The sequence below is a fragment of the Paenibacillus sp. ClWae2A genome, from assembly GCF_032452295.1.
GTDB lineage: Bacteria > Bacillota > Bacilli > Paenibacillales > Paenibacillaceae > Paenibacillus.
Window position 1 is genome coordinate 288357 of the sequence record NZ_JAULSQ010000003.1, and the last position, 115343, is coordinate 403699.

Sequence of the window (115343 nt, forward strand, 5' to 3'; positions counted from 1 at the left end):
GGATACAAATCCGGATGTTCATATCGGATGCCCAAACCATCAAAGTCTGTCGAAGATAACACCGTGATCACACTTAATTTTTGAACCGTTCTCTTATGTATCGTACCTTTACCTGTCAAAGGAAGTCCTTCTCTTCCGATCCACGCGATCAGATGAAGTAGTTCTGCAGCAATATCTGGCTTTCCTTCCTGTAGTACATGAGCATGGTGTGCCATCTGTTCAACGGTTATGCCCACTCTTTGTGCGTAAGTAATCGTCAATGTCTCCATCAGCGAAGCAGGAATATAGAATAATCGCTCCCCCCAACTCTTATATACAGATTCAATCCATCCTTGCTGCCTAAGGTTGGCGAATGAAGAATTGGCTTCTGCGACACTTAGTCCTTCGATGGCCCACTGTTCTCGCGGCAGGAGGGAGGAAAAAGGCTGACCGGCATGTTTGTGAAAAATTGCACCCAGCACTTTTTGCTCCACCAAAGCAAGCTTTGACCATGAATCAAGGTTCAGTACCACAGGCTCATCTATTGGTTCAAATGAAGACATATCCCAATCCCTCCTCTTTTCGCGAGTATAAATGAACTATTCATTCTCATGAACGATGGCATACTCATATCCCTGTTCTACCAAAAACATCTGACGATTTAAAGCAAAATCCTGTTCCTTGCTATCCTCTGACACCAGTGCATAGAAATAGGCTTTGTTTTCACCAGCTTTTGGTCTCAGAATTCTCCCCAAACGTTGTGCCTCTTCCTGCCTTGACCCGAAACTCCCGGATATCTCAAGCGCAACCGCAGCATCAGGCAGATCCACAGCAAAATTGGCAACCTTGGATACAACAATCGTTTTGATATCTCCACGTCGAAAAGCGGCAAACCACTTGATTCGCTCTTGCTGCGACATGGTCCCCGAGATCAGAGGTGCTTCAATTTCCCGGGCAATCAACTCTAGTTGGTCCAGATATTGTCCAATCACTAGCGCAGGTAAATCCCGATGACGTTCCAGCAAACGCTTGACTACACGTACCTTCGCCGGATTCTCGGCAGCCAATCGAAATTGGTGCTTAACCTCGGCTTGCAGATAATTCGATCTTAGTTCAGGAGAAAAAGGGATACGTATCTCCTGACATTGTACATCTGCAACCCACCCTTGCTGCTCCAGTTGTTTCCATGGCATATCATAAAGCTTTGGACCAATCAGCGAAAATACATCCTGTTCACAGCCATCCTCTCGAACCAATGTGGCCGTTAATCCCAGTCTTCGCGTAGCTTGAATATCCGCAGTTGCACGAAACACCGGCGCTGGAAGCAAATGTACTTCATCATATATGATCAGACCCCATTGCCGCTCACTGAGCAGTTTGATATGGGTAAAATCAGCATCCTTTGTTTTCCGGTGTGTAAGAATCTGATATGTAGCTACAGTTACAGGTTTCACCTGTTTTTTCTGACCTGAATACTCACCAATCTGTTCACTGGTAATCGTTGTTTTGTCTTGAATTTCCTGAATCCACTGTCGCACAGACGTTGTATTGGACGTCAAAATAAGGCATTCACATTGAAGCCGCTCCAGCACGGCCATGCCAATGACCGTTTTGCCTGCCCCGCAAGGAAGTACGAGTAAACCGCTTCCTCCCATGCCCTCACTGCCTTCGAATGCATCCACAGCCTCTCTCTGGTAAGAACGCAGCGCAAATCGTTCTGAACGGTCCCCTGAATCATTGGTTCGCCATTCAAATGAAAGCTTGGTTCCCTCCCGATACCCCACGTAATCAAGTACAGGGTAACCCAATCGTGTTAATTCCCTTTTTAATAACCCTCGCTGTTCTCCTGGGAGCAGAAGTTCATGAGCGTCCTTACGTTCCATACGAAAGGCAGCTATCGTTTTCAATCCACTTAATTCATCCAGCAACCGCTCATCCTCACTGTAAAGGCGCATTCTGGTGTGATCCGCTTCGGAATGCAGCTTTAATTTGCCATACTGATCCATGATTCTCCGAACATCCTGTATGAGTGCAGCAGGGACGTTCCAGCGGGATACCAGCTCCAAACTTGCGATGACCTGATCTGCATTCCATCCCAGCGCAGCCGCATTCCAGAGCGATAACGGAGTGATTCGGTAAGTATGGAACGCTGCCGGTGTCTTAACCAGTTCTGAATACATCCCAAGCTGCTCTCTTGCTCTTTCGAATCCGGGGTGGCCAACTTCCAGCAAAACTGTAAAATCCCGCTGAACGATACAAGCATCCGTTCTTACCATATGTTCTGTTCCTTCCATTTAGAGCCTTCCTCCTATCAAAAAAAGTCCAGTTCCGGCAGCTTCCGAAAATGAACCACTTTAAGTGCACGTTCAAAAAGTCTAGTTTTCAGTACAGAAAAGTGGACTTTTTGAACAACCTCTAATAAAATCCACAAAAAAACATCCTGCCCATACCTCGGTATGAACAGGATGCCCAACTGCATCTAAAGTCATTCGGTTGTGTAACCCTTAGCCATGGCGATAAATAATTTTACGGCAGTCTGCATCGCGTCTTCATCAAAATCAAACATCGGATGATGATGTGGATAGATCGCATTTTTATCCGGGTTACCCGCTCCAACAAACATAAAGCACCCTGGGACCTTCTGCAAATAATACGCAAAATCTTCCGCTGGCATCAGCATCGGGGATGCTTGCACTCGTTCTGCCCCAAATAATTCTGTAGCTTCTCTGAAGAAGCGTGCTGTCTCTTGTTCATTATTCACCACAGGCGGATATCCCATAATATATTTCACTTGCGTCTCTGCACCATACGCTGCCCCTGTCTGGGCTACCATAGTAAGCACACGCTCTTTCATCCCGTTTCGGGTCTCTTCATCAAACGTTCTTACCGTACCGCTCATTTTGCATTGCTCTGCAATTACATTCTGAGCCGAGCCCGCCTGCATTGTACCAATGGTCAGCACCGCCGGTTGTAATGGATCCACCGAACGACTGACAACGGTCTGAAGCTGCATCACAAGCGCAGAACCCGCAATAAGACTATCTATCGTGGATTGTGGCATCCCGCCATGTCCACCTTTGCCTTTGAGTTCAATGTAAAAATCGTCCGCCGCCGCCATCATCGGTCCTGCCTTACTGGCAACAACACCTACAGGCAGCGGGGTCCACAGATGAATGCCGTATATGACATCCACGCCTTCAATCGCACCATCCGCAATGACCTGAACCGCACCGCCCGGAAGCAGTTCTTCTGCTGGCTGGAACAAAAAGCGAATCTCGCCTCGGATCTCCTGCTTGTGACGGCTGAAATACAATGCCGTACCGAGCAAGATTGAGATATGACCATCGTGGCCGCATGCATGCATCGCTCCTGCTTGTTGTGACGCATACTCAATATTCTTCTCATCCTGAATCGGCAATGCATCCATATCAGCTCGCAGCATGACGACAGGACCCGGCTTGTCCCCACGGATTGTACCAATGACCCCGTGACCACCAACATGACGCCTCACTTCAACGCCAAAGCTCTCCAACATATCCGCTACAAAAGAGGACGTCTTCTCCTCATGAAAGGAAACCTCGGGATTGCGATGAAGGTGACGCCGCCATTCCACCATGTGGATCTGCAGATCTTCCCACCATATATTATTAGTCATGTCTCTCCACCCTTTCAATCTTGAACGGGACTTATATCAACCCCGAACCTTCCTCTTCAAACCTATTGCTGTATATTGTAGCAGAATTGGAAGAAAACCGATACGAAACGCCTTTGGAAAGCTTGCACGGGAAGGGGAAACATACTATCATGAACTAGAGAAATACTCGAGAAATTATACTCGGAAGCTTATGAGGAGGATCAGACGCTTATGATTTTTGAGAATACAGGCTTGGATGGCTTGAAGAGCGACTTGGCATACCTGGATGAGAGCGCCGAGAAAGTCGGATTTGTCCGGTGGCAATGGGAATATTACCGTGCTACATATGACTACAAAATTGAAGATGAACAAACCAACTCAGAATACTTTGTACGCATTAATACCCGCGCAGTGGAAGGCAAATTGGAAAAACCGGATACCGTTCTTGCTGTTGAAGCAGTATATCTTGGCAAAGCCACTTTCCCTCACGGCCTGGATTATGACTCTTCCGTTCCGCAACCAGTCGTGAAGCTGGCAGCCCAAAAATTACAGCAGCTCAAAGAACTGCTGGAAGCATAGGCTGGGCCAAACGATGAAACAACAAACGGCCCAAACGAAAACGAAGAGAGGCACGCCGGATTTTCAACTGCTAATCCTCACTTTATTGTTGGTGGGCTTTGGACTGGTGATGGTATTCAGCTCCAGTTCCAGCATTGCAATCGCAAGCGAAAGATTTAACAATGATGCCCTTTACTTCACGAAAAAACAACTCATGTGGGCGATTATCGGTCTATTTGGCATGTTTTTTGCCATGAATATCCGTTTCAACAAGTACAAAAAGCTCTATGCACCCTTTTTCCTGCTTACTACGGTAATGCTGGTGATTGTGTTGGTCACAGGCGCAGTATTGAACGGTGCACGAAGCTGGATTCACATTTTTGGTTTCAGTCTTCAGCCTGCGGAATTCGCAAAAATTGCTATCATTCTTTATCTCTCTGCTCTTATTACCAAAAAAGGTGAGAAATTCAGAGTTTTCAAGACAGGGTATTTTCCCGTCTTGTTCATCGTTGGATTCATCGCAGGGCTGATTATGCTGCAACCAGACTTCGGTACCACCTTCATTCTGGTGTCCACCTGTGGTCTCTTGATCTATGCGGGTGGAGCCAGTATGAAACATATCCTCGGTTCGATTCTCTTGGTTGTACTCGGTGGGGCACTGGCGTTTGGAGCGAATTCCCTGTTTTCTTCCATGTCTCCTTCCGACACAACGACTGCTACAACAGCAGTCACTGCGGAGCAGAACTACAAGATCGGACGAATTCAAGCTTTCCTGAATCCTTTATCCGATATTAATGGCGGAAGTCTTAACCTATACCGTTCTCTTGTTGCCATTGGTGATGGCGGCATGACAGGTTCCGGGATTGGACAAGGTACGATGAAACTGCACTATTTGCCAAATGCGTATAACGACTTTATTTTCTCCGTAATTGGTGAGGAGCTTGGATTCATCGGAAGTACATTATTCCTGCTCGTTTACCTGTACTTCATCTGGCGAGGAATTATTGTTTCTCTCCGCTGTCCCGATCCATTCGGAACATTGGTCGGTATTGGAATTATGGGACTGATTGCGATTCAGGCATTTATCAACATCGGTGGTGTAACTCAGACCATTCCGGTGACGGGGGTTACGCTTCCGTTTATCAGTTATGGGGGGACCTCACTCTTTGTGATGATGGTTGCCATGGGCATTCTGCTCAGTATTTCACGCACCAACAATCTGGACGTGATCAAGGAAGAGAAAACCAAGTCCGTGACTGTACAGACACAGACTCGTACCTCTCCTGCTCTTCGTTCACGGGAATCCATCCGTCGGATTCGATAAAAAACAACACAAAAAAAGCTGTGCACCTAATGGATGCGCAGCTTTTTTGTGTGTACTCGTTACAATTCTGTCTATCAAGATGAAGAACAGGTCAATGTAGCTCTGTCCTCCATTGCGGATTGCGATTTCTACAGATCGTCGCCTTTGAAAGATACGCCTTCTACCTTTACATTGACTTCAACCACGCGTAATCCGGTCATGGTCTCTACCGCTTCTCTTACATTCTGCTGAAGCATACGGGAAACTTCATGAATCGGGGTTTCGTACAGGACGATGATGCGCAGGTCAATGGCTGCTTCCAGCTGGCCGACCTCAACGCTCACGCCTTTCTGTACGTTTTTACCGCTGAGTCGCTTCGCCCAGCCCTCTGACAAACCTCCAGACATTGCGGCAATTCCGGGCGTTTCCATTGCAGCCATTCCGGCAATTTTTGCAACCACGTCATCGGCAATCCGGATGTTTCCGCTCTCCAGTTGAAGTTGTTCTGCCATGCCACATCCTCCTTCACTTCGTTACTCGTATTTTAAATCCTTTCCACCCCAAAAAGCAAATTAAACTCAAAAAGATGCGTTTACAACCTACCACCATTTGGTTATATTGAAATATGAAAATAATCTCATAAGCGATTTACAATGCAATTCAAAACAAAATAATTTATAACCGAGGTGTTTGTTGTGAGAAACCGGATTTCATCCATTTTGCTGATTGCGTTCTTTGCACTCAGTGCCATCGCCCACTACATGAAATGGGATTCGATTCTACAGTTCGTGATATCAGCCATTTCGGTTATTTTTGTGGCCGGTTTTTTAGGCAAAGCCACCGAAAATGTGGCCCACTACGCCGGACAGCGGCTGGGTGGATTCTTGAATGCCACCTTCGGCAATGCCGCCGAATTGATCATCGCCATTTTCCTCGTCAAAGAGGGACTGTTCGACATGGTCAAAGCAAGTCTGACAGGCTCCATCATCGGAAATCTGCTGTTAGTGCTCGGGTTAAGTATTTTTGCCGGAGGACTCAAGTTCAAAATTCAGAATTATAATGTTTCACTTGCAGGTCTGAATGGTTCCCTGATGATTGTTGCCATCATTGCCCTGTTTATCCCGGCAGTCTTTCTCAATACACATTCCATTACACAGAAAGACACCAATACACTTAGTCTCATCGTGGCCGGATTGCTCATCCTCGCGTATATTGCCTGGTTACTGTTCTCCATGGTGACGCATAAGAACTACCTTGCAGACGTCACTGAGGATCGCGATGAAGAGCTACCTCATGAGCATGCTCCGGCGTGGTCCAAGAAAAAATCTATTCTCTACCTGGTGCTCGCAACGGTCATGGTTGCCTTCGTTAGTGAATGGCTGGTCGGGACGCTTGAAGTATTCACTTCGGAATTTGGACTTAGCGAACTGTTTGTCGGTGCATTCCTTGTCGCCATCATCGGTAATGCAGCGGAACACAGTGCAGCTATCATGCTCGCCATGAAAAATAAAATCGGAGCAGCCGTTGAGATTGCTGTCGGTAGCAGCTTGCAGATTGCGCTCTTCGTTGCCCCTGTGCTGATTTTTGTCAGCTACTTCACAGGTAGAACCATGGATATCGTATTTACAACGATTGAACTGGTCGCCATCGGCGTATCCGTATTTATTGCAAAGTCCATTACCCAAGATGGTTCAACGAATTGGTACGAAGGTTTACTCCTGCTCGTGGTATATATCATACTCGGTGTATCCTTCTTCCTGGTGTAACCAGGCCCTCACGTAGTCACCATTAAAATAAACAAGCCACAGGAGGCAGCCCAATATACATTTGGAGCTGTCTCTTTGCTTGTATACGCCTTCCGGGTGGCTTTCATCCCCATCCCGTTCAGATGCACAAAAAAAGCATGCATAAACGCCTGCATGCCTTCTATTCTGACCCGCGCATTTGCAGGCTATTGCTCATTCTTCTTGTTCAAGGCTTCATATAGAATTGCCAAATTCCGCTCAAGCGCGCTAACCAGCTGCTTACCTGCACCTTCTGGAAGGAGCCCTGCACGAACAGCAAAATCAACTTCCTTGGAGAACCCATACATCTGTGTATCCAATACTTCCTCATAGAGAGGGCAGTAGCGGGTAGCCAGATTCTCCATCTGTACTTCAATAAGCTTCTGTATTTTATCTGCATCTTCTTGAAGAAGACTGATCGCTTTCAAATTCAGCTGGTCCTGCAGATCAGATGAAGTCATGCATTTTCCCCCCTATGTCCCAAAAATCGCGTAAAGACGTTCTACCTCTAATATTAGACGAAATGAAGAGCTAATACAAGAACCTGACCAAAATAAGCCCGCAAAGTTAAGCCTTCTGTTGAAGCTTAATCCACCTGTTCCAGTCACGTCCAGATGAGTATTCAGGTCATTCTATGCCAAAAAACACCCCTGCCAAAAAAGGCAGAGGTGCTTCTTGAGAGTTATTACTCAGATGCGATGCTTACATTCAGTCCATGCTTGGCAAATACTTCTGACATGGCTGCTTTCGCTTCAACTGCATCTGGACCATGAACATGCAGTTCATAGCTGTGCGTGCTGATCAGCGTTGTAAACAATCCGAGAATACTTTTTACATCGATATACTTGTTCTCCGAATGAAGCACGATTGAAGAAGTAAACTTGCCTGCTGTTTGAGCAATTTCTACTACAGCCGCGTTATTACTCGACATAGGAATCCCTCCGTCTTTTTACTATTGGTATCATCTATTAATTACCACTACATGATACCGTGAATCCGCTTTCCTAGCAACAGCAAAATCCTGTTCCTACTTCAAACGGTCCGGATTCAGGCATTCCAGCTCAGGAATGACAAAGATACCGTCTTTACGAATCAGCACATCGTCAAAATAAATCTCCCCGCCGCCATAATCCGGACGCTGGATCAATACGAGATCCCAGTGGATGGACGAGCGGTTGCCATTGTCAGTTTCTTCATACGCCTGACCTGGCGTAAAGTGTAAGCTGCCTGCGATTTTCTCATCGAACAGGATGTCTTTCATCGGATGCAGAATATGCGGGTTAAATCCAATCGCGAATTCACCGATATGACGAGCACCCTCATCCGAATTCAGGATTTCATTCAAACGCTCTGTATCGTTGCTTGTCGCTTCAATGATTTTTCCATTCTCGAACGTGAACTTGATATTTTCAAATGTCACTCCGTTATACAACGTTGGCGAGTTATAACTAATCGTTCCGTTCACGGAATTACGCACAGGGGCGCTGTACACTTCGCCATCCGGAATATTTTTTTGCCCAGAACATTTTTCTGCCCCGATATCCTTAATGGAGAAGCTCAGCTCTGTTCCTGGTCCCGTGATACGAACTTTGTCCGTCCGCTTCATCAGGTTAGCAAGCGAGTCCTGCGCTTTGTCCATTTTGGCGTAATCCAGGTTACATACGTCGAAGTAGAAATCTTCGAACGCTTCTGTACTTGTATTGGCGAGTTGCGCCATACTTGCGTTAGGGTAACGAAGTACAACCCATTTCGTATGTTTGACACGTTGTTCACTATGTACCGGGTGGGAGTACAATGAATTGTACATTTTCATTTTTTCTTCCGGCACATCGGACAGATCATTCACATTTTCTCCCGCACGAATACCGATATAACAATCCATCTGTTTCATACGGTTCAGATCAATCTCTGCCCACGTTTTCATCATTTCTTCTGTCGCATTTTTCAGCATCGCACGCTGTACGGTTTTATCAGTCAACTGTACAAAGACGTTACCACCTTTTTTGCCTACTTCTTCAATAATCGCGTTAATCAGATCACGTTCCGATCCAATCATCTCAACCAATACATTTTCACCAGGCTGTACATCTACTGAATAGCCCACCAGGTTTGCTGCAAGCTTTTGAATTCTTGGGTCTTTCATCTTGGTAAAATCCTCCTGTCATCTGCCATACTCGAATTGAACAACGGTAAATTACGATACTATTGTAGCACGCGAACAGTCATCCCGTCAGCAGGCAGTCCCTCACATCGTTTATTGATATGACTTGAAGTTTACATCGGTGACAAGAGCTTCTTTGTTACTTTTACGGTTGTTGTCCGTGTAACTCACCTGACTTTCAGAGGATAAACGAAGAGGCAGACTGCTCTTCCGATCTACCGTGAGATGATATACCGTCTGCACGCTCGCTTGTTTCATCATCTGTTGCATCGTTGTTTCACCTTGTTTCCAAACTTTGTCCAGATCCTTCTCAAGCTTCTCCTTACGCGCCCCTTTCACCGTAGCTGCCTTATGCATATATTCTGACCGAATGGCGTTCATCTCGTCGTTTAGCTGGGCTACAGCCCATGATTTGGCGTCTTCCGGTGCAAGTTCAATCCGTAATGTTCTGGTTCGACGACCAGCCCCATACTCGGATTGAATGGTTTTGTTCATCTTATCGATCTTCTCCATTTGGGCAATTGGATTAAAGCGGGAAAGCGACCCACGCAGCGGCTCATGCTGCGCTGACAACGCCATCCATTGCCCTTGTTTCCGCTCGAAAGAGGCGCTAAACCCACTGGGCTGTCCGTTATTTTTTACGGCAGTTGTTTGAATGCCTGTGCCCACAGCGGTTACTTCTCCTGGTAATCGGGTCTGAAGGGTCAGGCGATCATGATTCTCCAGCTTGCCTTCGAATTTGAACTGATTCTCAAACAGCCCGCTGTTCTCCCGTCGAAGTCCTGCCTCTCCTTCAAAACTCAACGTTTCTTTTCCCGCTATCCCCGATAAAGCCAGGGAAAAAATCTCCTCAGGTGTTCGATCTCGCTGGATTAATCCACAACCCGGAACACCAATAATCACGATGCTCACAAATAACCATAATGTACGTACCGAATGGCGGTTAAACATGTCTATCTTCACCCTTCCGTGAACTTTCTCCATAGATTGCCCCGCCCGTATGCGCTTATACTTCCTTCTATACACATCTTGATCTCCGATACACACACACAAAAAAAAAAAAAAGAGAACGACTCCGCAATTGGAATTGTTCTCTCTTAACGTGTTACCTCCTGTTCCTCTACAACGATTCTGTTCCGACCCCCATTCTTGGCGCTGTACAAAGCCATATCTGCTCGATAAAACAAGGACTCTACACTGACCTTTTCATCCATCCAATTCCACTCTGCAATGCCACTGGATACCGTGACGAGCGGTCTGGTCTCTTCTGCGACTCTCTTTCGAATCACTTCCGCATAATCTAACGCTTGCCTTACACTCACCTGTGGCATATAGATCGCCAGTTCTTCTCCACCCCATCTGGCGCAGACATCCTCCGAGCGAACAGAACTGGTGACGATCTCACTCACTTGCTTCAATACTTGATCCCCCGTCTGGTGTCCAAATGTATCATTCACCTGTTTGAACTGATCAATATCCACCACAATGAGGGAGCCACAGAATTCATGAGCCTGTCTCTCGTGAATCACACTATCCAGATAATGCCTCACGTACAGACCTGTCAACATATCCAGATTAGCCAAGCGCCGAACCTCGGCATGCAGCGTGGCATTTGACAGGGCAAGCCCGATATGAATGGATAACATCTGCAAGAGCCGATAGTTATCGTATGAAAAGTAGTGCTCTCTACTGTGTCCCAGCAAAATGGCACCCTTCACTTCACCATTGACTCTGATCGGTGATGCAATCAGTGACATGGATCCCGTATCTTCCATGAAAAAGGAGGATACTTTATCAAATTGCGCATAATTGGCTATAATAAGCGGTTCCTCTGTTCGATACACCAAGCCTGCGATACCGTAGTCTACAGAAAAGGATTGGTGAAAAACATCTTTCACGTTAGATGACATGACTTCGAAGTCATTGGTACTGTCATTGAGTTGAAGAATGCAACACGTTTCAGCCTGGAATATTTCCTTTAACTCTTGCTCGGACAGTTGGTAAATCTCCGAAAGATGCAGGCTTTTGTTCAACCGCTGTGTAAGATCATTAATTAAACGAAGTTCCTGAATTAACATATTGGATTGTTCATGCAACTTGGCGTTCTCAAAGGCCGTTCCTGCAGTGTCTACCATCATCGTAATCAATTGCAAGTCCGATTCTTCCATGATCTCTTCATTCATTTCGATATGGAACACACCGTATATGCCTTGTTTACCTTTCAACGGAATCCCTACATCTACAATGCGGTTCTCTGAATCATGTGAGCGAGCAACGATCAGCTTACCTTCCATAAATGAACGCACACAAATATCTTCTCCTCGCTCGTGGACAAGCAACGGTTTAATCCGTGGATCAGAGTTGCTCTGATCCTGAGACATATACAATTTTATATAAGTGGCCGGGTACAAGTAGTCCATACTGTCAAATACCTCATCCAATATGGCCTCGACATCCATTTTGTCATGCATTCGCTGAACAATCTGAAAGAGGATGGACCTCCGGTGTTCCTCACGGGCTGTTTGTTCATGAGCATGTAACAGGTCCGTCATAAATATGTATTCAAATCTTCGGTAAAAGCAGGTGTGATAATGCAATGCCTCAGATTGAACCACAGCTTCAGACGTTTCATATCCATTGGATTCATAGATCACAGCAGTGAATACGGCAAACATATCCTTGTTTGTTCTGGAGAATAAGGGATGTGTTATTATAAGATATTCTCCGTGTTCGCTTGTCCCTTTAAGGGACAGGACCTGTCTCTTATCCAAACATTCCAATACCAGCCTGCGTGCATTTACGCCCGGATCAGCTTCATGATCGCTATCGTATCCTATGCAATCGCCTTCCGTGTTCCACACGCTGTAAAAGGTTGATGTTCTGGCAAGGCTTGAACCCATTCTGGAGTTCCAGTCACTGTATGCCTGCTCTAGCAAGCTGCCCAAATATGAAAAATCAAAAGGTGTGATATCCATTTTTTGCATCCACAACACATGCTCTTCATGAGAACGAGGAGCGGCAAAAGATGCGGAATCGCCCGAACTTCGTGAATTCAAGCTGGCAGGTAAACTTCTTAGATGTTCTAACATGTCAGGCGCTCCTTTGCACCGTTTTTGCATCCACCAGGATGCATTAATCTGCAGACGTTATCGCAAACCTGCAAATTCGTTGCGATAACCTTGCTACATAAAGATGATTTAAAGTTAAGATACAATCTATTTTACTCTGTTTAAAGCTTTTTTGCATCCATATTTCAGAAAATTGTCCCATTATTTTAGGCCCAATGACCTATCGACAAATTTAGACGTTTTTTTGCTTTTATTCTACGCTTGACTTTGTTTCTCTTAAACTGTAATATAAATTGTTGATGAAGACTACTAATGGGTCTTTAAATTTGGGCATTACCGGTTGTGTCACCCTCATTCTTTTTGTTGCTTTCAGGACAGCGGCTGAACTTTCCTGATCGTTCTATGCGAGGCCAAGCCCGCATCAACAAATTGGAGCGCAAACAGAGCCCTAATATGAACTTTAACTAAAAAGGAGCTACTTTAAACATGGCACGTTACACTGGTCCTAAATTTAAATTGAGCCGTCGCCTCGGCATTTCCCTTAGCGGAACAGGCAAAGAATTGAAACGTCCTTTCCCTCCAGGTCAGCACGGAGCTAACCAACGCAGAAAAATGAGCAACTACGGTATGCAATTGCAAGAAAAACAAAAATTGCGCCACATGTACGGTTTGGGCGAGAAGCAATTCCGCACACTGTTCTCTAAAGCTCAAAAAATGCAAGGTATTGCCGGTGAGAACTTCATGTTCTTGCTTGAGTGCCGCCTTGACAACCTCGTTTACCGCCTTGGGTTTGCTAACTCCCGCGCTGGAGCACGTCAGTTGGTAGCACACGGTCACGTAACTGTAAACGGCAAAAAAGTCGATATCGCTTCTTACCAAGTAAGCACTGGTGATGTAATCGGCTTGCGTGAGAAGAGCCGCGCTCTTTCTTCCGTTAAAGAAGCTTTGGAAGGCCGTTCGCATCTTCCAGCATACGTTGAATACAACGAAGCAGCTGTAGAAGGTAAATTCATCCGCTTGCCTGAGCGTGCTGAATTGTCCCAAGACATTGATGAAAAACAAATCGTCGAGTTCTACAACCGTTAATCGTTGCAATCACATTAAAGTTTCAATCCAAACAGCTGTCGAGATTTTCTCGGCGGCTGTTTTTCTATGCTTTTTTTAATTATCTTCATTATAAGAACGTAAATAACGATATAAAATATAGACTCCCTTCAGGAGAAGCACACATCCATGTATACATCACAAGAATAACATCGAGGGGGATTAAAACATGCATTTTTTTCGCAATCGCAAGCTTGCTGTTAAGCTTGGACTTTTACTCGGAGTAGTATTACTCTGCTGTATTGGAGCCCTGATTGCATTTAACACCAAGTCCATTTACGACAAAAGCCTGCAGTACGGTGAAAGCGTTGCTGGACAGGCTGCAAATCGAGCTACGAACGAGTTCATGACTGACATTAATCAGGTCAAAAACACATTGGACACCATGAGTACCACGTTATTGGATGCCGCTCAGAACGGATCACTCAACCGTGAAGAAGTCGTTAGACTCCTTGAACAGTATCTGAAAAAGGACGAGAAAGTTTTTGGCTTTTATACGGGTTGGGAACCTAATGCCTTTGATGGAAACGATGCAGATCACGTGAATAAAAATGACTATGATGATGCTACGGGTCGATTCGTTCCATACGTTATACGCGATGGCAACTCCCTGCATTTTGAGCCTATGCCTACTTATGAGGGAAGCGGTGAAACCAGTACTTACTATCAGCAGCCAAAGAAAACCAAATCCATCTATTGGTCCGAGCCTGTTACCTATACGGTTGGTGGAAAAGAAACACTGCTCGTTTCGATTGTCCTCCCTCTATTAGATGAAAACAAAAATTTTCTCGGCATTGTTGGTGCCGACTTTACCATTGATCGTTTTCAGCAAAATATAACATCACTTAATCCGGATCAGGGTTATGCCATGCTTATTACTAGAGAAGGACAGATTGCTGCACATGGCTCCAAACCGGAACTGGCTCATGAAGGAGCTGTAATTCCATCTGAAATGAAGACGATCATTCAGCGTATACAATCTGGCGAGTCTCAGTTTTACGCCACTGACCCTGAAGTAGGGGAAGAACTGTTTATTGCTGAGCCTGCCAGGTTACAAGGAACAGATTCAAACTGGTACCTTGTATCGGCGCTACCAAAGAGCCATATCCTTCAACCCTTCTATGACAGCTTGAACTGGTCCATACTTATTGCCGCACTGGCTGTACTTCTGCTTGCAGGTGTGGTTACCTACACCATCATCTCCATTGTAAGACAGCTGAATCAAGTTAATATCGTCGCTGGACAGCTGGCTGACGGAGATTTGACACAAAAGTTACCGGTACGATCCAAAGATGAATTTGGCGTCATGGCGGGTCATATGAATCAGATGATGGATACACTGCGTCATACCATATCGGTTATATCCGAACATGCTCTATCTGTGGGCTCTACCTCTCAACAGTTGACCGCAGGTGCTGAAGAAACAGGTAAAGCTGCCGAACTGATTGCATTAACAGGAGTGGAACTTGCAAATAAAGCAGGTAAACAGGTGCAGGAGCTGCAAGAGTCCTCCCGTTCCATGAATGAAATATCTGTAGGGATCGGAAGAATTGCAAAGACCGCCTCCGATGTATCGGATTCATCGCGAGCTGTGGCTGAGCGAACAACTGTGGGGACCGATAAGATTCAGTCCGCCATGCGTATGGTCGATAGCGCCACCTCTTCTGTGCAGACATCCATGACCGCACTGGAGAATTTTCGCCAACGTTCGGAAGAGATTGGACATATTACAGGCATGATCACGGAAGTTAGTCGTCAAACCAATCTTCTTGCCCTTAATGCTTCCATTGAAGCATCACGAGCAGGTGAACATGGGCGCGGGTTTGGTGTTGTTGCTTCCGAAATTCGTAATCTGGCTGAACAATCCAGAATATCAGCAGCGCAGATTGCAGCGTTGATTCATAACGTTCAGCAAGAGGTCCTTTCTCTCGTTGAAAATATGGAACAGGGGAATGCCGAGGTGAGCCATATAGCGGAAGTGATTAATGAGAGTGGTGAACTATTCCTCTCCATTTCATCACAGATTTCAGATGTTAATGAGCAGATTGAGCATGTCTCAGCCATTGCGCAGCAGATGTCTGCTGGATCACAGCAGGTTGATGCAACTTTAGTGCAACTCAAAACCATTGGTCATGAGACAGCAGATCACGCATCTCGTGTTGCCTCTGCCTCTGAAGAACAACTCGCATCCATGGAAGAGATTACGGCGGCATCTGCCTCACTGGCTAATCTTACCCAGGAACTATTAGAGCTGATTCAACGATTCAAAACCTAATGTAGAAGACCTCCAATACGACAAATCATTCAGGCCACCCTATGCACCTCAGCATGGAGGTGGCCTGCTTATTTTGGCTTACAACTCATGAAATGTGCCTCAATATCGCATGATATATAGCATAATGCATGGCAGAATGGCAAATTTCGACCATTACTTGTATTTCTCAGGCATGCAAACCCGCCTTTTTATGCTATAATAAGTGCTGTTAAAAGGAGGAAGACACTGAATGGTTGATGTTAATAAGAAAAAGCCCGATGAACAGCCTGTACGCAAACGTAGCTTTGCCCGCAGACTGGGAAGTTTCGTCAAATGGATGGTCGTCCTTGGATTTATGGGGGCACTATTTGTAGGCGGCGCTTTGATGGGATACGTCAGTTCCATTGTGAAAGACGAGCCTGTCCGTTCAAGGGCCCTGATTGAACAAAAAGTCAGCGAAAACTCCATCACAGGCTTTGCTTACTTTGCCGACGGCAGTCCGATCGGTCAATTACGTACGGAAGAAGACAGGCGTCCGGTCACTACGGACCAGATCCCACAAAAGGTTATTGATGCTGTCATTTCGATTGAAGACAATCATTTTTACGAACATAAAGGTGTAGACATGAGCGGAACACTACGTGCCGTGAAACAGAAAGTGCTGAAAGAATCAGTACAAACCGGCGGTAGTACACTGACTCAGCAATTGGCGCGTCGTGTGTTTTTGAATCTGGATCGCACGGAAGATCGGAAAGTGAAAGAAATCTTGCTCTCACTCCGACTCGAACGTTTCCTGACCAAAGACGAGATCATGACAGCCTATCTGAACAAAGTTCCTTTTGGTAATGGTTCCAGTGGATACAACGTTTACGGAATCAAAGCGGCCGCCAAAGGATTGTTCAATATTAACGATCTTGAAAAAATCAACATTGCTCAAGCTGCTTATCTTGCTGGATTGCCACAACTCCCCTCCTCTTACTCCGCTTTTAACGGTAAAGGTGATTTTGTAGAGGAGAATTTTGACCGCGCAATCAACCGTCAGCATCTGGTACTGCGCCGTATGCTTGAACTGGGCAAAATCAATCAGTCCGAGTATGACGAAGCTCTAGCTTTTGATATCAAAAGCTCGCTCGCTCCGAAGACCGTCAAGGCTTACAACACTTATCCATATCTTATGATGGAAACGGAACGACAAGCTGCACAGATTTTGATGAAACAGTTGAATTCCGACACAGCTGAATCTACAGACAAAGCTACGGATGCAGACACACCTCAGAAGGAAAACAGTGCGTTATTAGAGGAAGCTCAGACGCAACTGCGTACAGGTGGATATCGTATATACACGACCATCAACAAAAGTATATACAAAACGATGCGTACCATTGCGGAAGATGACAGCAATTTCTCAGCAGATGATCCTGTCAAAGGGAAAGAACAAACTGCTGCCATGCTGATTAATCACAAAACGGGTGCTATTCTGGGCATGATTGAGGGACGGGATTTCCAGGATGAACAGATGAACTACGCAACGCAGATGATACGTCAGCCAGGTTCAACGATGAAACCTATTGCCGCTTATCTCCCTGCGCTAGATGAAGGTCTTGTTCAGCCAGCTTCAATTATTGATGACTCACCGATCATTTTGAAAGACGGCCCGAGCGGGTACCACATTGCAAAGAACGCTAACAACCGTTACCAAGGACTTGTTACGGCCCGCAGAGCACTGAATTACTCACTTAATATACCGGCTTTGAAGTTGTTCAATGAAGAAGTCGGGATCGACAAAGCATGGGCCTTCGCCAAGAAACTGGGAATCACCACCATTCAGAAGGAAGACTATCAGGCTCAGACCGGTGTTCTCGGAGGACTCCAATACGGTGTAACCGTTGAAGAACTGACCAGTGCCTATGGTGCCATCGCCAATAATGGTGTGTATAACGATTCCTACATGATTAGCAAAATTGTAGATTCCAAAGGCAACATCGTTTATAAACACGATACTGAACCTGTCCAAGCCTTCTCGGAGCAGACAGCATACCTGATGACCGATATGCTGCGGACCGTTATTACAGAAGGAACGGCAGATAAAGTACGTGAAAATTACAAATATTCCAAGAGTGTGCCGATTGTAGGTAAAACGGGTTCCACTCAAAACTACGCAGATGTCTGGTTTGAAGGTTATACACCAGATGTTACACTTGGCGTGTGGGTTGGATACAAACAGCCAGTGAATACGCTGGAAAGTAAATCACAGAGAAAACGTGCGCAACAACTGTGGTCGAAAATCCTGAATGAAGTGATCGATACGCAAAAAGATCTATTCATCACGGATTCGTTCAAAAAACCATCTGGCATCGAAACGCGCACAGTATCGGCTTACAGCGGCAAGTTGCCAACATCCATGACTGACAAATTTGTTACGGATATTTTCAACAGCAAGTTTGTTCCGAAGGATAGCGATGACGGTGTCGCCAGAGCCAAGTACATCACTTACAATGGTGTCAACTATATTCCGCGTGACGGAACACCTTCGGACATGTTGAAGGAAAAAACAGTAATCAAGCGTAAAAAACCAATCTCGGATCTCATCAAAGAATTGCAAAATGCATTCTCACGTATGAGTCGACATGAGTCACTTGCTTATTATCTTCCTGAAGATGCTGATGCAGACATGCCGACACAGATTGATCCAAGAACAGATAACGGCAAAACTCCTGATGCACCAGGTAACGTACGAATCTCAACCTCGGGTGACAGAGCTGTCATTACATTTAATGCCACACCTGAAAATGATGTCGTGGGTTATCGTCTGTATCGTTCTGTAAACGGTGGAGGATTCCAGAACCAGGGTCAAGTTGTCCTGACTGGTGAATCCAGATCATTCTCTGCATATGCAGCACAAGGCGGCAACTTTGCCTTCTATGTAACCGCAGTGGATGTTGCAGGCAGAGAGTCTGCTCCTAGCGCTACAGTAAATAGTGCTGGAAGTGTAGCTCCTCCTGTGGAAGAAGAGATTAATGAGCCGATTGAAGTTCCAGGCACAGTCATTACGCCGGGAGAAACGCAGACCGATAATACAACAACGACAGCCCCAGGCACACCTGGTCAAGTCAGCGTATCTGCCCTCTCTCAAGGACTGCGCATTCAATGGGCGTCTACTCCAAACGCAGATAGTTATGCTGTATATTACAGTGAAACGGGCTCGGCTCCTTATACCAAAATTGGAACAACAGCGAGTAATACGATGGATTATGGAGTACCCGCATCTACCAGTGGATGGTTCAAGGTATCTGCCAGTAACAGTGCGGGTGAATCCGAACCTTCTGCAGCCGTTCATTTTCAACCCTGATTCAGGCATAGCGATCCAAAACAAGCCGCATTCTCAGACCGTATCTGAGAGTGCGGCTTTTTAATTACATGTGCAGCAGGCTTTTACAACCGATTTTAATGGGTAGAGTCACTGTATTTGGAATCGTAGAATATTAACTTCTTCCCCACTACTCAATGTATCGGTATCGATAGCGCCACATTGATGATCCTAGCACTGTCACGTTAGTCTTCAATGGTGGAGAGATCTCCTGTTGGCAGATCAAGCTCCCAGGCTTTCAGTACACGGCGCATGATCTTGCCGGAACGTGTCTTGGGCAGTTTATCCTTAAACTCAATCTCACGCGGAGCAGCGTGAGCAGACAGGCCCTCTTTGACAAAACGATAGATCTCTTCTTTCAGCTCCGGTGTCGCCTCATATCCTTCACGAAGCGCTACAAAGGCCTTGATGATCTCCCCACGTGTTACATCCGGCTTACCAATTACACCCGCCTCTGCTACCGCAGGATGCTCCACAAGCTTGCTCTCCACCTCAAAGGGTCCGATACGCTCGCCTGACGAATTAATCACATCATCAATCCGTCCCTGGAACCAGAAATATCCTTCTTCATCCATATAAGCGGAGTCCCCGGATACGTACCAACCCGTAAGCCTGAAATACTCCTCGTATTTCGCAGGGTTATTCCAGATCTTTGCCATCATGGATGGCCAAGGTGCCCGTATGGCCAGATTACCCATACTGTACGGCGGCAATTCCTGCCCGCGATCATCAATAATGGCTGCTTCTATGCCAGGCAACGGACGCCCCATGGAGCCAGGCTTGATTGGCATTCCGGGATAGTTACAGATCAGCTGTGCACCTGTTTCCGTCATCCACCATGTATCATGAATTCGCTGACCATAGGCTTTCCATCCCCAACGAACAACCTCTGGATTGAGCGGTTCACCGACAGACATTACATGACGCAGACTGCTCAGATCAAACTGGGCGATGGTCTCTTCTCCCGCTCCCATCAGCATACGGAAGGCCGTTGGTGCACTGTACCAGATCGTGACTTTGTTCTTCTGGATGGTGCTGTACCAATCTTGAGGACTGAAACGACCGCCCCGTATCACATTGGTTACTCCGTTGAGCCATGGAGCAAAGATACCGTAAGAGGTCCCTGTCACCCAACCAGGGTCAGCAGTGCACCAGTACACATCATCCTCACGTAAATCCAGAACAACCTTACCTGTATAATAGTGCTGAATCATGGCATTTTGAACATGGTACACCCCTTTGGGTTTACCCGTAGAGCCTGAGGTATAATGAATAAGCAAACCATCCTCACGATTCAACCACTCTACTTCCATCTCATCCGAAGCGGCAGACATCTCTGCATCAAAATCGATGAGTCCTTCTTCAGTCTGCGCGCCCCCACCCACAATAAAGATATGTTTGAGTTCGGGCAATTCGGAACGTTTGATGCGTTTCAGTAATTCCGGAGTTGTGACGAGTGCTACTGCTCCGCTATCCTCCAGCCGATCCTTCACAGCCGTTTCCATAAAAGCTTCGAACAAAGGGCCCGCGATGGCTCCAGCTTTCAATATACCCAGAAGACTAAAATACAGCTCAGGACTTCGAGGCATAAAAATAAACACCCGTTCCCCTTTGGCTATGCCATATTTGCGGAGAACGTTCCCGAACCGACTCGACTGTTCACTCAGATCAGCGAAAGTATAGGACTCTTCACGTGAAGCATCGCTATACAATAAAGCGGTTTTTCCGCCCCTTCCTTCCAGTACATGACGATCAATCGCTTCATGCGCCATGTTTACTTTTCCGCTGGCGTGCCACGTAAAGTGCCTTTCCACCGATTCCCAATCGAACCGGCTTCTCGCCTCCGTGTAATCGCCCAGATTAGATTCAGACACAACCGTTTGCAGCATCTCACCATGTGCTTGACTCATGCTTGCCAGCCTCCTTCAACTCGACATTTCGATTCCCGTTAGGGGTCAATTCTCATTGCCTTTGTGTTGACTGAACTTCCAGTTAGCGCTTACATTAGTAGAGAGAACTTCTCATCATGTACTTGCTCGGCCAAACAGATGTTAACCATACTGTATTGAATTGTGAACATTTTTTGTCTACGCAATTATAGCAAATCTTTTCAATTGTCGTCTATGGCTTTTCAATTTTTTGGATTTTTGCTATAAATATGTGTTCAAGAAGATCGGTTTTCAGTACCAAGAAGATGGGATGAAGCTAGAAATGGAGTAGCGGAGCGTAGGGAAAACTACGGGAGCAACTAAAATGTTTCCTTTGGAAACATACTTCGTAAGCCTCCCGCTTATTTCGGGTGAATGCCATATTCGATGCTGATGATGCCACTAGGCATCCTTCGTAATCAAAAGCGTTCTTTTTGGAACAACCTCTATAAGTAGGAGAGAGAGGAGCATGAACCATGGAACATATCAAAGAACATCATATGCGTTCCATCTTCAAGTCCGGACACCGGATTACTGTTGAAGGCCCCGTGCAGGCCGAGGAGATAACCCGTCTTGCCTTTCATCCGGATCTGGATGCCTTTCGGCGCCCAACGGAGCAGCAGGAAGCTCTCGCAGAGATCGCAGCATTGCCTGAAGGTCGAATTATCATTGCACATGAAAATGAGACGATTATTGGTTATGTAACCTTTCACTATGCGGATGATTGTGAACGCTGGTCCGAGGGTAATATGACTGATCTGATTGAGCTTGGGGCAATCGAGGTTGCGGATGACTATCGCTCGCTTGGCATTGGACGTGAAATGTTGCTTACCGCTCTGGAAGATAAATACATGGAGAACTACATTATTTTCACCACAGAATATTATTGGCATTGGGATCTGAAGGGCAGCGGACTAAACGTATGGGATTATCGCAAAATGATGGAGAGGCTGATGGAAACGATCGACATGACCTGGTATGCAACAGATGACCCTGAAATCTGTTCACATCCTGCGAACTGTTTGATGGTACGTATCGGAAGTCAAGTGCCCATCACATCGGAAGAACAGTTTGATCGTGTGCGCTTCCGCCATCGGTTCATGTACTAATTCGATGATCTGTTCCAAAAACGATATACATAACAAAAACCGCCTCTCGCAGCGTTGCTCCATACTTCATGGAACAGCTAATCGAAGGGCGGTTTTTCAAGTTACTTCCATTACATATTTTCTAACATGTGCTCCACTATTCGGTGTGAACGCTGCGAAGATTCCACGGTAAATTCAGCAAAGTTAACATGTGCCGAACCATCCGCTTTATCTGACATCCCACGCAGGACAACAAATGGTACTCGATTCATGTAACAGACCTGAGCGACTGCTGCCCCTTCCATCTCGGCACATGCACCGTCCATTTCCGTATATAACATGTTAACCGTATCTTTATTCGCAATAAATTGGTCTCCAGATAACACTTTACCGATCAGGTAATTGGCTCCCTGAGCTTTACATGCTTCTTCAGCCAGTGTAATAAGCGAAGCCTCGGCAGGGAATGCAGATGTCTCCTGGTAAGGAATAACCCCGCGTGCGAACCCCAGTGGCGTTACATCCATGTCGTGCTGAACACATACCGACGATATAACCATATCTCCGATGTTCAGCTCCGGGTTAACTGCACCCGCAACACCTGTGAAGATAATGCGATCAACCTGAAAACGATCAATCAAAATCTGCGTCGTAACCGCTGCATTTACTTTACCTACGCCGGATTTGCACACGACAATGTGCTTGCCCAGCCACTCGCCTGCAACGTATGTAATGCCGGTTTGTTTGACCGTCTCAAGCTGCTTCATACCTGCCAGCAAAAGCTCGACTTCCTCATCCATCGCTCCGATAATCCCAATCGTTTCATGCATCTTCGGATACCTCCTGTTTTCACTTTTAACCTCATTCAGCACAAAAGCTCCGTCTCCGGAGCTTTCGCATATCCACTATGTAGAGAGAATGGCTTCTCCCTTACTGTATATAATCCCGATTAAACTACATCTGCGTGACTTACAGACAGACGAAGAATCGTTTCATGCGGCAAAATAACCCGTGGGTTCTCCACATTTTCTTTCTTCATCAACTTGGTCAGCAAACGCATCGCTACTGCGCCAAGATCGTACATTGGCTGAGCCACTGTCGTCAACTGAGGACGCACCATGGAAGCCATACGGATATTATCCACACTAATAATGGAGAAGTCATCCGGTACTTTCAGGCCTTCATCCTGAATGCTGTGAATGGCACCAATCGCCATTTCATCTGTTGCAGCAAAGATCGCCGACGGCTTCTTCTTCAGTCCGAGGAAATATTTCATCGCTTCCACACCGGATTCATAACGATAGTTACCGATACGTACCAGATCCTCCTGGTATTCCATGCCTGCTGCTTCCAGTGCTTTCTTGTAACCTTGGAAACGGGCATATCCATTTGCCGGATCTTGCAGTGTACCACTGATCATCGCAATTTCCTTGTGTCCATGACGAATAAGGGTGTTTACCGCGTCAAACGCAGCAGCCTCATGGTCAATATCCACCGAAGGGAATGTGCCCTTCTCATCACTCGTTGCACAAAGTACGATCGGCACAGCCGCAGACTGGAACGCCTGAATGTGTTCGTCCGTTACTGTTCCGCCCATGAAGAGCAGTCCGTCTACTTGCTTTTCGAGCAACGTGTTAATTACACGAATTTCTTTTTCTTTCTTCTTGTCTGCATTACACAAAATAATATTGTAGTGATACATATTCGCAATATCTTCAATTCCGCGGGCAATCTCCGCGAAGGTTGAGTTCGAAATATCTGGAATAACGACCCCGACCGTGGTTGTCTTCTTGCTTGCCAGACCTCTGGCTACCGCATTCGGACGATATCCCAACCGTTCGATGGCTTCATATACTTTTTTCCGCGTTTGCGGTTTGACATTAGGGTTATTATTAACTACCCGTGATACCGTTGCCATAGACACTCCAGCTTCACGTGCCACATCATAAATGGTTACCGTCACAGTACTTCTCTCCATTACCAGTAAATTTTCATACCATTTTCATTAAGATTTATATTACGACAAATTTTTGCATTAATCAATTAAAATAGGCTTTAAGACTCACTCAAAACATTCGCAAGTGTGGTTCTAGTAATATCTGAATGGGAAGTATGCCATACAGGAATTCCCTTTTTGATCAGGATCGCCTGTGGAGATTCGTGCTTAACACCCAGCTTATCTGCTGCTTCATTGGATACCGGGCGATCTTCCACAACATAGATGATGCCATATTTCACTTGTTCATTGGCATTGTTAAGCAAATAATCGTTCATCTCCTGATAAGCGTTCGAGCTGATCGGACAGCGCGTGCTGTGCTTAAACAGAAGCAAGGGTTGATCCTTGGTAGCCTCCACTGCGGAGTTTAGCTGTTCAATACTTGTCATTTTAGTCATGTCAGCCATTAGATATACATCCCCCTTTACCAGGAATACCGCTATGTTGAGCGTTTTCACTCTTCGATATCTTAACAAAAAGTGCGCGAAAAAGCCAATTTTCATGAAAACAAGCATTTTACACGTCAAAATTAGACAGCATTTGAGAAGTACTCCTGCCACACAAATCCGGATAATTGACTTAATCTGCGCTCCGTGGTCTCAATCCACGCTGCATCACCAGACTTCGTTGCGTAACCCATAATGTCCAGCAGCAGATTGATACGCTCCTCCACTGCTTGCTGCATTCGATATTCCATCTCCCGATCGGTCGCATCCGGCCAGGCCAGCAGTAGCTCATGAAACAGGTCTGCCAGTTCATTACGTTCACCAAAAGATACGTCTTGCTTCACGGGTTGTTCACCCAATGTGCTAATGCATTCTGTTAAGTCCGGCTTGACCGGCGGAAGCACTTCGTATGACACACAGTCTGTACACGCAAATACGGGTACGTTTCGAATCTCCACTTTTTTGGCGTATACCACTGTTCTTAATTCCAACTCCATTACATGTCCACATCTGCACGACTTGCGCACCACCATCACCTCATTCGTTCTATACTCTATATAAGTACCATTCGACCTATTTCGGCTCAAATCCTGCTATAAACGAAAGGTTGCACAAATTACCACTCCCTCCAGATGAAGGTTGTCGAATGCAGGCAGTCACTGACTTGTAATCGCTTCCTCCAAACTGAATATGCACTTCCATGAAGTCCCTTGGAGAATCTGTTACAATTAAAGACGCAATAGACCTAATCACCGCAAAAAGGAGAGATGGACATGAGATTAACCGGTAAAAAAGTCATCGCTCTGGTCGATGAAGAATTCGAGGATTTAGAATTGTGGTACCCTGTACATCGGGTTCGTGAAGAAGGTGCAGAAGTTCATCTTGCTGGAGAGAAAAAAGGAAAAACCTATATTGGCAAATATGGTGTGCCTGCTGAAGCCGAATACAGTTTCGATGAACTCGACAGTTCAGATTACGATGGCATACTCGTGCCAGGCGGCTGGGCGCCAGACAAGCTGCGTCGTTATCCCAAAGTACTGGAGCTTGTAAAAGAAATGAATGCAGACCGGAAACCGATTGGACAGATCTGTCATGCGGGCTGGGTGCTGATTTCTGCCAAAATTCTGGACGGGGTTACAGTAACCTCTACACCAGGCATTCGGGATGACATGGAAAATGCAGGTGCGATCTGGAAAGATGAAGCGGTTGTTGTTGATGGACATATCATCTCAGCACGTCGTCCGCCTGACCTTCCACCTTATGGCAAGGCATTCTGTGATGCACTCGCTGACAAATAAAAATAACCCCATTGTGCTCTCATGCACAGTGGGGTTATTTTATATAACAAGTTTTCCAATAAATAATTATCACAAATGTAAATATATTAACTTAAAGGTATTTATATCCATTTTCCCCAATTACGATGCGTTCGAACCACTTTGTTCATCCGGACTTCCCGTGGAGTCATTAAAGACTTGCAGTCGCTCCTCAATATCTCCGCTGGTTCGTAGGGCGAAGCACTTTCGCGCTTCTTCTTTGGCAGCCGATGCTGTTGTGTTCAACACTCTGTGCTTCACACGTAACAGGGATTGTGGAGACATACTCAAGTGGCGAATGCCAAGCTCCAACCAAAGCGGAATGGCACGTTCGTCCCCTGCCATCTCTCCGCACACACTGACATCAATTCCAGCCGTATGAGCCGCATCTGCTGTCGCACGAAGCATCCGCAGAACAGCCGGATGATAGGGGTGATACATATGAGCGATCTGCTCATTCATTCGATCTACTGCCAGTACATATTGAACCAGATCATTCGTACCAATACTGAAGAAATCCGCTTCCTCAGCCAGAAGGTCAGCAATCATCACCGCTGCAGGAACTTCAATCATAATTCCCACCTGAATGTGAGGGTCGTATGATAATCCTCGCTCGTCCAGATCGGACATCGCCTCACGAAGAACCTCATTGGCCTGCTGAAGTTCTTCCACCGAAGAGATCATCGGATACATGATTTTGACGTTTCCAGCAGCGCTGGCACGGAGAATGGCTGTAAGCTGTGTTTTGAACAGATCCTTGCGGTCGAGACTAATCCGAATAGCACGGTACCCCAGAAATGGATTGTCTTCCTCAGGTAATTCAAAGTAATCGAGTTGCTTGTCACCACCGATATCCAGTGTACGAATAACAACGGATTGTCCTGCTGTTTTCTCTGCCACAAGACGGTACACCTCATACTGTTCTTGCTCACCAGGGAACGTAGCCCTGTCCATATACAAAAACTCTGTTCGGAACAAGCCTACCCCTTTGGCTCCTTGTTTCAAAGCAAGGTCCAATTCCTTCACCGAACTGATATTGGAAGCCAAGTGCAAAACGGCCCCATCTTTGGTTACGGCATCCACTGTAGCAAGGACTTGAAGTTGTTCCTTTTTCTTCAGTTGCTTGCTGCGAAGCATGGTATACCGTTCAATCGTCTTGCGATCCGGATCGGTAAATACCAAGCCATTGTCACCATCCACAACAAGCATATCCCCTGTCTCTACCGGCATGCCAAGACTCGCTTCCAGACCGGAAACGAGAGGAATACCAAGGGCACGAGCCATAATCGCAGAATGTGATGTTTTCCCGCCAATCAAGGTTACAATGCCTAGCACATGGGTGGGATTCAGATGCGCCAGTTGAGATGGCGACAGTTCTTTGGCAACGAGTACATACGGCTGGGTATCCGAAGGAAGTGTAATCTCCGGTGCACCGAGCAAATGCTTGAGCAGACGGTTACCCACATCCTTGATGTCAATGGCCCGCTCTTTCATATACTCGTCTTCCAGCAAGTCAAACATCGTGACAAAATGGTCTATGGCTTCTTTGACCGCCACTTCTGCTGCCTTATATTGACGCTCGATAATGCCGCGAATTTCGTTCATGAATACCGGATCTTCGAGGATTGCCAGATGTGCATCAAAGATACTGGACTCCTCTGGACCAACGACTTCCTTGAACTCATTTTTGATATATTCGATCTCATCCTTTGATGTCCGTATGCCCTCATACAGCCGTTCGAACTCTTGGGCGAGATCCACCGAATCCATCTTCTGATCCGGCAGATCCCATTCCCAACTGGGCAGGACAAATGCTTTGCCGATGGCTATGCCTGCAGCACCGTTGATGCCTTGTATCTTCATTCTACCCCTCCAACGTTCCTGTCATAGAGCACCACGGACATAACGGATGCCTGACCTTTCTTAACTTGCTTAAATGGAGCAAAACTCCATGATTTTACACGATCCGGATTCGTAATTACCATTGGTGTTGTTAGTGACGCCGCTTGCTCGCGGAGTACTGCCAGATCAAACTTGATCAACAACTGCCCTGGCTCCACCGTATCGCCCTCCTGAACAAAAGCTTCAAAATGGCCTTTCAACTGAGAGGTATCGATGCCGATATGCAGTAACACCTCAAGCCCCTCACGGGTAGAAATACCCAAGGCATGCATGGTCGGGTACAAGTGCATAATCGTTCCGTACACGGGTGAGACCAGCTCTCCCTTTTCCGGAACAAAGGCTACACCATCACCGACAAGCTTCGCTGCAAAGATCTGATCTGGCACCTCTTCAATCGGGAGCATTTTGCCCTGAACGGGGGCACAGAACAGCACCTGTTGCAGATCTCTTTCCAGCAGCTTCGCGATTTCTTCCCGAATCAATTCCGAGTAGGTCCCGAATACCACCTGTACGTTACCGCCACCCAGCTTGATCAGTCCAGCGGACCCCATACTCTTCATGGCACCCGTGTCGATCAGCCGGTCATCATGCACAGTCAGTCGAAGACGTGTAATACATGCTTCAACCTGTACAATGTTACTCTTGCCACCCAATGCTTCGAGGATTAAAGGTGCCTGATAAGGAATGTTGCCTACCCAATCTTCCAGCATGGAGCCCTCTTCACGTCCTGGTGTTGGAATCTTGAACGTACGAATCGCCCATCGGAACAGGAAGTAGTAAACCAGCCCATATAGTATGCCAATCGGAATGAGTTTCCAAGCATTCTCCGATAGATGGAAATTGAGTATGTAATCAATAATACCTGCGGAGTAAGAAAATCCATGCCGGATATCGAGCCAGTAACTAATCCACATGGCAACGCCAGACATCACTGCATGCACGATGAACAGATAAGGTGCTGCGAACAAAAAAGCAAACTCAATCTGTTCCGATACCCCGGTTAGAAAACAAACGAGTGCCGATGTCAGAAAAGTTTTCTTGATTTTTGGTTTCAGATCTTCCCTGGCTTCCTGAATAATAGCAAAGGCTATTGCCGGAATGGCAAACATCATGATGGGAAACAAACCCGCCATAAAGAATCCTGCGGTGGGATCACCTGCAAAAAATCGGGGCAAATCCCCTTGCACAATCTTACCATCAGGCGTTTCAAACGTCCCTAACTGGAACCAAAACACATTGTTAAGCAGGTGATGAAGCCCGAAAGCAACCAGCACCCTGTATAACACTCCGTAGATGAACAGTCCAAAACCCCCGAGACTGTATTCCCAAGTAGCAATGCCGTTCAATCCATGCTGTAGGATCGGAGCGAGCCATAACATAAAACAGGAGAACAATGCCGAACAGAGTCCGACGATGAGCAAAACAAACCTTGAACCTCCAAAAAATTGTAAAATTTCAGGCAGTTTAATGCTTTTAAACCGATTATGCATCCCACCGGCAAGCGCGCCGAGTATGATTCCGATTAAGGAAGCGGGCTGGACGGTGCCATCCCCGAAGTTCCGAGTCACCTGATCATATATCACGATACCAGCGAGAGCAGCAAGTCCCGCTTGTCCGGCCTGGTTGGAGAGTCCCAGTGCTACACCGACAGCGAACAAATACGGTAAGAAATAAAAAATACCGTGTCCGGCCACGGTAGACACTTCACCGACAATATCCAATCCCCAGGCGTCCCAAGGCAGACTGCCAACACTGAGCAAAATTGCGGCGGCGGGCAGGACCATTGTAGGCAGCATTACCGCTCGTCCGAGCTGCTGCAAGGATCCGAGCCAATTCATGGCGACCTCTCCTTTCTATCCTAGATGGTAAGCTTTACGCAACGTTTTGTCAAAGCAAAACAGTAACCAATTGGTAATTAATAGCGGCAATAATAGAACAGAAAAAATCCCGTCAACTTCAAGTTAACGGGATTCATCCTATGTTCATTCAATTGGGTCAGATCAGGAGATCATTCGATCACAGGTGAACGAGCCTCTCAGCCGCGTCCAGCGCCGCGTAGAACGATGGAATCCTCTACCTTGATACAACGATTGGTTACCGCTGTCATGCCGTTCTCTGCAGCAATCTGGACCGCTTCATCACTATGGATGCCAAGCTGCAGCCACAGCACATTGGCTTTGATGGCAGCGGCGTCACGAGCGACATCCGCGCAGAACTCTTCACGACGAAACACATTGACAATGTCTACCGGCTCTGGAATATCCGCGAGTGTGGCATATACCGTCTCGCCAAGGATTTCACCTTGCACCTGTGGATTAACCGGGATGATACGATAGCCTCTGCTCTGCATGGCTTCTGCCACCATATAGGAAGTGCGATCTGATTTGTCTGATAAGCCGACGACTGCGATGTTGCCTGCCTTGCGCAAAAGTTGTCCAATTTCTTCACGAGTAGGGTTGTTAAATTCCATGTTCAAGCACCATCCTTTTCTGATTAAAGTGCGTGTTCAAGAGACTGAATTTCAGTTATTTACTCTTTTACCCATTGAACCGAGGCGCCAAGCGCCTGCAAATGATCGAAATATTGCGGATAAGACTTTGCTACATGGTGTGCATCCCGAATACGAAGCGGCTCCTTGGAACGCAGACCAACGACAGTGAGTGCCATAATTACGCGATGATCGTAGTGAGCGTTAATCTCAACGCCGCCTTCAACGCCTTCCGGACGTCCGTGTACGATAATCTCAGCTTGACGCTCTTCAACGTTCGCTCCTGCCTTCCGCAGTTCGTTCAAGTAATCGGTGATTCGGTCACATTCCTTGTAACGCAGGTTCTCTACATTATAGAACCGTGACGTTCCTTCCGCAAACACAGCTGCGGCTACCATAGCCAAAACAGCGTCCGTCGCGGCATCCCCGTCGAATTCGATCGCTTTCAGTCTGCCATTACCTTGAACGTGTACGACATCGTTCTCATGTGTCAATGGCACTTCCATAATACGCAGAACGTCAACGATGGCACGTTCGCCCTGTTTGCTTTGCTCCATCAGGCGCAGAATTTTCACATCAGACTGTGTAACCGCTGCTGCGGCAAGAACGGCTGCCGAGCCCGGGTAGTCCCCTTGAACCGTGTAGGTCGTCGGCTGGTAAGCCTGTCCACCTGGTACACGGAAGGACATGTAATCATCACTTGCATGGATAACGATACCCGCCTGCTCCAGCACTTCCAGCGTCTGTCCAATAACGACCTTGGACTTCAGGTCATTCAGCACTTCGATGGTGCTGTCTTCTGCAAGCAAAGGCGTAACAAACAACAACGCACTTAGATATTGGGAGCTGACGGAGCCGGATACACGAATGTGTCCACCTTTGGCATTGCCACCTTTGATTGTAATCGGCAAGCGTCCTTGTTCGTGCTGTACATCTACACCCAATTGGCCAAGCGCATCGATCAGGTCATCATGGGGGCGTTTGCCCAGTGAATCCGGGTACGTATTCACAAATGTAACGTCAGGGCAGAACGCTGTAACGCCCATCAGGAAACGAAGTACAGCACCCGCATTCCCAACATTTAATTCACGCACATCACGGGGATGACTGCCAAAACCCTGGATTACAATCTTACTGTCGTCTTCTTCAAGTACTGCCCCCAGATCACGAATACATCTGCGCATGGCATCACTGTCTTCACTGTGTGCCGGGAAATGGATGGTACTTGTGCCTTCTGCCAGCGCAGCAGCCAGCAAATAGCGGGTAGTGTAGTTTTTGGAGGACAGAGCCCCGATTTCCCCGTTCAGCGTGGGGGTTGGTTTAACAATAACGTCCATGGATGAAATTCTCCTTCATTGATTATATTGTGGCCAAATTGACATTCCGTGCATCGCTTGGGTATCATTATAGCGTTAAGTCCATACAGAAAAGAGGACCTGAATATGACACAAATAGCTGAAATTGAAACGTCTGAGCTGCGCCGCCGTTTACAGGCGGGAGAGAAGCTGCAGATGATAGACGTCCGCGAGGACGATGAAGTCGCGCAAGGCATGATCGAAGGAGCCAAGCATATTCCGCTTGGACAGATTCCAGACCGGCTGTCTGAGATTGAGAAATCAGGCGAGATCGTGATCATCTGTCGTAGCGGTTACCGCAGTGAGCGTGCATGTGAATATCTGCAGCAACTGGGATATGAAGGCTGTACAAACATGGTCGGCGGTATGCTTCAGTGGCAACAGGAAGACTAAAGAAACCCGGAGAGAAGCGAAGTCATTTGTAACCTTGTGACTTCTGCTCTGCTCCACTCCTAGAAACGGGCCTATATGGCCCGTTTTGTTATATCTGCCACGATCTATCAACTATTAAACTTCCATGATAACAAGCTTAGACGCGGTAATGCGCTAAAATTAAACGAGTCACTTCAGCAGCGGATAACTCAGTTGTATCCACCGTATAGTGTGCGAACCGATATGCGTCTTTCCGTTCTTCCATAATCGTCTTGATGCGTTCTTCTGCATTGCCTGCAAGAAGAGGACGATTGTCACAGCCGCTAACACGTTCTACAATCACTGCCGGGTCAGCAGTCAGGGCAACAACCCAACCATTCTTCGACATCACGTCACAATTATCCGAACGCAGCACCACGCCACCTCCGGTCGCTATGACCTGTGACTTTTTCTCCAGCACCGAGCATAACATGCGGCTCTCGGCATCACGGAAATACGTCTCTCCCTTGCCAGTGAACAGTTCCGGAATCGTACAGCCTTCCTCTTTTTCCACCGCGGTGTCCACATCAATCAATCGATAACCAAGCTCGCGTGCAAGCATGTCAGCGACGGTTGATTTGCCGGTTCCCATCATACCAATGAGAATAATATTGTTAGACTTGCTCAAGGTGTACACTCCTTTAATTAAAGCAATTCGTGAGCACTTTTGTCCTATCATAACACAGCCCTGCGGACTGGGAAAGACCATCTCCTTACCTACTTCCTTTCGACCATCCGCAACCTTCCAAGACAGATCAATTAACTCCCGACATCTAAGCCTACGTCAGATCAACCTCAAGCAGTTTTGAGCCCCCATACGTCTCAATCAGTAACCATCTAGTAGGCTAACGAACTCCAATGAGCTTATTTACAGTAAAAAAGAGGCCCAGCGTTGACCGGCAATCGCCGGAACGCCAAACCTCTTTTGAGCCTCTTAGCAGGCCAAAGCTCCTGCTTAAGGGCGCTTTGACCAAATCTAATAGACTTGTATATGTGGTACTACTCCATCCAGTTGTGGTGGAAGCTACCTTCTTTGTCCACACGTTTGAACGTGTGAGCACCGAAGTAGTCACGTTGAGCTTGCAGCAAGTTTGCCGGCAAACGCTCTGTACGGTAGCTGTCGTAGTAAGACAGTGCGCTGGAGAAGCCAGGTACTGGAACACCTTGTTGTACAGCTGCTGCTACAACTTCACGCCATGCGCCTTGATAAGATTCAACGATATTTTGGAAGTAAGGATCCAAGAGCAAGTTTTTCAGAGCTGCGTCTTTATCATAAGCTTCCTTGATGTTTTGCAGGAACTGCGAACGGATGATGCAGCCACCGCGGAAGATCATGGCAATGTTACCGTATTTCAGATCCCAGCCATACTCGTCGGAAGCTGCACGCATTTGTGCAAATCCTTGAGCGTAGGATACGATTTTACTTGCAAAGAGGGCTTTACGCACGCTCTCGATGAACGCTTTTTTGTCGCCGGAGAACGCTTCAGTCGCTGGTCCACTCAGGATTTTGCTAGCTGCTACACGCTCGTCCTTCATGGCAGACAGGAAACGGGAGAATACGGATTCCGTAATCATGGACAATGGAACGCCGAGATCCAGCGCACTTTGGCTTGTCCATTTACCTGTTCCTTTTTGTCCAGCCGCATCCAGAATGACGTCAACCATCGGTTTGCCCGTTTCTGGATCGTATTTAGAGAAGATATCTGCTGTGATTTCGATCAGGTAACTATCCAGCTCTCCTTGATTCCATTCCGTAAAGATCGCATGAAGCTCTTCAACGGAAACGTTCAATACGGATTTGAGCAAATGGTACGCTTCACCAATCAACTGCATATCTCCGTACTCAATACCATTATGCACCATTTTCACATAGTGTCCGGCACCGTCTGGTCCAATATATGTACAACATGGATCGTCACCGACTTTGGCCGAGATCGCCGTCAGGATCGGTTCAACCAGTTTATAAGCACTTTCCTGTCCACCTGGCATGATGGAAGGGCCTTTCAGTGCGCCTTCTTCACCACCGGATACACCTGTACCGATGAAGCGAATGCCTTTGTCTTCCAACTCTTTGCTGCGACGTTGCGTGTCAGGGAAGTATGCGTTCCCTCCGTCGATGATGATGTCGCCCTCATCCAGGTGAGGAAGCAGTTGTTCAATGGTAGCGTCGGTCGCTTTGCCGGCTTGCACCATGATCAAAATTTTGCGCGGGGATTCCAGGGATGCTACGAACTCTTCAATGGAGAATGAGCCTGTCAGGTTTTTACCTTCAGCTTCTTTCAGAAGATCATTGGTTTTCTCCGGGGAACGGTTATATACCGATACTGAGAAACCTTTGCTTTCAATGTTAAGGGCCAAATTTTTGCCCATGACAGCCAGGCCAATTACGCCAATTTGTTGTTTTGTCATCTGGTCCTTCATCCTTTGCTCCAATTAATTTTATTGAAATAAATTCTCAACAATACTCCCATTTTAACGGTTTTATGTATAGAAGTGAACCCCGTGGCACAGCTACGCAACGAGAAAACACCCCAATCTGCTGAGGTGTTCATTGTATTTTCATAAATAGAACCGTGAAAACAATACATCATGCCAAAGTAATCCTATTAATCCAATATTGTATTGTACAATGTTATAATTATATCCATTGAAGTTCGAACAAAAAGGAGGAGTGTACATAATGGCGTTTGAGCAACTCTCAAAAGAGGAACGGTTTTCCCTGGATATTCGAAGAACATTTCTTCTGGGGGCGTATATGAATGAATGGGGGATGCCAGGGCTCAGGATCGTTCTTTCGAAGCCAGACAGAAACATTCATGTAGAAATCTATTATTTTCCTGCCACGATTCATTCAGGCATCGCAAGATTCGTGACGGTAGGGTTGTCTCAGGCAACACGGCCCTCAGGAGAGCTTGTAGCCGCTGAATGGATGCTTGCGCTGCAACCGGATCTTGGCGGTGAAGAGGTGGAGCGTGTCAACACATACCTGGTCGATCTGATCTCCCATCACATCGAAAATGTGCCAGATTCAACGGTTCCCCGTGTGATGGAATCAAGCGAATTAGCACCAGCCCGATGGAATGCGACTGCCTTTCTCATTGATGAATTGCGGGGAGAAAAAGAATCCCTCGAACAGATTCATGTGGGTCATGAGACGATAACATTACTGTGGGCAGTACCCATCACTTCTTTTGAAGCCAACCTGTTGCTCACCAAAGGATTGGATGAATTTGATGCCTTCATCGAAAGCTCGGAATACTCTATCATTGACCCCTGTCGTCCATAATGCCCTCTACATACAAATAAAGCCCTGGCTTGCGCCGGGGCTTTGGTTTAGATAACTTTCAAAAGCGATATTCATTAACCTTCCAGCATTAACAGATGTCCGGACAACTGTTTCAATGCTTCGCGGCAGGCGTTTGCCTTTTCCGTATTATTCAGCTTAACTGCCGTATGCAGACGTTCCAGTTCATCGTCCACTTCCATGCGTAACAGCATGAGCCGTTCCTCGCCTTCACGCGAAAGGAACATTTCTTCCATCTCTTCCGCCGTAGGCGCAGGTTCCTTTTGAAAAATGACACGCTGTTTGAACCCGGACACTTCCACGAGCCGAATGACTTCACCGAATAAAATGTTCTCCACGGTCATCTGCTGATCCTTGAACCGCTTCACAACTGCATGCCCGCGTGTATCTCCGATCAGCTTCTCCAGCCACTCTGCAAGCTTTGCATCCTTAATGATATAATCCCCAGTCATCTTGTAGTTCCCCGTGCGTGTCTGTTGAAAGCGGAGCTTTACCAGCTTGCGACCGGTCCGGACTGACAGGATAAAAAAGGATTCGTCCTCGCTCCAATATAGTGAATATCCCTCACGAATAAGGTCTCTGATCAAATTTTGGATATGCCGACGGTTGAACCGCAGCTCCAGATTGCAATATTCAACTTCATAACTCTTATTCACGGCACTCCCTCCATCTGTACCGGATCAACTCCGGCCCTCGTCTTCAATCGCTTCTACTCAATCGGCTTACCCTATTTTATACTTCATTTTATGTAAGGGTACTTGGTTATTTGACTATTTTTCACCGAAAGGACCGCCGGATTGCAGCTTTCCGCAGACGCACAGGGGCAAGCCCCCGATTATCATGATATAACGGACGCGAAAAAGGGAGTTCCACAACCATGATGGTTAACGGAACTCCCCCTTCTTTCACTTATTTGGCTGGAGCGGTGCGAAACGGATTGCGGGATAACACAAAGTGCACAACGGCAAGTCCTGCCATGACGATAGCACTGCCAATGAATGGGGCCGGATGGCTAACGTGGTCCCACAGCAGACCGGAAACAATAGGGCCTACAACCATGCCTGATCCCTGTAGTGTGAGAAAGAATCCCCAGATCGCTCCCCGCTCTCCTTTGGGAATCAGTGTGGCTACAAAAGCATTCCACGCGGGCAAAATCATGGCATAACTGATGCCCACCAGCATAACAACACCAAACACCACGGGAATGGATGTTATGGAGGAAAACGCGAACAGACTTGCCGCAGCCATCAAAAAACCAATGTTCAGGAACGGTTTCGTGCCAAACCTGTCTACCATTTTACCAACAGGCAGCAAGGCAATGACCGTTATTCCGCCACCCGCAATCAGCAACAAACTGTATAGATTCGGTGAGATGTGCAGGTCTGTGCGTGTATATAGCGTGATTACTGGACTAAGCAGCCCAATAACAAACGACTGCATAAACAGTGCAGGATACACCAGTGGATTAACATTAAGTGTGCTGCGTACCCGTTGCAGTGTGCCCTTCACACTCTTTTGCAGCCGGATGAACGGCGTGAGCAGATTCGGTTTGGCTGGATATTTCACATCACTATTCTTCGCCGCTTGCTCGGCATGCTCTCCTTCAACAATGACCCGTCCAGGAAGAATCATGGCCACCAGAATAACGAGAATGGCACAACCCATCAATACCAGAAAAATAGTGCGATAATCATGATGCGTGCGCTCCAGCAGCCAGTTCATGCCTATAGGTCCAAGCCCCGTTCCGCCGAGAGCAGCCATCTCCAGCGCCCCCATTGCTGTACCATTCTTGTTCTGTGGGCCTGACATCGCCGTCACCCCTGTCATGGCGCAAGGCCAGAGCGGTGACGTACCAATGCCAAGAATCAGACAGGCCATGGCCAGTCCAACGGCACTTTTGAGAAAAAGGATCATAATAACAGCGATTAAGGTACAGATTAATGCTGTAACCATCGTTGCGCGGAACCCGATCCGTTCTGCTGCCCAACCGGAAGGTGCACGGAACAGATTATCTCCCAGATATTGAAGAGCAAATGCCACACCAATAACGCCTGCGGACAGACCTAGAATATTGTCCATATACACGGGCAAAACAGCTACCAACAGAGCCCCTTTGATAATTTCAACTAGAAAAAGTGTCAGCCACATTGCGATAAAAAATGGTGATCGCAAAATTTTGGCTGGTTTTGTATCGGTTTGCATTCTTTTTCCCCTTTCAGCTTTCATTTGCCTATTCCCTATCCTTAGTGTAACCGTGGGGAATGTGTCCAAATCTCGGCAATTCAAAAAATTGTCGATTATACTGTTGCATTCGGTTCTTAATTTGCTATACTCATCTTTGTTTACCAATTTTATTAGGAAGGGTTGTGACAGCACTGATGAATCACCACCGTACGCCGCTGTTTACCGCTTTAAAAAATCATGCGGCACTCAATCCGGTACAGTTTCATATTCCGGGCCATAAAAAAGGATTGGGAGCGGATACCGAATTCCGTGAATTTATTGGCGATAATGCCTTCTCCATAGATTTGATTAACATCGCACCGCTGGATGACCTGCATCAGCCAACCGGTGTCATTCAGGAAGCACAGATTTTGGCAGCAGATGCCTTCGGAGCCGATTATACCTATTTTAGTGTACAAGGCACAAGCAGTGCCATTATGACCATGATTTTGTCTGTATGTTCACCGGGTGACAAAATTATTGTGCCCCGTAATGTGCATAAATCGGTTCTGTCCGCCATTATTTTCTCAGGCGCCAAACCCGTATTTGTTTCTCCTTCGCAAGATGCCAATCTAGGCATTGACCACGGAGTGACCACACAGTCTATCCGTCGCGCACTTGAGCGTCATCCAGATGCCAAGGCATTGCTTGTAATTAACCCGACCTATTACGGTGTGGTTACCGATCTGAAAGAGATTGTTGAGCTGGCACACAGCTATCAAGTCCCTGTGCTTGTTGATGAAGCACACGGTGTACTCATTCATTTCCATGAGGATCTGCCGTTGTCTGCGATGGCAGCAGGTGCCGATATGGCTGCAACCAGTGTTCACAAGCTTGGTGGCTCCATGACACAGAGTTCCGTACTCAACCTGAACACGAAGAATGGCTTCGTGAATCCACAGCGTGTACAGACGATCCTGAGTCTGCTCACCTCAACATCAACTTCATACATTTTGCTTGCCTCACTCGATACATCAAGACGTAACCTGGCACTCCACGGTCGTGAGATTGCACAGAAGGCGATTGAACTAGCTGAGTTTGCCAGACGTTCGATTAACGATATGGATGGCCTGTATTGCTTCGGTAGAGAGCTACTGGGTACAGAAGCAACCTTCAACTATGATCCAACCAAAGTAACGATCCATGTTCGCCATCTCGGTATTACAGGGTATGAGACAGAAAACTGGCTGCGTGAACATTACAACATCGAGGTCGAACTTAGTGATATGTACAATATTCTGTGTCTCATCACGCCAGGAGATACGGATGACAGTGTGGATATCTTGCTGAACGCTTTGCAGGATCTCTCCCGTACCTATTATCAAGTGAACCCGGCCCATGAACTGGTAGTAAAAGTTCCGGATATTCCACAGTTGATGCTGACTCCACGTGATGCATTCTACGGTGATACCGAAGTGATTCCGTTTAAGGAATCCGCAGGACGTATTATCTCGGAATTCATCTATGTCTATCCGCCAGGAATTCCGATCCTGTTACCGGGTGAGGTTATCACCCAGGAAAACATCGACTACATCATCGATCATGTTGAAGTTGGATTGCCTGTCAAAGGACCCGAAGATCGCAGCGTAACCAATGTTAAAGTGATCGTGGAAGCCGATGCCATTTTCTAAAACACCCCCCTTGCGCTGTTCAAGGGATAAACTTAACGGACCAAGCCCTTCGCTTGGTCCGTTTTTATTTTATAGGACAAGCGAGTTTGCATTTTCCCGTCTATTTCGTCGTTCAAACCGGTGGTGTAAATGCTCGTATACCTCTTGAAAACAAACAAAAGGCCCCCTGAAATCAAGGAGCCTTCATGTTATGTTCCAAAAGAATGACTATTCTTGTGATGCAACGAGTTCGTTGTAAGCCGCTTCAACGCGGTTCCACTCTTCTTCGTCTTCAATATTGTAGAGCACCATTTCCTCGTCTTCTTCTTCCATACGCAGGATGATGCCGTCAGCTTCAGGATTATTACGTTCCAGCAGGAGCGCATAAACATGCTTCTCCACGTCAAACGTCTCCACCAAAACCATCTCCACGTCTTGGCCGTTCTCGTCTGTTAATGTGAGAAGGACTTCTTCATGGTCGTGGTCGTGGTCTTGCCCGCATCCGCAGCCATCGCCGTGTTCATGTGTGTGATCGCTCATTGAAATACCTCGCTTTATAAATAGAAATTGTGTAACCTTGCATATCGTAACATGTTCAATGACCCAGGTCAATTTAACTCACAGGGTAATTTTCGCTTCAATCGTTCAGCGCTGTAATGATTTTCTCCGCTACCAGGACGTAGCTGCTGTTTGCATTTTCTTTAATATGAAAGCCGACCTGATACTTGCCGGCACGACTGAAATCGTACGTAAAATCATATGTGCGGAACCAGAAGTTATCCTTCTGGGTCGTAAGCTCCTGTGACTGGATATCTTTCACCTGACCGCTCGGGTTAGTGATTGTTACTTTCACGGCAGCTACATCTGCTGTCAGACTGTCCACTTGTGAAAATACATTGAATTTCAGCTTACCTACGTTAACGTTGCCAAATACAGTGTCTCCCTTGAAGAGAAAAATATGTACATTCGGTTTGATCACCGTTACTCTCTTGTTATTGCTGTCCCATTTGACGACGCCTCCGGCTTCCCTTACAGGTACATAGGTCGTTCCATCAATGAGATAACCTCCATCAGCTGCTTCCTTGCCATTAATGAGAACACGAATCTTCTCGTTCACCGAATCTGCAAACAATAAAGACCCGCCGAGCAAGGAGAATACCGTGACACAAAGCAATATTCGTTTCCATTTCATCCCGTCAATATTCCCTCCCCTGCTGCTAGCTGTTGTACATTTATACTGCAGATTCATCCACAAAGTTGCGCTGTTTTTCATCATTTTTCATTTTTTATCCAGAATTTTTTCCACCCCTTGGAATGCACAAAAAGAGGCGATCCTCATTAAAGGATGCCCCTGATCTATAATTGTTATATATACGGGATTATACGAAGAGTTATGATGAAGTATGGCGGGTCAGGATACAGGGAACACCCTTGCCTAAAGCCCCTTCGATTCGCATCCGTGCAGCGTAATCCATGCCTCGTGTACATGGTGTCTTACATCTCTCGCATACATCCGATGTGACCAACTTCATGGATACACGAATTTTGTCACTCTTTAACGCGGGAGCTTTCTTACCTTTTGCCTTTGCCATCCCGGATTCCCCATTTCCCCAAGTGCTTACTGATGTAATGCATCATATGGGGATTCGCCCGGTTGTGTGTCTATTTAAAAAACGTATTTAAATAATAAAAATATGACAAGGAGGATACCTCCGAGAATGAGCCAGTTGCTGATTTCATACCAAATGCTCTTGCCTCCGGACAGGTATTTCTGTTCATTCTCCTGATGACGCTGACGATGTGTATCGGTCTCAGAGCCATGGGGTGGTTTGCTAAAATCCATCATAAGTACATTCCCCTTTCAGCAGTTTTGTGTAATCTTAATACCATTATAACCCATAATTGAGTATAAAATTGATTTTCCTGTATAAAACACCAAAAAACCTCCGATTTCTCGGAGGTTTCTTATCAACATCAACAAATAGTTTCAATGATTACGCCAGTTCCACGTTAACATTCACGTTCCCTTTAATTCCTTTGGAATATGGGCAATAGTCATGAGCAAGTTTCACAAACTTCTGTGCTGTCTCCTCATCCAGACCAAGGATTTTAACTTCCAAATCTACTTGAAGCTTCACGCCGTTATCCTCAGAATCCGTCACCAACATTACGGTTGCAGCTACGGTACTTCTTTCAATTTCAACTTTGTGTTTCTTCAATTGAAACTCCAGTGCGGAGTTAAAACAAGCACTATACCCTGCTGCAAACAACTGCTCCGGATTGGTAGCTGTCGTCACTTGTCCTCCGAGTTCAGGCGGTGCAGCAACGTCCAACATAAATACGTTATCTGGGGATTGTACGATGCCTTGACGTCCGCCTGTATTGATGACTGTTGTTTCATATAATGTTTTCATTTGTGAAAACTCCTTTAGTTGATTAGATTTATTTTGACTAAACTTTGATCTCTTTTGTATCGCTAACAATTACATTGTACACAATTAAATTGCGTATGTAAATAGCTAATATAAAAAAATAATATAGTTTAATGCTGCGTTTAAATGAATAGCAATGAGGAGGATTATACTGTAGTTATCGGTAGAGGAAATGTATCCTTCCTTAACTTTCATCCATCGGATAACCTAAGTCGAACCGTTAAGGAGGAATAACACGTTTGGAGAATAATTCAATTCTAACCCCGGACAAGCCCAAACATAAAGTCAGAGCACTTTCTGAGGTGTTGGCTGTATCAACCAAACTCGGCCTGACTTCATTTGGAGGACCGATCGCTCATCTCGGTTATTTTCATGAAGAATATGTTCGCCGTAGAAAATGGATAGATGAACGAAGCTATGCAGATTTAGTTGCGCTATGTCAATTTTTGCCCGGGCCTGCCAGCAGTCAAGTCGGGATTGGAATTGGCATCATCCGGGGTGGTTTGCTGGGGGGACTGATGGCTTGGCTTGGTTTCACACTTCCTTCTGTCATTGCGTTAGTTTTGTTCGCTTTCCTTCTGCAAGAATTTGATATCAGCAGTACTGGCTGGATTCACGGCCTTAAGATTGTTGCTGTAGCAATTGTCGCTCAAGCGATATTGGGCATGGGGCAAAAACTAACTCCTGACCGTTACAGGGCAACCATCGCTATCTTTACTGCAGCTGCGACTCTTGTGTGGCCAACTGCGTTCACTCCAATCCTTTTTATTGTTATTGCAGGCATAGTAGGCATGATCCATTTCAGAAAAATGACAGGTATTAAGACAGCAGACTTGTCTATCCCTGTGAGTCGTAAGTTGGCAACCGTCTGTTTGGCTACGTTCTTTGGAATCCTGATTCTTCTCCCGGTACTCACACCATTTGATCGTTCGGGATGGCTGTTATTCTTTGATAGCTTCTACCGTTCAGGCTCACTTGTATTTGGTGGAGGGCATGTTGTACTTCCGTTACTGGAACGTGAATTCGTCCCCACAGGTCTAATTAATAACTCCGACTTTTTGGCGGGATATGGAGCAGCACAAGCTGTACCAGGACCATTGTTCACCTTTGCCAGTTATTTAGGAGCAATGATGCGTGGGGCACCAGGTGCTTTGGTTGCAACGATTGCTATCTTTTTACCAGCGTTCCTTCTAATCGTAGGCGCATTGCCCTTCTGGAATTCTTTATGTAAAAGCTCGAAAATCCAAGGAGCATTAATCGGAATTAATGCAGCCGTAGTAGGTATTTTGTTGGCGTCGTTGTACGATCCACTATGGACAACTGCGATCCTAACTCCTGTTGATTTTGCACTGGTATGCATGTTGTTTCTAATGCTCGTTTTTTGGAAAGTACCACCGTGGATCGTTGTCGTTGCTGGTGCAGCAGGCGGTACAATCCTGAACCTTCTCTAAATAAAAAAAGTACCCAAACACTGCACTTTCAAAGCGTCCGTGTTTAGGTACCAAATTACTGCACGTATGTCTTTTTACCGATCAGTGCAGATTATCTATTTATTCTCTTCGGCTTTCCAATCAGTTACTCCAGATATCCACTTTCATCTGTGCACATTTGAAATACTTGGCCTCGGCCTTGCTTGTAGTTATTTTCAACAGACATTGCAGTTCTCCATGTTGGAACAACCCACCACTGAGGTCAGCAGCAACACCGCCATACTGATCATCCGCACCAAGCCATACGGACGGTCTCTCGAACCCAGCCGAGAACTGTAATCCGGTACAGAGCAGCACAGTGAGATTCTTACGGTTCTGTGCTTCATCTCCTGCTACGCCATGTGTGGTGAAGAACACCATGTTTTGATTAAAATCCGTGTACGTTCCATCTGCTTTATAGGCACGGACCATACCATACTTCTGATTTACGTTTTGAAAAAAGGTGATTCCGGCCTTGCTATCCTTCGATTTAATGCCAACCTGAACTGAGATTCCAATGTTCCCGTTTAGTTGTAGCGCTTCCAAAGTGATTGCAATTGCGGTTACTTTCGAGCTGTCAATCAGATGTTTCATTTTCAACTCTGCCGTGGCTCCTGCCGTTGTCGGTGTTGTAACTGTTATGGTCCCTCTGTCGGGCTGTTCGAGTAGGCTAGTCCACTTCCTCCGATGTGATTATGGTGTTTGAACGAAGAAACTGCAAAACCAACTACTTATTACTCCGCAAGTAGTGAAGATATGGGATTCGCAACTTTTTTATTGGATTTCTCCTTGCCTTGGTTATCCAATACATAGTACTGGTAAAAATCATTAGTGAATCCGATAGTTTGTTGTATTTTCATCATAAATGGTTCAAATCTTGCCTCACTTAGATGATCTTCATTCCAGAAATAGTGAAGCATCAACCGATTCTGATTATAAGGATGTTTGGTAATGTACGCGCCGGCAGCCAGCGGTTGCTTCATAGTCTGCTTCCAGTCAAAACCAATCTGATTCGCCCGGTCCATGATGCTGGGTTTCAAAGCCTGCACCACTCCGTTTGACTTCGCATTGCCAATCACAATCAGGTTGCTGGTAGCCATGTCCTTTTTCAATTTTTGCTTCAGTTCACGACGATCCCTAACCACGTCATACTTCACACCACTCATATCCAAAAACGAGGTCAACTGACTCACGATTGCTTCCTGCTGCTTGTCTGCTATCTTGCTTACCCGATCACTGAGCACAATGGTTAAACGCTCACCCTGAAGAACTTTATCCATCATGCGGTTCATGACTTCAAAAGGTAAATTCGGAATCAGTTTCATGACTGTCTGATACTGTAATTGAAAAACGTCATGCAAATAGGCGGTTCGCTCTTCCATCGACAACTGGTATTCAGGCTTCAACACAAAATTAGGTTTATATAGTGCTGTCTCCATTTCCATACGCTGTTCTTTTCCGAGCACATCTTCGATGGTATGAAGAAGTCCATCAATCGTCGCATTCTGGTACACGTATCGATTGAAATATTCTTTCATAAATTGATCAAACTTCTCTTCTCCTACGGAGCGGTAAAGCTGGTATATTGCTTGTCGTCCTTTTTGATAGAAGACCAGACTAGCCAAGTCCTCTACCTCATCATTCGTTGACGCAATCGCCACCTCTACGGATGAATCATCAAACTGTAAGGATCTAAAGCCATTAAGCTTGTCTCCCTGTTTCTCGGCAAAATAGACCATCGAAAAATCTGCAAATCCTTCATCCAGGAAAGATTCTGTCTCCGAGTTATTACCGATCAATGCATGGAACCACTGATGCGCTATTTCATGAACAAATGTTGCATTTTCTTCTGGAACAGCACCGTTTTGAATCTGTCCCATCTGAATGAGCCTCGCATACTCCACGGCTACACCTTGCACATACGTCTCAACAATCCGAAACTCTGGATAAGGATACTTCCCATACTTGTCACTGAAAAAATCAATAGCTTTGAAAGCCTGATCAATATATTGCTTAACGATCTCTTTTTTTCCAGGCTGGTTGTCAAAATAATAGTACTCAACCGTGAGGCCGTTACGGGTAACGCTTTCTACTTGAAATTTCGGGCTGGCAAAGAAAACAAACTCCCTTGTATTCTCAGCCAGAGCGGATACAATTTTACGTCCATGTTCGGTATCCTCTCGTGTTGTGATAACACCAGGCATCGCTACCTGATAATCATCTGGAACGTTTAAATCAACTTCATAATCCGCTGAGGTATAATAGTCACTTTCGAATGTTTGACTATAGGGTGCTGTATCCCACTGATGCTTGCCCTCGTCATACACAGACATCACAGGGAACCAGTGTGCTCCATTGATAATATCCTGGTAATACGATATGCGCTGCGATCCATATGGAATGTTCAGATGAAAACTCACTTGAAATGAGACGGATTTGCCTGGTTGTACAGGTTCATTCAATTGTACGGTCAACGCTTGGTTCTCGTTTTTGAAATCGAGAGATTGCCCCCCTGCTGTCGTCACTCCCTGAATATCCATTCCGCCAAGAAAATCTTCCGGTTTTTTATCCGGATTATTTTTGCTGATATTTTCATTAGCTTGTTGAAACATCGTCGCCTGTGTAGACTTCGACAGGTTCGCATCAGCATACGTATGGAGGACTAATTGCTTCAGAGTATCCTTGCTTGTGTTACGGTACGTAATCTTTTCGTTCCCCCGGAGAGTCATATCCTTCTCATTCAGCCGAGCCTGAATATGGTATTGAATAGGCACCTGCTCTAAAGAGTCTTTCGGTGTGTTATATATCTTCGTAGATACAGGCGCTGGGTCTGCTTCCGCGGCAACAACCCCCATGTTGGCAAGTGGGCTTGTTGCCAGTATTAAAGCCAGTGTACCCGCGATCCCTACTCTGGCTAAATTTGATGTAAATGGATTTGAATAATTCATAAGTTCTCTCCTTCTCCTGTTCTATGTTGACCTCAGAACCAAGTATAGAAGACGAACCTTACGCTGAATTTATGTTTTATTTAAGTTTTGTTTAAAAAGAGGAGAGCAAATGAAGCTATCGCAAATCGCATTCATGTTTGTATGTAAAAAAGAAAAGAAGCCTTACATTGTAAGACTTCTCGTGTATGATCTGTAGTGGGCTCGAACCACTGACCCCTACCCTGTCAAGATAGTGCTCTCCCAGCTGAGCTAACAGATCATGATATATAATTGTTTCCCAATCAAGTAACAGTATCATATCAAGTAACCGTGTTCATTGTCAATGATTTATTTGGTTATAAATCACCCGAAATGGTGCACAATAAAGGAAAGATTACCATTTCTACAACGAGGTGAATTCCCTATGAGAAACATAACAAAACGGTCAACATCCAATAAACATACATTTACCAAATGCTTCTTTTTCTTTGCTGGGCTTGTGATTCTCACTACAACCGTTACTGGTTGCGGCTTGGAGAGGAATGAACATACGGTACAATTCCAACTGTTAAAACAGCCCAATGAAAATGGTGAGTCTCTGCCGGTCTGGCTGGACGTATACTCCAAATCTATAATTCAAGATGTGTATTCTCCGCGGGGAAGCAGTGAAGTCTTGCCGTGAAGGTTAACAGGTGAATTAATCCTCTTCATCCCACTTGCGTGAGTATGCTTTCTTGGTCACGTAATACAACAAAGCAATCATTCCCGCCGACATTAACAATGTAATTACCATGATGCCTGTCATGCCCATCACTACCCCCTCCTCTCCCAATATGTTCCAGACTTCACTATACAGGAAAAACATTTTTTTGTATAATTCAGTCTGATATGTCGCGCAAGAGCAGAAAGAAGGAATGGAATTGGCAGCTGAGATTAGTTATGTATCAACAGAAGAACAACTGGAGCAAGCTCTGGGAATTCGCCATCACGTTTTTGTGATCGAGCAACAGGTGCCTGCCGAGATTGAGATTGATCAATATGATGTCATCAGTCCGGATGTGCATCATGTATTGTTAAGTACGGATGGCCAAGCTGTAGCCACAGGACGTCTGATCTATTACAGCAAGGACACGGCCAAAATGCAGCGGATCGCAGTGCTTGAATCTCATCGTTCATTTGGTTATGGACGTGTGCTTCTGCTCGCGATGGAGGAGCTGGCACGTGAACTCGGCTTATCCTATTCTGTACTGGATGCACAGTGTCAGGCACAGAAATTCTATGAAAAACTGGGTTATGAAGTGATTTCGGAAGAACCTTTTTATGATGCAGATATTCTGCATGTTCGTATGAGAAAGAGTCTGTAAAACCTCGACGTTGGCATGTCTTATCAGCATATGGTGCATACTTCCGATGAATTCGGATAGGCTAATCAGGTAAGCAGATTCCTATCTCGTCATATAAGGAGAGTGTGACATCATGGATCAAACAACACGCGAGAGTTTCACAGCCGTACAGAAAAATGGTGACGGTGACCTGACAGCCTTTCAGACTTCAGCAGGACGCGTACTGGATTATCAGCAGGCACTTGCAGAAGTAAAAGCTGGCGCTATTGCCGGTGTGAATGTATTTAAAGGCAAGGATGGCGAAATGTACATTCGCGGAGATGCCGACGGTGACCCAACCAACAATCTGGACCAACTTCCCCATTTCTAAAATAGATGCACATGTCGTACATGTGACACAATAAGCGCCGATCCGGTTACCCGGGTTGGCGTTTTCTTATTATGATTAGTAGTCCGTAAAATATTTTACGGAGTCCCCGGAAGGCTGTCTATTGCGAATCGGCTGTTGTACCTGTTCCCATGCCTGCAAAATCTGTATCCCTTCCAGAGTAGACCGGTTCTCCCACGCGATGTGCCCGGTGCGTTCAAGCTCCAGCAATGACTCATGAATGTAAGCTCTGCTTCGTCCCGTCTTGGTCTCCAGTTCATCCATACGCGGCAGCCTGCGCCGTTGTCCTGCATAGTTCACCATAATACGCAAAATCTTGCGTTCAAAGTCGTTCAGCATACTTTACCTCCCCATTCAGATCGGTAACAGGACGCCATGCCAGAATACCTTGCTCCAGAAATGTTCGGGGTGAGCCTTCTTTTCCCGCCGATGCTCTAATCATCCCGCCACGTACACTGTTAATTCGAATCTGTCGCTGCGTAATCTGCCCTGCACGATCCATGTAGACAAGCTCCACCATCTGGCCAATATATTTCCCTAGCATAATCATCCCTCCGATAAGAACGTTTGTTTGTATTTCATATTATATGCGAACATAAGTTCTTTATTCAATAGTAAAAAAAGGATTTTGTAAAATAAAAAAACCAGACTTTCACCTTAATGATTAAGGCAGTCTGGTTTCTCTAATAATGCTGCTCATATAACTACGTGACTTGTAATGACCTAGTTCAGTAGCGGATCAGTGTCGATCCGATTCCGAAAATTGTACTTTCTTTAACTGTTGTGTAGATGGATTAAAATCAACATTTACATAGACTGCGAATTGCTTGCCGTCTTTCGCACGAACCCATAGCTTGAACTGTTCCCGTGATTGATCTGCTGTTAGAGAGGTGCGCCCGATATGCTTATAGTCCAAAATATCCACATTATACTTGGTCTGTGTTTCTTTGACCGCAATAATTCCCCACTTCGCATAATCAGGGATGGCGGCGCCTGTGCCTGATGTAATTCCGGCTAAACTCAGAACTACCGACATGACGGTAACGATGAGCATTCTCATTTCACTCACTCCTTGGGACAATATGTTTCTGTTATATTGCCCGTCCGGGTTTCATTTTACACGAATAAACGAAAGATCCAGGCCAGTGGCCGTAGGGAAAAAGGAACCACATGAACAAGTCGGTCAAACGAATCAGGAGGCTCCGTCCGGAAACTCATTCCCCAGTCACCCGAGAAAAAGTGTTGTTGTGTCTTCGGCTCCTCAGGACGTTCCAACCCGTATTTTTTTTCAAGCCTTTGCCTCGTTTGTTCATCCACCTGAACCTCGTTCGTAACGTCATATGCTATGGCAGGCTCGCTGCTTATGTACATCTGAATCATTAGAAACATCACAATCCCAACTATTTGCATCCAACGCTTGTTCATCTCTTACTCCTTTAATGGATTCATGGCTCTCTTCTCTTCTACCTGAAGACTCGTTTGAATGTTTGATTATACATAAATTTGACCGTATTGGAAATAACAAATGGGAGAAGAGTTGAGGCATGCGTTATGCGATGCTTAAGTCCCATTTGGTTGATTTTTTGTTTAAAAAACCCAATAGACGTGTAATAGGCCATGACAGAGTGACTTCACGATCTGAAACCCTACACGATCTGCAATACCAATATGAGGAGGTTACACCCGAATGTTCAAACGCTTGGATGAAATCCTAATTGAGATTCCCAATGTTGAGAAGCCAGATCCGAATGCTGCGGCAGCCATACAAGAATTACTCGGCGGCAAATTCGGAGAAATGTCAACGTTGAACAACTACCTCTATCAATCGTTTAATTTTCGATCCAAAGAAAAGCTGAAGCCCTTCTATGACCTCGTCATGAGCATTACGGCCGAAGAATTGGGTCATGTTGAACTCGTGTCTCATGGCATTAACAAATGCCTCAGAGGTTCAACCGAGTACAAAGAACCCGACGATACACCGCTAGGTTCCGTGAAAGATGCTCGTCTGTCGTATCATTTTCTGGCAGGTGCGCAGGGAGCGATGCCTTTCGACTCCATGGGTAATCCGTGGACAGGAGCACACGTCTTCAATAGTGGTAACCTGGTCGAGGATCTACTGCACAACTTTTTCCTTGAATGTGGCGCCCGTACCCATAAAATGAAAGTATACGAAATGACCGATCACCCCGCAGCTCGGGAAGTTGTCGGTTACCTCTTGGTGCGTGGCGGCGTGCATGTGGTTGCTTATGCAAAGGCGCTTGAGATTGCAACTGGCGTAAATGTGACCAAGCTGGTTCCTATTCCTTCATTGAACAACAAAGCCTTCAACGAGGCTCGCAAATATGAAGAAAAAGGGGTACACACCAAGCTGTACACCTATAGTGATAAAGATTTCAACACGATTGGCCAGATCTGGAAAGGAACTCACCCCGAAGATGGACAACCTCTGGAAGTTATCCAAGGGATACCTGAAGGATTCCCGATTCCAGAAGCTCCTGCGGTCGAGGAAGAATTCGCACCAGGCATCTCGCAAGAAGACTTTAAGGAAATTGCGCGTCGCCTAAAAATGGCTGGGAATATTGCGGATTAAAAAACAATTTGTTTAACAGGTTCTTTCCCTATATATTGTTAACTCTATGTTTAAGTGAAGCCCTCGAACCCTGCTGCTGAATGCAGAGAGGATTCGAGGGCTTTGTTATACTAAATTTTTGATACAATTTTATGATGCAAAATAAGTATGTTGGATGCACGTCATTTCCTGAGAATTTAGCTGTAAAAGTAAACCGAATCTCTGCTCACATCGTTAAACTTAGTTAAACTCCAACACCGATTCCTCCCGCTGACTCATGACTTCAATCAACATATTGGCACCCAGGCGAAAACCTTGTGCAAACGCTGCTTCCGTATGCATGCCCTCACATCTGCCACACAAGTCAAATAACTGTTCAAGCTCACGGAATTCTTCCTCGCTTAATCGATTCTTCCACTGCTCTGTCAGAGCTGCAATCTGCCGTCCTAACGCTTGGTATTCAGGATGTGTCGGCATCATCATCTCATCCGGTCGAAGTCGTCCATTATATAATGCTTCTAATATCGAATTCATGTGCATCCTCCTGTATATCAATTCGCACCTCACTTGAATGAACGTTCTGCACATGGTAGGATATTTATGCAGTCGCTCATTCAACAAGTGATTGCGGGATAGGAAGCAGCGTGTTCTTCGTGGGACTAGCGCTGCTTCCTTTTTATTTTTGGAGCTCGTCGTAAATCTTCTCAATACCTTTGCGAACGATGTCTGATCGATTCGTATTCAGCTTTTCTGCCGCAGCATCCAGCTTACTCAGAATTTCCTCATTGACACGAATCTCAATCGTTTTGCTCTTCGGATTATCAGATTTAGGACGCCCCATCTTTTTGGCGGACATTGCTTCACCTCTTTTTCTGTCCTGACAACAATATATTATTGTCAGGACAGAAAGTCAATGTAATTGTAAAACATACGTTCGTTTTTGTCACAACAGATTCATAGATAAATCTATAGTCAGTAATCCGTTTGAATGATAAAAAACAAACAACCTTGAAAGGCTAGGCGCTTAAGGTTGTTAGAGTACTATTATTGAGTAACAATTTAAAATTCAGGAGATAAGCAAACAAGTGGAAAAGAAATTGCTTTTTTTAGCATTTTCATCACTACATATTCAATATTTTTATCTCGAAAACCGTTTTACTTGTCCATTGGCTTTCCATATCTCACTAAGACATGCCAGAGTAATTTTAATTCTTGTAGAACTTCTTTGTAGGTTCCTCTATCACTCCAATGGCTTGGGTTTCGTTTCAAGTCCATAGCTGCAGAACCAATGATATTTGCATCAATCAAATCACTTTTTGCAATTCTTTTGGCCAGTGAAGGCATCGAAGGACCTCGAAAATCCATTGGAACGTCATCAACTAATAGTGTAAAGCCCATGTGCCAGTGGAGATCAATGGAATACTTTAAACATATCTGCTCTAAGATTTGTCCTGTATGTGTGCCTTTAAATGATGGGTCGGCAACAAGCATCTTGACATCTTTTTCAAGGGAAATATCACCATGGACCTGAGCTTCGATATAATGGTCCAGATTTCGGTTTGGCTCTTGGTTTGATGGATCTTGGAATGGTTTCTCAAGATTGACGAGCATATGGTCGATCAACTTTTGAACTGTTAGATTTCTTTCACCAATGGCAAAATCACTATAGAATACATCCCTCAAAAGAGCAGCCAAAATGAGGTCAAATTCCTCATACGTCCCCTTTTCCTCAGGTTCTTGGTGAGAATCCAAATATGTATACGTGCAACGTTGAGAGACCTCAGTCGATAAAATGAAATAACATGATCCAAAACGTGGAGCAGGTCCATCGGGATGTAACATGACATTGAGTGCCCCATACTTGGGTCGTTCGCTATTGGTTGAGCCATTTATTTGGTACGCTCCGCCAAACATGATATTCTCCCAAACGTCACGTTCACCGCCTGAAAATGCGGATACACTTCCATTCGATAAGAAAGTCTCAAACTGACTTTTATAAACGCCCTGCTCAAATAGTGCTTCAGCCACGCTTTTCATATTCGGATCAAATCGATCTGGGTGAAAGTGTAGCGCAATACTTGCATGAGATTTTAGTTTAGTGATAGCATCTTCAAATGTCTTCAGCTCGATGTTGGACACACGAAGGATTTCCTTAATGGTTTGCTCCGCCTCATTTTTGCGGCTTCTTGCATAATTGGTTACATGCTCTTGAGCAATTTGCTGAGACCTTGATAGTTCCATGGGCAGAAGAGTCCTTTCCTTTTTTATAAAATCATAATGGGGTTTTCCTTGTTTATCATATAGATTGTAGCCTAATATCTCCACCTATCTCTCCTTGGTCTCCCTTATCTTTTCCAAAAGCTCCAAGATAACCTCATCCAACTCCTCTAGTATCTCATCATGTGTAGGAGACTCCAGTATTCTTACCAAATCCGTCTTTAGCATACTTAGATGAGATATAGGTAATTGATCAATTAACCCCACCAAAATGAAATATTCCCACTGTGGATCTTGGGTTCGCAATACATCTTTAATATGAGGAATCAAGTCTTCGCCCAGTCTCAATAGTAGATCCTCTACCGGCTTAGAGATAGGCCAATTCCCGTCTTGCAACCACTCCATAAGCTCTGGGATGATAACTTTTAATTCGACATCACTGAACTCACTTAACTTGCGCACCGCTTCAAAATCAGACTTATCGCGGGGGAGGCACTCCCTAATATCCATTTAATCTTCTTCCTCATCTTAATGTGCAAAATTATAAACCCCCTGTGTTACTCGACTGGCGCTACATCGTCTACTTTGATATCATTCTCGTCTTGATTCTTCGTCGTTGACATTGCATCCCTCATGCGAATCGTCCACGTTCCTGCATCCTGATCAAATTGTACATCCTCAATCACAGGAACACGTAATTTTTCTCCATCTGGTGAGTATAGTCCACCCCGAATGGCGTCTGCCTCACTTAGATGGGCACCGTCTGGAGTATTTGGACAAGATACCGCTATCTTTTCTGCTCTGGCCTGTCCGGGATAGGGCTGATTTTCCGGGCCTCCATCCGTCCAGACTTCAACATAGGAGCTGATCTGTGGATCAGGCGCATTGGAGAACCATTTTGCCGGATAATATCGATCGGCTCCTCCATTGGAACTGTTATTCCGGTAGGCAGGATCAACCACAAGAATGGAATTGTCTTTGCGTTCAACCACGTAACCAGTGAATCCATCTTCACTTGGCGCATTCGCTTGAGTCTGCACAGAGTTGCACTCGATATGTCCTGAACATCCCGTAAGGCATACGATTAGGATTGAGAGCAATATGAGGACTCGACGAAGATTAGTCACATGTAAATCCGCCTTTAATAACACCTCTTCCCAAATTTAACGTTCCATATCAGGTTATTGTTGCAAATATAGCCTTTAGCTCACCCTTAACTTCCTGACGGGCTCAACACGATCATCCCAAATAATCACTTCTTTAAATCCCTTTTGTACACATACCTGCCCCATACCACCAACGCCGCACACAACAAGATCACACAATAAGCCCATACAAAAAACATGGCAAGCCCCAACCCGATGTTGGCATCCAGGCGCTTATCAAAGATCTCTGTGTATAGCGAAAAACCGAGTGGCACGGCGCCAACAATGAAAAGTCCAATGGACCATCCACCCCAGCGTTGGAAACCGGACCCCGCACGAGTACTGGAAAGTTTGCGAATCCCTTGAGTCAGTAGCCACCAAATCAGAATAAATAATAGACAGGTTATAAGAATTTTCAGCATATCCGTGTACCTCCTACATCTTGCAAGATGATGAACATATCCTACACGTTAAGCGTTCTCTTTACTATATTACCCGTTTCCATATCCATGATCACAGGCAGATAAGAGAACAGTACCCCTGACTCACACCTAATCATAAAAAAGAAAATAACGCCACCGTCTTGACTCCTTCCAAGTCAAGAACGATGGCGTTACTTCTCGTATTTACATTGTTACATCCACATCGAATAGGTTAAGCACCAAACTGCGCATAGTGAAGGCGGCTGTACACCCCACCTGCTGCGAGTAATTCTTCATGACGTCCCTGCTCCGTAATACCTTGTTCAGCAACGACAATAATGCGGTCTGCATTTTTGATCGTAGCCAATCGGTGGGCAATAACCAGTGTGGTCCGGCCCTCGGACAGCTCAGCAAGGGATTGCTGAATCGCCGCTTCCGTTTCTGTATCCAGAGCGGATGTGGCTTCGTCCAAGATCAGAATTGGCGGGTTTTTCAGGAACATACGGGCTATGGACAAGCGTTGTTTCTGTCCACCGGACAGCTTCACACCGCGTTCACCAATTAATGTATCCAATCCTTCCGGCATGGACTGAATTAATGGTTCCATCTGTGCACGTCTGGCGGCCATCCAGATTTCTTCTTCGGATGCATCCAGCTTGCCGTAGGCAATATTCTCGCGAATGGTTCCATCGAACAGGAATACATCCTGTTGTACAATACCGATCTGGCTGCGCAAGGAGTCCAGCGTCATATCCTGTATCTCCTGCCCATCAATCGTGATGCGACCTTCCAGCACATCATAGAATCGTGGCAGCAGACTGCACAGCGTTGTTTTCCCTGCACCCGATGGACCGACGAGGGCCACGGTTTCCCCTGCATGTACATTTAGATCGATACCTTTGAGCACAGGCTCCTGATCCGAATAACCAAAGGTAACTTGCTCATAACGGATATCTCCACGCAAATGGGATACCGTAACGGCTCCTGGACGATCTTCCACATCCGGTTCCATATCAAGCAGCTCCGTATAACGTTTGAAGCCTGCAATCCCTTTCGGATACGTCTCAATAACCGAGTTGATCTTCTGGATCGGTGTCAAGAACACATTGGACAACATAATAAATGCAATGAACTGACCGTAGGTCATACTGCCGTTAATGACAAACCATGTTCCGCATACCAGGACAAAGAGGGATACCAGCTTCATCAGCATATAACTGACAGAGGAATTCCAGGCCATGATTTTGTATGCGATCAGCTTCGTTTGACGGAAACGACCGTTGTTCACAGCAAATTGTGCTTTTTCATGCTCTTCATTAGCAAAAGCCTGAACAACACGGATACCTGTAATATTGTTCTCTACACGAGCGTTGAAGTCCGCAATATCTCCGAACATTCGACTGAATGCCTTGGACATTTTGCTACCAAAGTAGAGCGACAGATAGATAATCAGCGGCACGATGATAAAGGTTAACACCGCCAGATTTCCGTTAATGCTCATCATGATGCTGAATGCACCAATCAGTGTCATGACCGCAATAAATACATCCTCTGGACCATGATGGGCAATCTCACCGATATCCATCAGATCGTTAGTCATGCGGGACACGAGGTGTCCTGTTTTTGTATTATCGAAGAAACGGAACGATAACTTCTGCACATGATTAAACAGACTTTTACGCATATCCGTCTCGATGTTAATACCGAGCTTGTGTCCCCAATAGGTAACCACGAAGTTCAGGAATGAATTCAATAAGTAGATGCCGAGCAATGCCAGACACGCCCATAGAATCCAATCCCAGCGGCCGCCTGGCAGCAGATCATCGACTACCCGGTTGACCGCCAGTGGAAATGCCAGCTCCAGCAGGGCGACTAAAATCGCACAACTGAAGTCAAGAATAAAGAGCTTTTTGTAAGGCCTATAATAGGCAAAGAAACGGCGAAGCATGGACTGAAGTCCTCCTTATGCAATCACACAATGATGATTACGTTCTATTTCGTCTTGCTTAAGAGGTACAGGAAGTATGGCGCACCAATAATGGCAACCAGGATCCCCGCAGGAATCTCCGAAGGCTGCAGGATGACACGACCCAGTGTATCTGCAACCAGTACAAGCAATGAACCGATCAGTGCAGATGCGGGTAACAGGAATTGATGTTTTGGACCCACCAGACGACGTGCCAAATGCGGTCCGATCAGACCTACAAAACCGATCCCCCCACTCACAGATACACATGAGCCGGCAAGTCCTACAGCAGCCGCAAGCAAAATCAGTCGCTCACGCTCAACCGGAGTCCCGAGTCCGCTTGCCGTCTGGTCCCCCAGATTCAGTACGTTCAATACACGTGCCTTATACAGGACAAGCGGGACAAGAATGATCAGAAACGGTAGCAATGCCGTTACAAATTTCCAGTTCGAACCCCAGATGCTGCCTGCCATCCAGGTAGCTACAAATTGATACTTTTCCGGACTAAGCCGTAACGTAAGCACGATCATGGCAGAACTGATTCCCGCCGCTACCCCGATCCCCGTAAGCAACATACGCGTAGGCAGGATGCCCTCTCCTTTTTTGTAAGAGAGAATGTAGATCAGAAATGCAGCAAAACCGGAACCGATCAGGGCCAGAATTGGCAACAGAAATACCGGAGCCGCTGTGGTTGTCGGGAAAAAGGAAACAAATAACATGACGACCAGACCAGCACCTGCATTAATCCCGAGGATCCCCGGATCTGCCAACGCATTCCGAGATACTCCCTGCAAAATACAACCAGATAACGCAAGTCCGGCCCCGACCAGCACCGAAATCACAATACGTGGCAGACGGAATTCAAACAGGATCAATTCCTGTTTCGGCGTGCCTCCACCAAACAGGGTTCGCATCACCTCAAGCGGCGAAAGCTTGGTAAAACCTGTGTTCATGCTCACCACAAAAGCCGTAATAATTAATAGGGCAAGCACAATGAGGACAATCGTACTCTTGGTTCTCTTCTTGCGCTCTGCTCCAACTATTGTTGAGGATTCCATCGTTACAGAGTCCTCCTTTCTTTACGCGCCAGATACAGGAAGAATGGTACCCCGATGAGGGCAACCAATGCGCCAATTGGCGTCTCGTACGGCGGGTTAATCATACGTGCAGCCAGATCCGCAAATACAAGCAACAAACTGCCCATCACAGCGGAACATGGAATAATCCAGCGATAATCGACCCCCACCAGCTTACGCGTGAGATGGGGAATAATGAGTCCGACAAAACCGACCGCACCCACCACGGACACAGCCGTACCCGCGAGAATCAGTACGACAATCAGGCCTATGAGCTTGATCAGCCCCGTACGTTGCCCCAAGCCCACGGCAATATCTTCTCCGAGACTAAGCAGAGTAATGGAACGGGAGATGAGAAGACCTGCGATCAGTGCAGCGAGTACCCACGGGAACATGACCTCAAGTTGAGACCACTTCGTTCCGGCTACACCACCGGCTGTCCAGAAAGCCAGATCTTGTCCAATTCTGAAATACAATGCAATCCCCTCACTGAGTGCCGACAACATCGCTGATACAGCCGCACCTGCAAGCACAAGGCGTAGTGGTGTAAGACCCGATTTGGAAGCTGCACCAAAACCATACACCAACAGGACTCCAAGCCCTGCTCCAATGAAGGAATACATGATGATATACATAAACGGCAAGCCCGGGAAAAAGGCAAAACAGATCGCAAGCGCAAATCCAGCTCCCGCATTTAACCCAAGCAGACCTGAATCGGCCAGCGGGTTACGAGTCATACCTTGCATGATCGCACCAGCTACAGCGAAGCACGCACCTACCATTGCTCCTCCAAGAATACGTGGTAACCGAATCTCCCATATGATCTGATGCGGAGTCAATTCAGGATTGAAATCAAAGATAGCCTTCCAGACTACACTAAGCTTAATATCAGCAGCGCCAAATGAAATGGACAACGCCATACCCAGAGCGAGTAGCAAAACTCCCCCTGTAAGAATAAGTGTGGCTGCCCACGGACGAGTGTGTATCTTCGCTGTGGGTGAATCCGGATTATGTTTTTCTGGTGAAGCTTGTGAACTCATACGCGCCCACCCTCGTTATGAGTGGAGCTGCTCAAACCTATGTACATAACAATCACCTCTCTATAAATACCGAACTTTAATGATATTGATTCTCATTCCCATAGACCATTGTAAGTGAATCTTCAGGCTCTGGCAATGGACAAATAGGACATGTTTATTGCATATATGAAGATTTGCACACAATTTTACACGCAAAAAGGCTGCGCAGGAGCCAAAAAGCTCGAACACAGCCTTGTCATTTCATATGTAGAACATGTAAAATACAGACTCGTTTAACGGGCATGTACCGTAAGTAAGGATGCCAGGACATCCGGAACATCGGTAATGATTCCTTGCACACCCATGTCAATCATGGCCTGCATCTCGGCAGGATCATTCACCGTAAATGAATAGGTAACAATGCCATGTGCCAATGCAGCAGCAACATCTTCTTGTGTGACAGCCAGCTTGTAGGGATGAAGGCCGGAAGCTTCGAGTTTGGCGGCATAATCATAGGGACGGTACAACTTTTCCATATATAGAAGTGCTGTACGAATCTCCGGGGCAAGACGTTTACATCTCACGAGCGAAGCATGATTGAAGCTGGACAGCACAACCTGTTGCTCCAGATTCCAGACCTGGATTGCCTGTATAACCTTCTCTTCCATCCCCTTATAACTCACAATACCATTTTTTAATTCCAGATTAAGCAGGGTTCCTTTCCCCTGTACCAGCTTGAATAACTCCTCCAGAGAAGGAATACGTTCCCCGGCAAAATCGGCATGGAACCATGACCCGGCATCCCGTGTGCGCAATTGATCGTAAGTCGTATCCTTAACCCAACCTTCTGCGCCGCCAGTTCGGCTTAACGTCTCATCATGAATCAGTACCAATCTGCCATCACTCGTCATCTGCACATCCGTTTCGACCCCTGTTGCTCCAAGCTCCAGACTCCGTTCAAAAGCGCTCATCGTGTTCTCCGGGCATACGGCAGATGCACCGCGATGGGCAATAATCTCCATGTTCCTCATTCCAGCGCCTCCTGTGTTCAAGCTTCACTCTATGATCATCACTATAAACACGGTTTGTTAGACCTGTATTAACAGAGCGTATAATCGGTTGCCTGCTTCGCTAATACTAGGACCGAGTCGAATATCTAACGGGCTGGGGATTCACTCATTTTTGCGAACTCAATCTGAAAATCGACATAACATAGTATGAACGATGGAAGCACTGAACTCCGTTATAAGGAGGTTGACTATTGAATCCCTCAAAGAAAAAATCGATACCTACGCGTCCTCACACATCCCAGTTACAGTCGGCTTCCAGGCTTTCCAGATCATCTGTCCATATCAAAAACAAATCCGGCAAAACGGCTAATCAGCGTTCTTTAAACTCCACTTCACCCAACACACTGGATCAGCTGGCTATTGTTGCAGCAATACTCTCCTTAATTGCAGCCGCCATCGGGCTATATATCGCCTGGAAATCGTTAAGTAATCCGGATCAAACCGCTGTTGTGGTGTAAGCTGCTTATTGCGCAGCTGTTGGCTCAGGAGGCTCTCTCCTGCTTCTGACCTTATTCAGGGGCAGGTTTTTGCTTTTTCAATCACTTAACGTATGCTGGAAACGCAAAAAACCGTTCCCCTGAAACGCCGGCACATACCGACGTCTCTTTGGAAAGGTCATTTTTTATTCGGGCGCTGCCTCTGCAGCGTGATCCCCGTCCTGGGATACTGACCGAATTACAGAATGAATGTGCGAGAGATAATAACCAACAGAATGAACAATACCAGAATTGCACCTGTCGATGTCCATGCTCCACCACCGAAGCCTCCGCAATATCCGTAACCTGTACCTTTGAGTTCGCTCATCAATGACACTCCCCTCTTCATCGAAGTACACTATAGACTATGTCCGATAGCGCAACTTGCTTGGGCAGATCGAAAATTCTCCCGAGGAACGAGTAGGTTCAGGCCCGTCTTCTTATGCACTCATTTCCCGTTGAGTTGTGACCACTTCTGAGTCAACTCCGCAGGAATATAGGATGACATTCGTTTGATGAGTTCAGCCGGATCAGATTCCAGACTCCACAGACTGAGATGCGAGGTGTTGGAGAATCCTTCCTGTACGCTATGTTCTACCATCTTCATCAGCGGTCCATAATATCCGTTGACATTCAATAAGCCAACAGGCTTACGATGAATGCCGATCTGTGCCCAGCACAGTACCTCGAATAGTTCTTCAAATGTACCCATACCTCCGGGAAGTGCAATGAATCCATCGGATAATTCGGCCATTGTAGCCTTCCGTTCATGCATGGTTCCCACTTCAATCAGTTGGGTGAGCCCTCCATGAACAACCTCGCCCCGGAACAATCCGGTAGGCATAACCCCGATTACTTCTCCCCCTTGCTCAAGAGCAGCATCGGCTACTGCACCCATCAAGCCCATGCAAGAACCACCATAGACCAGTGCATACCCGCTATCGGCAATCTGTTTGCCCAGTTGAACAGCCTTCTCTGTATAATCGGGGTGATTTCCCGGATTGGAGCCTGCAAAAACAGCTATACGTTTCATTGGGTTTCACTCCTTCTCATGATCTATTTTAATAGTATACAACATGAATGTAATGGGTATGTACAACAGGTTAACAGAACCAATGGACAAAAAAATACCCGACCGTTTGCAGCCGGCCGGGCTCCCATATCAATACACATCAATTTAGAAGGGGTTGTTACTACCTAATATACAGACCAAACATTAAATCCGTATGATTTTTGCATGAAATGAATATTAAATCTTCGTATATCTAACGTATGCCACGGCGTGAACGTACGACAAACATATGCTTGTCCTTACGAAGAACCCGACCATCTGCAAGTTCAACCTGATCCTCGTCATGACGTAGAATCGTCGTGCATAACGCTACAATTTTGGCCCGGCGCCAGATCATAACCTGTGACTTGAAATAGATCGCATTTTCGAACTGAATCGCCTTTTTCATCACATATCCAACCTTGTGCACTTCAGAACGTGCTTTCTTTAAGGGAAGACTCTCTTCGGGAAGAGGCCTGATCATTGCGATATTGTCAAACGATACCTTAATCCGTTTTGGTCCGATTCGTACACATTCCGCTTCTTCATCCCACTCGACCAGCGTTCCCTTTAATGGCTCCCGTATGCCTGTTGCACGATATACCGCTACTTTTCGTCCTATCCAATGTCGCAATGCTCTCACCTCCATCTGTCTAGTTTTCAGGTATCTTCCAATCGATCGGTTCAATACCTTTGGAGGTCAAGAAGTCATTGGCTTTGGAAAAGGGACGACTGCCGAGGAATCCACGATGCGCAGCCAGCGGACTCGGATGTGTAGACTCCAGTACCAGGTGCTTGTCCCTGTTAATAAATGCACCTTTCTTCTGGGCATGACTGCCCCACAGCATATATACCATCGGCTCTGAACGTTCATTCAGCGCGCGAATGACAGCATCCGTAAACGTCTGCCAGCCCAATGCCTGATGGGAGTTAGGCTGACCTTCACGAACCGTCAGAACGGCATTTAATAGCAGGACTCCCTGCTGTGCCCAATGGACCAAAGATCCATGATTCGGAATCGGCAGGTCCAGATCGGCCTGAAGTTCCTTATATATATTTTTCAGAGAAGGAGGCACACGTACCCCCGGTCTAACCGAAAAGCTTAATCCATGAGCCTGACCCGCTCCGTGATAAGGGTCCTGACCAATAATAACGGCCTTAACCTCATGATATGGCGTTAGCTTCAATGCGGAGAACAGGTCTTCTTTGGGTGGAAAGACCGTCTGCGTTTTGTACTCGGCGGCGAGGGCGTAACGAATCTTGTTAAAATATTCGGCTTCCGTCTCTTCCTGAAGCACCTTGTCCCAATCGTTTCCAAACATATGTATAGGCTCCTTTCCCCTGATGAATGCAGTTTCGTTCAGCCCAACTACTGGGCTCTTCCTTCTGAGAGCCGCATGTCATGCAACTCATAGACTATCCACCATTTTAACATAACCGGGGACAGCAGACCAGAATTGCGCATCAGGGTATAAGTTCACCTCGAAATAAACCATATTCTTGCTACATTCCGTATACTCATCCAAAAAAGCCACCTCGCAGTTGCGTGATGACTTGATGAATTTACACTTGAACGGGCACCTCTTCGACTACATTCACAAGCACACTACTGATTCTTTGTAACCCTTCCTGAAGGACAGAACGGGGACAAGCCAGATTCAACCGAATACAACCCTCACCATTGGCTACAAACATATGACCATCTTCGAGCAACACACCCGCTTGCTCAGCGAAGAATAAAGGTAAACTTACATTTTGTGGAGCATATGCCGAGATATCAATCCAGGCCAGATATGTGGCATCTGGAATGTGAAAAACAGCCAGTGGCAGATGCTGCTTCACATACTGTTCTACGCATGCGAAATTGGCGTCTAGATAACCTTTTAATTGTTTCAGCCATTCATCACCCGTTTCATAAGCCGCTTGCGTGGCAGCAATGCTCAGTGGGTTTTTGAAACCATAATGGCGTGCCTGCCAGATGTCTCGAAGTGCCTCATTGGGAATGATGACATTGGAGAACATCAGACCAGCCATGTTGAATGTTTTGCTCGGGGACATGCATGTAATGATTCGATCCGTATCCGGGAACAGCTTTGCAAGTGGCGTATGTCTCTTACCCGTCCGCAGCAGATCACAGTGAATCTCATCCGAAATGACCCATACGTTGTTCCGCAGGCATATCTCACCCACACGCTGTAACTCTTCGGTTGTCCAGACACGTCCAGACGGATTATGGGGGTTGCAGAAAATACATACCCTTACCTTCTCATCCTTGGCCTTGGCTTCAAAATCCTCAAAATCAATCGAGTAACGCCCCTGCTCGTTGATCATATCTGAACATACCAGTTCAAGATTATTATGCTCCGCAGCTGACTTGAAGAAACCATAAGACGGGGTCACGATCAGTACTTTCTCATCCGATTGACAGATATATTCCACCAGTTCATATAAAGCGGGGATGATCCCGTTCGAGGTCTCCAAATGCTCCTTTGGGAAGGACCAATCATAGTATCTTTTCATCCAATTCGAGACAGCTTCGTAATATGCCGGATCAAACACCTGGGAGTAACCCATGATTCTACGGTCCAGACGCTCCTTAACTGCATCCAGAATCTCGGGAGGTGTGGCAAATTCCATATCTGCAATCCACATGCGAATGAATTCTTCATCTTTAAATGGAAAAGTCATGTCCTCTGTGGCGTTAAAAATATATTGACGGAAACCATCCGTATTCATGGCATTTGTTCCTGTTCGGTCTATAATCTCATTAAAGTTATATTTCATAGCTTCTGCTCCTCTGTCTACTCAACTTTTCATTGTCGGTTCATGTCGTATACATCTATTATTCCATGACGTAGAAATTGCATCAAATGCAATACAATCTATTCTGACGAAACAAATGAAGTTAATTGTTTCTCCAGAATAGGTATTTCCGTGAAAAAGTGATATATTTCTCATATAACATCATTTTTATGAATGACTTTCATCATTTTCACGTACTCTCAAGAAACATTGCATAAGGAGAAGCGTTTATGAACAATATCAATCAGGAAGTTGGCAAGAAAATACGGAACTTTCGGAAGTGGCGGGGACTGACCATCCAACAGCTTGCGGATCAGATCTTCAAGAGCAAGGGCACGTTATCCAAATATGAGAGCGGAGATATTACACTTGATCTGGTGACGTTACATCATATTGCGAACGCACTCAACATCCAGGTGGAGCAACTCTTGTACCAAGAACCAAGGCATGCTTCTCCCCTGATGAATGCGGTCCCGTCCAGCTTTTTCAAGAACTCCACCCGTTTCTATTCTTACTTCTATGACGGGCGTAACAACAGTCTCATTCGTTGTGTCATTGACATGATGGCTCAGTCGGATGCCAACCGTTATCGCACCGTGATGTATATGAATGTGAAGGATTTTGAGAACTACCAAGAGTGCGAGAATATGTATTGGGGCCACACCGAGCATTATGATACGCTTACCACGCTGATTTTGAAAAATCAGGCCACCCCGCTGGAGAACCTATATATTAATATTTTGGCATCTTTTCAGGAATCGGAGAAAAAATGGGGACTGATGGCTGGTGTCTCGTTCAGACCTTTCATGCCTATCGCACTCAAAATGTTATTCTCCAGAACCCCGCTGCCCGAGAATCAGGAGTTATATAATGAATTAAAAATCTCAAAGGAAGATCTGAGGACCCTGAAAATATACAACATGCTCGCTGTCACCTGAACAACGCAGCGTGTCACACATTCCATATCATATGGATGGAGACAGTCCCTCCCCACTAGAAAAGGCACTTCTATAAGCTGTTGAACCAGCTCATAAAAGTGCCTTTCGCGTTTGACGCCTATTCGATCGGGGAATAAGCCGAGACTAACGCTTAATTTTTAATTAAATCCAGCGTCTCGTCAAACATTTGCTTCTGTTCCTCAATCTTGTTCTCATTACCGATCACACAGCGCTGTTGCTGTTCAAGTATGGCCGATAAAAGCTCAGCAAAACCGATAATGTCGCTTTCCTTCGTGCTTAACACTTCGTCACGTTCCTGTTGCAGATCCGCTTCAGTCACATTCGACAGATAACACTCCAGCGAGAATGCTCCTTCGCCATAAGGCGTTCTCGGCGTATCGAGATCCTGAATTGCACCAATGATATAACGCGTCATTTCCCGCTCGTCTGCCCGGAAATTTTTCAAATATTGCGGTATTTCTTCATATACTTTGTACGTTTTATCCAGGTTTGGATCACGATACGATGCAACATAGCTGTCTCCGTTCCGTCTGAAGCCTGACATACATCCATAAGCTCCACCTTTGGCGCGGATATTGGTCCACAAGTAATCCAAGGACAGAATTCCCTGCAAAACCCGTAGTGAACCGCTGTATTGATATCCTTTGTCGATATAATTGCCCGTTTGCACCACGTACTGCACCTCTGAAGGGGAACGGAATCCTTCCTTATGAGTAGCCGGTGTGAACGTAAACTCTTCTTTGGCAACCTCATGTGTGAACAGCTTCGCTTTCAGATCGGATACCTGTTGTTCCAGTCCTTCATATCCCTGCTCATCGGCAGTGTAACTAACAAGCAAGTTCTCCGGTCTGAAAATATACCCCGTCAACACTTGCAAACTGGAAGATAACTCTTCTTTTCTAGCCTCAAAATTCGCCTGAAGATCCTCTAACCACTGGTAAAACGCGATACCACTCACGGCTTCCCTGAAATCCGCGACCGCTGAATGTTTGGACGAAGATCGGCCAATTCCCGCAGAGTGTCCGCTATTGATCAGATTACGTTGCAGGTTACCTTTCATCTGAGAGATTATCTCATATAACCGCTTCGAATTATCGAATTGGGAAGTGAACACAATTTCTTTGATCATATCAAAGGCAAATCCAAGCTTGTCATACAACACTTTTGCGTTGAACTCATAGGTAGCCTTGAATTCATTGTGTTTATGCGCGTTAGCATAAGATCCTATCCCGCTATGAATACCACCTGAATGAATATGAATTTCATTGGACAGTTCATTGAACGAGTAGTTTTGAGTATCCACGTAACCCAGTACATTCTTGAGCAACCCTGCATACGGCAGGAGATGACGTGGCACTTCTTTGATATCAAACAGCAGTCTCAGATAACCAATTCCGTTGGTGTAGAGGTTATGATGGAGAATGGTTGTGCCGTCGACCTGGTTCACCGTTTGATGCAACGTAGAGGCCTTCGGTTCAATATCTTCAATCGATAACGTCGGAATGACCTGCTGCTGTTCTTTGGTTGAAGGTGTATTCTGATACTCTGCAAGTGCTTCTGTTTTCTGAATCAACGTCTGAACTTCTTCCTCACTAAGACCAGCTTGAATAGTTTTCAGACGTTCTTTCAACGCTTCTTCTTTGCGTGAATTCAACCCTTTGTCCGGTGTCAGGGCTACAAAGGAAGTATGTGTGTTTTGCAAAATATATTTCTCAATCAGTTGCTCGAAGTAACCTTCGTTCATTTTTGTCCGCAGCTCAGCAAATACGTCATTAGCCTCCAAATGGGTGAAAGGTGCTTCCTCATCGTACAACCAGCTTTGCAGGGAAGAGAATCCGTAGATCAGGCCCTTCGGCATTCTGCCGTAGTCCGCTTCCCTGTGATTGAACTCATATGAGTTAATCCCTGCGAGGAGCGCTTTAGGATCAAAACCTTCTTTTACCACACGCTCAAGTACTTCTTTGACCGTTCCCAGGAAATCCTCTTTGCTCGCCAAATTACTCTTCTTCAGTCCAACCGTGAACACAGGCTGATACAGGCTGTCATCATACGAACCGTAGACGTCCTTCGCAATGCCCTTATCCAGCAACGCCTGCTTCAGTACCGCTCCCGGAGCGTTCAGCAAGGCGTATAACAAAATTTGGAACGAAATGTTCAGTTCCTTGTCCAGACTTGTGCCGATTACCGCGTTATAGGTCAAGAAGCTGTTATCCACTTCCGATTCCGTACTTCCCGCAGAGTAAGTCTTAACTGTGTCTACCCGTTCTGCAAAAGCAGGTTGAAGTTGAATGGCCGAATCAATCTCGATTCGATCATATGCACTCAGATAGTTTTCATCCAGCCATTGCAGCTTCTCTTCCATATCCATATCCCCGTAGAGATAGATGTAACTGTTGGAAGGATGGTAGTATCTCGTGTGGAAATCCAGCAGCCCCTGATACGTTAAATCCAGAATAGCTTCCGGGAATCCGCCAGACTCGGAGGAGTATGTGGTATCCGGGAAAAGGGAGTTCAGCACTTCTCTGCGCACCATTCGTTCCGGTGAAGAAAAGGCTCCCTTCATCTCGTTATATACAACTCCGTTGTAGGTTAACTCATCGTCAGCAGAGGTCAAGTTGTAGTTCCAGCCTTCTTGCAAAAATATCTTTTCATTCTCATAAATATTTGTATTTAATACCGCATCCAGATATATATCCATCAGATTATGGAAGTCATGATCATTACGACTTGCGATCGGGTAGATCGTCTTATCGGGATACGTCATGGCGTTAAGGAATGTATTCAATGAACCTTTCAGCAACTCAACAAAAGAATCCTTGGCCGGAAATTTCTTGGACCCACAGAGCACGGAGTGTTCGAGGATATGGGCTACCCCTGTATCATCTTCCGGAGGTGTGCGGAAACCGATACTGAATACTTTGTTGTCGTCCTGATTGGACAAAAGTACAATTTTGGCTCCGGATTTCTGGTGTTCCAACAGATACGCATCCGATTTGAGTTCTTCGATTCTGCGCTCCTGTAACACCTTGTATGGCTTAAGCTGTTTCAACATAAACTTGAGTCCTCCGTCCATAAGATTGTTTTATTGGTTTTGTGACTCTACATAAGTTCAAATATGGTTATTTACACGGGCACTCCGATGACAGAACAACAGCTGTCCTCTCCGTTATCGTGTAAATGTGTAGTTGAACTTATATCGTTCAGCAAGGTAAAGGTAATATATGCCTATGGATAGTATACACCATTGTCCCGTCTCTTCATAAAAGTCAGATAAATGTACCTTCTGATATGTATTATGCAGGGTTTATGTTTATGAACTGCATGGTGATGTGGTCTGCAATGAAGTGACAATCATATTAAAGAACACAAAAAAAGATCGTATGACGCTTGGTTAACAAGCGTCATACGATCTTTTTTTTTAAGATGCCGAGGACCGGGATCGAACCGGTACGGTAGTCACCTACCGCAGGATTTTAAGTCCTGTGCGTCTGCCAATTCCGCCACCCCGGCAGGATTATGTATTTCTTGGCGACAAGAAATATCTTACCATGAACTAATTAACTTTGCAACACTTTTATTAAAAATAATCTAACTATATAAGTTTAACTAATGATTTACACGATAACGGAGAGGACAGAAAAAACTGAAAAAGCGAAGCGTTCGCCTAAAAGCTTTCTGAAAGAAAGCTGCATCGGAAGCATACGCTATCACCGGATTTTCCCTTGAGAAAAGGGAATCGAAAAAATCTGGGGATAACAGCGATTAGAAGGTTATTCTGTCATCGGAGTGTCAGTGTAAATAATCTTTGGTTCAACTTATATAAATGAAACAGGCACTGCAAGCGTCAGCTCACAGTGCCTAGAAAGTCCGAGTTGCGGTCCCGGACTTCCGGTAAACCAATCTATATTAAGGGAGGTGTGAGATAAGAATACCTCCCCAACATTAAAGAAACCTAAAATCAGCCTTAAATTAAACTAAAAAAGTAAAATAGGTCGAACACGAGCCGCTTCTTCCTCACTGCACTCCACGATAACCAAGATATGGTCCTTTAACAGCCAATCTTCGTAATACCGCGCATCCTCCTCCGAGATCCCCGCTTCAGTCAGTGTAAGCACCAAATCATCGGTCTCACTCCCAATCTCATTACCAGCGAGTCTACGCACTGCATTACCGATCGCCATCGTCTGATCCATTCGCTTCCCCAGACCAGCCAATATGCCTTGCAGAGCGCCAAAGGCACCATCTGTTCCGGCACCCTTCAAAGGTTTGGGCAGCCCCGTCTTTTCGCTCACCAGTTCCAGATTAAGCTGTTCCTTCGCCACCGCTCCTAAATATTTTTCCTTGATGCCTTCCTCTTTCACCTGATTCAGCATCAGTATAGCCTCGTTCTCGGTACGGGCCAGCCCAATAATCAATTGTGTCATTCCGTTCCCCTCCTTTTACCCTAATATAACCCCGTAATCCCCATTCAAAAACGGATCATCCACAGCTAAGACAAATCACCTAGAAGAATGTTGATTTCTCTTCTGGAAATCTATACCTAGTTCTGATAGACTAGATAAAGAAGACAAATTAACCATTGAAAACATTGACATATGGATTTAACATCTCATAATCAGGAGCAATGACTTATGAAAAAAGAGGTAGAAATTGCCATCCGACGCAAACAACAGATCATGGTTCGTAATACAAGCGGTCAGACGGTAACCGGATTTCCCGAGCGTACCGCTGATACATCCATTCTCTCCTTACGTACCGTTCACGGAAGTCTGTGGATACCGTTTGATGAGGTCGAACATGTTACGCGCCTGTTAAGCATCCGGTCTCATCATTTAAGCGGAATGCAACTCGTATAGTCGGATCTGTAATCCTAGAAACTCAGTTCCCGTATAAATACGTTAACTAGATTTATTTATGCCAGCACTTCATACCAAAAAAAACCAGACGCATGAACGTCTGGTTTTTCTCTTCTACTTATCCTGTACCAAGCTGCCACTGCCTCACAACAAAGGCCTTTCTATCCTTTTTTTCTGTCAACCCATATCCTCTTGTTACTTCACTACAAACTTCACTCGTGTTCCATCCGGATATGTACTTAACTGATTCCCTACCCATGAACCTGCACCGCGATTATCCTTTGGGCTAATATACTGAATATCTGCACCTGTTCCTCCCTCAGCACACATCGCCATGGGCCACTCGTCGCGATCCTTACCTTTTTTGACCGGAACACCCTTGAGTGATAAATCCCGATTGCCTTCGGCTCCATTACGATCAATGGTGCATACATCCGAATGCCCTGCCTTGATAGCAGCTTTAATATGGTTGGCTGTTTCGGGATAACGCTCTGAAGGGAACGTAATGGTATGGTCTACACTCTTATTTGTCCCTCCGAATGGATTAGGTATCTCATCCGGCCATTCTCCCCCAGCCCAGGCATAAAGGGCTACCAGCAGCATCGCTACCAGCGTCAGAACCTGCTTTTTGAAGCCTTGCTTGCCTTTGCGTTTTCGTCTTGTGCGTCTCTTACTCATGCTGTGTCTCCCCCATTCAACACTTGCATTATAACAGAACGCCCGTTCGTAAAACAATCCAATAAAAATAAAAAAACAGCCGAGACCGCCGGCTGTCCTGCTAGATTGATTATCCTACATTGGGAATGGCCTGTTGGCGCAGCAAGGGTAGTGTCACCTCAAACTGTGTACCTTTCCCCTCGGTACTCTCCACCGAAATCTGACCATTCATCAGTTCCAGCAGTTCTTTGCAGATGGTCAGACCAAGCCCACTTCCACCAAATCGGCGCGCATGGGAGATGTCGGTTTGGGTAAATGCATCAAACAATTGTTCGATCTGATGCTGAGGAATGCCGATTCCCGTATCACGCACAGAGAATACCAATACAACGGTATCCATCAGTTGTTGCCTCACATCCACCTGTAACTGCACTTCACCCTGTTCTGTGAACTTGATCGCATTACTCAGCAAGTTATCCAGTACCTGTCGAAGTCTTAGCGGATCACCGATAAGCACATCAGGAACATTCAGATCAGCATGGCAGAGCAGACGTATTTGTTTATTCCGTGCCGCAGGCTCATGTGTCTTCACAATCTGTTGGATCAGCTTCAACGGCTGAAATTCAATGTTTTCAACATCCATTTTGCCTCTGCCCAGCTTCGCCATATCCAGGCTATTGTTAACGATGTTCAGCAGTGCCTCACTCGATTGACGTGCAAGCTCCAGATATTCTTTCTGCTCATCCGTGGTTTCACCCATACCAGCAAGTTCGATCATGCCCATAATGCCGTTAAGCGGGGTACGAAGCTCGTGATTCAGCTTTCCGATGAATTCCAATTGCCCTCTGCTGTTCATCTCAGCCATGGAAGTTGCGAACTTCAACTGCTGTTCGGCATACTTCCGTTCTGAAATATCATATTGAATGCCTACAAAATATAAACACTCTCCGGATTCATTAAAGATCGGATCAATATTCAGTTCGTTCCAGAACTTCTGACCACTTTTTGTATAATTTAAGATATCAATCTTAATGGACTGTTGTTTCTTTATTGCATCACGAATCTGCATTACTGTTTCGGGGTCTGTATCCTGTCCTTGCAAAAATCGGCAATTGTGTCCGACAGACTCTTCATACGTGTATCCTGTAAGCCGTGTAAAGTGTTCGTTTACATACATGAGCGGAAGTTCAGGCAAGGTAGCATCGACCACCGTCACGGAGGACTTTACTTTCGAGATGATAAATTCCCATTGTAATGGGAGTTGATTATGTTGGCTCATGCCTTCCTCCTTCATCTCACACACGTTAATGTTTATATATTCTGCAATCGTTTATAAGGGATATAAAACTAACCAGACGGAATGTGTTGATATAAATTCAATATATTTTAATTGTAACATAGTTATTCAAGTCATGTGGTTCTTGGGTAATAGTTGATAACTAACATTCCACAATAACCTAACTACTCATCAGGAGGAACATACATGAAATTTTTGTTAATTATCATCATTATTATTTTGATTGTAGTCTTTTTTACCAGACGCAAACGTTAAGATAAGCTCCGTTATGTAAGTTAGAAAGGAAGATGGGTATGAGAACCCTCTTTTTTATATTCATGGTACTCTGTATCATCAATCTCTGTTTCCCAAAATTCGGCTGGTATCTGCGTTATGGCTGGATTTCCCGGGGTAAAGACGAACCTAGCAGGCCTTATATGACTATGGTCAGAACGACCAGCCTGCTGATGTTGCTTATCGCCTTTACACTCGCTATGGCATGAACTATAGGCATTGGTAGATGACTGCCCTGTTGGGCAGTTTTTTTGTGGTGAAATGATGGGAAAATGATAACTTTGTTTGTGGTGCAATGATGACAATGCCCGTAATATAGATATATCGTTTCGGAAAGGACATCATTGGCATGAACATCGCATTTTATCCATACTGGGCCGCCAAAACGCTGCTCTCGCTTATTAATGTCATATATATCATGGTCATTACTACGTTTATATACGGTCACACTGGATCGGTACTCTCTGCTGCAATGTTTCCACTTATTCAGATCATTGCACGCACAATAGCAGGTTTCACTTTACCATTACTTGTGAACCGTTTCCCATTCTCCAGACTATTGATCAGCATTTCCATAGCCAAAACATTCATCATGACCTGTATAGCCATTTCATTGAATCACTTGATTTCACAACTGCCACTTCTATTGATCGGAGTGGTTATACTATCCTTTTTGGACGGATGGGAAACTCCGTTACTGAAGGCTTTAACCCCACGATTGGTTCAAGGTGAAGACCTTATAAAAGCAAATAGCCTGCTATCTTTCTCCAATCAGACTGTAACCATTGTCGGTTATGCCATGACGGGATTCGCCGTGATGAACTGGGGGGCGTCACAGACCTTCTGGGCAGCTACAAGCCTGTCCTGGGCCGTTCTGATCTTCCTAAATGCCCTTGGCTCGCTCACACGGAATGTAGAACAACCCCAGAAATCTGCTGTATCGCGGAATGTATTGAGGGAGGGTTGGAGTATTCTTTGGAACAATCCAACCCTACGACTGATTACGCTGATGGACATTGCCCAGGCTCTTGCGGGTTCCATCTGGATCGGAGCTGTTACGCTAGCCTTTGCAAAAGAAGCTCTGGGACGAGGAGAAGGTTGGTGGGGACTCATGAACTCGAGTTATGCTGCTGGAACCATGCTTGGAGGTATTCTGGCTCTTGCACTGGCCAAACGTATTCAGAAGCATCTAATCGCTAGTATGACCATGGGATCTCTTCTCTTCAGCCTGCTGACCGTCGTTTATGGTCTAAACAACCTGCCATGGCTCGCTCTGGTGTTATGCATACTCATGGGTCCAGTTCATCAGATTCGTGATGTGGCTCAGCAGACAACGCTTCAGAACAGTGTACCTGTCGAATCCCTAACCAAGGTATACGCCACACATGGCGTCTTGATATCCACGGTTATGAGTGTATCCATAGTCATCTTTGGTCTAGTCGCCGATCAACTGGGCGTTCGATGGATATACCTTATCGGTGGAGCCTTGTTTATTGTGTCTGCGATATGCTCATTATCGTTGAGCAGGATTCACAGGAACCATCCCATTGCTAAACATACGAAAAATATGTAAATCAAAAGAGACGAGCAACATTCTGCTCGTCCCTTACAATCTCAATCTCAATCCAATCGATAATCCGTCAGCGGCTTGCCTTTTTTATAATACAAAGTAGGTGACAATATATTGAAGAAAATATGCACATCCGGCATGTATGCTTCTTCCAAAATAGCTTGCACCGACGATGCAATCCGATTATGAATTTCCTGGTCACGTTGAAACATCAGAATCTCTATAGAAGCCGGAGAAGGTGTTAGCGCTTGTACATCATGACGCTCTGCCTTCATTCTCTCCCTTGGAATATGAGTAATTAGGGCCATCTGCTCTGTAATTTGAGGTACAACTTCCTCTAGCTGAGGACCTGTGAATCCTTTAAAGCGAATAAACGGCATTGCTATCCCTTCAATCTCTGTTAATAGTCTCTTATGTGATTTTAAGCACATTGTTTTCAGTTGTCAAATGTCATAGATGGCATATGTTGCTTCTTATAAATAGGAAAAGCCCCGCTGAAGTCTCAGCGGAGCCACTGTTTGCACGTTTCGATACGTGACTTACAGCCAGAAAGATTTTGTGATGATCACGAGCAGGATGAAAAGCACGAGAATTGCACTTGTAGAAGTCCATCCGCCACCAACATTACAACAACCGTATCCAACTTGACTCATTTGATTGGCCTCCTTTGAATTTCAAGGTATGCCATAACATATGCGTATTCCGTGCAAGTGACAGGGCGAATTGGCAAGTTCAACAGCCCATTCATCTGGGATTCATACCCGTTGATTTAACCGGATGGGGCGATGGAGATTTTCAGTTGTTTTTCTTTTGACTCCTGAGGTGAAGGGTCTGTATTTCCTCTATCCAGAAGGATTGTACAAGTACGTGTATCACTTCGGGATGCCAGAACAACCTCTCCATCAGGTATTATACAATAGGCGATTGGAATGGAGATCTCGCTATCACGGTACGAACCATCCGCATGGCTTGTCCCCATGACAATACATTGATGCTGCAAGGCGATCTGCCGAGCCTCTTTGACCCACTCACTGTATTGCTCTTCACTGAACATACCCACACCAATGGAATGCATCACAATATCCACATTTCCTATATTCTCGTTGCGAAATCCTTGCAGGACCAGCTCATCACACAACAAAGTGCTTATTACCCAACCCTGTTCCTCAACCGCCTCAGCAGGTGTATATTTAGCTTTCTCCAATACAATCTCTCCAGCCTTACTGATGATAATCGATCGGTCCTTTGGACGTTCGTGCAACCTGCGATGACCTGATACGATCATGGTTCCATATTCAGCCGCCAGGCGGCAAGCGTCTTCTACATTCTGGTTCAGATATCCTTCAGGAAAAATTAATACATTCGCATCAGGGTGTTGCTTGAGTTCGGCTTCAAGCTGCAGCAGGTGCTGTTCCAGCCTCGGTTGTCCTATCACAATCTTCATCTGGCATCCCCCATTCATAAATAAAAGCCGGTTCATACCTGAATAAGGTACGACACCGGCTTAAAGGTTGTACGGACAGAACTCCTGCTCACCGTACTTCGCTTCAAGAGTAATTGGTTCTCATGTTATGGCTCGACGACACAATTACCTTTACAGTTCAATGATATGTAGTTAGGCATTTCTACGTTCAATACTATCATATATAGCCTGCCCATCATAGCTTCGATCTGTAGCGATATCTTTCACAAAGAGGGCGCTTCCTGCCGCACTGTTTGCATTAACAGACAGAACGCTAAATGCACCCACAACCCACATTAATGGATATAATGCAACGGATAAGGCTTTTCTCATGTCTTTGTCTCCTTTGCTGTTAAAATAGATGATTGGTTGAATATCCCATTAATATGATTAAAAAGAACATAAGTTTCAATTTTGATAATCAAACAACATCGTCCATGCATATTAATCCTAGTATCACTTCTCTTTATCCAACTACTTCAATCCCTAAGCAACGAAATAATCTCATCTATAACAAGTGCAGGATTCTCTAAATGTACGTAATGGCCAGAACCTTCGACGGTAATATGATTGGCTTTATCGGATAGAGTAGCCAGGTCTTCTTGCAATTCTGCCCACTTCACTTCCATCTCAGGACCCATTCCGTGTTCCGTCGCTGAAATCACCGTTAATGGAGTATGGCGCAATGCATCATTTTCCCGTATTTTACCAACAAATGAAAAGCTTTTTGTCACTTCCGTATAGTCACCCTCTGTTGAAAACTGCGACTTGTATAAGTCTATAATCTCTGGTGGCAATGTTGCCAAAATTGCCTCTTCCTGATTTTCATGAGAAGAGTCTATCAGAACTGCGCCAGCCACTTCAGAAGTATAACGATCAGCAAATGCTCTGACATTCAAACCACCAATACTATGTCCAACCAGTAAATATGGACCAGGTATATTCGCTTTTCTTAGCAACTTATGCAATTCTTTCACTTGTTGTTTCGTCGTTTTATCTTTATTTGTGTCTCCGCTAAGTCCAAGTCCAGCACGATCATAAGATACTGTCAAAGTATGCTTTGCTATCTCAGATTGAACTCCCGACCAGATCGTTGAACTATCTCCATACCCACTAATAAAAACTACCGTGGGAAAAGAATGTTTTATTCCTTGTATTTCGGCATATAACGATACTCCGGTACTAACTTCATACAAACCACTCGAACCGACCTGGCTTGGTTTTCCTTCTGCTAATTCTGAAGGAATCAGAAACACGAGACAAAACGTAAAAATTAAAACTAATTTACTCTTCATTTAAATATCCTCCTTAAAATATTGAATTAGATTATATGAAAAGTATATCTATAATGGGGCATTATGTAAATTAAAGAATTATATTCTTTAATTTGTATCCGGGCTTATTTCGGTCCAATACGAAAAAACAGCACACCCCCGTTTTCATACGGAGCCGTACTGTTTTTTCCTATAAAAATATCACTCGAAACTCCTCAGTAAATCCCCTGCCTCTTCATGATCAGGTTCCAGAGCCAGTACTTTATGGGTATAGGACAAGGTTTCTTCTTCAAGTTCAAGTTCATAACAGCACACAGCCAAATCGTATAAGACGGCTGGATTATGGTTACTCGGATCTGCAACCAATGATATCTCCAGAAACCGTTTCGCATCCTCATACATATACATCTCATATAATAGCTGCCCTGCCAGAAATGCGAGCCCCCCTTGCTGCTCCATCACATAGTATGACGACCACATCGTATGAATACCAGACTGAATATCGAGCATTTCCTCATCACTTGCATCAGGAAGAAGACTGGAAATGTGCGTCGCACTGTGGATCAAGAACTCGGCATCATATCCACCCAGACGCCAAAACGGCAAAATATGCTTCAACTCCATACTTTCGATCCGTTGGTCTACCCATTGTTTCATACTGAAAAAGTCATCCGGTCCAAAGCGTTCAACAAATCGATGGTAGCCCAGACGTGTGTTCACATAACTGATGGGTTCGTCCACCATCAACATGCACCCAACATTCAGATCTTTATAATGATGTGTTGTGAATCGTGTATGGGCACCCTGTTGTTCCAAGACATATTGAATGGCATGGTAGTTAGCGGTTAGAGAAAAACTCCCGTGAAGAACAAATTCAGGTGGCTCTGCGAACTTCCAATTATCCAGGCGATGATCCCCTTTATCAGCGGTAATCAACACATAACCTGACTGTGACAGCTTGTTCAACCGTTCGAGACAGGACAACCCAATTGCAGGGAAAAGAATGTGCGAATCCTCCAGTTCCTCTTTGTACAATGTGATAAGCTCCTGGTACGGATAGTTATCCGCACTGTATTCCGGCGCTCGGCGATACTCATAACTCAGTGTCATGTTCTTCAGCATCTCTGCGGGCTCAAGATCAAGACGACGATCCGGAGACTGAACCAGCAGATCACACTCATAGATCTCGCCATCCCCAATGTAGATTAATTCCTGCGGAATGCTGTCAAAAAAGTAATTGGCAATCAACAACAACGGTTGTTTCAGATCACCGGGCCGAATAACCGTGCCTGCAACGACCAGATTCAATTCCGTATCCGCTACAGCATCAAAACGTGCAAAATCCACAATACCTTGTTGAATAAAGGATTGCATGGATGGATGCTCCTGCCAACCCAGCACATTCTCCGCTACGAGATCTGTCATCACATATCTGAAAGGCGGTAACTGTATTGCAGCAAATTCCTTTAACTCAAGCAGTTTCAGGAGAATTTGATGTGCCAAACGCCCTACACCCGCTCCAAGTTCAAGAATGGTTACGGTCTCGCTGATCTTTCCTTTGTTCGAGAGGTCCTGAAGAAAGCCAAAAATCATCTCTGCATACGCCGTGGCAATCATCGGATTACTCGTAATATATTGAGGGACTTGGTTCTCTGTCCAAGCTTGCAGTCCCTTCTGTTCATAATAAGCTCTCTGCCAATCCCAGACCGGAGCTTCACTGTAACGAAAACGTTGACTTTCATTTGACGTCATTAAACGGAAACCTGCTTTCTATCACTAATTTCATACGTTTCTCAGATGTTCACGTACTATTTGATATCCAATACCATTCAATCTCTGTAATGCATTATATCATAGAACCCTACCTGCTCGATGAAGTTCAGTTTTCCCCTTCAACAAGAAAAAAACCTGCTTTTGAGGGCAGGTCCTTGAGGCCTTTCATTTAAGAAGACTATTGATCTAGTTTACTTAGGCAAGGACAACTCAACATTAGTCGGAATACACGGCTCCGTCAAAGTTCTCAGGGCCTACACGGATCGTTCCGAGCAAGTTGGAGCTGATAAATGCAGTGTACGTCAATTGAGGCGTGATCGGTGGATTGAAATCACTCGCGGAGAACGTAATAACCTGAGGGGCCAGAACACTCAAGCTGAACGTAGACGTTGCCGAGTAGATAACGGGGTCGGTTGACAAAGTTCCCCTTACGATCGTAATAGTTACACCTACTAGTGCCAATGGCAGTTGCAGTGATACCGTACCCGAGAATTGTACCCGTGGGTTTGCCCCTGCTCCTGCTGTTTGCAGACCAATCTGACCGAATAATTGTGGTGTGTTAATAACCAGGATTGGTATTGCAATAGAGTTAGCCAAACTCGCATTCTGAGATGTTCTTGCATCAAGAAATTGACTCATGAAATCTACCTCCTATGGGTTGGGATAAGGTAGTATATGCGAGATTTGAGATATGGCATGGACATACATCGTGATTCGAAAAAAAGGGCATACTAGAAAGACACCATGAACAAGATACCTTTTACCCCAGAGCTTACATGCAGACAGAAAAAAACCCTTGCTAGGCAAGGGTTTTAAGAGTATGGGCCCTACAGGACTCGAACCTGTGACCAATCGGTTATGAGCCGACCGCTCTAACCAACTGAGCTAAGGGCCCTAGACATAATGTATAACGTGCAGATGATGGCTGTGAATCATCCAAGTGAAACTAAATTGCGGGGGCAGGATTTGAACCTGCGGCCTTCGGGTTATGAGCCCGACGAGCTACCGGGCTGCTCCACCCCGCGTCAGTAAGAAATATTAAAACAGCGACTTAATTAATATACACCATTCTATCCTAATAAGTCAAGGGGTAATGTCAGGGAATAAAACGTACACCATAACGTCCTTTACGTGATCGATAAACTTCCACTTCAGCTGGTTCATTATGACCGTAAATCCACCCGTCCTGCTCCATACGCTTGGCCAGACATCCTGCTTGAAATTTGGTTGCATACAACTTGCTGAAATATACCCAGTGCATACCGCTCGTCCTTTCCGGAGTCGTCATTTATTCCTGCTTTTTGTAGAATACCCCATTTTCATAAAAATAGCCGCCAAAGATTAAAATCTTCAGCGGCTATCCATAACTTATGATATGGCTACTTCTTCATATCTCATTCAAACGTAGCTTTGGGATCCTTTTTCAATTTCTCCAGCATCTCGTTTCCTTTAGCTGCCCACTCACCAAGCGCTTCTTTTGGTGTCTTTTTGTTCGCGAGTACTTGGTTGAAATACTCCATCCCTTTTTCATTTACTTGCCATAAGCCTGGGGATTTTTGATACATTTTATCCAGGTTGGTATTGGTTGGCGGAATCGGCTTCAAAGAATAGAATGCTTGAATGTTGTAATCCAAGCCATCTTTTGGCTTGATGAAGCTCTTCCGGGATACCATCTCATAGCTGCTACGCGCCTTGATTTTAGCCCAATCTTCACTGTTCATGTACTTGATCAGTTCCCACGCATCATCCGGGTTCTGAGCCGCACTATTGATTGCCATGAGATTGCTCAGGTAGATGCTACCTCCAATTTCAGGAGCTTCCGGGTGAACTGGAGGTGTTACCACATCCCAATCCACTTTCGTAAAGTCTTTCATTTTATCCGCATTTTTATTGGCATCAATTAATTGATTAATATAGCTGTAATCACCAATAGCCATGGCTGCCTTGCCGCTCAGGAACAGGTCACCCTGTACTGGATCATAACGTCCATTCGGATTCTGATCCTGCGGTTCGTCGCCTTTAGGGATAACTTTGTCAATGGCCAGTTTGCTGATGGTGCTCCACACTTTCTCCCATTGAGGAGAATCTACGGTCATCTTCTCTGCTTTGTCATCAAACGTCTTCAGCTGCAACGCACTGTAGTACTGCTGCATGGAGTAGTAAGGCGAACCACCCTGATATGTCGTGAAGGTAAAACCAAATACGTGATCTTTACCCTCGCCTTTAGTAAGTCGGGTACCCAGATTGAAGATATCGTCCCAAGTCATATTGTCCGTTGGCGGTTCCACGCCTGCTTTTTCAAACATGCCCTTGTTATAGAACAAAGCCGAAGAGGAGAACGTTGGTGTCAATGCATAGATGCTCTGATCCCCCAGATCTTTGATACCCTCCAGCACACTAGGAACAATGTCTGTCGTATCAAACTTGTCTTCTTGCATTAATGGGTCTAGCTGTTTCACTAGATTCTCCTGAATTAATGATTTGACAGTAGAGGTATCTGCCACGATGACGTCAACCGGATTATCACCAGTCATAATCTTCTTCAGACTTTCCATCGTATCCGGAACTTCCTGCTGTTCTTCGGTATTGCCATACCCATACATGCTACTCTGATCAACAGCAGCTACAATCTCAATAGTTACATTGGGATGTGTCAATTCAAAAGCATCGGTGAATTGCTGACGGAAATAACTATCGTCTTGCCCTCCCCACATTGTAGCCACACGTAATACACGTTGCTCCGTATCCTTAGCTTCACTTGCCGTACATCCTGCAATTAGAGGCAGTGCCAGCGTTGCTGTAGCGATGACAGCCAGCACACGTTTTCCCCACAACCTGTTCTTCATCTTCCAATTCCCCCTCATTAATTATCTTGGCGGTGTAATAACAATACGTTCACCGTCAAATTCCAATGTAGCCCGGTTATCAATGGATAAGGCCTCCAGATACTCTTTTGGCACCTGAAGCCGCCCTGCACGGTCAATAATGACAAATGCTTCGTGAATGTCCGGCATACCCGCTTCGGACAAGCTATGCTCATCGTCCAAATTCGGATTGCGCTTTACAAACTCGGTACTGGTCAAGCCGTCCCGGATCGCAACGATCCGGTCTACCTTGCCAGCAAGTGTCAAGTCATGGGTAACGATGACAATCGTAACGCCAAGTTCCTTGTTCATTCTTCGGAAAATGCCCATGATGGTATCACATGTCTCGGAATCGACCGAACCGGTTGGTTCATCTGCAAGCAGAATTTTGGGACGATTGGATAATGAAATCGCTATCGCTACCCGTTGCTGCTCTCCTCCTGACAATTGATGCAATTTGTTATGCATCCGATCCTTAAGGCCTACCCATTCAAGCAACTGTTTCGCGTAAGCACGATCGCGCTTGCCTCCCAGAATCATGGGAGTCTCCACATTTTCCAGAGCAGTGAGATAAGGCAGCAAGTTACGACCGTTATTTTGCCAGATAAAACCTACTGTATGACGTTTGTATTCGACCAATTGGGCATCTGTCATCTTGAGCAAATCCCAGTCTCCCACAACAGCCGTACCAGCCGTAGGACGATCAAGCCCGCCCAGAATATTCAGCAGCGTGGATTTACCGCTACCGCTGTTACCGATGATGGCCATCATTTCACCTTGATTGACAGTCAGGTTGAGACCCTGAAGGGCAACGACTTCCACATCGCTGGATTTAAAAATTTTGACAAGTCCTTCGCATTGGATCACGTTTACCTCTCCTCTCCCATTTTGACCGCCTGGTGAACCCGCAGCCTGCGAATCTGCCAGAGCAACATCGTTGCACCAATGACCAGCATCACCACAGTGACCCCATACAGTTGCAACATATCTTGCTGTTCAAACACAATCCGGAATGGAGGTACCTGAGCAGATACATTATCCGTCGTTTGCAGGAATGGCAGGAATAAACGACTGGATACCTGACCAATCCCAATACCTAGCAGGATCGACAGCCCCGCTGTGAACACCTGTTCCAGCAGCAGCATACCGCTCAGTTGTGCCCGGGATAACCCCATGGCCCGTAATACACCAAACTGCACAACACGTCCAGACAAGTTGAAGAACCAGTACAGTACGTATCCAATCAACGAGATAATAACCGATACCAGGAATCCAAGGCTCAGTATCCCGAATACACCACCTCTTGACGGGTGTTTACCCTGAGATACCAATTCGGTGCGTACGTCACGCACAGAAGATAACTCAATGCCTTCTGCTGCAAGTTTCTCCATTAATGGAGCCACTTTGGCATCCGGTTCCATTTTCAGCCATACCTCATAAGGAATCAGAGGCACCTGATCATAGATATAATCCAGATTCGCCACGAAAAATGGCATCTGATCCGGATACTGGGCTGGCCAGTAAGGAATGATCCCAAAGACTACGAATTCAATCGCCTGTCCCTGTACACCCATTGAGACGAGATCTCCAGTTTTGAGTTTGAACTTGTCAGCAAATTTGGAAGAGATCAATACAGCCCCTTCATATTTACCAAGCAAGTCAAGGTACTTATATGGATGTGCCGGGAACAGATCGTTGCGGAACCACGCCACTTGAGCAAAGTCCACATTATCAATTCCGACCAGCATCCCCTGTCCGCCCGATTTACCAGAGACGATAATATTGCCTTTGGTCTGCAGAACTCTTGCTGCATGTTCAACCCCGTCTAATCTGCGGAACACTTCGAATGGAGGTTCGGAGTAGATGACTTTGGATGGCTGCGAAGAACCGCCGCCACCACCTGGAGCACCTCCTCCTCCATTGCCTCCGCCGGAACCCCCACCAGCAGGACCTCCTCCTCCATTGCCTCCACCTTGTTGACCTCCACCCGTACCGCCATTCTGTCCGGAACCACCGGGTTTAACCTCAGGTGTTCCTTCCCACACAGTCTGCATAATCACATCAGAACCATAACGGTACAAGGTACGTTCAGTGGAATTCAGATCAATCGTCCGGGCCGCAGCCGAGTTGTACACCCCAAGTCCCAGTGTCAGTACAAGGAGGATCATCAGCGGATAATATGAAGAAGATGAACGCGATAACTGTGTTAATGTCAGATACAACGGGACAGGGAGAAACTTGCGACCGATTAACTGAATAAGTTTCAATATCCACGGGAACAAGCGCAGGAAGAATAGTCCAAGCGCAAAAATCGCGAGTGCCGGTACAAAGAACAGAAACGGCTGTACCTGCAACTGATCGGTTGTCATTCCCGTCTGGAAGGTCAACATCTGACGTTCATAGAACAGGTAGTATCCATATCCAGCCAGACCCAGCAACACAACGTCCAGGAACCAGCGTTGCCATACCGGAGCGCGGTCTGTTCGTGCTTGCCGCCGTTTGGCAGATACAATGGTTGCCCGGGCATAGGTTATCGCAGGGATAAGTGATGCGATGATCGCAACAAGGACCGCTGCTACCCCCAGGAGAATAGCTTCTTTTGATACACCGATTGGAATAGACTTCCGATCTACGAACGAGAGAAAACCACTTGCTGAACCAATGCTCTTGGCCATAAACCAACCGAGCAACGGCCCAATAACCAGGGCAATAGCGCCCAGAAATATGCCTTCAAGCAGGTAGAGAGAGAAGATCTGCCGAGCTGAAGCTCCACGGCTGCGCAATACCGCAATATCACTCTCCTGCTTCTGTAATGACTGTCTGGCGTTCATCGCAATAAAATAAAAGACCATCGCAATCATCGGTGCTGCCAAGGTAAACAACATTGTTTGCAGTTGCAGACTCTGACTGCGGAACTGCTTGAGCAGATCACCAAAGGTGATGTCCACTTTCGTATCTTTCAATCGCTGATACAGATCGATATCCAGCCTTTCCAGAACGGAAGTCAGACCTGATAACTGGCTGGTTTGAATTTCTTTCAGATCAAAGGCAAAATACCAACGTGAATTTTGAAGTGGAATGCCTTTTTCCTTCAGTAAGACATCATTAAAAACGGATTCATCCACATAAAGTCCATTCATCATGCCATCAAATCCCTGTACCCAGTAAGGGCTGTTCGGATCATCTGCCTTGAAGGACCCCGTAATCTTCACACGTAACGTGATATCAAGACCGCTATACACCGGATATTCCAGAATGTCACCGATATGCAGATCGTTACGGTACATGCCCTCTTCCAACATGACTGCCTCGATCGTGTCATCTTTGACTTGGTTTCCAGGTTTCACCCCGGCAGAGTAATTCACCTGTGCATCCAGCCCACTCATCGTACCCAGACTCATACTGCGCGCCCTGCTGGCATCCACTTTGGTTGGATCTTCCGGGCTCACCTCTGTGCTGCGAATGGATCTCGAATTAACATACGTATGAAAAGGAAAACCAATATCGCGAGGAACATCCTCACGAATATAACGATCTACTTCGTCCAGACCCCGAGTGTCTGTCTTCACCCCACCAGGTGCCTGATAACTCATAAGCAAGGAACCGGCTGGCAACCCTTCACTGTTATCCTGCAGCGTTTGCGCGACGACCCGTTTCAACGCACCATCGGCATACATTGGAATACTGACGGTGAACGCTACCGCCACAATCAATCCGATCAGTGTGCTGAAGGTCATCCAGCGCGTGTTCCACATTTTGCGGAACAGCAGCCGAAGCAATGGCAGCCCCATTAGCGTCCCACTACTTTCTGGCCTACGGTCAGACCTTTCAGAATCTCGACATCTGTCGATGTCTGCTGTCCAACTTCAACGTCCACTTCACGCTTGCTGCCATCGCTCTCCACGACTTGTACGTACGTTCTTGAACCGATGGAGCGTAAAGCGGATACAGGAATCACAATTGCGTTCTCGGTACGCTGCGTCACAATCGAGACCGATAGTGGTGTGCCACGTTCCACACCTTTTGGCATTTTTGCAAGGGTAACGATAACATACTTATCCAGCGTTTCCTTGGTTGGAGGCGTCCCGCCTTCCCCCGCTCCTTCGCCACTGCCGCTTCCCGATGCTTCCGCGATAGGCATGACTTTAATTTTGCCAGCTACTTTACCAGCTCCATTAATATCTACTTCTGCCTTCATCCCGGCTGAGAACTTCTCCAGATCTTCCTTGGCAAAGGTAGCTGCCACAACCAGATTGGATGTATCCGCAATCGTAGCAATCGGATCATACGCTTTCACGGCTGCACCCTTCTCTACCTGCACAGCAATAACGGTGCCACCAAACGGAGCTGTCAACGTGGCTTTGCCCAGTTGTTCCTCCAGATCAGCGAGTTCCTGGCGTAGTTCTTCAAACGCAATCGTTGATTCTTCGAACTCTACCGGGTCCATCTCATCCTTCTTGCGGAGTGTTTCCTTCATTTGAACTTCGGACTTGCGAATAGCCAGTTTCTTGCCACGGATCTCCTTCTCTACACTCTCCACATCGAGCACAGCGAGAAGTTGGCCCTTTTTCACTTTATCCCCTGGTTTAACATTTAACTCTTTGATATGCATACCATCGAGCGTGAAGTACACCTTCTCTTCCCGCTGACTCATCATCTTGCCGCTGCCACTTACTCTTTTCTCCAACGTTTCCGTCCGGACCTCATATTCCGGTTTCTTGGAGATTGTTGGCGGCGTAATTGGCGGAAGCACTTCTTCCTCTGTTTCTGACGGCAGCAATGAGCAGCCGGACATCGTTGCAACCATTATCGCACCAAGTACAATAAGTGCTGCGCGTTTCCCCCTCTTCGGAGCGGCCCCTTTACTTGATAAATCTGCCGTCCGCCATTTCATAAACATGGTCCGCAACCTCCAAAATTGTAGGATCGTGTGTAGTCATACATATCGTTACTTGTTCTACTTCAATAATATTGCGGAATACGGCCATGACCTGAGCGCCCATCTTGGAATCCAGTTCCGCTGTAGGCTCATCCGCAAGCAACAATCTGGGTCTATGGGCAATCGCCTTGGCTATAGCCACCCGCTGTTGCTCTCCCCCGGACATCTCGAAAGGTCGGTGCTTCACCCGTTTGGATAATCCAACCAGATCCAGACAGTGACCAACCCTGTCCTTCCACTCCGCCCGCGGTACATCCGCCATGCGCAGCGACAGTTCTACATTTTCCCAAGCAGATAATAAGGGCATGAGTGCATATGCCTGAAAAATAAAACCGATCTCCTTGCGCCGCAAAGCGGTCCGCCGTCGGTCTCCCCAATCCTGAAGAGGCTGACCAGAGAACAGAATCTCTCCACTTGAAGGCTGATCCAGTCCACCGAGCATATTCAGCAGCGTTGTTTTGCCTGAGCCTGATCGCCCCTTCAGCATGACCAATTGTTGCGGATTCACTTCCATATCAATGCCTTTGAGCACATGGATAATGCGACTGCCTGTCTGGAAACTGCGATGCACGTTACGCACCTCCAGTACAGGTCCATCATATGGGGGCAAAATATCCTTCTTTGGTTTGATCTTCTTCTGGGGTTCATCAACGGTAGTGACGGCAGCTGCAGCCACTTCATCTGAAGCGATTTCACTTTCAGGTAACGGAGGTTCACTCGTCGGGTGATCGTGTTCATTGTTGTATGTATTTTTTCCCGAAACCGTCGATGCCTCCAGCTGCCCTTCCTCCTGTTGATATTCATCGCCTGACTGGCTCTTGGCAGGTCTTTTTCTGAGAAATAAATTCTTCATGCCAGCAATCACGCTCATCCTTTCTTGATATCCCGATCATTTCTTCAAAAAACCTAAAATTAGAAATCTGTTCCAACCTACACTGAATTATAAACGACCGATCACAACTAAAAGTTACAAGCTTTTTACAACGATAGAGAGAAAAAGTTAATATTTTGATGAACAAACGAAAAAAGCACCCCAATGTATGGGATGCCTCTTGCATATTCGATGGTTTTGCCGCTATGAGGGCAATCATTACAATTTTGATACCGTTCATTCATGAACACTTTTTCGGGCTATCAATGATATTATTTACCAAATGAAGAAGGATCTTCACGCCAGGATTTAAGCAACTCAAAGTCACTCTCCTGAATCGTTCCCTGCGCCAAAGCCACATCCATCAGAGCCGTGTAATTGGACAACGTCTGAAGTGGAATTCCTGCGTCTTCGAATGCTTTAACACCTTTATCCAGCTGGTAGCTGAAGATGGCAAGTACGGCGAGCGGTGTTGCACCTGCTACGCGTACAGCTTCTGCTGCTTTGATCGAACTGCCACCTGTAGAGATCAGGTCTTCGATGACAACCACTTTCTGACCTTCGGTAATCAGACCTTCGATCAGGTTCTCCTTGCCGTGTCCTTTCGCTTTATCACGAATGTAGGCCATCGGCAGATTCAGCTTCTGAGCTACCCAGGCAGCATGCGGAATACCTGCTGTTGCCGTACCTGCAATGACTTCTGCATCCGGGTATTGGTTACGAATAATCGTTGCAAAGGCTTCGGCGATATCGTTGCGAATCTCGGGATAGGACATCGTTAAGCGGTTATCGCAGTATATTGGTGATTTGATGCCGGATGTCCATGTAAATGGCTGCTGCGGACGCAACGCCACGGCTTTAATTTTCAACAGTTGGGAAGCAATATGATTTGGAATCTCATTCAGTTCGATCATGCGTTCAACATCTCCTTCAAAATGGTTTCTGCCGCTTCACGCGGATTGGGAGCGCCTGTAATGGGTCTGCCTACAACAATGTAATGGCTGCCTCTGGCAATGGCTTCACCCGGCGTCAAGACACGTGTCTGATCTCCCAGACCACTACCCGCTGGACGAATTCCTGGTGTAACGGTGTGAAAAGCACTGCCACACGATGCCCGAATTGCGGGCACTTCCAGTGGAGAAGCAACAACCCCATCCAGTCCAGCCTCTTGGGCCAGTCCAGCATAACGGACCACAGCAGCTTCCACACTTCCCGGGATGCCAATCTCGTTATTCATCGTTTCCAGACTTGTACTGGTTAGTTGGGTGACTGCAATGATCTCGGGTCTGTGTAAGGAAGGATCAGCGGCTATAGCTGCCTCAGCACCTTCACGTGCAGCACGCATCATGAGGGCTCCACCTGCTGCATGTACATTGAACATGTCTACCCCAAGACGTGTGATACTCTCAGCACCGCCACGAACGGTGTTGGGAATGTCATGCATTTTCACATCCAGAAAAACGGAGTAGCCTTTGGATTTCAGCTCCCGAATAAAGTCCGGTCCTGCTGCGTAAAACAGCTGCATACCCACCTTGAGATAACAGGGAATGCCTTCAAGAGCTTGTACCAATGCTTTCGCTTCTTCCGCTCCAGGGTAATCCAGTGCCACCATCAGACGGCCAGCCATTTCATTGAAATTCGTGTGATTCATCACCAGCGCTCCCCTCCACTTGCTCATTTTTTCTGTTTTTGCCCGATATAAAGGACATCCCGCCAGCCCGCAGGCTGACTGATGTCCTTCATCATTAACTATTTATTTTACAAAGACAGGCATTGCTTCTGAAGAGAAGTTGATCGTTTGCAGCATGATCAGCAGCGCACGAATCGTATCCAGTGAAGTCATACATACAATGCCGTTCTCTACCGCTTCACGACGAATTCGGAATCCGTCACGCTGCGGTGTTTTGCCTTTGGTCAGTGTGTTGAAGACAAAGTTCGCTTCGCCGCTGCGAATCATATCGAGAATGTTCGGCGAACCTTCACTTAATTTGTTCACAGTCGTTACCGGAATGTTCGCTGCTTCAAGCGCAGCTGCTGTTCCGCCGGTAGCCATGATTTTGTATCCCAGTCTGTAGAAACCTTCGAGCAAAGGAACCGCTTCGTCCTTGTCTTTGTCTGCTACAGTCACGACAATCGCTCCAGTTGCCGGAATTTTCATTCCCGCGCCGATGAGACCTTTGAACAACGCTTTCGCATAATTCGGGTCACGACCCATAACCTCACCTGTAGACTTCATCTCAGGTCCGAGGGTTGGTTCAACACGACGCAGCTTCGCGAAGGAGAAGACCGGAACTTTAACAGATACATGATCCGATTCAGGCCACAGCCCGTCAACATAGCCAAGATCTTTCAGTTTTACACCCAGAATGGCTTGTGTTGCCAAGTTCGCCATCGGAATGTTGGTTACTTTGCTCAGGAATGGTACGGTACGGGATGAACGCGGGTTCACCTCAATAATGTACACTTGACCATCATGGATAACAAACTGGATGTTCACCAGACCAACCGTTTTCAGTTCTTTCGCAATTTTGATTGTGATCTCTACAATTTTCTCTTTCATATCCTGGGACAGATGTTGCGGAGGATATACCGCGATGGAGTCACCAGAGTGAACCCCTGCACGCTCGATATGTTCCATGATCCCTGGAATCAATACCGTTTCACCATCACAGATGGCGTCAACCTCAACTTCTTTACCCATCATGTAACGGTCGATCAGGACCGGATGCTCCGGATTGATTTTAACCGCCTGTTCCATGTATGTCAGCAACTCAGCATCGGAGTATACAATCTCCATTGCACGACCGCCGAGTACATAGGAAGGACGAACCAGTACCGGGTAGCCCAGACTTTGAGCTGTTTCTACCGCATCATCAACGGAAATGACCGTTTTACCTTTTGGCTGTGCAATCTCCAGACGTGAGAGCAGACGTTCGAACTTCTTGCGGTCCTCCGCTTCATCAATGCTTTCCAGATCCGTTCCGAGAATGGTTACACCTGCATTACGCAGTGGTGCTGCCAGGTTGATGGCCGTTTGACCACCGAACTGTACGATAACCCCTACTGGTTTCTCCTGTTCAATCACGTTCATGACATCTTCGAAGAAGAGCGGTTCAAAGTACAGGCGATCGGATGTATTAAAGTCCGTAGACACCGTCTCCGGGTTATTGTTGATAATGACTGCTTCATACCCTGCTTTTTGCAATGCCCATACTGCGTGTACAGTAGAGTAGTCAAACTCAATCCCTTGACCGATCCGGATTGGTCCTGAACCCAGTACCACAACTTTTTTCTTATCTGAAGGGATAACCTCATTTTCTGTCTCGTAAGTCGAGTAGTAATATGGCGTTGTTGCTTCGAACTCAGCCGCACATGTATCTACCATTTTGTACACTGGGCGCAGGTTCTCTGCTTCCCGACGAGTTCTAACTTCCGCTTCAGTTGTCAATGTGCCTCCAGGTTGACCTTGCGCACGCAGTTCAGCAATGGCACGGTCTGTAAATCCAAGGCGTTTCGCTTGATACAAAATGTCGTAAGACAGTTCGGATTCTTCGCGAATGCGATCTTCGAATGCAATCAGACCTTCGATTTTGTCCAGGAACCACCAGTCAATCTTGGTCAGATCCTGTAGCTGTTGCAACGTATAACCTCTGCGGAATGCTTCGGCAATCAGGAAGATACGCTCATCATCTGCTTTGATCAGACGCTCGTTCAAGGTAGCTTCATCCAGCGTTTCAGCATCCTTCAGATAGAGGCGATGTACGCCAATTTCCAGGGAACGAACTGCTTTGTGAATCGACTCTTCGAATGTCCGGCCAATAGCCATTACTTCACCTGTTGCTTTCATCTGAGTTCCCAGTTTACGGTTCGCCGAGATGAACTTGTCAAACGGCCAGCGAGGAATTTTGCTCACGATGTAATCCAGTGTAGGCTCAAAGCAAGCATATGTTTGGCCTGTTACCGGGTTCACGATTTCATCCAACGTGTAACCCATGGCAATTTTGGCAGCCATTTTCGCAATCGGATAACCCGTTGCTTTGGAAGCCAGAGCCGATGAACGACTTACCCGTGGGTTTACTTCGATAACATAGTATTGGAAGCTATGTGGGTCCAGTGCAAACTGTACGTTACATCCACCCTCGATGTTCAGGGCACGGATGATTTTCAGGGAAGCTGAACGCAGCATTTGATATTCACGGTCCGACAAAGTTTGGCTTGGTGCTACAACGATACTGTCGCCTGTATGAACCCCTACCGGGTCAAAGTTTTCCATGTTGCAGACAACGATACAGTTATCGTTTTTGTCCCGCATCACTTCATACTCGACTTCTTTCATACCTGCAATGCTCTTCTCGACCAGACATTGCCCGATCGGGCTGTAACGAATTCCCGCTGCCACCGTCTCGCGCAGCTCTTCTTCGGTCGCACAGATTCCGCCGCCAGTTCCGCCCAGTGTATAGGCTGGACGCACGATGATTGGATAACCAATCTCATTCGCAAATTCAAGTGACTCTTCAAGTGTCGTTACGATGACACTCTCTGGTACAGGCTGTTCCAGTTCACGCATCAGGTCACGGAACAGATCACGATCTTCCGCTTTCTCGATGGATGTCAACTGCGTTCCGAGCAATTTCACATTTTCACGTTCCAGCACGCCTGCACGTGCCAGTTCTACCGCCATGTTCAGGCCTGTTTGACCACCCAGTGTTGGCAACAAGCCATCTGGACGCTCTTGACGTATGATTTGGGTCACGAAATCCAGTGTGATAGGCTCGATGTATACTTTGTCAGCCATGTTTGTATCCGTCATAATAGTCGCCGGGTTGCTGTTGATAAGTACAACTTCCACGCCTTCTTCTTTCAGAGCCTGGCAAGCTTGTGTACCGGCATAGTCGAACTCGGCCGCTTGACCGATGACGATTGGACCGGAACCAATCACCAGGATTTTTTTGAGATCTTTGTTAATCGGCATGTTATTGTGCTCCTTTCACTGCGGCTGCCAATACGGCTTGACGCGGCTTTTGCGGGTTAGTGATTTTGTGCTCGCGAATCATCTCGATGAAGCGGTCGAACAGATAGCTGTTATCGTAAGGACCCGGGGCTGCTTCAGGGTGATATTGAACCGAGAATGCCGGGAATGATTTATGTTTCAGACCTTCAATGGTCTTATCGTTATTGTTGATATGTGTAACTTCCAGGTCTGTACTCTTCACAGACTCTTCGTTTACGGTAAATCCATGGTTCTGGGATGTGATGAAGCAACGTCCGCTCTCCAGTTCTTTCACCGGGTGGTTTCCTCCGCGATGTCCGAACTTAAGTTTTTCGGTGTCTGCTCCTGCCGCAAGTGCGAACAACTGGTGACCCAGGCAGATACCGAAGATCGGGTATTCGCCAAGAAGTTCACTGATCATCTTAACTGCGTGAGGTACGTCTTTCGGGTCCCCAGGGCCGTTGGACAGTTGAATGCCATCCGGGTTCAAGCGACGAATCTCGTCTGCTGTTACATCGTGTGGAACAACAACAACGTCACAGTTACGTTTGCTGAGTTCGCGCAAGATTCCTGTTTTAGCACCGTAATCCACAAGCACAATACGCTCAGCCGTTCCCGGGCTGTTGTAGACATGCTCCGTAGAAGTCATTGGCACCTGGTTACGCAGCTCGGCGATGGTTGTGTCTCCCATCATCTCCAGCAGTTCTTCCACAGGCTTCGATCCTGTTGTGAGAATTCCCTTCATTGTGCCGTGGTGACGAATCCGGCGAGTCAACATGCGTGTATCAATTTCGCTGATTCCTACGATGCCGTATTCTTTGAGCAGATTGTCTACGCTGTATTCCGCACGCCAGTTGCTTGGCGTTGGCTCATGACGACGCACAACGAAACCGTGTACGTATGGACGAATCGACTCAAAGTCATCACGCGTAATGCCGTAGTTTCCGATCAGCGGATACGTCATGGTTACGATCTGACCGCAATAGGAAGGATCCGAAAGCACCTCTTGATAGCCTGTAATTCCCGTATTAAAAACGACCTCACCTGTAGTTTCACCTTCAGCACCGAATGCTTTCCCGGTGAACAGTGTGCCGTCTTCCAACAATAATCTTGCCTGTGCCTGCATCCCATTTCACTCCTCTGTGTTTATCAACGTTGAATGGCATTTGGGTTGAACATGGGGGACGTTACGATTTGTGCGGCTCCGCGTACAGAAAACCCTTTGATCGCTGTTATCCCCGGATTACTTTTTATCATTTTTCAAATGATGTAATCCGGTGATAAAGGCGAACGCTTTACTTCTTCGGGTCTTTTCTGTCCGCTCCGCAGTTACGTTGGTGTCCAAGTTCAAAATCATGACATTCAACTTTGCTTGTTTCGTATGTTAGACTCTCGGCATGATTTGCCTCGAGTTAGTTGAAAAGATGTTACTTTTGTACAAATTGTAGATTAGAGTTATAAAGACTTGTTTTCGAAGATTCAAGTAATAAGATCTAATGATTTATGATTCATTGAGTTACCAAGGTGCTGTTTTATTGTTGTACAGTGTTGCTCCACACGCTTTTGCCATCCACCCATGTTTGTGTGGCCCAGCCTTTCAGCTTCCAGCCTGTGAATGGGGTGTTTCTTCCTTTGGTTGCAAACGTTGCAGGATCAACCGCTTTTTCCTCGTTCAGGTCAATCATCGTGATATCCGCTGGTGCTCCTTCTTCCAATTTGCCTGTATCCAGTCGGAATACACGTGCCGGATCAGCTGTCATACGTTTCACCAAGAAGTCCAGGCTCCACAGTCCTGTTTCCACAAACTTCGTGTACAGCAGAGGGAAGGCTGTTTCGAATCCTACGATTCCGAAAGGTGCCAGCTCCATGCCTTTGGCTTTCTCTTCTTCACTGTGTGGCGCGTGATCAGTTACGATCATATCCAGCGTGCCGTCTAGCAAACCTTCGATACACGCCTGCACATCACGTGGTGAGCGCAGCGGCGGGTTCATTTTCCAGTTAGCATCCATGCCTGGGATATCTTCATCCGACAACACCAGATGGTGTGGACATACCTCAGCAGTTACTTTAATACCGATGGACTTCGCCAGACGGATCAGACGAACCGATTGCTCTGTACTTACGTGGCAGACGTGATAATGAACTCCCGTTGCTTCTGCGAGCAGGATATCACGGCCAACGTGGATGGCCTCGGATTCATTTGGAATGCCTTTGATGCCGTGGCGCTTCGAAAACTCGCCTTCCGTCACATATCCACCAACAACCAATGAGTCATCTTCACAGTGTGCGATCACTGGCATATCCATGCTTGCTGCGAGGCTCATAGCATCTTTCATCATTTGAGCGTTTTGTACGCCTACACCGTCATCCGTGAATCCGATGGCCCCTGCCTCTTTTAATGCCGCAAAATCGGTAAGTTCACGACCCAGTTCGTTTTTTGTAATGGCTGCATATGGCAACACTTTAACCAGATCAGCTTCTTTGGCTTTATCCAATACCAGTTTCACAACTTCCGCTGTGTCTGTTACTGGTCTTGTGTTTGGCATGCAGGCAATCGTTGTAAAACCACCTTGTGCTGCTGAACGGGCACCTGTCTCGATCGTCTCTTTGTGTTCGAATCCAGGTTCACGCAGATGCACGTGCATATCGATCAATCCCGGAATGACCAGTTTGCCTGATGCGTCTGTCACACTTTGCGCTGACTTTTCGGCATCCAGAACGGCTTGGTCTTCCAAACCAGCGATCTTTTTAATTTTACCTTCATCTATAATGATGGTTTTCCGTTCAAGTTCCCCTTGTTGGTTCAAGACGTTCGCGTTTTTTATAATCTGTAGCATAATTGCCCTCCGCTTCGGTTCTGTCCGGCTTACCAGGCAAGCCGGATGATTTTCTTTATCGTGTACTCTCTTATTGCTCTATAAGAACTACCGTACCGTCAGCCTATGACCCACAGCCAGACCCTGTTACAGTTTCATCGCACGTTCCATAACCGCCATGCGGATGGGAACGCCGTTTGCCATCTGCGGGAAGATCCGCGATGCTTCACTTTCCACAACCGCGTCATCTACCTCGACGTTACGATTCACTGGAGCAGGGTGCATTATAATGGTGCTTGGTTTTAGGCGTGATGCCCGTTCTTCCGTCAATCCGTAGTGTTCGCGATAATCCTCAGCTGAAGTAATTAAGCCATGTTGATGACGTTCCAGTTGAACACGGAGCATCATGACTACATCTGCATCCAGCGCTTCTTCAAGACCGACATAAGGAGCATGCTCTGCGAGTTCCGGTGCCTGCATCGTTTGCGGAGCACAGAAGCGTACATCTGCACCAAACTTTTGCAGTGCCCACAGGTTGGAACGAGCTACACGGCTATGCAGGATGTCACCAATGATGGAAACACGTAAACCTTTCAGTTCGCCAAATGCTTTCCTCATCGTGTAGAGGTCCAGCAGTGCCTGTGTGGGATGCTCATTGTTGCCGTCTCCGGCGTTGACGAGTGGTACATTCACTTTCTGAGCCAGTTGTTGCAGAACCCCTGCCGGTTTCAACCGGATCACGCCTGCATCAATGCCCATCGACTCAAGTGTTCGTACCGTATCGTAGATGGACTCTCCTTTTTCCACACTGGATGCGGCTGCCGTAAAGTTCAGCACTTGTGCGCCCAGGCGTTTCTCTGCCATTTCGAAGGAGAAACGGGTACGTGTGCTGTTCTCGAAGAACATGTTTGCAACGAAGCGTGATTCCAGTACAGGAACCAGTTTCTCTTTCTGCGCTTCCCAGTGAGCCGCTCTGTTCAGAATGGATTCGATTTCTCCTCGACTAAGTTCCTTCAGTCCAAGCAAGCTTCGGTCTCTCAATGCTGTCTGTGTAATCATCATGCTTGCTCCCCCCGGTTCTGAGTGATTTTGACTTCATCCTGTCCGTCCGTTTCCATGAGTGCAACTTCGATCTCCTCTGATTTGGAAGTCGGCACATTCTTGCCAATAAAATCAGGTCGAATTGGAAGTTCCCGGTGTCCGCGGTCTGCGAGTACAGCCAGCTGAATGTTCTGTGGTCTTCCACAGTCCATCAGGGCATCCATCGCTGCGCGAATCGTCCGTCCGGTATAGAGCACATCATCGAACAAAATCACTTTTTTGTTATGGATCGAAAGTGATTCAGGTGTCATAATCAACATTTCCTTGCGATTCGCTTTATTTTCGTCCAAGCGGTCATCGCGATAAGGAGTTACATCCAGTTCTCCCCAGGGGACTTTGGCGCCTTCGATTTCTTCAATCTTCGCGGCAATCCGTTCTGCGAGGTAAACCCCGCGTGTACGGATACCGACCAGCACACAATCGTCGATTCCTTTGTTTTTCTCCAATATCTCATGGGCAATCCGTGTTAATGCGCGGCGGATCGCCGTCTCATCCATAATGACATGTGTCTCTGTGCTCATGCGTTCAGCCTCCTCAGGATTTCCCTTCAGCATCATGGCCCCGTGACGAGGAGAAAAAAAAAGACTCCTTGCCGTGTTTATTGGCAAGGAGTCTCCGAACTTCAGACCGCTCTGAAGAAAGTTTACTCTCGGGGATGCATCGCTTCATTTGCCGCAGCAAAAAAACGATGTATCGTTCACGTTACCTTGCCAGTCTCACGGGACTGATTTAAAGGTGCTATTCATGTCGTTCATATTGCAGGACCTCACAGGGTTCTGTAATCAATATGTCCGTTTGTCTTCATGAATTATGACAGAAAGACAACCCTCTGTCAACACCTCACCATCGCAGGTGAAAACCCTCTGCTACGTTCTTCTTAGAATCAGCAGTTAGGCTGAAAAACATCCATGCACAATACATCTCATTGGTTATTCATAATTATACAACATTTCTGCATATTTATCCATAGGCAAATGAGAAATTTGATATAACCAAAATAAACCTCTGACTATACTCAAGTAGAGACAAAACACTTCTTTTTAGAACAAACGGTGAGTTTCATGTAAGCAATATTATGAAGGCTACGAATTAGTACCGAGTGAAATGGGTACAGTTTATAAACATGAACCCATTCATAGATGCTGCAATAATGCCGATATACATAAGATTCACAAATATGCGACATAGAAATAAGATACACCCTACATTTATGTACATTTAGGAGGAAGTCATGCGTCACATTTGGCACGTTTACAAAACAGACTGGTTGCATATTTTGAAGGTTCCCACAGGCATATTTCTAATTGCGGCTATTATTTTACTGCCCGGGGTGTATGACTGGGTCAACGTGAAGTCCGTATGGGACCCGTACAGTAACACCCAGGGGATCAAAATTGCAGTGACCACCGAGGACGAGGGTGCAACTGTTGAAGGAACCAATGTTAATATCGGAGACGAATTGGTATCCAGCCTCAAACACAACGAAAAGCTGGGCTGGACTTTTGTGGATCGGGCTAAGGCTAGTCGGGGTGTACAAACAGGAGAGTATTATGCTAGCCTGCTCATTCCCGGAGACTTTTCTTCCAAAATTACAGGGATCGTTGACGGAAAGCTGGAGCGCCCAGAGGTAATCTATACCGTTAATGAGAAGGTGAATGCCATTGCTCCTAAAATCACAGGCTCTGGTGTATCTGCCATAACAACACAAATCAATGAGAATTTCACCGAAGCCGTCAGTGAGGCCGTTCTAAGCAAGTTGAAAGAAGCCGGGGTTGAAATTAACGCCCAGCTTCCAACTTTGCGCAAGATGGAGAATGGCATTTTCACACTGGAGAAAAATCTTCCGGCCATACAAGCCGCTGGTCAAAAGGTACTGGAAGTGGAAAAAGCCATGCCTGAGATTGTAAACGATGCTCAAAAGATCGTTGAAATCGAAAAAAAACTACCTGAAATTAATGAAGCGGCACAGTATGTGCTCAAGGTGCAAAAGTATTGGCCACAAATTAATGATGCAGCTTCCGAAGTGCTGGCTATTCAAGGGCGGATACCGGATATACAAAAAGCGGTAGGACGCATTCGAGAAGTGGATGAAAACTTTGGTCAGGTATCAGGTGTCATCCAAACGGCGCTGGATAAAACCAACAAAGCTCTGTCTATCGTAACGGCCGCAGAACAAGATCTAGACAAAGTATCACAAATCGCTGGCAACGGGATTGAGCTTGCAGAGGGATTAAATCAGTTCGTGGATTCCAGTGAAGAAGCGTTTCAGGCGATTGGCCCGGCGATCCGCCAAAATCTGCTGCTGGTGCAGCAGATTACTAACGCTGCAGGAGACGTATTTGCACAATTGCAAAATTCGGATCTTAATAACCTGCCTACAGCAGAAGATCTCGACCGGATTGCTTCGCGTTTAGGGATTGCGGTAAAACTCGTCGACAGTATGGCAGAACTACTGGGCAAAATAGACAACTTGCTTCCAAGCCATCCACTTGCCAATAAAATTACGCAACTGAACTCCGTTTCAGATAAACTTCAGTTGCAAATCCGCTTGGCTGGGATTATCAGTGATGCCATTCGTCGCAATACAACTCCCCCGACAGACGTCATCGCTCAGTTAAATGCTCTCTCGAAGGACATTAGCAGCGGGATTGACAATAACTTAAACACCTATGAAAGTGAAATATCGCCTGCACTTGCAGATGGTGCGAATAAACTCAGGTCTATCCTCTCGGCTTCAGCAGAAACTCTACAAGGAGCAAAAGATCGATTTCCTGATATTGCGGACATTCTTGCATCTGCCAAAGAAGGAATTACGTTTGGGCAGACCGAGTTGACGAAAATCCAGAGCGACCTGCCTCAAATACAATCTAGGATCCATGAGATATCAGAGACACTCGCGAACAAAAGTGAAGGTTTTATCCAAGCTTTGAACACCGTGTCTTCATTAATTCGAAATGATCTGCCCAAGCTGGGAACCAAACTGAACGAAGCGGCTGATTTTGTTCGTAATGATCTGCCTAATGCCGAGAAACAGATAGGCAAGGCATCCGATTTTGTTCAGAACCAGCTTCCAGAGGTCGAAAAAGGAGTACATCGTGTTGCCACGCTGGTACGTGATGATCTGCCAGCATTGGAAAGTGCCATCAGCAAGGCTGCAGACAAACTTAGGGAAGTCGAAGGTAATAACCAGTTTGCCGAGCTTGCCAAGCTTCTGCGTGGCGATATCGAAGAAGAGAGTGCTTTCCTTGCAAGTCCGGTGAAAATCAAGGAACAACAGCTTTACCCGATTCCGAATTATGGATCGGCCATGTCACCATTTTATGGCGTGCTGTCCTTGTGGGTTGGCTCAACACTGCTGATTTCTCTGCTTCGTGCCGAAGCTGAGAATCCAGAGGGCAAGTTCCGGGGATATGAGTTATATCTTGGACGTCTCGCTACTTTTCTGACCATTGGGTTACTTCAGGCGATATGCGTCACCCTGGGAGATATCTTAATCCTGGGTACCTATGTCGCAGATAAACTGTGGTTTGTCCTGTTTGCCATGCTGGTGAGTGCCGTATTTGTCACCATAACGTACACCCTGCTGTCCGTTTTTGGGAATATCGGAAAAGGGATCGCCATCATCTTCATGGTGTTCCAGTTCTCCAGCTCAGGCGGTACGTTCCCAATCAGCATGACCTCACCCTTTTTCCAGGCATTGAATCCGTTCATGCCCTTCACGTATGCGATCAGTCTGCTGCGTGAGTCGGTCGGCGGCATATTGTGGTCTACTGCCATCAAGGATATACTGTGGTTGTGTATGTTCATCGCGCTGAGTCTCATTGTTGCTCTCGCTTTGAAACGTCCACTCAGCAGTCTCACCAAACGTTCAGCCGAGAATGCCAAGAAGACCAAAATTATTGCTTAACTCATGTGCTGGACACTAAATAAGATAAGACCATCGGACCTTCCATCCAATGGCCTTATCTTATTTCCTTATATGAATCGATATATTTGACTGTTTGATTATTTCACTGAGCGTTCCAGTTCCAACTGATCATAAGATTGCTTGATTGTTGTTAATGTTTCTACATGGCGATAGATGTTGTTACTTGCCGTAGCGATAACACATAACATAATCAAACCTATAACCACTTTTTTCCCCAATCCCGGACGAAGTCTGATGACAAAACCTCCACCCAACAGGAAGAACGCAAACAGATAGTGCCCCGCATACAGATACATATCATATTGAAATACAGCCAGACCAAAGCCCACAACTACATGAAGCAAAAAGGCAAACAGAATATATGGCACAAGGGTCCACACTTCTCGTTCACGAATGCCCTTAATGAAGCCCATGAGTGCCAATAGTAAAATAAAGATACCTGTAATCTGCACATAGATTGGATTGGAACGGGATAGATCCGTAACAAAGGCTGCCATGCCCGGGTCCAGTAAATGCATCTTCGGTGTCAGCATCGGATTGATGGTTAGCATGGTCAATGCTTTCCAGTGAACAGCGAACTGGAATGGTGTTGCATAGCTAGTTCCACCATTTTGAATGCCCAATAGCCAGTTACTAACCCAGCTGCGACCTCCAAATGCAACATATTGAACGCCTGTTAATGCAATAATCATCAGAACCGCTAGTGCCATGATGCCGATGTATTTTTTCAAATTTCCCTTATTGCGCCATGCATGCATATTAAAGAATGTGGCAGCAGCAAACGGTACGATGTTGGTCGAGGTTAGCCCGAAGTTAATGGACGCAATCAATGCATTAGGTACATAACGTACGTCCTGACGCTCACGAGTATACTGCATGTAAACCACCGAGAACAGGATAACGAACTGTACATACGGATACGAATCCGGGATCAATGCAGTAAACATTAAATAGGAACTGAAACCAAACAGTAAGGCAAACAGTAGCGGTACGATGGTCGGTTTATCTTCTTTTTGACTCAGGAACAGATACGCCAACACCACCGAACCCGCATTCACCAGCGATTGCAAGATTAGAAAGAACCAGTTGCCTCCCAGCAGTTTCGCTACAGTCGCAAGGGTGACTGCCAGAAAAGAAATGAGCGGATGGATAACAGAAGAACTGTTGTCCCCATAATACATCGAAGGATCAAAGTTGAATAAATTGATTGGAAACAGCGTTGTATTAAATGGGCTATACGCCCCAAGCATCTCTGTATTATTTTCAATGTACAGAACATACGAGCCGTTCATTAAACCATAGAACAAAGCAAATCCCGCAAACAGGTAGAAGGCTGTCCAGTTGGCTCTGCGATTATAAAATAAGTAATCTAAAAAGTTCATGCTTTCATTTCACATCCAATAAATTTTATAGTGCTCGTGTAAATAATCTTTAGTTCAAATTAGAACACCAGTAACACTAGGCCACCCATAATACATGCCACACCGATCCAGCGTAAAGGGCCCACCATCTCTTTAAATACCAGCCGCGCAATAATGAGAGTCCACACATATGTTAATGCGTTCGCAGGCAACACTACGGTTAATGGAAGAAACTTCAGCAATACAATATTCAGCAACGCACCCGTTCCGTAGAATCCCAGTCCCATGAGTACATGCAGACGATTGCGACTAGATGCATAAGCTTTCAGTCCGGCCCCGCCCAGTGCACCACACAACGTCATGACAATTAATACGGCAACCATCCAGCTATCGATCAACACTGGTTAATGTCACCCCGATTCCAAGCAATACAACTGCTGCCAGCTTCTGCACCGTAATTTCTTCCCCTAGCAAAAAATATCCATAGATTAAGGCAAATACGTAGCTGGCACACATCAGAGGATAAGCAACAGAGAGTTTTTCCAAAGCAAAAGCTTTAATCATCAAAATTGCTCCAAGTCCATAACACAGAAAACCAACACCCAGGTAGATCCACTCGGTTAGTCCCCATTTCCAGAACAACTGACCCGTTGCTGTCAAAAATGCGGAAACGAGCATCAACCATTTACCGGTATGACGTGATTTTATTTCCCCCACGATAATGCCTCCATGTCCGGTACACGCTTGTTAATAAAGTATCGCTGACTCACAAGCTGCATGACTGGAAGGTCGGATAAGGAGTCCGAGTAGGAACATGACTGGTCATAGTCAATGACCATATTCTTCTCACTCAGATAAGCCTGAATTCGGCTTACCTTCTCTTCCCCTTTGCAATTGCTGCCATCAATTCTGCATGTGTAACCATTCTCATGTCGGACAAGTTCAGTTCCAATTACATGATCCACCCAGGGAAAATTTTTAAAGTATTTCATATAAGCATGCGGAGATGCGGTTACCAGCAAGACATGATAGCCTGCTTCTTTACGATGTTGCATCTCTACACTGGCCTCGGCAAAAATGGACGTGCGCAAACGAGTATCAAAGAAATGTTCGAGATCTTTTTCAGACATACGCTCAATTTCTTGAAAGTAGGATCGTTTGACTTGTTCAACAGTCATGAAGCCTGCCTTGAATAACACGGTATGTAATGCAATGACAGGTAGTCTCCATACCTGCCACGGGTAACGTTTAACACCATAATGCACAAATTGAAACATGGAATCACTGCGTATAATCGTTTTATCAATATCAAAAATTGCGACTTTCGTGCTTTTCACCCTGATCCCCCTCAGCCTTTATTCAAAGATTGCAAAGATTGTAATAACACTTATCACATATAACATAACCGTAATTAATATGGGCTTGTCCTCAAATAGCACACGATCTGGCGAGCCGCCCTGGTTCTTCATATGAATCAGATACAGATAACGGAACATGCCGTAAATGACCAATGGAATCGTCCACATGAGATGGATAGTTCGATCTGAAGTGAATGTGAACAGGGAATAACTGATAATCGTAGCTGTCGTCACAATTGTATTGAATTGATCCAGTAACGTAATGGAGTAGTTATCCAAAACCTTACGGTGTGATCCCGTATTTCCCTCAAGCAACGTAAGTTCATTTCTGCGTTTGCCAATAGCCAAAAACAACGACAACAGCATGGTACAGATCAAAAACCACGGTGTGAATGGCACATGGATCAGCACACCACCTGCAATGGCACGAAGTACAAACCCGGCTGCAATGGTCATCATATCAAGGATAACGAGATGTTTCAGCACAAATGAATACGATACATTCAACAGGAAATAGACGATACATAACACCCCGAATAGGGGGTTCATCATGAAGGCCGTTCCTACGGAGAGGATTAATAGAATAATGCCAAACAACAAAGCATGACTCGGATTCACCTGCCCAGAAGCCATAGGACGATACTTTTTCACCGGATGCTGTCGATCCCTGTCCCGGTCTACAAAGTCATTTAAAATATACACACAGCCTGCAACGAGGCTAAATAGAATAAAACCAAGCAAAGTCGCAAGAATGGTTTCAGTCCGAATTTCTTCAAAAGAAAATAGTAACGCAGCAAATAACAGCAGATTTTTAGTCCACTGTTTGGGTCTTAACAATCTGAATAATCCTGACACTGTACTGCCTGTTCCTGTAGCCGGTGAGGACACCGTACTCGTTTGTGATGATAACAAATGTAATAACTCCCTTCAAAAACAACTTCTGTATATAACAAATAACGTAAAGATCTAATCATATGTTGCTTGTATAATTTTGTAAAGGGAGTAAATGAAAAAAATCTAATATGGGCATAAAAAAAGAGACCGTTACCGGTCTCTTCATTTTCACATGTTTGATCTATAGTGTACAACAATTAAAATTCGAATTGCACGTCGCTCAGACGACGTTTGATCTCAGCAATAACACGTTTTTCTTCCTCTTCACCCTTCGCTTCAAAGGTTACGGAGAAACGAACAAAGTTACCGGCATCATCCCAAGGTACAGATGAGATCAATTTCTCACGGATCAGGAATTGGGAGAAGTCTTCGCCGGATTCGAAGCGACGTCCACCAACCACACCTTTTGGTGCTTCAACATACAGGAAGAATGAACCTTTAGGTTTTTCAGCCTGGAAGCCCAACTCGTTCAATGCGGCAACGAGCATGTCGTGACGGCGGGAATATTTCTCTGCAATTTTTTCCGTAATTTCAGGGTGATTCAAGCCATAGGCAGCAGCCTTTTGAATCGCGATGAACTGACCGGAGTCATTGTTGTCCTTCACGTCGCTGAATGCTTTGACTACAAGCGGGTTACCCGCTACGAATCCGATTCTCCAACCCGTCATGTTGTAGGACTTGGATAGAGAGTGCAGCTCTACACCGACATCCTTCGCTCCAGGTACCGACAGGAAGCTGAACGGTTTTTTGCCATCATACGTCAATGCTGCGTATGGAGCATCATGTACAACCACAACATTGTATTTCTTAGCCCACTCCACGACTTCAGTGAAGAACTCAACTGTTGCGCTAGCGCCTGTAGGGTTGTTCGGGTAGTTCAGGTAGAGCAACTTCGCACGTTTTGCGATGTCTTCAGGAATAGCCGTCAGATCAGGCAGGAAGTTGTTCTCTTTCGTCAATTGAATGTTGAACACTTCTCCACCCAGATACTTCGTATGTGTACCCATAACCGGGTAACCTGGAACGGTCATGATGGTCACATCACCTGGATTGATGAAGCATGAAGGCATCATCGCCAAAGCCGGTTTTGAACCAATGGAGTGTACGATCTCAGTATCTGCATCGATACCTTCTACGTTAAATACGTTTTTCAGGTAAGAAGCAGCAGCAGTTTTGAATTCAGGAATACCATTGTCGGCATAACCACGGTTCTCAGGTCTGGAAGCTTCTTCTGCAAGTGCAGCTACAATGCCTGCATCAGCCATTTCGTCCGGTTCACCTACACCAAGGTCAATCAGTTCCACATCAGGAAAATCTTTTTTGGCCGAAGCTTTGGCGCGTTTGATTTTCTCGAATTTATAAATGTTCGTGTCTTTACCATAGTTGGAGCCACCGATACGGTCGGCAAAATTAGTCTGAATGTAAGTTTCTTGGTATTTATCGATACTCATAACGTTGTTCATCTCCTCATTTGACGCAAATTTCTACACTTTAATATGAAGCATTTGCGTGATCAAAGCCATGGACAAAGTATCCGAACATTTGTACTTTCTTGGAACTGTTAACGACTGCGTAGCGAGGCAAGCACGTCTTCCATATCTTGCGGAATCGGAGCTGAAAATTCAAGGTATTCTCCCGTTGTTGGATGCACAAATCCAAGAATGGCCGCATGCAGAGCCTGTCCTTGCATTTTGATGCCTTTATTCCGTCCATAAGTTGGATCTCCTACAAGCGGGTGACCAATAAATTTCATGTGAACCCGAATCTGGTGAGTACGTCCTGTCTCCAGTTTCAATTCCAGCAAGGTGTAATCATTAATTCGCTCTGTAACGGTAAAATGCGTAACGGCATGTTTACTGTTACGTTCTGTGACCGTATACATTTTGCGGTCATTGGTATCGCGTCCAATCGGTGCATCAATGGTGCCTTGATCATGATTAAGATGACCATGAACGAGTGCAATATACCGTCTGTTCACCGTATGTTCCTTCAACTGAGCAGCCAATGATGCATGAGCACGATCGTTCTTGGCAGCCATGATCAGGCCGGATGTATCCTTATCGATACGATGCACAATACCAGGGCGCAACTCCCCATTAATACCCGAGAGGTCTTTACAGTGGTGCATAAGTGCATTGACGAGTGTGCCAGACGTATGTCCTGGTGCTGGATGCACCACAAGACCACGCTGTTTATTGATCACGATCAGGTCGCTGTCTTCATATACCACTTCCAGTGGAATATCTTCGGCAATGATCTCTACAGCAGCTGGTTCTGGAATCTGTAACTCAACCAGATCACCTTCGGATAACTTGGCATTGGCTTTGACTACAGCACCATTTACTGTAACCATCCCGTCTCCGATCCACAATTGAACTTGGGAGCGAGATACGTTATCCACAGCTTCTGTAATATATTTGTCAATTCGTTCTTTTTTATGTTCAGCGGCAACGGTCCATTCCATACGTTCATTGCCATTCATTAGTTCTTCGTCGTTGATCTGTTCCTCATTCGGATTACTCATGATGTTCATTCCCTTCAATCTTCGCGGCTGCTTTTTCGCGCCTTCCTTCAAGCAACGTCTCCACAATGATCAACGCTACACCGATGCAGATTGCCGAATCGGCGATGTTAAAAATGGGAAACGTATAACTTCCAAAATTAAGTTGTACAAAATCTACAACTTCTCCGGTCAATGCCCGGTCAAGGAAGTTGCCAATTGCTCCACCAAGCACCAAACTAAGCGCCACAGGCAGCAATTTGTGCGGGGTATCTTTTACCTTTTGCAAATACCAAATCAAGGCAACGACCACAATCAACGTTACCACGATAAAGAACCAACGCTGGTCTTGCAGAATGCCAAAAGCTGCTCCTGAGTTACGATGTGATGTGATGACAAAGAAATTGCCGATTACCGGAATTTCTTCTCTGAGTTCCATCCGGGTTGCAATCAGATACTTGGTTCCCTGATCCAATAAAAATACGATAAAAGCGAGGATATAATACACCACGTTTGTTTGTCACTCCGTTCTTGTCTTTTCCAAACGATACCAGGCTTACGCCAGACTTGTTTATTGTAGCACAGCTGTTTGGAAATCGTCCACGACGCGCTACATCACAATGCTTATGGCAAAAACGATAACATTTCCCTTCTGTAATCTTGCCCTAAATAGCACATCCTACAATAGAGTCAAAATCCGGATTCCAGCATGAACACAGAAAGGGGAAAATCATGTCACATTTTACTACCAAACAACTGCAATTTTTACACTCCCAACTGATGTCCGATAAGCGCGATATTGAACATAGACTGTCGGAAAACGAGCATTATGGCCTTGGAGACTCCCTTAAACTACAGACAGGTGAATTATCACCAATTGATAACCATCCTGGCGACTTAGCCACGGAGGTGTATGAACGCGAGAAAGATATTTCCCTGCTGGAGCATGATGAATTCCAATTGGAACGAATCGATTCTGCACTGCATTCCATCGAAGAAGGACATTACGGTACATGTGCGGTCTGCCAGCAACCCATCCCTTATGAACGCATGGAAGCTGTTCCCTACACCAAATACTGCAAAAAACATCAACCGGAAACCGTTGTCTCCGAAAACCGTCCTGTAGAGGAAGAATTCCTCGCCCCGGCATTTGGTCGAACCAGTCTGGACGAGCGTGATGACCAAAATGGCTTCGATGGTGAAGATACCTGGCAGATTGTTGAAAGTTGGGGCACATCGAACTCCCCGGCCATGGCTGAAGGACGTGATATCGACAGCTATGATGTTATGGCGATTGAAGCCACCGATGAAGTGGAAGGCTGCGTTGAAGCGTACGAAAGCTTTGTTGCCACGGACATCTATGGTCATGACGTCTCCATCGTGCGCAATCGGCAATATCGCCAGTATCTGGAGAACCGTGAGGGCGAGGGTCTGTTAGAACCTGATTTGGAGACGGATGACATTTACTAAATACACTTTGATATCATTCACCTTGCTAATCGCTTAGTAGGTGTTCATATCAAGCTGACGCTGGACAATACGCACAATATCAGCGATGTAGTCTCCAACAATGGGAAGATTGAGCGCCCCAAGTAGCTGCAAAACGTAAATAATCGTTGCTGCGAAAAAGGTAAAACCAATCGCAATCCCCACACCTCGTGCGGCTCCAGACAACAGGTTAAGTCCGATCAATTTCCATGGCCTGTTCAGCAATTCTGTGTATTGCGCAATTCGTGAACGTTCCAGTTCATTCGCCAGACGGTTAGTCAGGGTATGTAGCTCTTCGATTTTGTCATGTGAATTCAGATCATCTGATGTTGATGTTGAAGTAGTTGCGGCTTGCTTGTCATGTTCGCTCATGTTTTGGTCAGTTCCTTTGATCAATATAGATTGACTGCACTATAGAATCATTGCCTTATTGCCTAAAAAACAAACGAGCCCAGAACCAGGGAAAATGTCCCTGCCTCTGCGGCTCGTTTGTTTATGCTCTATATTTTGTCACTGTAGAATGGGACATGCTCCGAATTACGCTTCGATGTAAATACCGATCGATTTGCCTCCGGCTTCAACGCGTTCCATGGACTCATTCGAGCCAAATGTAACTTCGGTTACGAGAACATTTTCACGCAAGACATCATCAAACGCCTGAATAGCTTCCTGAAGGGATGCATCCACATCCAGTGTCAAACGTACTCTTTTCTCAATCGGCAAGTCCAGTCGTTTCCGGGTATCCTGCACAGCACGAACCACTTCACGGACCCAGCCTTCCTGTTCCAATGCTGGCGTGATTTCGGTATTGAGTGCAACCGTCAGACCGTAACCTGATGCAGAAGCAAAACCTGATTTGGCCTGTTTATCAACCAATAATTCTTCGCTCGTTACTTGCAGCTCTTCACCTTCCGGAGAAACGATGTTCAGCACACCCTCCGAAACCACTTTACGCGTCTCATCGGCCGACATTCCCTTGAAGAAGTTTTGCAGGAATCCTACGTTTTTACCGTATTTCTTACCTGCAACTTTCAGGTTCAGCTTCAATGTAAAGTCAACGAATTCCGCATCGTTATGCTCCGTACGGATTCCTTTTACATTGATCTCTTCCTTGATGATCTCTTCATAACTTACCAGGTCAAACCCTTTATCCAGAGAAACAATCAATTCGGACAGCGGCTGACGTGTCTTGATGCCTGTTTCGTTACGAACGTTACGGGCAAGTTCAACCACGCGGCGAGCCGTCTCCATATCCTGTTCAAGTCCTGCATCAATTAGCGATTCATTAGCTACCGGATAGTCTTCCATGTGCACACTCTCGCCTGTTGCAAGGTTCAGATAGATGTCTTCTGCCAGCATTGGTGTGAACGGAGCAACCAGTTTCGCAGTAGTTACCAACACCTCAGTCAATGTGCGGTAAGCGTCCAGTTTATCCTCTGTCAGACCACTTCCCCAGAAACGGTCACGGGAACGACGGATGTACCAGTTACTCAGCTCATCAACAAATGCTTCAATCGCTTTGGAAGAGTTCAGATAATCGTTAACCAACAACGCTTTTTCTACAACCAGGATCAGACTGTTCAGCCTCGACAGAATCCAGCGATCCAGCTTGTGTGCGGACAGTTGGAACGGGTGCTCCTGTGGATCAAATCCATCAATGGTAGCATAAAGCGTCAGGAATGCATGGGTGTTAACCAGCGTATCCACCATTTTGGATTTGGCTTCACCTACGATACCTTTGGAGAAACGTTTGCTGTTCCACGGTGCACTGTCAGACAACAAAGCCCAACGGAATGCATCTGTACCATATTCTTCAATCACTTCCCAAGGATCGATAACGTTACCTTTGGATTTGGACATCTTCTGTCCGTTCTCATCAAGAACGTGTCCTGTAGCCATAACCGCTTTGTAAGGCGCTTTGCCTGTCAATAGGGTAGAAACCGCCAGCAAGCTATAGAACCAGCCACGTGTCTGGTCAATCCCTTCACAGATCATATCAGCAGGATACTGCTGTTCAAATACTTCTTTATTTTCAAATGGATAGTGCTGCTGGGCAAACGGCATGGAGCCGCTGTCGAACCAGACATCGATCACTTCCGGTGTACGTTTCATTTCATATTTGCCACAAGAGCTCATGACTTTAACGTCATCCACATACGGTTTATGCAATTCAAGATTCTCAGGCACATCACCTACCGCACGAGCACGTAATTCTGCAATGCTGTGTGGAGCAAATTGTTCGCCAGTCTCCTCGCACACCCAGATATTCAGCGGAGTTCCCCAATAACGATCACGGCTGATGTTCCAATCCACCAGATCCTCAAGGAATTTCCCGAAGCGACCTTCACGAACGTGACCCGGGTACCAATCCACTTCACTATTGTTGGCAATCAATTGGTCCTTGATGGCTGTCGTTTGGATAAACCAACTGTCCATTGCATAGTACAGAAGCGGTGTATCACAACGCCAGCAGAATGGATAGCTGTGCTCATATTTTTCTTTGCTGAACAAACGTCCATTCTCAGATAGATATCGCACGATATCTATATCACAATCCTTCACAAAACGTCCGGCAAAATCAGTAACCTCAGCGACAAACTTTCCTTCAAGGTCCACCATGTTCACAAAGCTGATCCCATTCTCACGGCATACACGGTAGTCATCTTCACCATGGGCAGGAGCCATGTGTACGATACCCGTACCACTTGCATCCGTTACAAAGCCTGCGCCCAGAATGATGTTGGCTTTCTCAGCCTGTACGTAGTTGAACGGAGGATCATACGTTTTGCCAACCAGGTCGGCACCTTTCAGTGCACCGATGATCTCATACTCACCTTTGGTATCTTTCATCACTTTTTCAACTAGATTGGTTGCCATGATGTACACTTCATCACCTTGACGAACACGGGAGTAGTCCATATCCGGATTCACGGCAAGTGCGACGTGTGAAGGCAGTGTCCAAGGTGTTGTCGTCCAAGCCAGTACAAATTCTCCGCTGTCATTCAGTTTGAATTTCGCTGTAGCGCTCAGATCTTTGACGTCTTTGTACCCTTGTGCAACTTCATGGGAACTCAGTGTTGTCTGACAAGATGGACAATACGGACTCACACGGTGACCACGGTACAACAGGCCTTTCTCATGAATTGTCGCCAGGATGTTCCATACACTCTCGATGTAGTTGTTATCAAGGGTGATATATGGGTTATCCATATCCGTCCAATATCCGATACCTTCCGTCAGGTCACGCCATTGTTGCTCGTACTCGAATACGCTCGCTTTACATTCGTTAATGAATTTCTCCACGCCGTAATCTTCGATTTCCCACTTGTGGGAGATACCAAGCTTCTTCTGTACACCCAGTTCTACAGGCAGACCATGTGTATCCCAACCTGCTTTACGAACAACACGGTAACCTTTCATCGTGTTATACCGTCCAACGAAATCCTTGATTACGCGTCCCAGTACGTGGCCGATATGCGGTTTACCGTTTGCTGTAGGCGGCCCTTCATAAAATACGAAGTTAGGCTTGCCCTCCCGGTTTTCGATGGATCTTTTGAATGTATTCTCCGTTTTCCATTTATCCAACACGCGTAATTCTCTGGCACGTGCTTTCTCTTTGACGTCAACTCGTTGCATGATGATCAACTTCCCTTTCTTTGGTTGGATTGTGGACCGTCCACAAAAAGCGTTTCAATCCCCCTAAATCCCCCTTGCCAAGGGGGACCCCATAGGCGCTCCGCCCTCTGGACACCCGGGATGGGTTGTCGTTGAGGGATCGGTGGGGCTTATGGGCGAGGGGTGGATGTGCATAGTGGCGGCCATTTTGCGGCTGTTCCCTGCGTGAACGCCGCATGGCCTTACCGCGAGGCGGGTGTTGCCGGGCGCTTCGCTCTCCCGGCGGTTGGCTCTCTCCTTGAGGTCCCTTCGGGCCTCATGGGCGTTCGCCTTAGCGAACCCGTGTTGCCGGGTGCTTCGCTTTCCCGGCAGGTGGCTCTCTCCTTGAGGTCCCTTCGGGCCTCATGGGCGTTCGCCTTAGCGAACCCGTGTTGCCGGGTGCTTCGCTCCCCCGGCGGTCGACTCTCTCCCTGAGGTCCCTTCGGGCCTCATGCACGTTCGCCTTTTTTGGACACAAAAAAGCCCCGTCCCTGGAAAGGGACGAGGCTATACTCGCGTTACCACCCTAATTCTGTTCATCACAAACCACATCCAGGCAAGCCCGGGTATGCTCTGTCATCAACAGCGCTTATGCCCCGCTAAACTACTGCAGGGTGCCGTTATAACGTACGGCTTACGGTTCGGCTTACACACGGCAATCAAGATCACCGCTTCAGCGTCACTTCTCCGGGGAGATATTCGGCTATAACTCATCCATTGGTTTGCACCAACCACCAACTCTCTGAGGGATGAGATCATAACGTACTGAACCCGTCATGGAATCACTATTCATTATGAATATAGTTATAGCCTCTTTGCAGACAAAAGTCAACCAGGCGACAGACTAATAAATTTCTTTCATCTCCCGCTCACGGTCACGCACTTCCTGCTCCCGGCTCTCCAGCACTTCCCAACCATCCTGAGTCAACAGTTCAAGCTGCGCTTCAACAAGCGTTCGGAAACGGGCACGATAAATCGATGCCTGCTTTTTCAGTTCTTCCACTTCCAAAGCAATTTTGCGTGATTTGCCCAACGATTCGTTCACAATCCGGTCTGCATTCTTCTCTGCTTCCTTCACGATCAACTGCGCTTCTTTCTTCGCATTATTCTTCACATCATCAGCAGCTTCCTGCGCAATGATGATCGTTTTGCTGAGCGTTTCTTCAATCGTGGCAAAATGATCCAGCTTTTCCTGAACGGACAGCAACTGATTGCTCAGCTCTTTGTTCTCGCGAATGACGCCTTCGTAATCTTTGATGACTTGATCCAGGAATTCATTGACTTCATCCTCGTCATACCCGCGCAAACGTCGGGAAAATTCCTTGTTGTGTATGTCCAGCGGCGTTAATGGCATGCTGTCCACCTCCTGTTAAAGTTCCTTCCCGTCCAGAGAAGGTTTGCAGCATAAATCTTTGACTTAATGTATATCGGATACACCGCGTATTTTCTACACCTTTATGATAAACATTTCGACAAGAAAGCGGATTTTCCTGCAACAGACTCAGGCAAATTTGCCGATTTTCACTCGGCAACGTCCTTTTTTGGTCATCCCATCCTGCTCCATAACCTTGAAACGGCCAAATCCCTGAATGGATACGACATCACCCGCTTTTAGCGATTTGGAGGGATCTTCCTCAACCTTCCAGTTCACTCGGCAACGACCAGCTTTGATCGGCACCAGCACTTTACTGCGACTAAGCCGATACACATCTGCGCAGATTCCATCCAAACGAAGCGAAGCGACCGTAATATCCATCGTCTCCAGCTTGTTCTCCGACCACTGCATCTGATCCAAAGGAAGTAACTCTGTGAACACATGTAACCGATGCACCTGATTCAGTTGAAGCGATAAAAAAGCGCCGGTTTCCGCCGCCACCACTGTATGGCAACCGTCCTCCAGCACTTGGATATCCCCGATCTTTCCACGTTTCATCCCAAGCCCGAGCAGGGAACCCATATAGTCCCCATGCTCCAGCTCCGAGATTTTCTGATCATCAGACGTGATACTGAGCACCTGCATCCCCATATCCTCATCATCCAGATACATATAATCAGGTGCAACCAGCGCACGCTTGCGTTCAGCAGCCTCGTAACCACCATCCAGACGAATCTGAACGTCGTTACGGCGATTGGCAAGAGTCTGTAAGATAAAAACCTGCCTTGGATCAAGGAAGTCAGTTAGCTTCATGTCATGATACTTACCTGCCTGCTCAACCCAATCCGAAGCCTTGTCTACAAAATCTCGCTCATCATGGCTAAAATGTTCGTAAATTTCACCGCTCATCTATGTCACCCTACCCTAATAGTCCGTGTTCAAAAAGACCGGTTTTCAGTACCGCGAAGATGGGATAAAGCTAGAAATGGAGTAGCGGAGCGTAGAGAAAACTACGTGAGCAACTACAATGTTTCCGAAGGAAACATACTTCGTAAGCCTCCCGCTTATTTCGGCTGAATTCCATATTCGATGCTGACGATGCCACTAGGCATCCTTCGTAATCAAAAGCGGACTTTTTGAACAACCTCTAATATGCAAAATACCGGAGTATGGAGATCAGCCCATTAAGCGCAAGTTGCAGAACGATCAGCGCCACAATCGGAGAAATATCCAGCACACCGAACAAAGGCGGTATAAATCGGCGAAACGGACTTAGATATGGTTCCACTAATTTGCCCAACCATTCACCGATAAAGCTTTCCCGTGCGTTGGGAAGCCATGACATCAATATGTAGACGATGACCATGTAAAAGTAAATTTGATATGCAAAACCCAAAATATTAACTAACGACTCCAAAAACGGCTCACCTCATTCTGTTATAATCTTGCTCGCTGTCAGCCAGTATTTCCGTAATTGATCCCTGAATTTCAACCGTATCTGGCGTACAGAGAAAAATGTTTCCGCCGATTTTGGAAATACCGCCACCCAATGCATATACCGTGCCACTCAAAAAATCAATAACGCGCAGCGCTTGGTCCTGGCGAATTCGTTGCAAGTTCACCACAACGGTACGATGCGAACGCAGATGGTCGGCAATTTCCTGAGCCTCGTCATAAGAACGCGGTTCATACAGGACAACTTTAACATTTTTCTGGGAATGAATGCTCACCACATTATTCCCCCTTTGGTTTCTACGTTTATCGAGACTGGAGGTTTCAGCTTCCTGATGTTCAGCCTCATTTTCCTCCTGCGCAGCCATTCGTTCACGTTCCACAATCTCTTCCTCTTCCTGAAGTCCGAGGAAATTCATAAATTTATTCATTACGCCCATCGTGAACCCTCCTCTTTTCCTACGAGAATCGATCCTAGCCGTACCCAGGTTGCCCCTTCTTCAATGGCCACTTCAAAATCATTGGACATCCCCATCGACAGCTCAGTCAACGGCTCTGCTGTAAGGGCTTGTCCATTCAATTGATCTCTCAGCTCACGCAATCCACGAAATACGGGACGCGTCAGCTCCGGATCTTCCTCATGAGGTGCCATGGTCATCAGGCCGACGACCTTGAGATTGTTGAACGAACGAATATCACGCAAAAAAGAACTTGCCTGTTCAGGCTGTAAGCCATACTTGCTCTCTTCACCCGAAATATTCACCTGCAAAAACGTTTCCACTTGGATGCCAAGTGAAGCTGCTTTCTTATCCAACTCCTTCGCCAATGACAAACGATCCAGTGAATGTATGTAACGAAACTTGCCAATCACGTCTTTCACCTTGTTTGTCTGCAAATGACCGATAAAGTGCCAGGTACCCTGCTGACCAAAAGCTTCCCATTTGGCCTGTGCATCCTGCCACCGGTTTTCCCCAATATGCTCAAGACCATGATCCAGCACAGATCCCGTTGTTTCAAGTGAGACATATTTCGTGACCGCAATCACATTCACATCATCACGATGACGGTTACTGCGCCGACATGCATCCTCGATCTTCTGATTTACCTGTTGTATACGCTCCTCCAATGACACAGAGGGTCACCTCTCTTCCAGCCCAATCCAGCTCGCCATCCGCCCTGTAACCCCATTTTCCTTCCGATAGGAGAAAAACAGTTCGGGATGACAACTTGTACACCATGTTGTACATTCGATATGATCCGGCATTATTCCTGCTTTCATCATAATGTGTCGATTACATTCTTTCAAGTTTAACATCGTTTTACCGTTATTCACGGCTCGATATGCTTGTTTAGAAGCAGAATCCTTGTATTCATCATTAACCGGGGAATCATCAAACCAAACCCGTACATGCTGCATGACGGCCTCATCCACTTCATAACAGCAATCCCCAATCGACGGACCGATTGCAGCTCGAATGTCCTGCCTACGGCTGCCATACTCCCGTTCCATCGTCTCCACCATGGATACAGCGATACCCGCGACTGTACCTTTCCAGCCGGCATGAGCAAGACCTACAGCCTGCTGCACAGGGTCATAGAAATAAAGCGGAACACAGTCTGCGTAGAAAGAAGTCAACAGCACACCAGGCACATTCGTGACCAATCCATCCGTATCCTGCAACGCAGACTGACGATCAAGTAATCCCCTGCTCCGATCTTCAGCTGTAATTACAGCCACATGTTTGCCATGCACCTGCTCTCCACAGGTCCATGCTTCTGTTACAAAGCCAAGCTTCCCTGTTACAAGCCTGCGGTTGTTAAGCACAACTTCAGGATCATCCCCCACATGATAAGCGCAGTTAAGCGTAGCATAGGGTGCACTTCCGACTCCACCATGTCTTGTCGTAAATCCGACCGATAACTGTTCAAACTGCTGTCTCCAGGGCTCAACATATAATAATAACGGGTCAGAACCGAAATCTG

General features: G+C 46.1%; 111 protein-coding genes, 4 tRNA genes and 1 other annotated feature (2 of these 116 cut by a window edge). Of the genes, 23 read left to right on the forward strand and 92 right to left on the reverse strand.

Annotated features, from left to right (window positions below):
• The 3 genes from QVE09_RS12500 to QVE09_RS12510 all read right to left on the reverse strand — a co-directional run.
• Positions 1-542, reverse strand: the beginning of a protein-coding gene (locus QVE09_RS12500; protein ID WP_315937056.1) for a helicase-associated domain-containing protein. Its footprint begins 1177 nt before the window's first position; 542 of the gene's 1719 nt are visible here — the first part of the coding sequence; the start codon lies at positions 540-542; its stop codon lies beyond the left edge, outside the window.
• Positions 543-578: 36 nt separating this feature from the next.
• The gene (locus QVE09_RS12505) at positions 579-2273 is read right to left on the reverse strand and encodes a DNA repair helicase XPB (protein ID WP_315937057.1); all 1695 of its coding nucleotides are present in this window, start codon (positions 2271-2273) and stop codon (positions 579-581) included.
• Positions 2274-2464: 191 nt separating this feature from the next.
• A complete protein-coding gene (locus QVE09_RS12510) occupies positions 2465-3634 on the reverse strand; it encodes a M20 family metallopeptidase (protein ID WP_315937058.1) in 1170 nt (389 codons plus the stop codon).
• Positions 3635-3844: 210 nt separating this feature from the next.
• Between QVE09_RS12510 and QVE09_RS12515 the strand changes: the two genes are divergently transcribed.
• Both QVE09_RS12515 and ftsW read left to right on the forward strand, forming a co-directional pair.
• The gene (locus tag QVE09_RS12515) at positions 3845-4192 is read left to right on the forward strand and encodes a YugN family protein (protein ID WP_017687430.1); all 348 of its coding nucleotides are present in this window, start codon (positions 3845-3847) and stop codon (positions 4190-4192) included.
• 13 nt (positions 4193-4205) lie between these two features.
• Positions 4206-5495 (forward strand): putative lipid II flippase FtsW, encoded by a 1290-nt coding sequence (gene ftsW / locus QVE09_RS12520; RefSeq protein ID WP_315937059.1) that lies wholly within the window; start codon positions 4206-4208, stop codon positions 5493-5495.
• 128 nt (positions 5496-5623) lie between these two features.
• On the opposite strand, the gene QVE09_RS12525 is transcribed toward ftsW, so the two are convergent.
• Positions 5624-5986, reverse strand: a complete 363-nt coding sequence (locus QVE09_RS12525) for an Asp23/Gls24 family envelope stress response protein (protein WP_017687428.1) — start codon at positions 5984-5986, stop codon at positions 5624-5626.
• A 183-nt stretch (positions 5987-6169) separates the two neighbouring features.
• Here QVE09_RS12525 and cax point away from each other — a divergent pair, with 183 nt between their 5' ends.
• A complete protein-coding gene (gene cax / locus QVE09_RS12530; protein ID WP_074095776.1) occupies positions 6170-7240 on the forward strand; it encodes a calcium/proton exchanger in 1071 nt (356 codons plus the stop codon).
• 185 nt (positions 7241-7425) lie between these two features.
• Here the strand turns inward: cax and QVE09_RS12535 are convergent, their stop codons facing one another.
• The 5 genes from QVE09_RS12535 to QVE09_RS12555 all read right to left on the reverse strand — a co-directional run bounded on the left by QVE09_RS12535 (position 7426) and on the right by QVE09_RS12555 (position 12508).
• A complete protein-coding gene (locus QVE09_RS12535) occupies positions 7426-7719 on the reverse strand; it encodes an Fpa/YlaN family protein (RefSeq protein ID WP_017687426.1) in 294 nt (97 codons plus the stop codon).
• A 224-nt stretch (positions 7720-7943) separates the two neighbouring features.
• Positions 7944-8189: an HPr family phosphocarrier protein gene (locus QVE09_RS12540; RefSeq protein ID WP_036614658.1), complete on the reverse strand. Its 246-nt coding sequence runs from the start codon at positions 8187-8189 to the stop codon at positions 7944-7946.
• Between the two features lie 96 nt (positions 8190-8285).
• Entirely contained in the window at positions 8286-9401 is a 1116-nt protein-coding gene (locus QVE09_RS12545; protein WP_315937060.1) for an aminopeptidase, read from the reverse strand.
• Positions 9402-9512: 111 nt separating this feature from the next.
• The gene (locus tag QVE09_RS12550) at positions 9513-10370 is read right to left on the reverse strand and encodes a hypothetical protein (protein ID WP_315937061.1); all 858 of its coding nucleotides are present in this window, start codon (positions 10368-10370) and stop codon (positions 9513-9515) included.
• A gap of 146 nt (positions 10371-10516) precedes the next feature.
• Entirely contained in the window at positions 10517-12508 is a 1992-nt protein-coding gene (locus QVE09_RS12555) for a sensor domain-containing diguanylate cyclase (RefSeq protein WP_315937062.1), read from the reverse strand.
• 465 nt (positions 12509-12973) lie between these two features.
• Here QVE09_RS12555 and rpsD point away from each other — a divergent pair, with 465 nt between their 5' ends.
• The 3 genes from rpsD (at position 12974) to QVE09_RS12570 (ending at position 19194) form a co-directional block, all read left to right on the forward strand.
• Positions 12974-13573 carry a 30S ribosomal protein S4 gene (gene rpsD, locus QVE09_RS12560; protein ID WP_062835377.1) on the forward strand — a complete coding sequence of 200 codons (600 nt, stop codon included), beginning with the start codon at positions 12974-12976 and terminating at the stop codon, positions 13571-13573.
• A 187-nt stretch (positions 13574-13760) separates the two neighbouring features.
• Complete coding sequence (locus QVE09_RS12565) at positions 13761-15866, forward strand: methyl-accepting chemotaxis protein (protein ID WP_315937063.1); 2106 nt, start codon at positions 13761-13763, stop codon at positions 15864-15866.
• Positions 15867-16095: 229 nt separating this feature from the next.
• Positions 16096-19194: a transglycosylase domain-containing protein gene (locus QVE09_RS12570; protein WP_315937064.1), complete on the forward strand. Its 3099-nt coding sequence runs from the start codon at positions 16096-16098 to the stop codon at positions 19192-19194.
• Positions 19195-19397: 203 nt separating this feature from the next.
• Here the strand turns inward: QVE09_RS12570 and acsA are convergent, their stop codons facing one another.
• Complete coding sequence (gene acsA, locus QVE09_RS12575) at positions 19398-21122, reverse strand: acetate--CoA ligase (protein ID WP_315937065.1); 1725 nt, start codon at positions 21120-21122, stop codon at positions 19398-19400.
• A gap of 494 nt (positions 21123-21616) precedes the next feature.
• Between acsA and QVE09_RS12580 the strand changes: the two genes are divergently transcribed.
• Positions 21617-22249: a GNAT family N-acetyltransferase gene (locus QVE09_RS12580; RefSeq protein WP_101313583.1), complete on the forward strand. Its 633-nt coding sequence runs from the start codon at positions 21617-21619 to the stop codon at positions 22247-22249.
• Between the two features lie 110 nt (positions 22250-22359).
• On the opposite strand, the gene QVE09_RS12585 is transcribed toward QVE09_RS12580, so the two are convergent.
• From QVE09_RS12585 to QVE09_RS12600, 4 genes are all read right to left on the reverse strand, one after another.
• Positions 22360-23055 (reverse strand): 5'-methylthioadenosine/adenosylhomocysteine nucleosidase, encoded by a 696-nt coding sequence (locus QVE09_RS12585; RefSeq protein ID WP_315937066.1) that lies wholly within the window; start codon positions 23053-23055, stop codon positions 22360-22362.
• Between the two features lie 119 nt (positions 23056-23174).
• Positions 23175-24188: a catabolite control protein A gene (gene ccpA / locus QVE09_RS12590; protein WP_062835383.1), complete on the reverse strand. Its 1014-nt coding sequence runs from the start codon at positions 24186-24188 to the stop codon at positions 23175-23177.
• 92 nt (positions 24189-24280) lie between these two features.
• Complete coding sequence (gene ytxJ / locus QVE09_RS12595; protein ID WP_215078203.1) at positions 24281-24628, reverse strand: bacillithiol system redox-active protein YtxJ; 348 nt, start codon at positions 24626-24628, stop codon at positions 24281-24283.
• 122 nt (positions 24629-24750) lie between these two features.
• Positions 24751-25164 (reverse strand): hypothetical protein, encoded by a 414-nt coding sequence (locus tag QVE09_RS12600; RefSeq protein ID WP_084174710.1) that lies wholly within the window; start codon positions 25162-25164, stop codon positions 24751-24753.
• A gap of 276 nt (positions 25165-25440) precedes the next feature.
• Between QVE09_RS12600 and QVE09_RS12605 the strand changes: the two genes are divergently transcribed.
• Entirely contained in the window at positions 25441-25965 is a 525-nt protein-coding gene (locus QVE09_RS12605) for a type 1 glutamine amidotransferase domain-containing protein (protein ID WP_036674874.1), read from the forward strand.
• 120 nt (positions 25966-26085) lie between these two features.
• Here the strand turns inward: QVE09_RS12605 and ptsP are convergent, their stop codons facing one another.
• The 4 genes from ptsP to aroA form a co-directional block, all read right to left on the reverse strand.
• The gene (ptsP, locus tag QVE09_RS12610) at positions 26086-27846 is read right to left on the reverse strand and encodes a phosphoenolpyruvate--protein phosphotransferase (protein WP_315937067.1); all 1761 of its coding nucleotides are present in this window, start codon (positions 27844-27846) and stop codon (positions 26086-26088) included.
• Entirely contained in the window at positions 27843-29723 is a 1881-nt protein-coding gene (locus tag QVE09_RS12615; RefSeq protein ID WP_315937068.1) for a glucose PTS transporter subunit IIA, read from the reverse strand. The genes ptsP and QVE09_RS12615 overlap by 4 nt, the downstream gene beginning before the upstream one ends.
• A gap of 197 nt (positions 29724-29920) precedes the next feature.
• Positions 29921-30355 carry a CoA-binding protein gene (locus tag QVE09_RS12620; protein WP_017687409.1) on the reverse strand — a complete coding sequence of 145 codons (435 nt, stop codon included), beginning with the start codon at positions 30353-30355 and terminating at the stop codon, positions 29921-29923.
• Between the two features lie 59 nt (positions 30356-30414).
• A complete protein-coding gene (gene aroA, locus QVE09_RS12625) occupies positions 30415-31710 on the reverse strand; it encodes a 3-phosphoshikimate 1-carboxyvinyltransferase (RefSeq protein ID WP_315937069.1) in 1296 nt (431 codons plus the stop codon).
• Positions 31711-31815: 105 nt separating this feature from the next.
• On the opposite strand from aroA, the gene QVE09_RS12630 reads away from it, so the two are divergent.
• Entirely contained in the window at positions 31816-32121 is a 306-nt protein-coding gene (locus QVE09_RS12630) for a rhodanese-like domain-containing protein (RefSeq protein WP_017687407.1), read from the forward strand.
• A gap of 136 nt (positions 32122-32257) precedes the next feature.
• Here QVE09_RS12630 and QVE09_RS12635 read toward each other — a convergent pair whose 3' ends face one another.
• A complete protein-coding gene (locus QVE09_RS12635; RefSeq protein WP_255319713.1) occupies positions 32258-32767 on the reverse strand; it encodes a shikimate kinase in 510 nt (169 codons plus the stop codon).
• Between the two features lie 371 nt (positions 32768-33138).
• Positions 33139-34548 carry an NADP-dependent phosphogluconate dehydrogenase gene (gene gndA / locus QVE09_RS12640; RefSeq protein WP_133385499.1) on the reverse strand — a complete coding sequence of 470 codons (1410 nt, stop codon included), beginning with the start codon at positions 34546-34548 and terminating at the stop codon, positions 33139-33141.
• Between the two features lie 271 nt (positions 34549-34819).
• On the opposite strand from gndA, the gene QVE09_RS12645 reads away from it, so the two are divergent.
• Positions 34820-35425, forward strand: a complete 606-nt coding sequence (locus QVE09_RS12645; protein WP_315937070.1) for a suppressor of fused domain protein — start codon at positions 34820-34822, stop codon at positions 35423-35425.
• Positions 35426-35499: 74 nt separating this feature from the next.
• On the opposite strand, the gene QVE09_RS12650 is transcribed toward QVE09_RS12645, so the two are convergent.
• Both QVE09_RS12650 and QVE09_RS12655 read right to left on the reverse strand, forming a co-directional pair.
• Positions 35500-36099 (reverse strand): hypothetical protein, encoded by a 600-nt coding sequence (locus QVE09_RS12650; protein ID WP_315937071.1) that lies wholly within the window; start codon positions 36097-36099, stop codon positions 35500-35502.
• Between the two features lie 253 nt (positions 36100-36352).
• Positions 36353-37645 (reverse strand): MFS transporter, encoded by a 1293-nt coding sequence (locus QVE09_RS12655; protein ID WP_036674871.1) that lies wholly within the window; start codon positions 37643-37645, stop codon positions 36353-36355.
• Between the two features lie 176 nt (positions 37646-37821).
• Here QVE09_RS12655 and QVE09_RS12660 point away from each other — a divergent pair, with 176 nt between their 5' ends.
• Complete coding sequence (locus tag QVE09_RS12660; RefSeq protein WP_047844430.1) at positions 37822-39297, forward strand: aminotransferase class I/II-fold pyridoxal phosphate-dependent enzyme; 1476 nt, start codon at positions 37822-37824, stop codon at positions 39295-39297.
• A gap of 207 nt (positions 39298-39504) precedes the next feature.
• Here QVE09_RS12660 and QVE09_RS12665 read toward each other — a convergent pair whose 3' ends face one another.
• The 5 genes from QVE09_RS12665 to QVE09_RS12685 form a co-directional block, all read right to left on the reverse strand.
• Positions 39505-39816, reverse strand: coding sequence for a DUF1292 domain-containing protein (locus QVE09_RS12665; RefSeq protein WP_315937072.1), 312 nt, complete (start codon positions 39814-39816; stop codon positions 39505-39507).
• A gap of 97 nt (positions 39817-39913) precedes the next feature.
• Positions 39914-40468: a stalk domain-containing protein gene (locus QVE09_RS12670; protein ID WP_315937073.1), complete on the reverse strand. Its 555-nt coding sequence runs from the start codon at positions 40466-40468 to the stop codon at positions 39914-39916.
• A gap of 199 nt (positions 40469-40667) precedes the next feature.
• Positions 40668-40868, reverse strand: coding sequence for a hypothetical protein (locus tag QVE09_RS12675; RefSeq protein ID WP_074095792.1), 201 nt, complete (start codon positions 40866-40868; stop codon positions 40668-40670).
• 74 nt (positions 40869-40942) lie between these two features.
• A complete protein-coding gene (locus tag QVE09_RS12680) occupies positions 40943-41122 on the reverse strand; it encodes a hypothetical protein (protein WP_017687398.1) in 180 nt (59 codons plus the stop codon).
• Between the two features lie 148 nt (positions 41123-41270).
• Positions 41271-41690 carry an organic hydroperoxide resistance protein gene (locus tag QVE09_RS12685; RefSeq protein WP_017687397.1) on the reverse strand — a complete coding sequence of 140 codons (420 nt, stop codon included), beginning with the start codon at positions 41688-41690 and terminating at the stop codon, positions 41271-41273.
• A 257-nt stretch (positions 41691-41947) separates the two neighbouring features.
• On the opposite strand from QVE09_RS12685, the gene QVE09_RS12690 reads away from it, so the two are divergent.
• Entirely contained in the window at positions 41948-43159 is a 1212-nt protein-coding gene (locus tag QVE09_RS12690) for a chromate transporter (RefSeq protein WP_315937074.1), read from the forward strand.
• Between the two features lie 120 nt (positions 43160-43279).
• Here the strand turns inward: QVE09_RS12690 and QVE09_RS12695 are convergent, their stop codons facing one another.
• The 3 genes from QVE09_RS12695 to QVE09_RS12705 all read right to left on the reverse strand — a co-directional run bounded on the left by QVE09_RS12695 (position 43280) and on the right by QVE09_RS12705 (position 46384).
• The gene (locus QVE09_RS12695) at positions 43280-43777 is read right to left on the reverse strand and encodes a hypothetical protein (protein ID WP_315937075.1); all 498 of its coding nucleotides are present in this window, start codon (positions 43775-43777) and stop codon (positions 43280-43282) included.
• 134 nt (positions 43778-43911) lie between these two features.
• Positions 43912-46125 carry a M1 family metallopeptidase gene (locus QVE09_RS12700; protein ID WP_315937076.1) on the reverse strand — a complete coding sequence of 738 codons (2214 nt, stop codon included), beginning with the start codon at positions 46123-46125 and terminating at the stop codon, positions 43912-43914.
• A 186-nt stretch (positions 46126-46311) separates the two neighbouring features.
• Positions 46312-46384: transfer RNA gene (locus tag QVE09_RS12705), tRNA-Val, on the reverse strand.
• Between the two features lie 144 nt (positions 46385-46528).
• Here QVE09_RS12705 and QVE09_RS12710 point away from each other — a divergent pair.
• The 3 genes from QVE09_RS12710 to QVE09_RS12720 all read left to right on the forward strand — a co-directional run bounded on the left by QVE09_RS12710 (position 46529) and on the right by QVE09_RS12720 (position 47817).
• Entirely contained in the window at positions 46529-46786 is a 258-nt protein-coding gene (locus QVE09_RS12710) for a hypothetical protein (RefSeq protein WP_315937077.1), read from the forward strand.
• A gap of 238 nt (positions 46787-47024) precedes the next feature.
• Positions 47025-47468: a GNAT family N-acetyltransferase gene (locus QVE09_RS12715; protein WP_036614958.1), complete on the forward strand. Its 444-nt coding sequence runs from the start codon at positions 47025-47027 to the stop codon at positions 47466-47468.
• 112 nt (positions 47469-47580) lie between these two features.
• The gene (locus QVE09_RS12720) at positions 47581-47817 is read left to right on the forward strand and encodes a DUF3892 domain-containing protein (protein WP_017687389.1); all 237 of its coding nucleotides are present in this window, start codon (positions 47581-47583) and stop codon (positions 47815-47817) included.
• Between the two features lie 75 nt (positions 47818-47892).
• Here QVE09_RS12720 and QVE09_RS12725 read toward each other — a convergent pair whose 3' ends face one another.
• From QVE09_RS12725 to QVE09_RS12740, 4 genes are all read right to left on the reverse strand, one after another.
• Complete coding sequence (locus QVE09_RS12725; protein ID WP_315937078.1) at positions 47893-48174, reverse strand: hypothetical protein; 282 nt, start codon at positions 48172-48174, stop codon at positions 47893-47895.
• Positions 48158-48379, reverse strand: coding sequence for a hypothetical protein (locus QVE09_RS12730; protein ID WP_017687387.1), 222 nt, complete (start codon positions 48377-48379; stop codon positions 48158-48160). The genes QVE09_RS12725 and QVE09_RS12730 overlap by 17 nt, the downstream gene beginning before the upstream one ends.
• Positions 48380-48574: 195 nt before the next feature.
• Positions 48575-48895 carry a DUF3889 domain-containing protein gene (locus QVE09_RS12735; RefSeq protein WP_036614744.1) on the reverse strand — a complete coding sequence of 107 codons (321 nt, stop codon included), beginning with the start codon at positions 48893-48895 and terminating at the stop codon, positions 48575-48577.
• 56 nt (positions 48896-48951) lie between these two features.
• Positions 48952-49260, reverse strand: coding sequence for a hypothetical protein (locus tag QVE09_RS12740; protein WP_315937079.1), 309 nt, complete (start codon positions 49258-49260; stop codon positions 48952-48954).
• Positions 49261-49522: 262 nt separating this feature from the next.
• On the opposite strand from QVE09_RS12740, the gene QVE09_RS12745 reads away from it, so the two are divergent.
• On the forward strand, positions 49523-50425 hold the full coding sequence (locus tag QVE09_RS12745) for a manganese catalase family protein (RefSeq protein WP_315937080.1): 903 nt from the start codon (positions 49523-49525) through the stop codon (positions 50423-50425).
• A gap of 219 nt (positions 50426-50644) precedes the next feature.
• On the opposite strand, the gene QVE09_RS12750 is transcribed toward QVE09_RS12745, so the two are convergent.
• The 10 genes from QVE09_RS12750 to QVE09_RS12795 form a co-directional block, all read right to left on the reverse strand.
• A complete protein-coding gene (locus QVE09_RS12750) occupies positions 50645-50938 on the reverse strand; it encodes a DUF6809 family protein (RefSeq protein WP_074095811.1) in 294 nt (97 codons plus the stop codon).
• A 142-nt stretch (positions 50939-51080) separates the two neighbouring features.
• The gene (locus tag QVE09_RS12755) at positions 51081-51260 is read right to left on the reverse strand and encodes a ribbon-helix-helix domain-containing protein (RefSeq protein ID WP_315937081.1); all 180 of its coding nucleotides are present in this window, start codon (positions 51258-51260) and stop codon (positions 51081-51083) included.
• A gap of 299 nt (positions 51261-51559) precedes the next feature.
• A complete protein-coding gene (locus QVE09_RS12760; protein WP_315937369.1) occupies positions 51560-52645 on the reverse strand; it encodes a DUF3626 domain-containing protein in 1086 nt (361 codons plus the stop codon).
• Positions 52646-52729: 84 nt separating this feature from the next.
• Positions 52730-53131, reverse strand: a complete 402-nt coding sequence (locus tag QVE09_RS12765; RefSeq protein ID WP_315937082.1) for a DUF5071 domain-containing protein — start codon at positions 53129-53131, stop codon at positions 52730-52732.
• 47 nt (positions 53132-53178) lie between these two features.
• Entirely contained in the window at positions 53179-53748 is a 570-nt protein-coding gene (locus QVE09_RS12770) for a DUF3221 domain-containing protein (protein ID WP_315937083.1), read from the reverse strand.
• A 125-nt stretch (positions 53749-53873) separates the two neighbouring features.
• Positions 53874-54188 (reverse strand): hypothetical protein, encoded by a 315-nt coding sequence (locus tag QVE09_RS12775; protein ID WP_315937084.1) that lies wholly within the window; start codon positions 54186-54188, stop codon positions 53874-53876.
• 232 nt (positions 54189-54420) lie between these two features.
• Positions 54421-56136: an ABC transporter ATP-binding protein gene (locus tag QVE09_RS12780; RefSeq protein ID WP_315937085.1), complete on the reverse strand. Its 1716-nt coding sequence runs from the start codon at positions 56134-56136 to the stop codon at positions 54421-54423.
• Between the two features lie 44 nt (positions 56137-56180).
• On the reverse strand, positions 56181-57212 hold the full coding sequence (locus QVE09_RS12785; RefSeq protein ID WP_315937086.1) for a FecCD family ABC transporter permease: 1032 nt from the start codon (positions 57210-57212) through the stop codon (positions 56181-56183).
• Positions 57213-57214: 2 nt separating this feature from the next.
• Positions 57215-58270: a FecCD family ABC transporter permease gene (locus QVE09_RS12790; RefSeq protein WP_315937087.1), complete on the reverse strand. Its 1056-nt coding sequence runs from the start codon at positions 58268-58270 to the stop codon at positions 57215-57217.
• Between the two features lie 272 nt (positions 58271-58542).
• Positions 58543-59280, reverse strand: a complete 738-nt coding sequence (locus QVE09_RS12795; RefSeq protein WP_315937088.1) for a glycerophosphodiester phosphodiesterase — start codon at positions 59278-59280, stop codon at positions 58543-58545.
• Positions 59281-59510: 230 nt separating this feature from the next.
• Between QVE09_RS12795 and QVE09_RS12800 the strand changes: the two genes are divergently transcribed.
• On the forward strand, positions 59511-59777 hold the full coding sequence (locus QVE09_RS12800) for a hypothetical protein (RefSeq protein WP_315937089.1): 267 nt from the start codon (positions 59511-59513) through the stop codon (positions 59775-59777).
• A 217-nt stretch (positions 59778-59994) separates the two neighbouring features.
• Here QVE09_RS12800 and QVE09_RS12805 read toward each other — a convergent pair whose 3' ends face one another.
• The 5 genes from QVE09_RS12805 to QVE09_RS12825 all read right to left on the reverse strand — a co-directional run bounded on the left by QVE09_RS12805 (position 59995) and on the right by QVE09_RS12825 (position 63630).
• Positions 59995-60123, reverse strand: a complete 129-nt coding sequence (locus tag QVE09_RS12805) for a hypothetical protein (protein ID WP_255319930.1) — start codon at positions 60121-60123, stop codon at positions 59995-59997.
• A gap of 120 nt (positions 60124-60243) precedes the next feature.
• Positions 60244-60828: an LOG family protein gene (locus QVE09_RS12810; protein WP_315937090.1), complete on the reverse strand. Its 585-nt coding sequence runs from the start codon at positions 60826-60828 to the stop codon at positions 60244-60246.
• A 232-nt stretch (positions 60829-61060) separates the two neighbouring features.
• Positions 61061-61480, reverse strand: coding sequence for a hypothetical protein (locus QVE09_RS12815; RefSeq protein ID WP_315937091.1), 420 nt, complete (start codon positions 61478-61480; stop codon positions 61061-61063).
• 19 nt (positions 61481-61499) lie between these two features.
• Positions 61500-62168: a uracil-DNA glycosylase gene (gene ung, locus QVE09_RS12820; protein WP_315937092.1), complete on the reverse strand. Its 669-nt coding sequence runs from the start codon at positions 62166-62168 to the stop codon at positions 61500-61502.
• Between the two features lie 241 nt (positions 62169-62409).
• Positions 62410-63630, reverse strand: coding sequence for a MalY/PatB family protein (locus QVE09_RS12825; protein WP_315937093.1), 1221 nt, complete (start codon positions 63628-63630; stop codon positions 62410-62412).
• A gap of 248 nt (positions 63631-63878) precedes the next feature.
• Between QVE09_RS12825 and QVE09_RS12830 the strand changes: the two genes are divergently transcribed.
• The gene (locus tag QVE09_RS12830) at positions 63879-64586 is read left to right on the forward strand and encodes a helix-turn-helix domain-containing protein (protein ID WP_017687366.1); all 708 of its coding nucleotides are present in this window, start codon (positions 63879-63881) and stop codon (positions 64584-64586) included.
• A gap of 151 nt (positions 64587-64737) precedes the next feature.
• Here QVE09_RS12830 and QVE09_RS12835 read toward each other — a convergent pair whose 3' ends face one another.
• From QVE09_RS12835 to QVE09_RS12845, 3 genes are all read right to left on the reverse strand, one after another.
• Entirely contained in the window at positions 64738-67659 is a 2922-nt protein-coding gene (locus QVE09_RS12835; protein ID WP_315937094.1) for an insulinase family protein, read from the reverse strand.
• Positions 67660-68031: 372 nt separating this feature from the next.
• Positions 68032-68117, reverse strand: a tRNA-Leu gene (locus QVE09_RS12840).
• Between the two features lie 464 nt (positions 68118-68581).
• The gene (locus tag QVE09_RS12845; RefSeq protein WP_315937095.1) at positions 68582-69031 is read right to left on the reverse strand and encodes a hypothetical protein; all 450 of its coding nucleotides are present in this window, start codon (positions 69029-69031) and stop codon (positions 68582-68584) included.
• Positions 69032-69238: 207 nt separating this feature from the next.
• Here QVE09_RS12845 and QVE09_RS12850 point away from each other — a divergent pair, with 207 nt between their 5' ends.
• Positions 69239-69463: a hypothetical protein gene (locus QVE09_RS12850; RefSeq protein ID WP_017687353.1), complete on the forward strand. Its 225-nt coding sequence runs from the start codon at positions 69239-69241 to the stop codon at positions 69461-69463.
• 195 nt (positions 69464-69658) lie between these two features.
• Here QVE09_RS12850 and QVE09_RS12855 read toward each other — a convergent pair whose 3' ends face one another.
• The gene (locus QVE09_RS12855) at positions 69659-70141 is read right to left on the reverse strand and encodes a NucA/NucB deoxyribonuclease domain-containing protein (RefSeq protein WP_315937096.1); all 483 of its coding nucleotides are present in this window, start codon (positions 70139-70141) and stop codon (positions 69659-69661) included.
• A gap of 109 nt (positions 70142-70250) precedes the next feature.
• Positions 70251-71399, reverse strand: a complete 1149-nt coding sequence (locus tag QVE09_RS12860; RefSeq protein ID WP_315937097.1) for a sensor histidine kinase — start codon at positions 71397-71399, stop codon at positions 70251-70253.
• Positions 71400-71710: 311 nt separating this feature from the next.
• Between QVE09_RS12860 and QVE09_RS12865 the strand changes: the two genes are divergently transcribed.
• Both QVE09_RS12865 and QVE09_RS12870 read left to right on the forward strand, forming a co-directional pair.
• Complete coding sequence (locus tag QVE09_RS12865; RefSeq protein ID WP_017687350.1) at positions 71711-71899, forward strand: DUF6199 family natural product biosynthesis protein; 189 nt, start codon at positions 71711-71713, stop codon at positions 71897-71899.
• Between the two features lie 140 nt (positions 71900-72039).
• A complete protein-coding gene (locus tag QVE09_RS12870; protein ID WP_315937098.1) occupies positions 72040-73263 on the forward strand; it encodes an MFS transporter in 1224 nt (407 codons plus the stop codon).
• A gap of 47 nt (positions 73264-73310) precedes the next feature.
• Here QVE09_RS12870 and QVE09_RS12875 read toward each other — a convergent pair whose 3' ends face one another.
• From QVE09_RS12875 to pyrR, 22 genes are all read right to left on the reverse strand, one after another.
• Positions 73311-73640 carry a DUF1904 family protein gene (locus tag QVE09_RS12875; protein WP_036614785.1) on the reverse strand — a complete coding sequence of 110 codons (330 nt, stop codon included), beginning with the start codon at positions 73638-73640 and terminating at the stop codon, positions 73311-73313.
• A 159-nt stretch (positions 73641-73799) separates the two neighbouring features.
• The gene (locus tag QVE09_RS12880; protein WP_105410301.1) at positions 73800-73913 is read right to left on the reverse strand and encodes a YjcZ family sporulation protein; all 114 of its coding nucleotides are present in this window, start codon (positions 73911-73913) and stop codon (positions 73800-73802) included.
• Between the two features lie 116 nt (positions 73914-74029).
• Complete coding sequence (locus tag QVE09_RS12885; protein WP_315937099.1) at positions 74030-74704, reverse strand: hypothetical protein; 675 nt, start codon at positions 74702-74704, stop codon at positions 74030-74032.
• Positions 74705-74875: 171 nt separating this feature from the next.
• Entirely contained in the window at positions 74876-75055 is a 180-nt protein-coding gene (locus tag QVE09_RS12890; RefSeq protein ID WP_315937100.1) for a hypothetical protein, read from the reverse strand.
• Between the two features lie 146 nt (positions 75056-75201).
• Positions 75202-76017: an alpha/beta fold hydrolase gene (locus QVE09_RS12895; RefSeq protein ID WP_315937101.1), complete on the reverse strand. Its 816-nt coding sequence runs from the start codon at positions 76015-76017 to the stop codon at positions 75202-75204.
• Between the two features lie 180 nt (positions 76018-76197).
• A complete protein-coding gene (locus QVE09_RS12900; RefSeq protein ID WP_315937102.1) occupies positions 76198-77748 on the reverse strand; it encodes a tetratricopeptide repeat protein in 1551 nt (516 codons plus the stop codon).
• Positions 77749-77985: 237 nt separating this feature from the next.
• Entirely contained in the window at positions 77986-78408 is a 423-nt protein-coding gene (locus QVE09_RS12905) for a hypothetical protein (RefSeq protein WP_315937103.1), read from the reverse strand.
• A 182-nt stretch (positions 78409-78590) separates the two neighbouring features.
• A tRNA-Ile gene (locus QVE09_RS12910) sits at positions 78591-78664 on the reverse strand.
• Between the two features lie 56 nt (positions 78665-78720).
• A tRNA-Met gene (locus QVE09_RS12915) sits at positions 78721-78794 on the reverse strand.
• Positions 78795-78865: 71 nt separating this feature from the next.
• Positions 78866-79057, reverse strand: a complete 192-nt coding sequence (locus tag QVE09_RS12920) for a hypothetical protein (RefSeq protein ID WP_047843730.1) — start codon at positions 79055-79057, stop codon at positions 78866-78868.
• Positions 79058-79163: 106 nt separating this feature from the next.
• The gene (locus QVE09_RS12925) at positions 79164-80615 is read right to left on the reverse strand and encodes an ABC transporter substrate-binding protein (RefSeq protein ID WP_315937104.1); all 1452 of its coding nucleotides are present in this window, start codon (positions 80613-80615) and stop codon (positions 79164-79166) included.
• Positions 80616-80636: 21 nt separating this feature from the next.
• Positions 80637-81500 carry an ABC transporter ATP-binding protein gene (locus tag QVE09_RS12930; RefSeq protein ID WP_145323112.1) on the reverse strand — a complete coding sequence of 288 codons (864 nt, stop codon included), beginning with the start codon at positions 81498-81500 and terminating at the stop codon, positions 80637-80639.
• 2 nt (positions 81501-81502) lie between these two features.
• Positions 81503-84424, reverse strand: a complete 2922-nt coding sequence (locus QVE09_RS12935) for an ABC transporter permease (protein WP_315937105.1) — start codon at positions 84422-84424, stop codon at positions 81503-81505.
• Complete coding sequence (locus QVE09_RS12940; protein ID WP_315937106.1) at positions 84424-85533, reverse strand: efflux RND transporter periplasmic adaptor subunit; 1110 nt, start codon at positions 85531-85533, stop codon at positions 84424-84426. Before QVE09_RS12940 ends, QVE09_RS12935 begins: the two co-directional genes overlap by 1 nt.
• Positions 85496-86443 carry an ABC transporter ATP-binding protein gene (locus QVE09_RS12945; protein ID WP_315937107.1) on the reverse strand — a complete coding sequence of 316 codons (948 nt, stop codon included), beginning with the start codon at positions 86441-86443 and terminating at the stop codon, positions 85496-85498. Before QVE09_RS12945 ends, QVE09_RS12940 begins: the two co-directional genes overlap by 38 nt.
• 272 nt (positions 86444-86715) lie before the next feature.
• Positions 86716-87357, reverse strand: a complete 642-nt coding sequence (gene pyrE, locus QVE09_RS12950) for an orotate phosphoribosyltransferase (RefSeq protein ID WP_036674850.1) — start codon at positions 87355-87357, stop codon at positions 86716-86718.
• Complete coding sequence (gene pyrF / locus QVE09_RS12955) at positions 87354-88094, reverse strand: orotidine-5'-phosphate decarboxylase (protein ID WP_315937108.1); 741 nt, start codon at positions 88092-88094, stop codon at positions 87354-87356. Before pyrF ends, pyrE begins: the two co-directional genes overlap by 4 nt.
• Before the next feature lie 102 nt (positions 88095-88196).
• Positions 88197-91415: a carbamoyl-phosphate synthase large subunit gene (carB, locus tag QVE09_RS12960; protein ID WP_315937109.1), complete on the reverse strand. Its 3219-nt coding sequence runs from the start codon at positions 91413-91415 to the stop codon at positions 88197-88199.
• A 1-nt stretch (position 91416) separates the two neighbouring features.
• Positions 91417-92559: a glutamine-hydrolyzing carbamoyl-phosphate synthase small subunit gene (carA, locus tag QVE09_RS12965; RefSeq protein ID WP_062835434.1), complete on the reverse strand. Its 1143-nt coding sequence runs from the start codon at positions 92557-92559 to the stop codon at positions 91417-91419.
• A gap of 406 nt (positions 92560-92965) precedes the next feature.
• A complete protein-coding gene (locus tag QVE09_RS12970) occupies positions 92966-94270 on the reverse strand; it encodes a dihydroorotase (protein ID WP_315937110.1) in 1305 nt (434 codons plus the stop codon).
• Between the two features lie 126 nt (positions 94271-94396).
• Positions 94397-95308 (reverse strand): aspartate carbamoyltransferase catalytic subunit, encoded by a 912-nt coding sequence (locus tag QVE09_RS12975; RefSeq protein WP_036674848.1) that lies wholly within the window; start codon positions 95306-95308, stop codon positions 94397-94399.
• Positions 95308-95871 carry a bifunctional pyr operon transcriptional regulator/uracil phosphoribosyltransferase PyrR gene (gene pyrR, locus QVE09_RS12980; RefSeq protein ID WP_017687330.1) on the reverse strand — a complete coding sequence of 188 codons (564 nt, stop codon included), beginning with the start codon at positions 95869-95871 and terminating at the stop codon, positions 95308-95310. Before pyrR ends, QVE09_RS12975 begins: the two co-directional genes overlap by 1 nt.
• Positions 95872-96581: 710 nt before the next feature.
• On the opposite strand from pyrR, the gene QVE09_RS12985 reads away from it, so the two are divergent.
• Entirely contained in the window at positions 96582-99257 is a 2676-nt protein-coding gene (locus QVE09_RS12985) for a YhgE/Pip family protein (RefSeq protein ID WP_315937111.1), read from the forward strand.
• Positions 99258-99355: 98 nt separating this feature from the next.
• On the opposite strand, the gene QVE09_RS12990 is transcribed toward QVE09_RS12985, so the two are convergent.
• From QVE09_RS12990 to lspA, 8 genes are all read right to left on the reverse strand, one after another.
• Positions 99356-100660: a DUF6080 domain-containing protein gene (locus QVE09_RS12990; RefSeq protein WP_315937112.1), complete on the reverse strand. Its 1305-nt coding sequence runs from the start codon at positions 100658-100660 to the stop codon at positions 99356-99358.
• Between the two features lie 59 nt (positions 100661-100719).
• The gene (locus tag QVE09_RS12995; protein WP_315937113.1) at positions 100720-101040 is read right to left on the reverse strand and encodes a DMT family transporter; all 321 of its coding nucleotides are present in this window, start codon (positions 101038-101040) and stop codon (positions 100720-100722) included.
• Positions 101027-101317 (reverse strand): EamA family transporter, encoded by a 291-nt coding sequence (locus QVE09_RS13000; RefSeq protein ID WP_197997836.1) that lies wholly within the window; start codon positions 101315-101317, stop codon positions 101027-101029. Before QVE09_RS13000 ends, QVE09_RS12995 begins: the two co-directional genes overlap by 14 nt.
• A 26-nt stretch (positions 101318-101343) precedes the next feature.
• Entirely contained in the window at positions 101344-101976 is a 633-nt protein-coding gene (locus QVE09_RS13005; RefSeq protein ID WP_315937114.1) for an HAD family hydrolase, read from the reverse strand.
• An 18-nt stretch (positions 101977-101994) separates the two neighbouring features.
• Positions 101995-102885, reverse strand: a complete 891-nt coding sequence (locus QVE09_RS13010; protein WP_315937370.1) for a decaprenyl-phosphate phosphoribosyltransferase — start codon at positions 102883-102885, stop codon at positions 101995-101997.
• A gap of 203 nt (positions 102886-103088) precedes the next feature.
• Positions 103089-104342, reverse strand: a complete 1254-nt coding sequence (locus tag QVE09_RS13015) for an LL-diaminopimelate aminotransferase (RefSeq protein ID WP_169481604.1) — start codon at positions 104340-104342, stop codon at positions 103089-103091.
• A gap of 110 nt (positions 104343-104452) precedes the next feature.
• The gene (locus QVE09_RS13020) at positions 104453-105415 is read right to left on the reverse strand and encodes an RluA family pseudouridine synthase (protein WP_397387034.1); all 963 of its coding nucleotides are present in this window, start codon (positions 105413-105415) and stop codon (positions 104453-104455) included.
• The gene (gene lspA / locus QVE09_RS13025; RefSeq protein ID WP_091028497.1) at positions 105408-105902 is read right to left on the reverse strand and encodes a signal peptidase II; all 495 of its coding nucleotides are present in this window, start codon (positions 105900-105902) and stop codon (positions 105408-105410) included. The genes QVE09_RS13020 and lspA overlap by 8 nt, the downstream gene beginning before the upstream one ends.
• A 221-nt stretch (positions 105903-106123) precedes the next feature.
• On the opposite strand from lspA, the gene QVE09_RS13030 reads away from it, so the two are divergent.
• Complete coding sequence (locus QVE09_RS13030) at positions 106124-106861, forward strand: TraR/DksA C4-type zinc finger protein (protein WP_315937115.1); 738 nt, start codon at positions 106124-106126, stop codon at positions 106859-106861.
• A 33-nt stretch (positions 106862-106894) separates the two neighbouring features.
• On the opposite strand, the gene QVE09_RS13035 is transcribed toward QVE09_RS13030, so the two are convergent.
• The 8 genes from QVE09_RS13035 to pgeF form a co-directional block, all read right to left on the reverse strand.
• A complete protein-coding gene (locus tag QVE09_RS13035; RefSeq protein WP_315937116.1) occupies positions 106895-107251 on the reverse strand; it encodes a DUF5665 domain-containing protein in 357 nt (118 codons plus the stop codon).
• A gap of 165 nt (positions 107252-107416) precedes the next feature.
• Positions 107417-110515 (reverse strand): isoleucine--tRNA ligase, encoded by a 3099-nt coding sequence (gene ileS / locus QVE09_RS13040; protein WP_315937117.1) that lies wholly within the window; start codon positions 110513-110515, stop codon positions 107417-107419.
• Between the two features lie 512 nt (positions 110516-111027).
• Positions 111028-111320, reverse strand: a binding site (T-box leader).
• Between the two features lie 57 nt (positions 111321-111377).
• Positions 111378-111887: a DivIVA domain-containing protein gene (locus tag QVE09_RS13045; protein WP_062835445.1), complete on the reverse strand. Its 510-nt coding sequence runs from the start codon at positions 111885-111887 to the stop codon at positions 111378-111380.
• A 147-nt stretch (positions 111888-112034) separates the two neighbouring features.
• On the reverse strand, positions 112035-112817 hold the full coding sequence (locus QVE09_RS13050; protein WP_315937118.1) for a YlmH family RNA-binding protein: 783 nt from the start codon (positions 112815-112817) through the stop codon (positions 112035-112037).
• A gap of 238 nt (positions 112818-113055) precedes the next feature.
• Positions 113056-113325, reverse strand: coding sequence for a YggT family protein (locus tag QVE09_RS13055; protein WP_017687314.1), 270 nt, complete (start codon positions 113323-113325; stop codon positions 113056-113058).
• 7 nt (positions 113326-113332) lie between these two features.
• The gene (locus tag QVE09_RS13060; RefSeq protein ID WP_036614853.1) at positions 113333-113800 is read right to left on the reverse strand and encodes a cell division protein SepF; all 468 of its coding nucleotides are present in this window, start codon (positions 113798-113800) and stop codon (positions 113333-113335) included.
• Positions 113791-114492 (reverse strand): YggS family pyridoxal phosphate-dependent enzyme, encoded by a 702-nt coding sequence (locus QVE09_RS13065; protein WP_036614854.1) that lies wholly within the window; start codon positions 114490-114492, stop codon positions 113791-113793. Before QVE09_RS13065 ends, QVE09_RS13060 begins: the two co-directional genes overlap by 10 nt.
• A 6-nt stretch (positions 114493-114498) precedes the next feature.
• Positions 114499-115343 carry the 3' portion of a peptidoglycan editing factor PgeF gene (gene pgeF / locus QVE09_RS13070; RefSeq protein WP_315937119.1) on the reverse strand. Its footprint extends 55 nt past the window's final position, so the window shows 845 of its 900 coding nt (coding positions 56-900); its start codon lies beyond the right edge, outside the window; its stop codon occupies positions 114499-114501.

Bases quoted from the DNA above. Each gene is read 5' to 3' on its own strand.
- QVE09_RS12505 (WP_315937057.1), bottom strand. From the start codon at position 2,273: ATGGAAGGAACAGAACATATGGTAAGAACGGATGCTTGTATCGTTCAG.
- QVE09_RS12510 (WP_315937058.1), bottom strand. From the start codon at position 3,634: ATGACTAATAATATATGGTGGGAAGATCTGCAGATCCACATGGTGGAA.
- QVE09_RS12515 (WP_017687430.1), top strand. From the start codon at position 3,845: ATGATTTTTGAGAATACAGGCTTGGATGGCTTGAAGAGCGACTTGGCA.
- ftsW (WP_315937059.1), top strand. From the start codon at position 4,206: ATGAAACAACAAACGGCCCAAACGAAAACGAAGAGAGGCACGCCGGAT.
- QVE09_RS12525 (WP_017687428.1), bottom strand. From the start codon at position 5,986: ATGGCAGAACAACTTCAACTGGAGAGCGGAAACATCCGGATTGCCGAT.
- QVE09_RS12535 (WP_017687426.1), bottom strand. From the start codon at position 7,719: ATGACTTCATCTGATCTGCAGGACCAGCTGAATTTGAAAGCGATCAGT.
- QVE09_RS12540 (WP_036614658.1), bottom strand. From the start codon at position 8,189: ATGTCGAGTAATAACGCGGCTGTAGTAGAAATTGCTCAAACAGCAGGC.
- QVE09_RS12545 (WP_315937060.1), bottom strand. From the start codon at position 9,401: ATGAAAGACCCAAGAATTCAAAAGCTTGCAGCAAACCTGGTGGGCTAT.
- QVE09_RS12550 (WP_315937061.1), bottom strand. From the start codon at position 10,370: ATGTTTAACCGCCATTCGGTACGTACATTATGGTTATTTGTGAGCATC.
- QVE09_RS12555 (WP_315937062.1), bottom strand. From the start codon at position 12,508: ATGTTAGAACATCTAAGAAGTTTACCTGCCAGCTTGAATTCACGAAGT.
- rpsD (WP_062835377.1), top strand. From the start codon at position 12,974: ATGGCACGTTACACTGGTCCTAAATTTAAATTGAGCCGTCGCCTCGGC.
- QVE09_RS12565 (WP_315937063.1), top strand. From the start codon at position 13,761: ATGCATTTTTTTCGCAATCGCAAGCTTGCTGTTAAGCTTGGACTTTTA.
- QVE09_RS12570 (WP_315937064.1), top strand. From the start codon at position 16,096: ATGGTTGATGTTAATAAGAAAAAGCCCGATGAACAGCCTGTACGCAAA.
- acsA (WP_315937065.1), bottom strand. From the start codon at position 21,122: ATGAGTCAAGCACATGGTGAGATGCTGCAAACGGTTGTGTCTGAATCT.
- QVE09_RS12580 (WP_101313583.1), top strand. From the start codon at position 21,617: ATGGAACATATCAAAGAACATCATATGCGTTCCATCTTCAAGTCCGGA.
- QVE09_RS12585 (WP_315937066.1), bottom strand. From the start codon at position 23,055: ATGCATGAAACGATTGGGATTATCGGAGCGATGGATGAGGAAGTCGAG.
- ytxJ (WP_215078203.1), bottom strand. From the start codon at position 24,628: ATGGCTGACATGACTAAAATGACAAGTATTGAACAGCTAAACTCCGCA.
- QVE09_RS12600 (WP_084174710.1), bottom strand. From the start codon at position 25,164: ATGGAGTTGGAATTAAGAACAGTGGTATACGCCAAAAAAGTGGAGATT.
- QVE09_RS12605 (WP_036674874.1), top strand. From the start codon at position 25,441: ATGAGATTAACCGGTAAAAAAGTCATCGCTCTGGTCGATGAAGAATTC.
- ptsP (WP_315937067.1), bottom strand. From the start codon at position 27,846: ATGAAGATACAAGGCATCAACGGTGCTGCAGGCATAGCCATCGGCAAA.
- QVE09_RS12615 (WP_315937068.1), bottom strand. From the start codon at position 29,723: ATGAATTGGCTCGGATCCTTGCAGCAGCTCGGACGAGCGGTAATGCTG.
- QVE09_RS12620 (WP_017687409.1), bottom strand. From the start codon at position 30,355: ATGGAATTTAACAACCCTACTCGTGAAGAAATTGGACAACTTTTGCGC.
- aroA (WP_315937069.1), bottom strand. From the start codon at position 31,710: ATGGACGTTATTGTTAAACCAACCCCCACGCTGAACGGGGAAATCGGG.
- QVE09_RS12630 (WP_017687407.1), top strand. From the start codon at position 31,816: ATGACACAAATAGCTGAAATTGAAACGTCTGAGCTGCGCCGCCGTTTA.
- gndA (WP_133385499.1), bottom strand. From the start codon at position 34,548: ATGACAAAACAACAAATTGGCGTAATTGGCCTGGCTGTCATGGGCAAA.
- QVE09_RS12645 (WP_315937070.1), top strand. From the start codon at position 34,820: ATGGCGTTTGAGCAACTCTCAAAAGAGGAACGGTTTTCCCTGGATATT.
- QVE09_RS12655 (WP_036674871.1), bottom strand. From the start codon at position 37,645: ATGCAAACCGATACAAAACCAGCCAAAATTTTGCGATCACCATTTTTT.
- QVE09_RS12660 (WP_047844430.1), top strand. From the start codon at position 37,822: ATGAATCACCACCGTACGCCGCTGTTTACCGCTTTAAAAAATCATGCG.
- QVE09_RS12665 (WP_315937072.1), bottom strand. From the start codon at position 39,816: ATGAGCGATCACACACATGAACACGGCGATGGCTGCGGATGCGGGCAA.
- QVE09_RS12670 (WP_315937073.1), bottom strand. From the start codon at position 40,468: ATGAAATGGAAACGAATATTGCTTTGTGTCACGGTATTCTCCTTGCTC.
- QVE09_RS12675 (WP_074095792.1), bottom strand. From the start codon at position 40,868: ATGGCAAAGGCAAAAGGTAAGAAAGCTCCCGCGTTAAAGAGTGACAAA.
- QVE09_RS12680 (WP_017687398.1), bottom strand. From the start codon at position 41,122: ATGATGGATTTTAGCAAACCACCCCATGGCTCTGAGACCGATACACAT.
- QVE09_RS12685 (WP_017687397.1), bottom strand. From the start codon at position 41,690: ATGAAAACATTATATGAAACAACAGTCATCAATACAGGCGGACGTCAA.
- QVE09_RS12700 (WP_315937076.1), bottom strand. From the start codon at position 46,125: ATGAATTATTCAAATCCATTTACATCAAATTTAGCCAGAGTAGGGATC.
- QVE09_RS12710 (WP_315937077.1), top strand. From the start codon at position 46,529: ATGAGAAACATAACAAAACGGTCAACATCCAATAAACATACATTTACC.
- QVE09_RS12720 (WP_017687389.1), top strand. From the start codon at position 47,581: ATGGATCAAACAACACGCGAGAGTTTCACAGCCGTACAGAAAAATGGT.
- QVE09_RS12725 (WP_315937078.1), bottom strand. From the start codon at position 48,174: ATGCTGAACGACTTTGAACGCAAGATTTTGCGTATTATGGTGAACTAT.
- QVE09_RS12730 (WP_017687387.1), bottom strand. From the start codon at position 48,379: ATGCTAGGGAAATATATTGGCCAGATGGTGGAGCTTGTCTACATGGAT.
- QVE09_RS12735 (WP_036614744.1), bottom strand. From the start codon at position 48,895: ATGAGAATGCTCATCGTTACCGTCATGTCGGTAGTTCTGAGTTTAGCC.
- QVE09_RS12740 (WP_315937079.1), bottom strand. From the start codon at position 49,260: ATGAACAAGCGTTGGATGCAAATAGTTGGGATTGTGATGTTTCTAATG.
- QVE09_RS12745 (WP_315937080.1), top strand. From the start codon at position 49,523: ATGTTCAAACGCTTGGATGAAATCCTAATTGAGATTCCCAATGTTGAG.
- QVE09_RS12750 (WP_074095811.1), bottom strand. From the start codon at position 50,938: ATGAATTCGATATTAGAAGCATTATATAATGGACGACTTCGACCGGAT.
- QVE09_RS12755 (WP_315937081.1), bottom strand. From the start codon at position 51,260: ATGTCCGCCAAAAAGATGGGGCGTCCTAAATCTGATAATCCGAAGAGC.
- QVE09_RS12760 (WP_315937369.1), bottom strand. From the start codon at position 52,645: ATGGAACTATCAAGGTCTCAGCAAATTGCTCAAGAGCATGTAACCAAT.
- QVE09_RS12765 (WP_315937082.1), bottom strand. From the start codon at position 53,131: ATGGATATTAGGGAGTGCCTCCCCCGCGATAAGTCTGATTTTGAAGCG.
- QVE09_RS12775 (WP_315937084.1), bottom strand. From the start codon at position 54,188: ATGCTGAAAATTCTTATAACCTGTCTATTATTTATTCTGATTTGGTGG.
- QVE09_RS12780 (WP_315937085.1), bottom strand. From the start codon at position 56,136: ATGCTTCGCCGTTTCTTTGCCTATTATAGGCCTTACAAAAAGCTCTTT.
- QVE09_RS12785 (WP_315937086.1), bottom strand. From the start codon at position 57,212: ATGGAATCCTCAACAATAGTTGGAGCAGAGCGCAAGAAGAGAACCAAG.
- QVE09_RS12790 (WP_315937087.1), bottom strand. From the start codon at position 58,270: ATGAGTTCACAAGCTTCACCAGAAAAACATAATCCGGATTCACCCACA.
- QVE09_RS12795 (WP_315937088.1), bottom strand. From the start codon at position 59,280: ATGAGGAACATGGAGATTATTGCCCATCGCGGTGCATCTGCCGTATGC.
- QVE09_RS12805 (WP_255319930.1), bottom strand. From the start codon at position 60,123: ATGAGCGAACTCAAAGGTACAGGTTACGGATATTGCGGAGGCTTCGGT.
- QVE09_RS12810 (WP_315937090.1), bottom strand. From the start codon at position 60,828: ATGAAACGTATAGCTGTTTTTGCAGGCTCCAATCCGGGAAATCACCCC.
- ung (WP_315937092.1), bottom strand. From the start codon at position 62,168: ATGTTTGGAAACGATTGGGACAAGGTGCTTCAGGAAGAGACGGAAGCC.
- QVE09_RS12825 (WP_315937093.1), bottom strand. From the start codon at position 63,630: ATGAAATATAACTTTAATGAGATTATAGACCGAACAGGAACAAATGCC.
- QVE09_RS12830 (WP_017687366.1), top strand. From the start codon at position 63,879: ATGAACAATATCAATCAGGAAGTTGGCAAGAAAATACGGAACTTTCGG.
- QVE09_RS12835 (WP_315937094.1), bottom strand. From the start codon at position 67,659: ATGTTGAAACAGCTTAAGCCATACAAGGTGTTACAGGAGCGCAGAATC.
- QVE09_RS12845 (WP_315937095.1), bottom strand. From the start codon at position 69,031: ATGACACAATTGATTATTGGGCTGGCCCGTACCGAGAACGAGGCTATA.
- QVE09_RS12850 (WP_017687353.1), top strand. From the start codon at position 69,239: ATGAAAAAAGAGGTAGAAATTGCCATCCGACGCAAACAACAGATCATG.
- QVE09_RS12855 (WP_315937096.1), bottom strand. From the start codon at position 70,141: ATGAGTAAGAGACGCACAAGACGAAAACGCAAAGGCAAGCAAGGCTTC.
- QVE09_RS12860 (WP_315937097.1), bottom strand. From the start codon at position 71,399: ATGAGCCAACATAATCAACTCCCATTACAATGGGAATTTATCATCTCG.
- QVE09_RS12865 (WP_017687350.1), top strand. From the start codon at position 71,711: ATGAGAACCCTCTTTTTTATATTCATGGTACTCTGTATCATCAATCTC.
- QVE09_RS12870 (WP_315937098.1), top strand. From the start codon at position 72,040: ATGAACATCGCATTTTATCCATACTGGGCCGCCAAAACGCTGCTCTCG.
- QVE09_RS12875 (WP_036614785.1), bottom strand. From the start codon at position 73,640: ATGCCGTTTATTCGCTTTAAAGGATTCACAGGTCCTCAGCTAGAGGAA.
- QVE09_RS12880 (WP_105410301.1), bottom strand. From the start codon at position 73,913: ATGAGTCAAGTTGGATACGGTTGTTGTAATGTTGGTGGCGGATGGACT.
- QVE09_RS12885 (WP_315937099.1), bottom strand. From the start codon at position 74,704: ATGAAGATTGTGATAGGACAACCGAGGCTGGAACAGCACCTGCTGCAG.
- QVE09_RS12890 (WP_315937100.1), bottom strand. From the start codon at position 75,055: ATGAGAAAAGCCTTATCCGTTGCATTATATCCATTAATGTGGGTTGTG.
- QVE09_RS12895 (WP_315937101.1), bottom strand. From the start codon at position 76,017: ATGAAGAGTAAATTAGTTTTAATTTTTACGTTTTGTCTCGTGTTTCTG.
- QVE09_RS12900 (WP_315937102.1), bottom strand. From the start codon at position 77,748: ATGACGTCAAATGAAAGTCAACGTTTTCGTTACAGTGAAGCTCCGGTC.
- QVE09_RS12905 (WP_315937103.1), bottom strand. From the start codon at position 78,408: ATGAGTCAATTTCTTGATGCAAGAACATCTCAGAATGCGAGTTTGGCT.
- QVE09_RS12920 (WP_047843730.1), bottom strand. From the start codon at position 79,057: ATGACGACTCCGGAAAGGACGAGCGGTATGCACTGGGTATATTTCAGC.
- QVE09_RS12925 (WP_315937104.1), bottom strand. From the start codon at position 80,615: ATGAAGAACAGGTTGTGGGGAAAACGTGTGCTGGCTGTCATCGCTACA.
- QVE09_RS12935 (WP_315937105.1), bottom strand. From the start codon at position 84,424: ATGGGGCTGCCATTGCTTCGGCTGCTGTTCCGCAAAATGTGGAACACG.
- QVE09_RS12940 (WP_315937106.1), bottom strand. From the start codon at position 85,533: ATGTTTATGAAATGGCGGACGGCAGATTTATCAAGTAAAGGGGCCGCT.
- QVE09_RS12945 (WP_315937107.1), bottom strand. From the start codon at position 86,443: ATGAGCGTGATTGCTGGCATGAAGAATTTATTTCTCAGAAAAAGACCT.
- pyrE (WP_036674850.1), bottom strand. From the start codon at position 87,357: ATGATCGAACTGAATGAGATTCCAAATCATATTGCTTCCCAACTGTTG.
- pyrF (WP_315937108.1), bottom strand. From the start codon at position 88,094: ATGAATCACACGAATTTCAATGAAATGGCTGGCCGTCTGATGGTGGCA.
- carB (WP_315937109.1), bottom strand. From the start codon at position 91,415: ATGCCGATTAACAAAGATCTCAAAAAAATCCTGGTGATTGGTTCCGGT.
- carA (WP_062835434.1), bottom strand. From the start codon at position 92,559: ATGCAGGCACAGGCAAGATTATTGTTGGAAGACGGCACACTGTTCACC.
- QVE09_RS12970 (WP_315937110.1), bottom strand. From the start codon at position 94,270: ATGCTACAGATTATAAAAAACGCGAACGTCTTGAACCAACAAGGGGAA.
- QVE09_RS12975 (WP_036674848.1), bottom strand. From the start codon at position 95,308: ATGATTACACAGACAGCATTGAGAGACCGAAGCTTGCTTGGACTGAAG.
- pyrR (WP_017687330.1), bottom strand. From the start codon at position 95,871: ATGAGCACAGAGACACATGTCATTATGGATGAGACGGCGATCCGCCGC.
- QVE09_RS12985 (WP_315937111.1), top strand. From the start codon at position 96,582: ATGCGTCACATTTGGCACGTTTACAAAACAGACTGGTTGCATATTTTG.
- QVE09_RS12990 (WP_315937112.1), bottom strand. From the start codon at position 100,660: ATGAACTTTTTAGATTACTTATTTTATAATCGCAGAGCCAACTGGACA.
- QVE09_RS13000 (WP_197997836.1), bottom strand. From the start codon at position 101,317: ATGCTCGTTTCCGCATTTTTGACAGCAACGGGTCAGTTGTTCTGGAAA.
- QVE09_RS13015 (WP_169481604.1), bottom strand. From the start codon at position 104,342: ATGAGTATCGATAAATACCAAGAAACTTACATTCAGACTAATTTTGCC.
- QVE09_RS13020 (WP_397387034.1), bottom strand. From the start codon at position 105,415: ATGAGTAATCCGAATGAGGAACAGATCAACGACGAAGAACTAATGAAT.
- QVE09_RS13030 (WP_315937115.1), top strand. From the start codon at position 106,124: ATGTCACATTTTACTACCAAACAACTGCAATTTTTACACTCCCAACTG.
- QVE09_RS13035 (WP_315937116.1), bottom strand. From the start codon at position 107,251: ATGAGCGAACATGACAAGCAAGCCGCAACTACTTCAACATCAACATCA.
- ileS (WP_315937117.1), bottom strand. From the start codon at position 110,515: ATGCAACGAGTTGACGTCAAAGAGAAAGCACGTGCCAGAGAATTACGC.
- QVE09_RS13045 (WP_062835445.1), bottom strand. From the start codon at position 111,887: ATGCCATTAACGCCGCTGGACATACACAACAAGGAATTTTCCCGACGT.
- QVE09_RS13050 (WP_315937118.1), bottom strand. From the start codon at position 112,817: ATGAGCGGTGAAATTTACGAACATTTTAGCCATGATGAGCGAGATTTT.
- QVE09_RS13060 (WP_036614853.1), bottom strand. From the start codon at position 113,800: ATGGGCGTAATGAATAAATTTATGAATTTCCTCGGACTTCAGGAAGAG.